98 protein-coding genes are annotated in these 115,343 nt (G+C 56.9%); 50 read left to right on the top strand and 48 right to left on the bottom strand.

Features of this window, described 5'->3' with window-relative positions; translation table 11 throughout:
* Positions 1-188 precede the first annotated feature (188 nt).
* Both HY36_RS03740 and HY36_RS17625 read right to left on the bottom strand, forming a co-directional pair.
* The gene (locus HY36_RS03740) at positions 189-1,340 is read right to left on the bottom strand and encodes an abortive infection family protein (RefSeq protein WP_035548627.1); all 1,152 of its coding nucleotides are present in this window, start codon (positions 1,338-1,340) and stop codon (positions 189-191) included.
* Positions 1,341-1,813: 473 nt separating this feature from the next.
* Complete coding sequence (locus HY36_RS17625; protein WP_051602485.1) at positions 1,814-2,134, bottom strand: helix-turn-helix domain-containing protein; 321 nt, start codon at positions 2,132-2,134, stop codon at positions 1,814-1,816.
* A gap of 142 nt (positions 2,135-2,276) precedes the next feature.
* On the opposite strand from HY36_RS17625, the gene HY36_RS03730 reads away from it, so the two are divergent.
* The 8 genes from HY36_RS03730 to HY36_RS03695 all read left to right on the top strand — a co-directional run bounded on the left by HY36_RS03730 (position 2,277) and on the right by HY36_RS03695 (position 14,046).
* The gene (locus HY36_RS03730; protein WP_155841688.1) at positions 2,277-2,927 is read left to right on the top strand and encodes an RNA polymerase sigma factor; all 651 of its coding nucleotides are present in this window, start codon (positions 2,277-2,279) and stop codon (positions 2,925-2,927) included.
* 17 nt (positions 2,928-2,944) lie between these two features.
* Positions 2,945-3,907: a FecR family protein gene (locus HY36_RS03725; protein ID WP_051602483.1), complete on the top strand. Its 963-nt coding sequence runs from the start codon at positions 2,945-2,947 to the stop codon at positions 3,905-3,907.
* A 109-nt stretch (positions 3,908-4,016) separates the two neighbouring features.
* The gene (locus tag HY36_RS03720; protein ID WP_051602482.1) at positions 4,017-4,424 is read left to right on the top strand and encodes an antitoxin Xre-like helix-turn-helix domain-containing protein; all 408 of its coding nucleotides are present in this window, start codon (positions 4,017-4,019) and stop codon (positions 4,422-4,424) included.
* A complete protein-coding gene (locus HY36_RS03715; RefSeq protein WP_035548624.1) occupies positions 4,421-5,125 on the top strand; it encodes an RES family NAD+ phosphorylase in 705 nt (234 codons plus the stop codon). The genes HY36_RS03720 and HY36_RS03715 overlap by 4 nt, the downstream gene beginning before the upstream one ends.
* Positions 5,126-5,547: 422 nt before the next feature.
* Positions 5,548-6,894: a hypothetical protein gene (locus HY36_RS03710; RefSeq protein WP_035548621.1), complete on the top strand. Its 1,347-nt coding sequence runs from the start codon at positions 5,548-5,550 to the stop codon at positions 6,892-6,894.
* Positions 6,872-8,197, top strand: coding sequence for an aromatic amino acid lyase (locus tag HY36_RS03705; protein WP_035548618.1), 1,326 nt, complete (start codon positions 6,872-6,874; stop codon positions 8,195-8,197). Before HY36_RS03710 ends, HY36_RS03705 begins: the two co-directional genes overlap by 23 nt.
* A 429-nt stretch (positions 8,198-8,626) precedes the next feature.
* Positions 8,627-11,395 carry a TonB-dependent receptor gene (locus tag HY36_RS03700; protein ID WP_035548615.1) on the top strand — a complete coding sequence of 923 codons (2,769 nt, stop codon included), beginning with the start codon at positions 8,627-8,629 and terminating at the stop codon, positions 11,393-11,395.
* 83 nt (positions 11,396-11,478) lie between these two features.
* Entirely contained in the window at positions 11,479-14,046 is a 2,568-nt protein-coding gene (locus HY36_RS03695) for a prolyl oligopeptidase family serine peptidase (RefSeq protein WP_035548612.1), read from the top strand.
* On the opposite strand, the gene HY36_RS03690 is transcribed toward HY36_RS03695, so the two are convergent.
* The 4 genes from HY36_RS03690 to HY36_RS03680 all read right to left on the bottom strand — a co-directional run bounded on the left by HY36_RS03690 (position 14,017) and on the right by HY36_RS03680 (position 18,289).
* Positions 14,017-15,849 (bottom strand): asparagine synthase-related protein, encoded by a 1,833-nt coding sequence (locus HY36_RS03690; RefSeq protein WP_035548609.1) that lies wholly within the window; start codon positions 15,847-15,849, stop codon positions 14,017-14,019. The two genes, HY36_RS03695 and HY36_RS03690, sit on opposite strands and share 30 nt — an antisense overlap.
* A gap of 14 nt (positions 15,850-15,863) precedes the next feature.
* Entirely contained in the window at positions 15,864-16,625 is a 762-nt protein-coding gene (locus tag HY36_RS03685) for a lasso peptide biosynthesis B2 protein (RefSeq protein WP_035548606.1), read from the bottom strand.
* The gene (locus HY36_RS18325; protein ID WP_155841683.1) at positions 16,612-16,755 is read right to left on the bottom strand and encodes a hypothetical protein; all 144 of its coding nucleotides are present in this window, start codon (positions 16,753-16,755) and stop codon (positions 16,612-16,614) included. The genes HY36_RS03685 and HY36_RS18325 overlap by 14 nt, the downstream gene beginning before the upstream one ends.
* A gap of 109 nt (positions 16,756-16,864) precedes the next feature.
* On the bottom strand, positions 16,865-18,289 hold the full coding sequence (locus HY36_RS03680) for a tetratricopeptide repeat protein (RefSeq protein ID WP_035548604.1): 1,425 nt from the start codon (positions 18,287-18,289) through the stop codon (positions 16,865-16,867).
* A 250-nt stretch (positions 18,290-18,539) separates the two neighbouring features.
* Between HY36_RS03680 and HY36_RS17620 the strand changes: the two genes are divergently transcribed.
* Positions 18,540-18,953, top strand: coding sequence for a helix-turn-helix domain-containing protein (locus HY36_RS17620; RefSeq protein ID WP_051602481.1), 414 nt, complete (start codon positions 18,540-18,542; stop codon positions 18,951-18,953).
* 197 nt (positions 18,954-19,150) lie between these two features.
* Here the strand turns inward: HY36_RS17620 and HY36_RS03670 are convergent, their stop codons facing one another.
* Positions 19,151-20,020: a LysR family transcriptional regulator gene (locus HY36_RS03670; RefSeq protein WP_035548603.1), complete on the bottom strand. Its 870-nt coding sequence runs from the start codon at positions 20,018-20,020 to the stop codon at positions 19,151-19,153.
* Positions 20,021-20,131: 111 nt separating this feature from the next.
* Between HY36_RS03670 and HY36_RS03665 the strand changes: the two genes are divergently transcribed.
* The 7 genes from HY36_RS03665 to HY36_RS03635 all read left to right on the top strand — a co-directional run bounded on the left by HY36_RS03665 (position 20,132) and on the right by HY36_RS03635 (position 28,162).
* Entirely contained in the window at positions 20,132-21,631 is a 1,500-nt protein-coding gene (locus tag HY36_RS03665) for a CoA-acylating methylmalonate-semialdehyde dehydrogenase (RefSeq protein ID WP_035548600.1), read from the top strand.
* Between the two features lie 3 nt (positions 21,632-21,634).
* Positions 21,635-22,411 (top strand): enoyl-CoA hydratase-related protein, encoded by a 777-nt coding sequence (locus tag HY36_RS03660; RefSeq protein WP_035548597.1) that lies wholly within the window; start codon positions 21,635-21,637, stop codon positions 22,409-22,411.
* Positions 22,412-22,516: 105 nt separating this feature from the next.
* The gene (locus tag HY36_RS03655) at positions 22,517-23,650 is read left to right on the top strand and encodes an acyl-CoA dehydrogenase family protein (protein ID WP_035548594.1); all 1,134 of its coding nucleotides are present in this window, start codon (positions 22,517-22,519) and stop codon (positions 23,648-23,650) included.
* A 2-nt stretch (positions 23,651-23,652) separates the two neighbouring features.
* Positions 23,653-24,684: an enoyl-CoA hydratase/isomerase family protein gene (locus HY36_RS03650; RefSeq protein ID WP_035548592.1), complete on the top strand. Its 1,032-nt coding sequence runs from the start codon at positions 23,653-23,655 to the stop codon at positions 24,682-24,684.
* Position 24,685: 1 nt separating this feature from the next.
* Entirely contained in the window at positions 24,686-25,576 is an 891-nt protein-coding gene (gene mmsB, locus HY36_RS03645; RefSeq protein WP_035548588.1) for a 3-hydroxyisobutyrate dehydrogenase, read from the top strand.
* Position 25,577: 1 nt separating this feature from the next.
* On the top strand, positions 25,578-26,825 hold the full coding sequence (locus HY36_RS03640) for an NAD(P)/FAD-dependent oxidoreductase (protein WP_051602480.1): 1,248 nt from the start codon (positions 25,578-25,580) through the stop codon (positions 26,823-26,825).
* Between the two features lie 164 nt (positions 26,826-26,989).
* Positions 26,990-28,162, top strand: coding sequence for an acetyl-CoA C-acetyltransferase (locus tag HY36_RS03635; RefSeq protein WP_035548585.1), 1,173 nt, complete (start codon positions 26,990-26,992; stop codon positions 28,160-28,162).
* 120 nt (positions 28,163-28,282) lie between these two features.
* On the opposite strand, the gene HY36_RS03630 is transcribed toward HY36_RS03635, so the two are convergent.
* The 3 genes from HY36_RS03630 to HY36_RS03620 form a co-directional block, all read right to left on the bottom strand.
* The gene (locus HY36_RS03630) at positions 28,283-29,338 is read right to left on the bottom strand and encodes a phosphotransferase family protein (protein ID WP_081806027.1); all 1,056 of its coding nucleotides are present in this window, start codon (positions 29,336-29,338) and stop codon (positions 28,283-28,285) included.
* A gap of 8 nt (positions 29,339-29,346) precedes the next feature.
* Positions 29,347-30,084, bottom strand: a complete 738-nt coding sequence (locus HY36_RS03625) for an SDR family NAD(P)-dependent oxidoreductase (protein ID WP_035548578.1) — start codon at positions 30,082-30,084, stop codon at positions 29,347-29,349.
* Positions 30,085-30,162: 78 nt separating this feature from the next.
* Entirely contained in the window at positions 30,163-31,431 is a 1,269-nt protein-coding gene (locus HY36_RS03620; protein WP_035548577.1) for an acyl-CoA dehydrogenase family protein, read from the bottom strand.
* A 134-nt stretch (positions 31,432-31,565) separates the two neighbouring features.
* Between HY36_RS03620 and HY36_RS03615 the strand changes: the two genes are divergently transcribed.
* The 4 genes from HY36_RS03615 (at position 31,566) to HY36_RS03600 (ending at position 35,916) form a co-directional block, all read left to right on the top strand.
* On the top strand, positions 31,566-32,498 hold the full coding sequence (locus tag HY36_RS03615) for a LysR family transcriptional regulator (RefSeq protein WP_035548573.1): 933 nt from the start codon (positions 31,566-31,568) through the stop codon (positions 32,496-32,498).
* Positions 32,499-32,674: 176 nt separating this feature from the next.
* The gene (locus tag HY36_RS03610; RefSeq protein WP_035548571.1) at positions 32,675-33,970 is read left to right on the top strand and encodes an aromatic ring-hydroxylating oxygenase subunit alpha; all 1,296 of its coding nucleotides are present in this window, start codon (positions 32,675-32,677) and stop codon (positions 33,968-33,970) included.
* The gene (locus HY36_RS03605) at positions 33,970-34,494 is read left to right on the top strand and encodes an aromatic-ring-hydroxylating dioxygenase subunit beta (protein ID WP_051602479.1); all 525 of its coding nucleotides are present in this window, start codon (positions 33,970-33,972) and stop codon (positions 34,492-34,494) included. Before HY36_RS03610 ends, HY36_RS03605 begins: the two co-directional genes overlap by 1 nt.
* Positions 34,495-34,620: 126 nt before the next feature.
* Positions 34,621-35,916, top strand: a complete 1,296-nt coding sequence (locus HY36_RS03600; protein ID WP_051602478.1) for a cytochrome P450 — start codon at positions 34,621-34,623, stop codon at positions 35,914-35,916.
* A gap of 596 nt (positions 35,917-36,512) precedes the next feature.
* Here the strand turns inward: HY36_RS03600 and HY36_RS03595 are convergent.
* Complete coding sequence (locus tag HY36_RS03595; RefSeq protein ID WP_035548568.1) at positions 36,513-37,103, bottom strand: flavodoxin family protein; 591 nt, start codon at positions 37,101-37,103, stop codon at positions 36,513-36,515.
* Positions 37,104-37,166: 63 nt separating this feature from the next.
* Positions 37,167-37,613, bottom strand: a complete 447-nt coding sequence (locus HY36_RS03590) for an Rrf2 family transcriptional regulator (RefSeq protein WP_035548565.1) — start codon at positions 37,611-37,613, stop codon at positions 37,167-37,169.
* Between the two features lie 871 nt (positions 37,614-38,484).
* Here HY36_RS03590 and HY36_RS03585 point away from each other — a divergent pair.
* Positions 38,485-40,143, top strand: coding sequence for a tannase/feruloyl esterase family alpha/beta hydrolase (locus HY36_RS03585; protein ID WP_081806021.1), 1,659 nt, complete (start codon positions 38,485-38,487; stop codon positions 40,141-40,143).
* A gap of 221 nt (positions 40,144-40,364) precedes the next feature.
* Here HY36_RS03585 and HY36_RS03580 read toward each other — a convergent pair whose 3' ends face one another.
* From HY36_RS03580 to HY36_RS03565, 4 genes are all read right to left on the bottom strand, one after another.
* The gene (locus tag HY36_RS03580; RefSeq protein WP_035548558.1) at positions 40,365-41,405 is read right to left on the bottom strand and encodes an MDR family NADP-dependent oxidoreductase; all 1,041 of its coding nucleotides are present in this window, start codon (positions 41,403-41,405) and stop codon (positions 40,365-40,367) included.
* A gap of 34 nt (positions 41,406-41,439) precedes the next feature.
* Entirely contained in the window at positions 41,440-42,378 is a 939-nt protein-coding gene (locus HY36_RS03575) for an electron transfer flavoprotein subunit alpha/FixB family protein (protein ID WP_035548555.1), read from the bottom strand.
* Positions 42,378-43,124 carry an electron transfer flavoprotein subunit beta/FixA family protein gene (locus HY36_RS03570; protein WP_035548552.1) on the bottom strand — a complete coding sequence of 249 codons (747 nt, stop codon included), beginning with the start codon at positions 43,122-43,124 and terminating at the stop codon, positions 42,378-42,380. The genes HY36_RS03575 and HY36_RS03570 overlap by 1 nt, the downstream gene beginning before the upstream one ends.
* A 160-nt stretch (positions 43,125-43,284) precedes the next feature.
* Positions 43,285-44,214: a LysR substrate-binding domain-containing protein gene (locus HY36_RS03565; protein WP_035548549.1), complete on the bottom strand. Its 930-nt coding sequence runs from the start codon at positions 44,212-44,214 to the stop codon at positions 43,285-43,287.
* A gap of 188 nt (positions 44,215-44,402) precedes the next feature.
* Here HY36_RS03565 and HY36_RS03560 point away from each other — a divergent pair, with 188 nt between their 5' ends.
* The 5 genes from HY36_RS03560 to HY36_RS03540 all read left to right on the top strand — a co-directional run bounded on the left by HY36_RS03560 (position 44,403) and on the right by HY36_RS03540 (position 48,507).
* Positions 44,403-45,206 (top strand): SDR family NAD(P)-dependent oxidoreductase, encoded by an 804-nt coding sequence (locus HY36_RS03560; protein ID WP_035548546.1) that lies wholly within the window; start codon positions 44,403-44,405, stop codon positions 45,204-45,206.
* Between the two features lie 50 nt (positions 45,207-45,256).
* Positions 45,257-45,697 (top strand): nuclear transport factor 2 family protein, encoded by a 441-nt coding sequence (locus tag HY36_RS17615; protein ID WP_162175943.1) that lies wholly within the window; start codon positions 45,257-45,259, stop codon positions 45,695-45,697.
* A 27-nt stretch (positions 45,698-45,724) separates the two neighbouring features.
* The gene (locus tag HY36_RS03550) at positions 45,725-46,612 is read left to right on the top strand and encodes an SDR family NAD(P)-dependent oxidoreductase (RefSeq protein WP_051602476.1); all 888 of its coding nucleotides are present in this window, start codon (positions 45,725-45,727) and stop codon (positions 46,610-46,612) included.
* Positions 46,613-46,739: 127 nt separating this feature from the next.
* Positions 46,740-47,657 carry a VOC family protein gene (locus tag HY36_RS03545; protein WP_035548543.1) on the top strand — a complete coding sequence of 306 codons (918 nt, stop codon included), beginning with the start codon at positions 46,740-46,742 and terminating at the stop codon, positions 47,655-47,657.
* A 133-nt stretch (positions 47,658-47,790) separates the two neighbouring features.
* Positions 47,791-48,507 (top strand): enoyl-CoA hydratase/isomerase family protein, encoded by a 717-nt coding sequence (locus HY36_RS03540; protein WP_051602475.1) that lies wholly within the window; start codon positions 47,791-47,793, stop codon positions 48,505-48,507.
* 288 nt (positions 48,508-48,795) lie between these two features.
* Here the strand turns inward: HY36_RS03540 and HY36_RS03535 are convergent, their stop codons facing one another.
* The gene (locus tag HY36_RS03535; RefSeq protein ID WP_051602474.1) at positions 48,796-50,433 is read right to left on the bottom strand and encodes an FAD-dependent monooxygenase; all 1,638 of its coding nucleotides are present in this window, start codon (positions 50,431-50,433) and stop codon (positions 48,796-48,798) included.
* A gap of 408 nt (positions 50,434-50,841) precedes the next feature.
* Between HY36_RS03535 and HY36_RS03530 the strand changes: the two genes are divergently transcribed.
* On the top strand, positions 50,842-52,239 hold the full coding sequence (locus tag HY36_RS03530; protein ID WP_035548540.1) for an FAD-dependent oxidoreductase: 1,398 nt from the start codon (positions 50,842-50,844) through the stop codon (positions 52,237-52,239).
* A 379-nt stretch (positions 52,240-52,618) separates the two neighbouring features.
* On the opposite strand, the gene HY36_RS03525 is transcribed toward HY36_RS03530, so the two are convergent.
* From HY36_RS03525 to HY36_RS03505, 6 genes are read right to left on the bottom strand one after another with little or no spacing between them, the layout of a single operon-like run.
* Entirely contained in the window at positions 52,619-54,643 is a 2,025-nt protein-coding gene (locus HY36_RS03525; RefSeq protein WP_081806018.1) for an FAD-dependent oxidoreductase, read from the bottom strand.
* A gap of 37 nt (positions 54,644-54,680) precedes the next feature.
* Complete coding sequence (locus tag HY36_RS18805; RefSeq protein WP_276325146.1) at positions 54,681-54,803, bottom strand: hypothetical protein; 123 nt, start codon at positions 54,801-54,803, stop codon at positions 54,681-54,683.
* Positions 54,804-54,844: 41 nt separating this feature from the next.
* On the bottom strand, positions 54,845-55,726 hold the full coding sequence (locus HY36_RS03520) for an NAD(P)-dependent oxidoreductase (protein ID WP_276325148.1): 882 nt from the start codon (positions 55,724-55,726) through the stop codon (positions 54,845-54,847).
* A gap of 23 nt (positions 55,727-55,749) precedes the next feature.
* Positions 55,750-56,511, bottom strand: a complete 762-nt coding sequence (locus HY36_RS03515) for a short-chain dehydrogenase/reductase (RefSeq protein WP_035548537.1) — start codon at positions 56,509-56,511, stop codon at positions 55,750-55,752.
* Positions 56,501-57,391, bottom strand: coding sequence for a fumarylacetoacetate hydrolase family protein (locus tag HY36_RS03510; protein ID WP_051602471.1), 891 nt, complete (start codon positions 57,389-57,391; stop codon positions 56,501-56,503). Before HY36_RS03510 ends, HY36_RS03515 begins: the two co-directional genes overlap by 11 nt.
* A gap of 6 nt (positions 57,392-57,397) precedes the next feature.
* Complete coding sequence (locus HY36_RS03505; RefSeq protein WP_035548535.1) at positions 57,398-58,165, bottom strand: enoyl-CoA hydratase-related protein; 768 nt, start codon at positions 58,163-58,165, stop codon at positions 57,398-57,400.
* Positions 58,166-58,593: 428 nt separating this feature from the next.
* Here HY36_RS03505 and HY36_RS03500 point away from each other — a divergent pair, with 428 nt between their 5' ends.
* Entirely contained in the window at positions 58,594-58,815 is a 222-nt protein-coding gene (locus tag HY36_RS03500) for a hypothetical protein (protein WP_035548531.1), read from the top strand.
* Between the two features lie 6 nt (positions 58,816-58,821).
* Here the strand turns inward: HY36_RS03500 and HY36_RS03495 are convergent, their stop codons facing one another.
* Positions 58,822-60,882, bottom strand: a complete 2,061-nt coding sequence (locus HY36_RS03495) for an acetoacetate--CoA ligase (RefSeq protein WP_051602490.1) — start codon at positions 60,880-60,882, stop codon at positions 58,822-58,824.
* 258 nt (positions 60,883-61,140) lie between these two features.
* Here HY36_RS03495 and HY36_RS03490 point away from each other — a divergent pair, with 258 nt between their 5' ends.
* The 3 genes from HY36_RS03490 to HY36_RS03480 all read left to right on the top strand — a co-directional run bounded on the left by HY36_RS03490 (position 61,141) and on the right by HY36_RS03480 (position 64,841).
* Entirely contained in the window at positions 61,141-62,670 is a 1,530-nt protein-coding gene (locus HY36_RS03490; protein WP_035548698.1) for an acyl-CoA synthetase, read from the top strand.
* Positions 62,671-62,807: 137 nt separating this feature from the next.
* Positions 62,808-63,950, top strand: a complete 1,143-nt coding sequence (locus tag HY36_RS03485; RefSeq protein WP_035548528.1) for a CaiB/BaiF CoA transferase family protein — start codon at positions 62,808-62,810, stop codon at positions 63,948-63,950.
* A gap of 33 nt (positions 63,951-63,983) precedes the next feature.
* Positions 63,984-64,841, top strand: a complete 858-nt coding sequence (locus HY36_RS03480; RefSeq protein ID WP_035548695.1) for an alpha/beta fold hydrolase — start codon at positions 63,984-63,986, stop codon at positions 64,839-64,841.
* 374 nt (positions 64,842-65,215) lie between these two features.
* Here the strand turns inward: HY36_RS03480 and HY36_RS03475 are convergent, their stop codons facing one another.
* A complete protein-coding gene (locus tag HY36_RS03475; protein WP_051602470.1) occupies positions 65,216-67,594 on the bottom strand; it encodes a TonB-dependent receptor in 2,379 nt (792 codons plus the stop codon).
* Positions 67,595-68,369: 775 nt separating this feature from the next.
* Between HY36_RS03475 and HY36_RS03465 the strand changes: the two genes are divergently transcribed.
* Together HY36_RS03465 and HY36_RS03460 are read left to right on the top strand one after the other, a co-directional pair.
* Entirely contained in the window at positions 68,370-70,730 is a 2,361-nt protein-coding gene (locus HY36_RS03465) for a TonB-dependent receptor (protein ID WP_035548523.1), read from the top strand.
* A 147-nt stretch (positions 70,731-70,877) separates the two neighbouring features.
* Positions 70,878-71,882 (top strand): amidohydrolase family protein, encoded by a 1,005-nt coding sequence (locus HY36_RS03460; protein ID WP_051602469.1) that lies wholly within the window; start codon positions 70,878-70,880, stop codon positions 71,880-71,882.
* A gap of 186 nt (positions 71,883-72,068) precedes the next feature.
* Here HY36_RS03460 and HY36_RS03455 read toward each other — a convergent pair whose 3' ends face one another.
* On the bottom strand, positions 72,069-73,136 hold the full coding sequence (locus HY36_RS03455; protein ID WP_051602468.1) for a CaiB/BaiF CoA transferase family protein: 1,068 nt from the start codon (positions 73,134-73,136) through the stop codon (positions 72,069-72,071).
* A 329-nt stretch (positions 73,137-73,465) separates the two neighbouring features.
* Here HY36_RS03455 and HY36_RS03450 point away from each other — a divergent pair, with 329 nt between their 5' ends.
* Both HY36_RS03450 and HY36_RS03445 read left to right on the top strand, forming a co-directional pair.
* Positions 73,466-75,052 carry an AMP-binding protein gene (locus HY36_RS03450; RefSeq protein WP_338042475.1) on the top strand — a complete coding sequence of 529 codons (1,587 nt, stop codon included), beginning with the start codon at positions 73,466-73,468 and terminating at the stop codon, positions 75,050-75,052.
* A gap of 52 nt (positions 75,053-75,104) precedes the next feature.
* A complete protein-coding gene (locus HY36_RS03445) occupies positions 75,105-76,148 on the top strand; it encodes an alcohol dehydrogenase family protein (RefSeq protein WP_035548517.1) in 1,044 nt (347 codons plus the stop codon).
* 203 nt (positions 76,149-76,351) lie between these two features.
* Here the strand turns inward: HY36_RS03445 and HY36_RS03440 are convergent, their stop codons facing one another.
* The 3 genes from HY36_RS03440 to HY36_RS03430 form a co-directional block, all read right to left on the bottom strand.
* Positions 76,352-77,422, bottom strand: a complete 1,071-nt coding sequence (locus tag HY36_RS03440; protein ID WP_035548514.1) for a phosphotransferase — start codon at positions 77,420-77,422, stop codon at positions 76,352-76,354.
* A gap of 79 nt (positions 77,423-77,501) precedes the next feature.
* Positions 77,502-78,230 carry a FadR/GntR family transcriptional regulator gene (locus tag HY36_RS03435; protein WP_051602467.1) on the bottom strand — a complete coding sequence of 243 codons (729 nt, stop codon included), beginning with the start codon at positions 78,228-78,230 and terminating at the stop codon, positions 77,502-77,504.
* A gap of 129 nt (positions 78,231-78,359) precedes the next feature.
* A complete protein-coding gene (locus HY36_RS03430; RefSeq protein ID WP_035548511.1) occupies positions 78,360-79,265 on the bottom strand; it encodes a VOC family protein in 906 nt (301 codons plus the stop codon).
* A 291-nt stretch (positions 79,266-79,556) separates the two neighbouring features.
* On the opposite strand from HY36_RS03430, the gene HY36_RS03425 reads away from it, so the two are divergent.
* Together HY36_RS03425 and HY36_RS03420 are read left to right on the top strand one after the other, a co-directional pair.
* On the top strand, positions 79,557-80,843 hold the full coding sequence (locus HY36_RS03425) for an aromatic ring-hydroxylating oxygenase subunit alpha (RefSeq protein WP_051602466.1): 1,287 nt from the start codon (positions 79,557-79,559) through the stop codon (positions 80,841-80,843).
* Positions 80,840-81,361: an aromatic-ring-hydroxylating dioxygenase subunit beta gene (locus HY36_RS03420; protein WP_051602465.1), complete on the top strand. Its 522-nt coding sequence runs from the start codon at positions 80,840-80,842 to the stop codon at positions 81,359-81,361. The genes HY36_RS03425 and HY36_RS03420 overlap by 4 nt, the downstream gene beginning before the upstream one ends.
* A gap of 71 nt (positions 81,362-81,432) precedes the next feature.
* Here HY36_RS03420 and HY36_RS03415 read toward each other — a convergent pair whose 3' ends face one another.
* Positions 81,433-82,311, bottom strand: a complete 879-nt coding sequence (locus HY36_RS03415; protein ID WP_206741147.1) for a MaoC/PaaZ C-terminal domain-containing protein — start codon at positions 82,309-82,311, stop codon at positions 81,433-81,435.
* A 251-nt stretch (positions 82,312-82,562) separates the two neighbouring features.
* On the opposite strand from HY36_RS03415, the gene HY36_RS03410 reads away from it, so the two are divergent.
* The gene (locus tag HY36_RS03410) at positions 82,563-83,405 is read left to right on the top strand and encodes an alpha/beta fold hydrolase (protein ID WP_051602464.1); all 843 of its coding nucleotides are present in this window, start codon (positions 82,563-82,565) and stop codon (positions 83,403-83,405) included.
* A gap of 132 nt (positions 83,406-83,537) precedes the next feature.
* Here the strand turns inward: HY36_RS03410 and HY36_RS03405 are convergent, their stop codons facing one another.
* The 3 genes from HY36_RS03405 to HY36_RS03395 form a co-directional block, all read right to left on the bottom strand.
* Positions 83,538-84,212, bottom strand: a complete 675-nt coding sequence (locus HY36_RS03405; protein WP_035548509.1) for a nitroreductase — start codon at positions 84,210-84,212, stop codon at positions 83,538-83,540.
* 137 nt (positions 84,213-84,349) lie between these two features.
* A complete protein-coding gene (locus HY36_RS03400) occupies positions 84,350-85,459 on the bottom strand; it encodes an acyl-CoA dehydrogenase family protein (protein ID WP_035548506.1) in 1,110 nt (369 codons plus the stop codon).
* A 12-nt stretch (positions 85,460-85,471) separates the two neighbouring features.
* Positions 85,472-86,674, bottom strand: coding sequence for an acyl-CoA dehydrogenase family protein (locus HY36_RS03395; protein ID WP_051602463.1), 1,203 nt, complete (start codon positions 86,672-86,674; stop codon positions 85,472-85,474).
* A 284-nt stretch (positions 86,675-86,958) separates the two neighbouring features.
* Here HY36_RS03395 and HY36_RS03390 point away from each other — a divergent pair, with 284 nt between their 5' ends.
* Positions 86,959-87,567 (top strand): 2-hydroxychromene-2-carboxylate isomerase, encoded by a 609-nt coding sequence (locus HY36_RS03390; protein ID WP_035548667.1) that lies wholly within the window; start codon positions 86,959-86,961, stop codon positions 87,565-87,567.
* A gap of 30 nt (positions 87,568-87,597) precedes the next feature.
* Here HY36_RS03390 and dmpG read toward each other — a convergent pair whose 3' ends face one another.
* The 3 genes from dmpG to HY36_RS03375 are packed head-to-tail and all read right to left on the bottom strand — an operon-like array spanning position 87,598 to position 90,364.
* Positions 87,598-88,629, bottom strand: coding sequence for a 4-hydroxy-2-oxovalerate aldolase (dmpG, locus tag HY36_RS03385; protein ID WP_035548503.1), 1,032 nt, complete (start codon positions 88,627-88,629; stop codon positions 87,598-87,600).
* Complete coding sequence (locus tag HY36_RS03380) at positions 88,626-89,570, bottom strand: acetaldehyde dehydrogenase (acetylating) (protein ID WP_035548498.1); 945 nt, start codon at positions 89,568-89,570, stop codon at positions 88,626-88,628. Before HY36_RS03380 ends, dmpG begins: the two co-directional genes overlap by 4 nt.
* Positions 89,567-90,364 (bottom strand): 2-keto-4-pentenoate hydratase, encoded by a 798-nt coding sequence (locus tag HY36_RS03375; protein WP_035548495.1) that lies wholly within the window; start codon positions 90,362-90,364, stop codon positions 89,567-89,569. The genes HY36_RS03380 and HY36_RS03375 overlap by 4 nt, the downstream gene beginning before the upstream one ends.
* A 108-nt stretch (positions 90,365-90,472) precedes the next feature.
* On the opposite strand from HY36_RS03375, the gene HY36_RS03370 reads away from it, so the two are divergent.
* Positions 90,473-91,255: an IclR family transcriptional regulator gene (locus tag HY36_RS03370; RefSeq protein WP_155841681.1), complete on the top strand. Its 783-nt coding sequence runs from the start codon at positions 90,473-90,475 to the stop codon at positions 91,253-91,255.
* 94 nt (positions 91,256-91,349) lie between these two features.
* Complete coding sequence (locus tag HY36_RS03365; protein ID WP_035548493.1) at positions 91,350-92,369, top strand: zinc-binding dehydrogenase; 1,020 nt, start codon at positions 91,350-91,352, stop codon at positions 92,367-92,369.
* Positions 92,370-92,437: 68 nt separating this feature from the next.
* Here the strand turns inward: HY36_RS03365 and HY36_RS03360 are convergent, their stop codons facing one another.
* Positions 92,438-93,172 (bottom strand): TetR/AcrR family transcriptional regulator, encoded by a 735-nt coding sequence (locus HY36_RS03360; protein ID WP_035548489.1) that lies wholly within the window; start codon positions 93,170-93,172, stop codon positions 92,438-92,440.
* A gap of 325 nt (positions 93,173-93,497) precedes the next feature.
* On the opposite strand from HY36_RS03360, the gene HY36_RS03355 reads away from it, so the two are divergent.
* The 7 genes from HY36_RS03355 (at position 93,498) to HY36_RS03325 (ending at position 100,688) form a co-directional block, all read left to right on the top strand.
* Complete coding sequence (locus HY36_RS03355) at positions 93,498-94,817, top strand: MFS transporter (RefSeq protein ID WP_035548486.1); 1,320 nt, start codon at positions 93,498-93,500, stop codon at positions 94,815-94,817.
* Between the two features lie 195 nt (positions 94,818-95,012).
* Entirely contained in the window at positions 95,013-95,933 is a 921-nt protein-coding gene (locus tag HY36_RS03350) for a VOC family protein (RefSeq protein ID WP_035548483.1), read from the top strand.
* Positions 95,930-96,673 (top strand): SDR family NAD(P)-dependent oxidoreductase, encoded by a 744-nt coding sequence (locus tag HY36_RS03345; RefSeq protein ID WP_035548481.1) that lies wholly within the window; start codon positions 95,930-95,932, stop codon positions 96,671-96,673. Before HY36_RS03350 ends, HY36_RS03345 begins: the two co-directional genes overlap by 4 nt.
* 110 nt (positions 96,674-96,783) lie before the next feature.
* On the top strand, positions 96,784-97,110 hold the full coding sequence (locus tag HY36_RS03340; RefSeq protein ID WP_035548661.1) for a 2Fe-2S iron-sulfur cluster-binding protein: 327 nt from the start codon (positions 96,784-96,786) through the stop codon (positions 97,108-97,110).
* A gap of 419 nt (positions 97,111-97,529) precedes the next feature.
* Positions 97,530-98,462, top strand: a complete 933-nt coding sequence (locus tag HY36_RS03335; protein ID WP_206741146.1) for an SDR family NAD(P)-dependent oxidoreductase — start codon at positions 97,530-97,532, stop codon at positions 98,460-98,462.
* Between the two features lie 77 nt (positions 98,463-98,539).
* Positions 98,540-99,610, top strand: a complete 1,071-nt coding sequence (locus tag HY36_RS03330; protein ID WP_035548475.1) for a phosphotransferase — start codon at positions 98,540-98,542, stop codon at positions 99,608-99,610.
* A 253-nt stretch (positions 99,611-99,863) separates the two neighbouring features.
* Entirely contained in the window at positions 99,864-100,688 is an 825-nt protein-coding gene (locus tag HY36_RS03325) for a pentapeptide repeat-containing protein (protein ID WP_035548473.1), read from the top strand.
* Between the two features lie 86 nt (positions 100,689-100,774).
* Here the strand turns inward: HY36_RS03325 and HY36_RS03320 are convergent, their stop codons facing one another.
* From HY36_RS03320 to HY36_RS03290, 7 genes are all read right to left on the bottom strand, one after another.
* Positions 100,775-101,434, bottom strand: coding sequence for a pentapeptide repeat-containing protein (locus tag HY36_RS03320; RefSeq protein WP_081806013.1), 660 nt, complete (start codon positions 101,432-101,434; stop codon positions 100,775-100,777).
* A gap of 853 nt (positions 101,435-102,287) precedes the next feature.
* Positions 102,288-103,937: a recombinase family protein gene (locus HY36_RS03315; RefSeq protein ID WP_035548470.1), complete on the bottom strand. Its 1,650-nt coding sequence runs from the start codon at positions 103,935-103,937 to the stop codon at positions 102,288-102,290.
* Positions 103,934-104,338, bottom strand: coding sequence for a DUF2924 domain-containing protein (locus HY36_RS03310; RefSeq protein ID WP_035548468.1), 405 nt, complete (start codon positions 104,336-104,338; stop codon positions 103,934-103,936). Before HY36_RS03310 ends, HY36_RS03315 begins: the two co-directional genes overlap by 4 nt.
* The gene (locus HY36_RS03305; RefSeq protein WP_035548657.1) at positions 104,335-104,589 is read right to left on the bottom strand and encodes a DUF3489 domain-containing protein; all 255 of its coding nucleotides are present in this window, start codon (positions 104,587-104,589) and stop codon (positions 104,335-104,337) included. The genes HY36_RS03310 and HY36_RS03305 overlap by 4 nt, the downstream gene beginning before the upstream one ends.
* 475 nt (positions 104,590-105,064) lie before the next feature.
* The gene (locus HY36_RS03300) at positions 105,065-106,816 is read right to left on the bottom strand and encodes an ATP-binding protein (RefSeq protein WP_035548465.1); all 1,752 of its coding nucleotides are present in this window, start codon (positions 106,814-106,816) and stop codon (positions 105,065-105,067) included.
* A 10-nt stretch (positions 106,817-106,826) separates the two neighbouring features.
* A complete protein-coding gene (locus HY36_RS03295; protein WP_081806012.1) occupies positions 106,827-107,864 on the bottom strand; it encodes an SIR2 family protein in 1,038 nt (345 codons plus the stop codon).
* An 83-nt stretch (positions 107,865-107,947) separates the two neighbouring features.
* Positions 107,948-108,751, bottom strand: a complete 804-nt coding sequence (locus tag HY36_RS03290) for a hypothetical protein (RefSeq protein WP_035548462.1) — start codon at positions 108,749-108,751, stop codon at positions 107,948-107,950.
* Positions 108,752-108,886: 135 nt separating this feature from the next.
* Here HY36_RS03290 and HY36_RS03285 point away from each other — a divergent pair, with 135 nt between their 5' ends.
* Positions 108,887-109,378, top strand: coding sequence for a thermonuclease family protein (locus HY36_RS03285; protein ID WP_051602458.1), 492 nt, complete (start codon positions 108,887-108,889; stop codon positions 109,376-109,378).
* Positions 109,379-109,524: 146 nt separating this feature from the next.
* On the opposite strand, the gene HY36_RS03280 is transcribed toward HY36_RS03285, so the two are convergent.
* The gene (locus HY36_RS03280) at positions 109,525-109,746 is read right to left on the bottom strand and encodes a hypothetical protein (RefSeq protein WP_035548460.1); all 222 of its coding nucleotides are present in this window, start codon (positions 109,744-109,746) and stop codon (positions 109,525-109,527) included.
* Positions 109,747-109,790: 44 nt separating this feature from the next.
* On the opposite strand from HY36_RS03280, the gene HY36_RS03275 reads away from it, so the two are divergent.
* The gene (locus HY36_RS03275; RefSeq protein WP_206741145.1) at positions 109,791-111,836 is read left to right on the top strand and encodes a DUF2075 domain-containing protein; all 2,046 of its coding nucleotides are present in this window, start codon (positions 109,791-109,793) and stop codon (positions 111,834-111,836) included.
* 35 nt (positions 111,837-111,871) lie between these two features.
* On the opposite strand, the gene terL is transcribed toward HY36_RS03275, so the two are convergent.
* From terL to HY36_RS03260, 3 genes are read right to left on the bottom strand one after another with little or no spacing between them, the layout of a single operon-like run.
* Positions 111,872-113,335 carry a phage terminase large subunit gene (terL, locus tag HY36_RS03270; protein ID WP_035548453.1) on the bottom strand — a complete coding sequence of 488 codons (1,464 nt, stop codon included), beginning with the start codon at positions 113,333-113,335 and terminating at the stop codon, positions 111,872-111,874.
* A complete protein-coding gene (locus tag HY36_RS03265) occupies positions 113,328-113,720 on the bottom strand; it encodes a DUF5681 domain-containing protein (RefSeq protein ID WP_035548450.1) in 393 nt (130 codons plus the stop codon). The genes terL and HY36_RS03265 overlap by 8 nt, the downstream gene beginning before the upstream one ends.
* 2 nt (positions 113,721-113,722) lie before the next feature.
* Positions 113,723-115,081 (bottom strand): site-specific DNA-methyltransferase, encoded by a 1,359-nt coding sequence (locus HY36_RS03260; RefSeq protein ID WP_081806009.1) that lies wholly within the window; start codon positions 115,079-115,081, stop codon positions 113,723-113,725.
* Between the last annotated feature and the right edge of the window lie 262 nt (positions 115,082-115,343).

The following is a 115,343-nucleotide window of genomic DNA, read 5'->3' as shown; positions in this document are numbered from 1 at the left end:
GTAGTGGCAAGATTCTAATTCTCAGATATCGGGGGCAACAGCAAGTTCCGGCCGGTTGGAATCAGGGTATCGGCGCCAATGACATAGGTCCTCCAGTTGCCGCACGCCCGATTTTATCCACCGCCCATCCGCGTCTCTCCAAACCTTACCGTGATCTTAGCGCGTCAAAACTTAGCTTTCTATGCCAGTCATGACATAGTCTTGCCATTCTCGGTCTTGCGTGCTTGCCAAGTCTCGACGAGAAAGGTTGCCATTCCGCCCGCTAGGGTAACGGCCAACGCAGCATGGCGCGGCAAGGGTCTCGCCCGCAAGGGGCCAAGGCTGTGGGCGTCGCCCAGCTTGTTGCGCAACGCCCCAAGAGACTCGACCACTGACTGGCATGAGCCCAAGATTTGTTTGAACACCTGCTCTGTGTGGTTATCTGGAGCCAAGTTGAGGAGTTTTGATAATTGACGATAGAGTCCTGGCAGATCGTCGCTCTCCTTATAATTTTCGCCTGCCTCGACGATGATCCATTTGCAAACATCTTCAAGCAGCGTCCGCGCTAGAGTAATTGCTCGCCCAGGTGACGCTTCGCGGCTCTCCATCGCCGTATGCCAGCGGGCGGCGATCTGGTCTGGATCGAAGTTGGCGAGGCTGTGTGCGATCACGGCGTCAGCGGGGGAGCCTTTCAGCGCGGCGCAGACGGTGAAGATCGGGCTGCCTGACATCTTTCCGGCCTCGGTCAAGCGATAGCCATCGTGAACCAACAAGGTATTGATCTTGCTGACCAAGTCAGCTTGCCGCTCCTGCATTTGCGCTTCAGGTCCAGTAACCGCTTTCAAGAAGGCGAACAGGCGAGCCTTTGAACACTCCAGCATACCCAACGCTTCGAGAATCTCGCGGTTAGTCATGTCATCGTTGCGCACGGTGTGTTGGAAAAGAAAGTCTTCCATCGAACCAGAGCCATTATCGGTCCCCGCCGACATTTCCGCCAGCGGCCATACTTGGCGCAGAAAATCCAGATGATCGAGTTCCGTTGCTAGCGGCGCGTCGTCGAACAGCGTTATTAAGCGTCGGCGGGTAAGGCTCGTGACTTGAGCGCTGCCGAGTTCTTCGATCTTGGCGACGGCTTCGCTTAGCTCAAAGTGGTCCTTTTCCAACAAAAGCTCGCGGGCGGCATTGATGACAACGTCGGTGGGCTCGCCGATGAGTCGCTGCTGTGCATAACGGAACTTACTGCGGTGCGCTTCCTCGGCTTCGCCCGGCGGCAGGCCGAGACGGACACAAAAAGCCGGGACGTTGTAGGATTTCTCGTCTGCTATGGCCGAGGCTAACCACTGCCGCAAATTCTCAATCATACGCGGAGGGATTTTCGGGGAGTGCGCCATTGTCGAAGCCATGCACAAGAGTTAGCTTGGCTTCGACAATGGCGCTAGCGTTTTCAACGCGCGGCAATGCAGTGGGCGCTAAGGGCCAGACCCTGACATTCGCTGTCCGAATGTTGAATGACCGATCCTTCTAAACTAAACAGACCACGCCGCTAAACGTCTCTGCAGCGATCAACCTCGGCACCACCCTTCCCATCAAAATATCCACCAGTCTTTCGCTAGCCTCAGAAGCGGAAATGAGCTCATCCAATAAAGAAGCCGCACCTCTCGGCACGAACTCATTCATTTAATATTGGATATCCCTATGCCCCCCTGCCGTCGCGGGAATCTGCCCAGATTTTTAGTTTCGTATTCCTTCAGTACAAAGATGACATATCAGCAAGTCTATTTGACCTGAGCTGTTTGGTGGAACGACGAACCCGAAAGACAGGTAGGATGTTTTCTCAAGACAAAACGTCCATGATCTTGGCGATCTGTCCCAGCTGTCTGTCATTCATATCAGCCAACTTCGTGTGAATTCGCAGCAAGAGTTTTCCACGATTTCCTGGGGGTGTGGGTGATGCGCCAAACAATTCCACTGGCGTTATCGAGAGGGCATGCGCAATCTTCTCTACCGTGTCGAAAAGTGGCGCAGCCGTTCCCCTCTCGATCTTTCCGATTGTCTCGCGCGAGACGCCGACTTCAGCAGCCAGCCCCTCCAGAGTCCACCCGGCGGCGCGTCGATAGTTTCTCACATTCGCGCCAAATATGCGTTGTAATTCCATAGCCGAATCCTTCGGCAACAGTCACCGCCAATGCGCTTGAATTTTCGAGAAATGAGAACTTTACATTCTCAAAAATGAGAACTACAGGTTATCTATAGTTGAAAAAGTTTCCTTCTGGTTCCTCTCTGTGTGGTGCTTGGCCATGCTGATCAGTTTCAACAATACGCCCATGACCCACCGCGCCCTGACCCCAACCCTCCTCCCGCTACAGCAGACCGGCCGTCAAACCTCGTCCGTCCAGCCCGCGCTTCGCCCGCCCGCACCAGCTGCCCCCAGTCCCGCCCTGACCGAGCTTTACCGCACCTGCCGCGCAGAGCTTGTCCGCTTCGCCCGGATCCGCATCCGTCATGCAAGCGACGCCGAAGACCTTGTCCAGGACGCCTTCCTGTCGGCGGCCCGGGCCTATCCGGACCGGCCGGCCGCCGAGCTCAAACCGCTCCTCTTCACCATGGTCCGCAATCTCTCGATCAATTATCTCAAATCCGGCGACACGCAGCGCCGGCGCAAATCCGACGAGATCGGCGCAGCCGAAGATCGGATGGCCTGCCCGAAGACCCCAAATCCGGAGACGCAGATGTCCGATGCCCAGAGCCTGGCGCAGGTCGAGGCCGCGCTCAAAGCCATGCCGGCGCGCCGCCGCGACGCGCTCCGGCTGCACCGGTTCGAGGGCTTATCCTACAAACAGATTGCCGCACGTCTCCAGGTCTCCCCAAGTACCGTCAAAACTGATATCGCCATGGCGGTGGCGGAGATTGCCGAGACACTTGCCCGCATGGCGCGGGCAGGGGGCTGATCCCGCCGGGGACAGATATGGTGCAGGACCGTTTTTCCGATTTCGACCGGCGCGAGGCCGCGGCCCGCTGGCATGCCGAATTGCAGGATCCGGACGTCGATGAACGGATCTGGCAGGCTTTCCGGGCCTGGGAGCAGGCAGACCCCGCCAATGCCGCCGCCTATCAGGAAATCGAGGCCGCATTGGTCCTGCTCGACCAGTCTTCACTGGCAGACAGCTGGCCTGTACTGCCCCGGCGCCCCCGGCTGCCGCGCCTCCTGCTGGCGGGTGCGGCCCTGGCCGCTGTGCTGGCGGCGGCGCTGTTCGCCGTGACCGCGGCCAGCCCGGGATACGAGCTCCGGCCCGTGATCCATGTCACGGAGATTGGCGAACGCGCCGATGTCACCCTGGCCGATGGCAGCCGGATTCACCTGAACACGGACACTCAGATCGAAATCCTCTTTTCGCAGCAGGCGCGGCGCCTGCACCTGGTGTCCGGCCAGGCCCTGTTCGAGGTCGCGCCGGGGCCGCGCCCCTTCATTGTCGACGCCGGCGAGACCGAGACGATCGCGCATGGCACCCTATTCGACATCTATCGCCGCGAAGAGGGCGTGCGGATTGCGCTGCGCGAAGGCGCTGTCTCGGTGACCCAGGACCATGCGGCCCCGATCCTTCTCCATCCCGGCCAGCAGGCCCTGGCCCGGCCCGGCCAGCCGCCCCAGGTCACCGCGATCGATCCGGCCCGGATCGGCCAATGGCAGTCCGGCACGCTCGAATTCGACAATGTCACGCTGGCCGAAGCGGTTGCCGAAATGAACCGGTATGCGACGACCCGGATCGTGATCGCCGACCCGGCGCTCGCCGCCGAGCGCATCAGCGGGGTCTTTCCCGCCGGCGAGCAGGAGTCCTTCGCCGAGGCGCTGGCCCTCTATCTGCCCCTAAAGGCGGAAGGCAAAGCGGGCCGGATCGTCCTGATGAGGGCAGACGCACGGGCGGACTGACGCACATGGCCGGGACGGAAACGTTCCGCGCCGATTGGCTCATATTATGTGCAATCTTGCCAAATGGCGCATTCTGCGCTATATGATGACCCGTATGAGGAGCCCGATCATGAGCCTGCACCTGGTCACCAAGCATGAGACCCCTGAGGACCGCGCGGACATAACCGATGCCGAAGGCGCCGCCATGGCGCGCGCCGTGGTCAATCTGTTCCGGCTCTGGGGCCTGACTGAAGCGGACGCCTGCATCCTGCTGGGCGGCCTGTCGCGGCGCACCTATGCGCGCTGGAAAGAGGGCGAGATTGGCCGGCTGTCGATTGACCAGAAGACAAGGCTGTCGGTCCTGATGGGCATTCACAAGGCGCTCAAGCTCCTCTTCACCGATCAGGGCCGGGTGACGGACTGGGTGAAGAAGCCCAACCAGGCCTTTGGCGGACAGCGCGCCCTGGATGTCATGCTGGGCGGCTATCTCACGGATCTGTTCCGGGTCCGGGCCTATCTGGATGCCGCGCGCGGATGAGCAAGCGGCCGCCGCAATGTGGCGTGGACTGGCCGGAGGCGCGGCGGATCATCTCCTCACGCTATCCGCCGGTTGATCTGTTCGAGGACATCGCCGACCCGCGCGACTGGGAGCTGATAGCCTCGGCCGAAGCCAAGACCAATCCGCGCGTGATGGATCAGCTTGGCCGGCTCGACCTCGTCCCGCCGGAGCGGCGGGTCTCCGGGCCGGGGGCCAGTCATGTCATGGCGCCTTTCGTCCATGTCAGCCTGGACCGTCCGGGCCGGTTCCATGACGGGACCTTCGGCGCCTATTACGCGGCGCGCCATTTCGGGACGGCTGTTGCCGAAACTGCCTGGCACAAGAGCCTGTTCTATCGCGCCACAGAGGAGGCGCCGGGCTGGTTCTGCCAGATGCGGGAATTGGTCGGCGCGGTAGACGCATTGCTGCACGATCTGCGGGGCCAGCGAGACTTTGACTCCTGCCTTTTGCCGACCGATTACACGGCCTCCCAGAATCTTGCCCGCACGCTGCGGGAGGGCCGCTCGGACGGGCTGGTCTATCCGAGCGTTCGGGATGAGGGCGGCGAATGCCTCGCGGCCTTCTGGCCCGACGTGGTCGCCATTCCCGTCCAGGGCCGTCACCTTGCCTATCATTTTGACGGACAGAGGATTGATCTGGTCCGGGATGAAAACGGCGGGGATATCTGGCGGCTGGACTGACTGACACGTTGAGGGGGCGTCGCCGCTCACCCCGGCGGCGCGCCAAGTCACCATGATCGGGTTTGTCGTCGTGATACTCGGGACAGCGCAGCTATCTTTGGCGCTCAGTACCGGCATGAGGTGCGCAGCGGCAGCCGCGCCGACTGTCGAGATCGGGAGGCTTGTTCGTGTCGTCCGAGGTGCCAGGGGCCAAACCGGATCCGGCAACAAAGCTCAGAGATGGGGCCGGGTTCTGGATCCGGCGCTTTCGCGCTCAAGATACATTGCGGATGGTCGTCAGGATATTGAATGCGCTCGCCGACTGATTGGAAATGAAAGACATCCTGCCCGCGCGGGTTTTTTCTTACATTCAAAACAGGCTAGGTTGGTGGAAGCCCCCTGAACAGGGCCAGAATCGTGCCTGCAATATGGGGGAATAGAAGATGAGATTCGGGTTGTCAGTCCCATTCCGGACACTCCTCAATCTTGAATCCGAGATCGTTGGCGTACACAGGAAGGATGCTGAGATCGCTCTGAGGCAGGCCTTTGAGCCGATCGGCGATCTGGAAATCGTCGCCTCATTGCAGATTTTTGCAGGAAATGCCTCGGCCAAATTGAAGACCCTGTCTGATGATGCCTTGCCCTGGTTCTCAAGGCCGATTGCCACAATGGCCCTCTCTGACAGCTGGCGTGAAGAACAGGGCGCGCGCAAATCAGGTGATGAACCAGATATGTCTGGCTCGGCCGAGCCAAGCATTGCGGTAAGCACGGCGCGGGTCGAGGTCTATGACAACACGCTCGCCATACTGAGCCTGACCGGCGACATTGATGTCGAGACAATCCCGCCAGACTGGACCGCAGATATTTTCGAGAGATGCTTGTCCGAATTTGCAGAAGGCCTCATTGCCCCGCTCAACAATCTTCTGGTCATGCCAGCCATCGCCCGCCTGGAAGCCCGCAAGGTCGACTGGCCCCACAAGCCCTATCTCATGCGACCACGCCAGAAATACCAGATATTCTTTGATCTGAATGATCACGATTTTCCCAGATGGGACGAGTCTCGTTCTGCTTTCTTCTGGGCTCATCGAATCTACCAGCTGGACGAGGACCAGCGGTCGGAGTCAGATCTGACCACCTTGTTGCGGCTGAACGAGATCCGAACCTATGGGCTTCACGGCAAGGATGGTTCGATGGTCTATACCGGGTCCAGTATTGTTCGCGACGAGTCCGATCTCGATGCGTTCCTGAAGGCATCCTCGCTGGCACAATATTTCTATTGCATACTTGATGTTCTGAATGACAATCAGAACGAGGTCTATCGGGCCCTGTCGGCGGCATCGACGCGCCGCGAAGTCGAACGTCTCATTCCCCGCTTTCACCGGATGGAGAATTTTGTCGACTATGTTTTCAATGAAGCGCGGGATGCCGAAATCTCTCTCCAGGGGCCGCGGCGACGATACTTTGAAACGCTGTTCAAGACGTTTGGTATGGACCATCTGGCCGATACGCTGAGGTCGCGGGACCAGTTGGTTCGCTCCAGGCTGGATCGCAAGTCCTTCCAGGTCGCCAAAACAGACCGGCGGCTCCTGCAATTTGCCCTGTTTGTCCTCGGTGCCACGCAAGTTTTCAATTTCGTGCTCGATATATTCGGTTATGTGAAGCGTCCGGAGCCGGGACAGGTGCCGGGCCTGGTCGATTTGTTTGGCTGGCTGGACATCAATCTGACCTTCAATGCCATCATCCTTCTCGTCATCCTGGGAGCGCTCTATGCCTCATTCCGACGAAATTAGCCTTCTGGCCGAACTGATCTCGGATATCCGCTCAGGCCGTGTACTGGCTGAGCTTTCCGAGGCCCGGTCTCATATTGCCGAGCAGTACCAGGCCTTCGAGGATATCATGGCGGCAGACGCGCCGCCGCATATTTACGGGGTCAACACATTGCCCGGGCATCGGGAAGGCGAGCCCATGCCAGCCGATTTCGCTTCGTCCTATCAGAGAAACCTGATACATAATCATTGTCTTCCGCAAACGGAGTTTGTGGACAGGGAGACGGCCTATTTCATCCATCTCGCGAAATGTTTGACCATATCGGCCGGCGGGGCGCTGATCTCCCCCGACCTCTACCAGATACTCCTGGACCTTTCCGAAGATCCTGAGTTCGCGCCGCAGATTCCGGCTGGCGCCTCCTATTCGTCGGGCGATGTCATTCCGGCCGCCTATTGGGCGCGGTCCGTGCTTGCTGCCCGTCCGGATTATGACTTGAAGCCGGGTGAGGGGATGGCCCTGATCAATGGTGCCTTCGTCCATATCGGAACGGCGCTGGCCGGGTTTTCACGTCTTGAAAAGGTCTGGACGACCTATCAGGAAACCACGCGGCAATTTCTGATGCGCGTACCGGCCAATGATGCCTTCATGACACCTGCCGCTCAGCCCCGGGTCGAGGCCGCACTGCGCTTTGTTACAGAGACGAGCCGGTATCCCGCTCCGGGCGATCTTCAGCCCCCCGTATCCGTGCGGGCCATTCCCCAGACCCTGTCGGCCTTTCATACATCCATTGCCGGATTTGCTCGTGAACTGCTTGCCAGTCTGAGCCAGCCAAGCTCCAATCCGCGTATCGGCAAAACCGTGCAGGTCGAAACGCGCATCCTCCCGAGCGGGTCCTTTGTGGCGCCCTCGCTCTCACTCGCGACAGGGCAGGTGATCGATAGTATTCTCATGCTCGGCTGGACCCTGGTTCGACGGATGGAGTATTTTCTCAGCGGCCAGGTTGAGGGTGTTCCGCGCGACGGCACCGGGCCGAACGATCCAATCGGCCTGATTCAATGGCCGAAACTGGCTGCGGCAAACCTCGAACATATGCGGATGCTGAACAGTCGCCGCGTTTTCGCGTCAGGCGGTGCAACTTCCTATGGCGTCGAAGATTTCTGGACACATGGCATGATCGTGGCCCAACAACTCTCAGGCTGTCTCGATACGCTGATGGACATTCTGGAATTGGAGCAAACCATTCAAAGACAAGTGCGGGATGAGACATCGAGCCGAACTGACACGACACCTGAATCTCGCGCGGCAGGATTTCTCTATTCCGGATAGGCGTCGATTGAGGTCGGCCATCGGGTGGGAGTGATGAGACGACCGGTCTAAATCTACGCACTTTCTGATACCTGCATCAGGTCTACTATTCTGACAAATCCTGGCGGGCGTTTTGCCTTGATTGGTAAATCGTCCGCAGGAGACATGCTGGTGTCGATGAAAGAGCCCATTCTGCCCGCTAGATAAGAAGAGGTTGGGTTAAATCTTCAATGTGTGGTGGGCGATTGGGATAAGGGTATCGGCGCACCTGGACTTGAGACGGCGCAGGCTCATGGCTATCGGCGAACAAAGGAATCTCAGCGCAGGCCGTTCAAGCGCTGGGGCCCGACCCATCTGATCCGTGGATTAATTATACCCTCTCTTCGGCTGAGCTTGTTGTCCCTGGTAACGGGCTGCATGGGGCAGGCCGGAGACGACCGGAGGGGATCCGTGACAATTACCAGAACACTGGGCCAGGGGGCGGCCGTTGGCTTGCTTGTCGGCCTGTTGGCCGGAACGCAGCCAACCAGCGCACAGGAGACGGATGCGTCCTTGTCCGTACCCATACAGATTGAGGCCGGCCCGCTGAGCGCCGCTCTGAGGGAGCTTGCCGCGCAAGCGGGCACACCGGTCCTGTTCTCGGAGCAGCTGACCGCCGGTTACAGAGCTGACACGCTCACGGGTACGCTCAGACCGGAGGACGCGCTGGCGCAACTCCTGTCGCATACAGAGCTTGAAGCCATGTCCGGACCCGGGGGCGTGTTCGTGATCCGCCGGAAGAAGGGGGAGGAAAAGCCCACTCGGATCCCGGAGGCGGCGCCCGCGCGGGAGCCGTCCAGTCCGGATTCGGAGGCCGGAGCGGCAGCCCCTGAAACCGAAATGGCCGACCGGCTGATCGCGGACACGATCCTTGTCACCGGCACGAGTCTGCGCGGCCTCGCCCCGGAAACCTCGCCCCTGCAGGTCTATGACCATGACGATATCCTGGGGAGCGGGGTCACCACGATCGACCAGTTCATCCGGGCCCTGCCGCAGAATTTCGGGGGCGGCTCGACCGAATTCACCTCGGTCGGCCTGCCCAATGATGCCAATTCCCGGGCCAATAATACATATGGGGCCAGTGCCAATCTGCGCGGGCTGGGATCGCGTGGCACGCTGGTCCTGCTGAATGGCAGCCGTCTGGCGCCAACGTCCGAGATCGGCGATTTCGTGGATCTCTCCCTGATCCCGGTCTCGGCGCTGGACCGGGTGGAAGTGCTGACCGACGGGGCCTCATCAATCTATGGCGGGGATGCGGTGGCCGGGGTGATCAATTTCATCCTGCGCGATGATTTCGAAGGCGCCGAGACCGCGCTCCGCTATGGACAGGTCACATCCGGCGAGATGCAGGAGATCCGCGCCAGTCAGACTCTGGGCCGCAATTGGTCGGGGGGCAATCTGCTCGCCACATATGAATATTTCGACCGGGGCAATCTGACTCTGGCCGACCGGCCGGAGATCGGCCTGTTTGACGGGGCGAGCGAGGCGTTTGATTTGCCCGACCCGGCCCTGTTCGACCTCCTGCCGGAGCAGCGAAGGGACAGTCTTGTCCTGGCCGGCCGCCAGGAGGTGACGCCGCAGCTCAGCCTGGATTCCATGCTGCTCTATTCCGACCGGTCGACGCATCGCTCGCAATTCGGGCGCAATGGGACAGTGGAAAACTCCGATAGCGGATCGCAGAGCCTGACATTTGCCCTGGGGGGAGACCATGACTTGCCGGGCGGCTGGCTGGCCTCGCTGGAGGCGAGCTATAGCCAAGTGCGCAATGAGGAGCGTCGCCGCGAAGTCTCCCGCGTGGATGATCTGCCTTTTTCCGACAGCCGGATCGAGACCGACTCCGATGTCTGGGCGGTGGATGCCCGGATCAGTGGGGACCTGCTCCGTGTGCCCGCCGGGCCGCTCAAGGCGGCCCTGGGCGGGCAAATAAGGCAGGAATCCTTTGCCAATGAGATTCTCGGAGACCGGATCAGCGCGGAAGGCGAGCGGGATGTGGCGGCCCTGTTCGGCGAAGTCCAGATCCCGCTCATCGGGGAAGGCAATGCGCAGCCCGGCCTGCAGCGGCTCGAACTCAATCTGTCGGGACGTCTGGATGACTATTCCGATTTCGGCAGCAGCGCCAATCCCAAATTCGGCCTGCTCTGGTCACCCGTCGGCGGGCTCAATCTGCGCGGCTCCTACAGTACCTCCTTTGCGCCGCCAGCCCTTGGCCGGACCTTTTCGGTCAGCCGGACGGGCCAGATCCTGCCTTACCAGTTCATTCTCGACCTGTTCGGGCTCGACGCGCCGGATCCGGGCCTGGCGGATCTCGATTACATGCAGGTCCTGGGAACGGCGGGCGATCTGGAACCGGAGACGTCCCGGACCTTCACGGCAGGGTTCGATACGGACATCCGGCGCGGCCCTCATGCCTGGCGCGCCAGCCTGTCCTGGTATGACATAGAATTCGAGGACCGGCTGGGCACGACTCCGGTACCGGATGGCTTGCTGGATTTCCATGCGCCGAATATCGCCTGGGAGGATCCGTCTGCCTTCCCGGAGGGCAGTGTGATCTTCTATCCGTCCCAGGATGAGATTGACGCCTTGGTCGCGACCTTCCAGCGTCCGATCGGGGTGCTCCTGGATGCGAGCCTGGATCGCGTGGGCATCATCAACAATGTCAATGTCGTGCGCAATCTCGCCCGGACCGAGACACAAGGGATTGATCTCCAGCTGGACTATGAAACGCAGACAGAATGGGGCGATTTCTCCGCTGGCCTCAATCTCAACCATATCCTGGACTTCACCCAGCAGGCGTCCAGCTCCACACCGGCGGTTCCGGCGATCGATACCTATCTCAATCCGGTGGATCTCAAAGTGCGCGGACGGCTCGGATGGTCACGGGACGGCCTCAGCGCAAATCTCTTCCTCAATCATAGTGATGCCTATCAGACCGACGGGACAGACGCGGCGGTGCCTATTGACGCCTGGACAACGGCCGATCTCAGCCTGAGCAAGGGGGTCAGTTTCGGGGAGGCGGCCTGGCTCCGCGCCGCACAAATCAGCCTGTCAGTCACCAATCTGTTCGACGAAGCGCCCCCGAAAACCCCGTCCGACGGGGTCTACAGCCTGGCTGGATATGATCCGACAAATGCGTCCCCCCTGAACCGGTTTGTCGCGATCGAGATTCGCTCATCCTTCTAGCCAGGACGGGGCCGGGCCGCGGAAGCTCCTGTCGCTCTGCAGGCCTGGCCCCAATTTCTTTCCCAATTCAATCGGGTGTCTTCATGTCGTCTCTGTATCGCTGCCTTGCCATGTTCGCGGCCGTCTGGAGCCTTGCCAGCTTTGCCCTGGCAGATCCGCCTGGCCGCAGGCTGGACCTGGAGGACCTTATGAAGCTGGAAGGCATAGGCCGGGCCCTGCCGGACCCGGCCGGGCGCTGGATCCTGTTTGAGCGAATCCGCCCCTATGAGTCCTATCCCGATTACGGGTTCGGCATGTATGCCTTCGGCAAGAGCGGCCATGAAATCTGGCGGCTGGATGTCCGGTCAGAGGCGCCGCCGGAGCCGCTGCCTGGCCTGGATCCGGAGGCGCATACCTATTTGCAGGGCCTGTCGCCGGACGGGGCCTTCCTGGTCCTGATCGAATGCCATCAGGGCAGGACCGGCCTGGTCATCTATGAACTGGCAACCGGGCGCCTTCGCCGTCCGTCGCCTGTGCCCGCGCTGTCCCGGCTCGGAGCTCATGAGCCGGTCTGGATCTCGGATCATGAACTCGTCTATGCGGCGCTGCCTGAGGGCGCCCAACCGCCAGACACAAGTATCCGCATGGCCACGGGACGGGCCCGTATCACTCTCTGGGAAGCGGCCTGGCGCGGGGATACGGTGACAGCCACAGAAGTGCGCAATGATCTGACGGGGCAGGCAGTGGCGGGAGACCTGATCAGGCTGGACACAAGATCCGGCCAGGTCAGCCATCTGGGAAACGGCCTGCATGCAGATCTCTCCCTGTCGCCGGATGGACGCCATCTGGCGGCTCTGGCCAAGTTCCGGGATCCTAGGCGGGCAGAGCGCGACCGGGCCAGACTGGAGAGCGTGCATCATGAGCTGCGCCTGATCGATCTGAGCACGGGAGATATCGAAGCGCCGGCGCCGGGATGGGATGTGTCCCCCGGCAGCCTGGCCTGGGCGGCGGAGGGTCAGAAGCTGGCCCTGTTTGCCGTCCCCCAGGGCGCGCCCTGGTCCAGCGGCACGCATCATGTCCTCGAGCTGGGGCAGCACCGGCTGAGACCCTATCCGCATCCAGGGCTCGACCTCGTCTCCGAACGCGAGCGGAGCCTGTTGCAACGGCCGGAACGGGCCCTCCTGCTGGAGGCGGGACTCGCCGTCCTTGCCCGGCCAGCAGCGGATCCGGAAGCCGGGGAGTCGCATTTCACCTATCGGGATATTGCCGAGGCCGGGCTGGCCCGGCCGGACTGGTACCTGATTGCGCCAGGCCAGTCCAACCGGAATTTGACCGAGGGGCTGGAGGCGGTGTCCCCGGTTCCGCTGGATGCAGGTGCCACGCATCTTGTCGTGCAGGCCAGGGACGGAATTTACCGCATCGACGCGTCCGGGCGGCAGGACAGGCTGACCCCGGACGGGTATTCGGACATCGCACCGCACTGGCCATCCAGCATGATGGCGGGTGCCGGCATCCTGCGCGCCGGGTTCGGAACAGAAATCCTGATCGAGGGTCGGCAAGGCGGTGCGCGGCAGATCGGTGTGATCGATTTCGCAGACGAAACGCCCCGGATGCGGCCTGTCATGGCAGGGCTTGGCCACGACGGGCAGGCACTCGCCCTGAGCGCGGGCGGGGACGCGCTCCTGCTGAAGCAGGCCAGTGAAACAGGGACCCGGCTTGTCCTCGTCACTCCGGCTGGGCAGGCTCAGACGCGTCTGTCTCTCAACACGCACCTCGACGGCCTGGATTGGGGCGAATGGCAGGCTCTTTCCTATAGTGTGCCGGATCCTGCAAGGCCTGGCCGCACGCATGTCGTGACATCCTGCATCCTGATGCCACCGGGCCGGGAGGCGGCGCATCCGCCGCCAATGATTCTTGATATCTATCCCGGAGCGCGCCCGAGCTGCACGTCCCGCACGCCCCGTCTGGCCTATCCCGATCCGCATTCGCCCTATCTCTGGGCTGCCAGAGGGTATGCCTATGCCCGCATTGCCGCGCCGCGGGACATGATCCGGACCGAGGCAGGCCCGATTGCCGGCCTGCCTGAGATGACGCGGGCGGCGCGCCAGGCCATTCTCGAGGCAGGGCTCGCCGATCCCGACCGGCTGATACTGCACGGGCTCAGCCAGGGCGCGGTGGCGGCACTTCATGTTGCGGCGAAGACGGAAGGGTTTGCGGCCGTGATTGCCCAGAATGGCTGGGCGGATCCGATGAGTCACTATTTCGGGCCGCCGGGCGTCCATACCGACCTGTCTCCCGATCTTCTGGGTACGAACATGCCGCGATACGAAGCCGAGGCTGGCAGTGATTTCGCCATGGGGGTAACGCCTTTTGAGGATCCCGACCGCTATGTGACAAACAGTCCGCTTCTCATGGCGGGCGATATAGAAATCCCGGTCCTGCTGATCCATACGGATATGGACGGGTTCCCGAAATCGCAATTCGACCAGATGTATGCCGCGCTTGCGCGCCAGGGCAATCCGGTGCGCTATGTCTGGTATGCTGGCGAAGGACATGGGATTTCGAGCCCGGCCAACATACGCGATCTCTGGGAGCGCCTCACCCGGTTTACCGGGGAAATTGCAGCGCCCGGACCGGCCCCGTCAGGACCGGACCAGTCGGGCCGTCCGTGAGCGCGCAGCGCGCATCCAGGCTTCCAGCGTGTAGAGCTGCAACATATCGCGAAACGTGGCAGAGGCGGTCATGGCGCGATCTGCGAGGAGGCGGTCCAATTCGGCGCGACCGAGAAGGCCAGCCTCCATGAGGCAGCCCTGTGACAGCGCGGTTGCAACCTTTTCCCAATCGCCGGCAAGTTGCCGCGCAAAATATTGTGTGGCTTCGCCCTTGCTTGTCCGACGGCGGATTTGATCGGGCAGGTCTGACGAAAAGGCCATGCGGGCCAGGCCCCGATTGATACCGCCAAGACATAATTGCCAGACCGGCAATCTCAGGCAGAGCTCGATCAAGGGCTGTGAAATGAGGGGGTGGATCACATGCCGACCGCTTGCCCGGGCGAGGGGATCGCGGATCTGGTACAGGTGCGGCAATGTGCTGATCTGCTCGAACTTGCCGGGGGGAAGGTCTCCGGGGCGCAAAGCCCAATCCGGCAGGCCTTCCAGCCACTCCCCGGACTTGCCCCCTGGCAGATCCAGACGGTCGAGACGCCCCATGATGGCGGTTTCCAGGGCGCTGCGCGCCGGCCGGCCCAACAGATAGGGCAAATTGCTGGCAAAGGTCTTCCAGAGGGAGGTGTCGGAAAGGCGGGCGGCATTCAGCCATTCCGTCCACAGCCGGGCATAGGCACCCTGCCGGATATAGTCGGTCAGGCCCAGGGGAGACCGGGTCATCAGGAACAGATGATCTCCGCCCTGTCCGGTAAAGAAGGTCGTTCCAGGGGATCTCAGCCTGTCCGGCAGGATTTTGTCGAAGCCCAGACCCAGGAAATTGCGCCAGGGGCGCGCCGAGGGCGGATGGGCGTCCGGATCCGGCAGGGCGCGGGAGGGAGCGACATCAAGGGCAAGGATGTCCAGGCCGAGATGGGCACATGTGGCCTGGGCATGGACAAGTTCCGGAGCATCTGCCGCGCGGATATGGTGATGGACTATGTCCAGGCGTTTGTCATTGCAGACCCTGGCGAGACAGGCGGTCACAATGGAGGAGTCGAGTCCGCCGGACAGGTCCATGGCAATGTGCCCGCAGGCTGAAGCCCAGCTCCCGACACAGTCGCGGACGGTTTCGCGCAAGGCCTCGGCCGCATCCTGGTCGGACAGGTGGAGCGGCTGACTTGCCAGGGGCCGGGGGTCCCAGATCGTTTCCGGACTGGCGTTAGGCCGGCTCAGCTCCAGTCTCTGCCCACCTCCGAGTTCGTGAATTTCACAATAGGCCGTCCGGCCCGTCTGGATCTTGTCATAGACACGCAGGCGCCGCAGACTGGCCAGGTCGAGGGTCAGATCCGTTGCGAACTCGTCCGGACAGGCTTCGAGATGTGAGAAGACACAGGCAATCTCGCCATGCCGGCGATAGAAGCAGGGAATGGCGGACACAGGATCGACAAGGAGGCGGATGGTGTCTCCTGTCTTGAGGATCAGCACATAATGGCCCCAATATTCTGTCATCAGGGCCCTGCCGCCCGTCCGGCAGATCCGGCGGGTTTCCTCCGGGCTCAGCCGGTCGAGGGGCCGCAGGGAGCCCGCCGCTCTGCGAAACAAGGTGCCATAGAGGCAGCCGGCCGGGACACCCTCAGCATTGTGAAGGGGCAGGATCCGGCAGGCAGGATGCCCTGTAGGGCTCAGATCGGCCAGATACAGGCCAGGCATCCGGAAGGCGGACGGCCTTTCAGGCTGATGCGTTTGGAGGGCCCAGACAAGATGCTCAACCCGGCGCGTGGCGTCTTCATTCCCGGCCGGCCAGGCCAGGCAGGCAAAACAGGGCGGCATGCGGCGTCGCCTCCCTAGACAGACAGGATCTTGGTATAGGAAAGCACCGTGTCCTGATGGTCATTGAGGACAATCCCTTCATGCTCGACCCAGCAATGGGCGCAGAAGGGGGCGAGGCGGACACCGAATTCCCAATCTGCCGGTATGCCGAAAACATGAAGGTAGCGGACCAGTAGCAGGCTGCGGAACAGGCAGGATTCGTGACGGGTAAAGAGGAAAGGTGTAAAGCGATGGAGGGATCGTGCATGGTCGATCGCTTCATAGAGATGATTGGGGCCGCCCGGGATCTGATCCTTCCAGCGTCTCGCAGCCTGGATCATCTGCGAGAAGGAATGCAGACGCGTCAGGATAAGGCTGGTCAGGAGGGCGCGGAGAAGGGGGAGCGGCCGGATCCGCGCCTTGAGGACATCGCCATAGGCAGACCCGATCGGCGGCGGACGCACACAAGGTCTGCAGCCTGGCGTAGCTGAGTGCATCTCGCGCAAGAGGTCCAAATCTACGAACCGGCTTTCCGCTCTGCGCAAATCCCCATTTGGCGCCGTCTCTCCTTCCAGCTCATAAAGCGCCTGGAAGGCTTCGGCATCCTCACCGGTCATTGCGAAATAGCGATCTGCCTCGATATCCAGAAAGATGAGCGTGGACCCGATTGCGCAGGCATGAAGCTGCGGGCGCAAGCCAAAAGCAAACCGGGAGGAGGTGTGCGGCGGTGGTCGACAGGATGAGGGCGCCGGTGAAACGCCCTCATCCCTCATGCGGGCCGGATCAGCCGGCTTCATCGCGGGAAGTCGGTGAGACACCGAATTCGAAGGGTTGCATGAAGCGACCTTTCGTCTCTTCCGAGACACTGCCGAGATCCAGCAGGTCAGACTCCTCCAATGCGGTTGGGTCAAATCTATCGCGTTCCATATCGATTTCCTTTTCGGTCAGGAGGGGATGCCGCAAAATACGGCAAGTAGAATATATAATAAACCAAAGGGGGAGTCGAGTCGCATGTCCGCGCCTGAAGACCATTTCATCAGGACGTGTACGGTTGAAAGGGAGTGCGGCTGGCATCGCCCGCAGTCCAGAGGTCAGGATGCCGGGCCTGATCGAGGGGGATGGGCAAGGGGGCACGTGCGAGCAATGCGCGTGCCTTGATCGGGTCGGCCTGCAGGAGGGCGGCCCGGGCACGGTGCGCGGCATAATAGGCGCGAACATGAAGCGCCACGTTCCACAAGGCGGGTGACTGGACGACCGAGGCAAAATACGGATCCGGCACACGCCAGGCGGGACCGTAAAGCGCGCGCAGGCACGCGCTGGCTGTATCAGGTGACAGGCTGGAAAGACCCCGCTCATCTTCTGGCCCAGACTGAAAGACAGGGATACGCCACTGGACATCTCCTGGCCGGTCACTGAAGCCAAAACTGAAATACTCGCCCGCACGATCCAGGCGGAACAAATCAATGCTGATCCCGTCCCAGAGGACCGGTAAATAGCGATCTCCGCGCCGGGCATGCCGCTCAAGGAGAAGGCCGGGATGTTCGCGGACGAGGTCTACCGGATCGGCCCGGCATCCTGGCGACGGGATGAGCCCGATGTCTACGTCCCGGTCCTGATCCAGAAGGCGCCCATTGCGGTAAAGGCCGAGAAGCGTCCCGGCCATCGGAACCGGAATGAGCCCGGACTCTCGAAGCAGGAAGGTGAGGGATTTGAGGGCGTTTTCGGCCCGGCCCGTCTCCAATTTCATCTGGATGGGCACGGCCGGGATATGATCTGGTGTGAGCGCGTGCAGGGATTTCACCTTGCTGGCAAAAGCAGAGGCATAGTCTCCCGCAAAATAGGCGGCCCGGGCCCGCAGATCATGCGCCGTCGCTGCATCCGGGATCTCGCCGGATCGGGCATCAAGCAGACACCCGGCAAGATCCGGACGACGCAGAGTGATACATGCCTTGGCAGCCGCTTCAATCAGGCCGGGGTTTCTGTCCGAACACAGCTTGCGGGACAGGATGGCCTGACTGGCCGCCAAGGCCTCAAGACGTTCGCCTTCTATAGGGGTGAGGTCCGCCAGCGAATTGAAACCCCGCCAGGAGTCTGGCGCGATGCGGACGAGGTGGCGGACCGTCTCAAGCGCTTCGTCACGTCGGCCGAGCCTCGCATATGCAATACTCTGACCCAGGAGCGCTGACTCGCAATGCGGTTTCTTGCGCAAGACGAAGGTAAAAACTGTCAGGGCCTCGTCAGCCTGCGCGAGATGCAAGAGAACCCGCCCGAGCAGGAGTCTGGACGGCATATGCCCGGGATCACACACCAGAGCTTCGTTCAACCTTCGCATTCCGATGGAAATATCGCCAGTCCGGATGAGGTGGACAGCGTGAGCGTAGGCGCGGCCCGCCGCTGCCGACAGCGTTTCTGTAACAGCGACGCGGCCCCGATTATCTGAAGTCTTCGGTGAGTATGACATCTGAAACTCCGAAGAGGTAGACCGGAAGGGCCATCATAAGGGGAATCAGGATTAGTGTTAAGGTAGAAATCCGGTAGTGTCACAGCTTCGCCGGAGTCTTTTCGGCGGGCCAGAGACCTGCGGGGCCAGGGCGGTCATGACCGGGTGTTGAAGAGAAACTGTTGCCAAGGAGGGAGGATCGCCGAAATATTCAGAAAAATCAGTCGCATCTTGTTGGTCCCATGAAGATGCCGTAACCGGAGGAGTTGCCATGCCGCGATCACGCGCTGCCAGCAAAACAGAAAAGACACAGGACAGGAAGAATAGGACTGGACGCTCTCCGACCGAGATCGACCGGATTGTCGGCGCCAATCTTCGCAAGGTGCGCTTGCGCCGCGATCTGACCCTGGCCGGGCTCTCCGCCGAAATGGGGATCAGCCATCAACAGCTCCAGAAATATGAAATCGGGACAAACCGGCTCAGTGCCGGCATGATGAGTATTGCGGCGGAGGTGCTGAATATACAGATTGCTCATTTATTCGAGGAAGATGAGCAATCCGCTTCCGGAAAAAGCCGGACGGCGGAAGGCGGCCTGCGGGAGGAGGCCGGTTTCTGGCTGACCCGTATCCGTTCCAGAGCGACGCTCCAGCTCGCCGTCCGGATACTGAAAGCCCTGGCCTCCTGAAACTTCCTGACCAGACGTCTGGCTCATTCCGTGCGATCGGGATGTCACATTCCGGCAAGCCGGACGTCCGGTCATGCAGGGCCATCTTCGAGTTTCTGATCCTGAGGACACGGCAGGCGCGCTATCCTGCCCCGGCCTGACGGTTCCCTTGGCTTCTTCTGTTGTGAATCTTCCGACCTCATGCCGGAAAGCATAGTTCAGGGCAGATCATTCATCAGATTGCCGAGAAAGTCGATCATCAGCCGGTTCCGGGTCAGCGAGGCGACATCCTGATGAACGGCGAGCCAGAATGAGCGAGTCACCCGGATGTCATCAGGCAGGACCGGTACAAGAACAGGAAGTCTCTGCGCCATGAAGACAGGCAGAATGCCCAGTCCGGCACCCGACGCAACGATTTCAAGCTGTGAGAGGATGCTCGGACTGCAGATATGGGGCCTGAGTCCGGGCAGGAGATCCTCGAAATAGCGTAATTGGGACGAATAGATCAGATCGTCCACATACCCAATCAGCGTATGATCCTGAAGGTCGGAGCGCGACCTGACCGGAGGGGTCTTTTCAAGATATTCGCGGGTTCCATAGAGGCGCAGAGAATAGTCAGATAGTTTGCGGACCTTGAGCCGACCTACCGCCGGACGCGTCAGAAGAATGGACATGTCGGCTTGCCGCTTTGGCACACTGACAAATCCAGACAAGGCAATAAGATCGATATCGATCTTCGGATGGCTATGCTTGAAGTGCTTCAGGGCGGGCGCGATCACGGCCGAGCCGAGGCCTTCCGTAACTCCCAGACGGATACGTCCGGCGGCACTCTGTTCGGAGGCTGCTTCGGACAGAATATCCAGAAAGATCGATTCCATGGCCTCGACCTGTAAGGTCAGCCGCTCTCCTGCAGGGGTGAGAACATGTCCGCGGCGCGTGCGTTCGAACAGAGTCATGCCAAGCTCCTGTTCCAGACGTTTTATACGCCGGCTGATCGTGGTGGCGTCGAGCTGAAGATGGGCTGCCGCCCCCTCGAGCTTTGGCTGCCGGGTGACATCGAGAAAGATTTTCAGATCATCCCAATTCATAAAATGCTTTCTGCCTGCATCAATGCAGGTGTGACCTGCATATTGATCAGTTTACCGGAGGGCGAGCCGAATGATAGGAAAAGTAAAACAATCATACTAGAGGGTAACGGAATGGCGCGGGAAATTAATCACCTGATTGGCGGAAAGTCTGTCACCGGCAAATCCGGCCGGTTCGGCGACATCTACAATCCCAACACCGGTGAGGTTCAGGCCCGCGTCGCGCTGGCGACCCGTGATGAAGTTTCCCAAGCCATCATGAATGCGTCAGAGGCGTTCCCGGCCTGGTCGATGATGAACCCCCAGCGCCGCGCGCGGGTCATGTTCGAATTCAAGCGCCTGCTGGAAGCCAATATCAATGAGTTGGCTGAATTGTTGTCGGCCGAGCATGGCAAAGTGGTCGCGGATTCGCGCGGTGACGTGCAGCGCGGCATCGACGTGGTCGAGTTTGCCTGCGGCATCCCGCATTTGCAGAAGGGCGAGTATACCGAGGGCGCAGGCCCCGGCATCGATGTCTATTCCATGCGCCAGCCGTTGGGCGTGGTCGCTGGCATCACGCCGTTCAACTTCCCCGCCATGATCCCGTGCTGGATGGCCGCGGTGGCGATTGCCTGCGGCAACACTTTCATCCTGAAGCCGTCGGAGAAAGACCCATCGGTGCCGATGCGCCTTGGCGAATTGCTGCTCGAGGCTGGCGCGCCGGAAGGGGTTCTGAACGTGGTCAATGGCGACAAGGTGGCCGTTGATGCCATCCTGACCCATCCGGAAGTGAGAGCCGTCAGCTTCGTCGGGTCCTCCGACATCGCACAATATGTCTATGCCACTGGCACGGCGCACGGCAAGCGCGTTCAGGCCATGGGCGGGGCAAAGAACCACGGCATCATCATGCCCGATTGCAACATGGAACAGGCGGTGAAGGATATTGTTGGCGCGGCCTATGGCTCGGCCGGTGAGCGCTGCATGGCGCTGCCCGTGGCCGTCACGGTCGGCAAGAAGACCGGCGATGAATTCGTTGAGCGCATGGTCGATGCCGCCCGCAATCTGAAGGTCGGCGTCTCGACGGATGCAGACGCACATTACGGCCCGGTCGTTTCGGCTGCGCACAAGGCCAAGGTCGAAAGCTACATCCAGATGGGCGTCGATGAAGGCGCAGACCTCGTGCTCGACGGTCGCGGCCTGAAGCTGCAGGGTAATGAGAATGGCTATTTCATCGGCCCGAACCTGTTCGACAATGTGAAGCCGACGATGCAATCCTACAAGGAAGAGATTTTCGGCCCGGTGCTGCAGGTCGTCCGTGCCGAGACTTTGGAAGAGGCTGCAGCGCTCCCCTCCAATCACCAGTATGGCAATGGTTGCGCGATCTTCACCTCGAACGGCCGGGCCGCGCGCGAGTTCGCTGCCCAGGTCAATGTCGGCATGGTCGGCGTCAACGTGCCGATCCCGGTGCCGGTGAGCTATCACACGTTCGGGGGCTGGAAGCGGTCGGCCTTTGGCGATACCAACCAGCATGGCCCGGAAGGCGTGCGCTTCTGGACAAAGATCAAGACCGTCACCCAGCGCTGGCCCGAAGGTGATATTGGCGATCAGGCCTTTATCATTCCGACGATGGGTTGAGGCATGAGCACTTACGACACGATCACTTTCGAACATTCGAATCGCATCGCGCTGGTCACGATCAACCGGCCGGACAGCCTCAATGCGCTGAACCAGAAGGTCATGGCGGAAGTCGCCGACGTGTTCGCCCGTATCGACCGCGACAAGGATATTGCCGTCAGTGTGCTGACCGGTGAGGGCCGCGCCTTTGCCGCGGGCGCCGACATCAAGGAAATGCAGCCGCAGAGCTTCTCCGACATGTATGTCGAGGATTTCTTCGGCCTGTGGGACCGGTTCGCGGCCTGTCGCAAACCTGTGATCGCGGCGGTCAATGGCTTTGCCCTCGGCGGCGGGTGTGAACTGGCCATGATGTGCGACATGATTATTGCGTCCGACAAGGCAAAGTTCGGACAGCCGGAAATCAAGCTGGGCGTCACGCCCGGCATGGGCGGCTCGATCCGCCTGACCAAGGCCGTCGGCAAGGCAAAAGCCATGGACATGGTGCTGACCGGCCGGATGATCGATGCCGCCGAAGCTGACCGGATCGGCCTTGTCTCCCGCGTTGTCGAGCATGACACGCTGATGGACACCGCGATGGCGGCCGCGAAGGAAATTGCTGGCTATTCCATCCCGTCCATCATGGCCGCCAAGGAAATGGTCGGCCGCGCTCTGGAAGTCTCCACTGCCGAAGGCGTGAAGTTCGAACGCCGCCTGTTCCAGGGCCTGTTCGGAACGGCAGACCAGAGAGAAGGCATGGCCGCCTTCGCTCAGAAGCGCGCACCAAAGTTCAGGGATGCCTGACAGGTGTTTCCTGAAGCCCGACCGTGCTCCTCCGGGCGTATCGGGCTGAACTGGGCGCCTGCTGCATGCATAGATGTGCAGGCGCCCCTTTTTTGAAGTTGATTCATGTTGTTGACTGAAGAACAGATTCTGATTTCGGAAATGGCGGAAAGCTTCGCCAGACATGAACTTCGTCCCCATTCAGCCCTTTGGGATAGGGAAGAGTATCTGGAACGCACGACCTTGTCGGCACTGGGTGACCTTGGGTTTGGCGGCATTTATACCAGGGAAGAATATGGGGGTTCAGGCCTGGGTCGACTTGATGCAGCGTTGATTTTCGAACAGCTCTCGCGCGGCGACATCAGTCATGCCGCCTTTCTGTCCATCCATAATATGGCGACCTGGATGATCGACCAGTTCGGCAATGATTCGTTGCGCGCGAAATATGTCTCTCGCCTGACCGCGACTGAGCTGATTGCCTCCTATTGCCTGACAGAACCAGGAGCCGGGTCCGATGCGGCAAGCTTGAGGATGACGGCAAAACGAGACGGCGCAGCTTATGTCCTGAATGGATCAAAAGTTTTCATTTCGGGGGCTGGTTTCTCGGATGTCTATCTCGTCATGGCGCGTACGAGCGAGCAGGGCGCCCGCGGCATTTCAAGTTTTATCGTCGACCGGGATGCTCCGGGTTTGTCCTTCGGCAAGCCAGAGGAGAAGATGGGCTGGCGCGCCCAGCCGACCGCCATGGTCAGTTTTGATAATTGCCGGATCCCCGAGACCAATCGTGTGGGGGAAGAGGGACAGGGATTTCGCTTTGCGATGGCCGGACTTGATGGGGGGCGCCTCAATATTTCTGCCTGTGCTCTTGGGGGTGCGCAGGACGCGCTCGACCGAGCTTTGGCCTATGTGCAAGACCGCAAGCAGTTCGGCCGAACAATTGCCGACTTTCAGGCGACACAATTCAAGCTCGCGGATATGGAAACGGAACTTTCGGCAGCCAGGTCCCTGCTCTATGAGGCTGCCCGCAAGGTCGACGCAGATGCACCCGACAAAACAAAATTCTGTGCCATGGCCAAGCGTTTCGTCACCGATGTTGCGTTCAAGGTCGCCAATGAGGCGCTCCAATTGCATGGAGGCTATGGCTATCTCGCCGATTATGAAGTCGAGCGCATCGTGCGAGACCTGCGCGTCCACCAGATTCTTGAAGGAACGAATGAGATCATGCGCGTCATCATCTCACGTGAGATGTTGAGGGGATAAGTGTGACTGAAACTGTGATCACAGCGCGCAAGCAAGGCCGGGCCGGGCGCCTCACATTGAACCGGCCAAACGCCTTCCACGCACTGAATGCCGACATGGTGGGCAGGATGACCGATGCCTTGCTCGTCTGGCGAGATGCGGCTGACGTCGATTTGATTGTGATCGACCATGCGGAAGGGTCTCGGGGCTTTTGCGCGGGCGGTGATGTTCGCATGCTGGCGCAGTCCGGAGCGAAGGATGGCCGTGATGCTTCCGCCTTTTTCGCCGCCGAGTACCGGCTCAACACTCTGATCAAAGAGTATCCAAAACCCTATGTCGCCCTCATGGATGGTGTTACAATGGGAGGTGGTGTGGGCATTTCGGTTCACGGGTCCCATCGTATCGCAACCCGGAATACCCTCTTTGCTATGCCGGAATCCGGGATTGGTCTGTTCCCCGATGTGGGGGGGGGATGGTTCCTGCCCCGGCTCCCGGGCAAGCTTGGCATATGGCTGGCTCTGACGGGGGCGCGATTGAGGGCGAGGGATGTTCTGGCCGCCGGGATTGCCACACATTTCATTGAGGAGGGGGCGGGGCTTGCAGACACGCTCTGTGAGCACGGCCTCAGCGCGCTGGATGATCTCCAGACATCGGCCTGTGCAAGTTTTGCCGATCATATGGCGCAGATCAATCTCTGCTTCGATGGGGCCAGTATAGAAGCCATTCTGGCAAGTCTGGATACGGGAAGTGACTGGACGGCCAAACAGGCCGGGATACTCAGAACCAAATCTCCTTTAACCTTGAAGATCGCGCTCAGACAGTTGCAAACAGGCGAAAGGATGACGGATTTCCGCGAGAACATGCGCATGGAATACCGTATCGGGACCCGTCTTGTCCGCACGCGCAATTTCCAGGAGGGCGTCCGCGCTGTCCTGATCGACCGGGACAATGCGCCCTTATGGGAACCCGGAAATCTTGACGATATTACCCCGGCTATCCTCGAGGGCTTCTTTGAGCCGCTGAGTGACGCGGAACTCACTTTCATTGGAGGATAGGATGACTAAGATCGCATTTATCGGGCTCGGAAACATGGGCTCGGGCATGTGTGCCAATCTCTGCAAGGCGGGCCATGAGGTCCGTGCCTTCGACCTCAATGCCGAGGCGGTGAAGGCCGCCGAAGGCCACGGGGCAAATGCTGCGGCCACTGTCGCGGATGCGGTGAAGGACGCCGAAATCGTGGTCACCATGCTGCCCGCGGGCAAGCATGTCCTGGCGGTTTATTTCGGCGATGACGGCGTGGCGTCCCATGCAGACACGGGCGCGCTCTTTCTCGATTGCTCGACCATTGCGGTGGAGGCTGCCCGCGAAGCGGCGTCCAAGGCCGAAGCGGCGGGTTTCCTGATGGCGGATGCGCCCGTGTCCGGCGGCACGGCGGCAGCAGATGCCGGCACGCTGACCTTCATGGTGGGCGGCCCGGAGGAAGCCTTCGCGAAGGCCAAGCCGATCCTCGACGCGATGGGCAAGAATATCTTCCATGCGGGCGGCAGCGGGAACGGCCAGGCAGCCAAGATCGCCAATAACATGCTGCTCGGCATTTCCATGATCGCTACGTGCGAAGCGTTCAATCTCGCGGAAAAACTGGGCCTCGACGCGCAGACCTTCTTCGACATTTCCTCGACAGCTTCCGGCCAGTGCTGGAGCATGACCAGCTATTGCCCGGCGCCCGGCCCAGTTCCGGCGGCGCCATCGAACCGCGACTATCAACCGGGGTTTGCGGTCGCGATGATGTTAAAAGACCTTCATCTGGCCGCCGCTGCCGCGAAGGCTGCAGGCGCAGAGGTCACGCTCGGGGAGATGGCAGAAAAAATCTATCAGGATCTGGATACCAGGGGTCATGGCGGCCTCGATTTTTCCGGCGTGATGAAGGATCTCCGGGGAGGACTTTGAGGTGGCGCGCAAGATATCCTCTGTCGTTCTGATCGGGGGCGGTCAGGCGGCCGCGCAGGCGGCGCAATCCCTGCGCATGTCCGGTTATGACGGAAAGCTCTCCCTGGTTGGCGACGAACCCGTCCTGCCTTATCAGCGTCCGCCGCTGTCAAAAGCCTTCATGAAGGGCGAGCTTGCTGAAGAGCGGCTCTATTTCAAGCCTGCGGCATGGTATGAGAACAATAAGATCGACACATTATTGTCCCAGCGTGTGCTCGGGATTGACCGGTCAGCCCAGAGGATCCGTCTCGAGCATGGCGGCGATCTGCCTTATGATGCGCTCATCATTGCGACAGGTGCGCGCCCCAGACCCTTGCCGGTTACGGGAGCTGATCTTTCCGGCGTTCATGCTCTGCGCTCACTCAGCGATGTCGAAAGAATTCGTCCCCAGATGATCTCAGGTCGGAAAATGGTCATCATCGGAGCCGGATATATTGGTCTGGAAGCCGCTGCCGTTGCGCGCCAATTCGGGCTTGATGTGACGGTGCTGGAGATGGCGGACCGAGTGCTTGCGCGTGTCACCAGTCCGGTAATCAGCGAATTCTATACCCGTCTTCATCATGCGCGGGGCGTTGATATACGCCTTGGTGCCAGGCTTGCTGGCTTGAGAGGTTCCCGGGGAAGAGTCACGCAGGCGGTGCTGGATACGGGTGAGTCCATCGACGCCGATATCGTACTTGTTGGTATCGGAATCCTGCCAAATACCGAATTGGCAGCCGCCGCGGGACTTCAATGCGCAAATGGAATTCTAGTCGATGAGGATGCGCGGACATCTGATCCGTGCATCTTCGCTGCCGGGGATTGTACCGTTCGGCCCATTATCCCGTATGGTCGAACCGGTCGTCTGGAAAGCGTCCACAACGCGATTGAACAGGGCAAACTCGCAGCTGCGGCCATCATGGGGACAGACCGACCGCGCGTGGATTGTCCCTGGTTCTGGTCTGATCAGTTCGATATAAAATTGCAGATTGCAGGCCTCTCCACAGGGCATGATGATATTGTGCTGCGTGGGGAAATGTCGACTTGTAGGTTTTCCGCCTTCTATTTCAAGACGGGACATCTCATCGCTGTTGACGCGATCAACAGTCCAGCAGACTTCCTGGCGTCCAAGAAGCTGATCCTGAACCAGGCGAGGCCCAGCAAGGTTGAGTTGGCAGACACTGCAGTGCCGATAAGAGACATCCTCGGCAAGATGACGGTGCAAGGGTGATCTGGTGCTTGGATGGCACCGCGATCGCCCTCCCCATGACATGGCGACAGGCAGGTTTCCTCCGTCATGCAGGCCAAGGTGAACAAGTCCCGCGAAATGGACAGGGCGGGGCGGTATCCGTGTTTGCACAAGACATAAACATTCTTTCCCTCTAGGAGCATAAAATGCCGTATGCCTACATTGTTGAAGCCGCACGAACCGCTGGAGGGCGCCGCAAGGGCGCGCTTTCCGGCTGGCACCCGGCGGACATGGCCGCTGAGATCCTGAATGCTTTGGTTGAACGCTCCGGAATTGATCCTGCGGCGATAGAGGATGTAATCATGGGCTGTGTCAGCCAGGGGGGCGAACAGTCCACGGCATTGGGACGCAATGCTGTACTGGCGTCCAAGCTCCCGCGAAGCGTTCCGGGCGTGACGATCGACCGGCAATGCGGATCCTCCCAGCAGGCCCTGCAATTTGCTGCGCAAGCCGTGATGTCGGGTACGCAGGACATGGTGATCGCTGCTGGTGTGGAAAGCATGTCGAGAGTGCCAATGAATTCCGCGATAGATGTTTATGCCCAGGCAGGCATGGGAAAGGGGCCCTGGAGTGACAGAATCCAGCATACATATGGGGTCAGGGAATTCAGTCAGTTTAGGGGTGCCCAGATGATTGCGGACAAATATGGTTTCACGCGCGAGGATATGGATCGGTTTGCCCTTGAAAGCCATCAGAGAGCGGCCCGTGCGACCGAGTCCGGCGCTTTCAATTCTGAAATTGTGCCTCTGGACATTGGCACCAGCGCCGGTGCGGTGGCTCATGTCCAGGATGAAGGCATACGCTACGATGCCAGTCTTGAAAGTATCGGCTCGGTCAGAACCCTTCAAGAGGGGGGAACCATTACGGCTGCAAATGCCAGTCAGGTCTGCGATGGTGCCTCCGGCATCCTCGTCGCCAGTGAAGCAGCCCTGAAGACGCATGGCTTGGAACCATCAGCTCGGATCGCAAGCTTGCTCGTGACGGCCGGAGATCCTGTCATCATGCTGGAGGAACCAGTGTTTTCGACACAGAAAGCGCTGGTCAGACAGAATATGAAAATTGAGGATATCGATCTCTATGAAGTGAATGAGGCCTTCGCTTCGGTCCCCATGGCCTGGCTCAGAATGCTTGATGCTGATCCGGCAAGAATGAATGTGAATGGGGGAGCCATTGCTCTTGGTCACCCGCTCGGCGCCTCGGGCACAAAACTGATGACCACGCTCGTACATGCCCTGCGCGCCCGGGGAGGACGGTTTGGACTTCAGACCATGTGCGAAGGGGGAGGCATGGCAAATGTCATGATCGTCGAGGCGATGTGAGGCAGGGCTTGAAAGCCGGAATGCGGCGGTCCTTGAGTGGAGACATCATGGACCAAATTGTCTGACTGGACTGGCCGGATATGCTTGGGCCTGACACGGCAGGCAGTCCGGAACATTGGACTATTGCCACACCGGCCGCTTTGACCAGATCAGTCCGCGCTGCATGAGTGACACTGCCGCCTCATGCAAGCGGTCGCCAGTTTCTCTGGCTGCCTTTCCGGCACAGGCCCGCGCATGAGTGCCCTCAAGGATAATTCCCAGTTTGAAGCAGGCGAGCGCAACATACCAGTTGATACAGGTCATATCGCGAAGAGAGTGATCGGCATAGTGCCGGATCAATTCATCCGCAGTCGGAAAACCGTCCCAAGGCTCCACTTGCAAAACGGGCAGTTCCGGATCATATCCCCGCCATGTGGCGACGATCCAGGCAAGGTCGAGCAAGGGATCCCCAATTGTCGATAATTCCCAGTCCACAATCGCGGCCAGTTCGGGACTGTCATAGCGGTACATGACATTGGCCAGCTGATAGTCACCATGAAGGATGCCAGGTCGGTAGCCGGGTGGGATATTGGTTGCCAGATAGTCCGACAGGGAACCAACGTCTTGGAGACTCTGAGGTCCAGGCCAACCGGTTTGCCGGGTATATGAGTCGAGTTGGTCGCGCCAACGCGAAACCTGTCGTTCGAGAAAATTCTCAGGCCTACCGAATCCCTCAAGCCCTGCGGCTGCGTAATCTATGTGCGCCAGGGCCGCGGCGCCCTCAACCAAGGCCAGACCCATGCGGCGGCGCAGGGCGGGACTGGATCTGTGCGGTTCCGGCATGCCATTTACCGCATTGAATCCCGTAACCGGCTCCATGAGATAGAAAGCGGTGCCAAGGATGCTGTCGTCTTCACATTTTGCCACCAGGGCCGGGTGGGGAACCTTGCTCCCAGCGAGTGCGGCAAGAACCCTGGCTTCCCGCATCATGGTCTCGCCCGCTCTGGGTCTGGGAGCCAGGGAAGGCCGGCGAAGGACATAGTCCCTGTCAAGTCGCCGGAATCGAAAGATCAGGTTCTGTGTTCCGCCGGCAAGGCGTGTCACGTCGGCAATGGGCCCGCTGCCGAGACCTTTTGTATCCATCCAGTCTGCAAGACGATTTGGGTCTAGCCCGGTCATGTTGGTTTGAGTGTTCATGGCCAGAGTCAAAGCAGCATGCCGCCATCGGCGAGCAGGGTCTGCCCGACCATGTAGCCGCTCAGGGGGGAGGCAAGAAACAGGGCAATCGCGGCCATTTCCTCAGGAGTTCCGAATCGACCGAGCGGAATATTGGACTTGGCCGCTTCCGACCGGGATTCATTTTCAGTTGTCACACGGGTCATGCGTGTCGGCACAAATCCTGGTGCGATGCCGTTCACGCGTAGCCCGTCTGCGGCCCAGGCCTGACCAAGGGTCCGGGTCAGACCTAATGCACCGGCTTTGGAAGCATTATAGGCAGGATTACCCCGCGTGGCATGGAATGCGGCCGAGGAGCTGACAATGATAAGCGAACCGCTCGTACTGGCAAGCATGTCGCGAAACTTGGTTGCGCAACTCATCAAGCTGGTCAGATTGACATCCAGAACACGCCTGAACCCATCAATTTCGAATTCCTTGCGTCCGTAGAGGACCAGGCCCTGGCACAGGACGAGGATGTCCAGTTTTGCAAAGGGGGGGACATAGGCCGCGACCCTTTCGGGTTGACTAACATCCATACATTCATAGTGGAGGCCTTCGAGATCGGATGTGGGCTCGGTCTCATAGTCTTTCGCGGTTGCGCGTGTGCCCCAGACAAAGACGTCTGCGCCTTTTGATCGGAACGCCTGGGCGGTGGCATTTCCTATCCCGCTTGTGCCGCCGACAATCAGGGCCGTCTTGCCTTTAAAATCTATCGTATAATCCATGCTGGATCACTCCTTATATGCCTTGCTCTGGACACTGAGACGGCCATGCGTCCGCCCGTGAGCAATTCGTCATCTGTTTCAATCAGCAGGATATTTGAGCTCAGCCTGCGCTCTGGCCTTGTGGTATATATAATCCGGGAACTGATCAGCCGGCGGCTCGATGTCGCGTAGCATTTCCTTGGCTACAGTGAGTTTGTGGACCTCTGTGGGCCCATCGGCAAGACCGATCATATAGCTGTTCATCAAATGATAGGAAAACGGCATTTCGGTCGACAAGCCGAGGGATCCGTGCAGATGGAGCGCTGTCGATGATACATCGTGAAGCACTTTTGGCATCATGACCTTCACCGCTGCGATGTTCTGTTTGATCGCTTTCCAGTCCTTTGATTCATCCGCCAGCCAGGCGGCTTCGAGGGTCAACAGACGGAACTGGCGAAGCTGGATCCAGCAATCGGCCAGTTTTTCCTGAACCATCTGTTTCTCCGACAATCGCTCGCCCTTGGTAAAGCGCGACGCGACCCGCTGGCAGGTAAGATCAAGGCATTTCGTTGCTTCGGCAAGGGCTCGCATGGCATGATGCAGCCGGCCGCCGCCAAGTCGAACCTGTGCAACCGTAAAGGCTTCTCCCTTTTCTCCAAGCATGTGATCTTTCGGAATGCGTACGGCGTTGAATCTCAGATGCGCATGTTCGGGTTCGGCTTGGCCGAAATATGTGTAATCGCGTACAAATTCGATACCGGGCGTTTCGGCGGGAACGATGAACATGGACATGCTGCGATAGGGGTTTTCAGCATCCGGGTCCGTCACTGCCATGACAATGAAGACAGACGCAAAGCGCGCATTGGAGGCAAACCATTTCTCGCCGGTGATGACCCATTCCCCGCCATCGGCAATGGCCTGTGTTTTCAATAGGAGCGGATCGGACCCGCCATGAGGTTCCGTCATGGCGAAGCAGGATACAATGTCATTGTTCAAAAGCGGGGTCAGGAAGCGTTCCTTCTGTTCCGGCGTTCCATAATGGGCAAGAATTTCGGAATTTCCCGTGTCCGGGGCCTGGGCTCCAAAGACAATGGGACCAAATCGGGAGCGTCCAAACTGCTCATTCATCAAAGCCAGCTTAAGCTGACCATACCCTTTTCCACCGAGTTCCGGGCCCAGATGGCATGCCCACAATCCGCGCTGCTTCACTTGTTCCTGTAAAGGGCGCACATATTTCTGGAACCGGATATCGTGAATATTCCATTGGCTGCCGAGAAGTGAATCCAGGGGTTCGACTTCGGCGTCCACGAAACGTCTGATCCAATCCAGTTCTGCCTGGAAATCCGGGTCGGTTTGAAAAGACCACATGGCAGGCCTCCTTTTCATTGCAGCTGCAGCCAGTGTGCCTCCTGAACGAGGAGGCTGTCGAATCGGAAATCCCTTCACATTCAATCGAATATGCTTATGGATAGGGGGCGTATCAATAAGTTGCGGGACCGGTTATGGATCTCAAAGCGTCGCCTTTCAAAGCGTTCCTGAAGATCGCGGAACTGGGATCCTTCACCAAGGCTGCCCATGCCCTGCACGTGTCGCAGCCTGCCCTGTCTGCGAGTATTCGGGAGATGGAGCGCCAGCTGGGCTTTGATCTTTTTGACCGGACGAGCCGGCGGGTAGATCTCACCAAGGAGGGGCGCGCCTTTGTCGCCAATGCCCGCCGACTGGTTCTGGAGACCGATTGGCTGCATCAGAAAGCAGAAGAGATCAGGACCAATGCGTTACGCCTGGCAGTCCAGCCCCATTCCGTTTTTTTTCCGGAACGCACGCAGCTAACGGATCGATTTCTTCAGCAATATCCTGCCGCCAATGTCGAGATCCTTGCTCTTGGTCATGTGCGCATATTCAATGCCTTGCGCGAAGACGACATAGACCTTGCAATCGTGATCGAACCCCGATCGGTCGAGAGCGATGGGCCGGTCCGGGACGAGGATCTCGAGCGATTGGTCATTCGCAGCCAGCCCGTCACGCTTCTCCTGCCTGAAGAGCATGCGCTGGCGCACCGGAACGAGATAACCCCTGAGGATCTCCGAGAGCTTCCTGTCGCCACCATTAGCAGGCTTCATGGGGTTGCCCTGGCAGAGATGGTGGCGCGGGCATTGGCCAGCGCCGGGGCTGTTCTGGTGCGTCCGCCTGAAGCTGACGCATTCTCCCTGGTGAGGCATGCAAGCGATGAGCGCACGAGTGCGATTGATCTGGGCTGGTTTGATGTCCGGTCCTATCTCGGACTGATGGTACGGGACATGGGCATGATTTCCAAACCGGTTCCCGCACTTGGCCTGGCCACGCAGCTTAGTGTCTTGAGGCGGCGGCGCGAGCAGAGGCCCGCCGCGCTCCGTTTCTGGGAGCATGCCAGACTGTCCGTGTCGAATATGAAGTGATGTAGAGAAACGGGCGCGGCAGGCCGGCTGGCTCTTCCTTCTTAAAACAATTTGCATAAAGCAAGCGTTTTAGTTAGCGTGTCCGGCATGCGATGTTCGCCTGCATGATGTGGGCCGAGGAGACAAAACGGTGTCGGAAAACGTGTCCGACCCGAGCCGGTGAAGGAGACTAGAATATGGCGACGCTGCTGAAGGCCGTCCCTGAAAAGACGGGCAGGTGGGTTGTGGAAGACCGGAACAAGGGTGTGTTCAAGGTTGCCAGAGAAGCGTTTGTAAGTGACGCCATCTTTGAGAAGGAGCGTGAGCGCATCTTCGACAAATGCTGGCTGTATCTCGGACATGCGACGGAACTCAAGGAAGCCAATGACTATCTGACGCGTAATGTGGCGGGGCGCGAGCTGATCTTCAATCGTGATCGCAAGGGCAGCTACAACGCCTTTTTCAATGTGTGTCCACACCGGGGCGCCATGGTGGCCAGAGAAAAGTGTGGCAGTGCGCTCGGTTTCAAATGCTTTTATCATGGGTGGGCTTTCAACAATAATGGCAAGTTTGCCACCCGGATGGGAGAGGGCTTCTATCCGGAGGATTTCGGAAAGGATGGATCTGTCGATCTCGTCCGGGTTCCCCGGCTTGAAGAGTATCGGGGATTCTACTTCATCAATTTTGATGAAGGGGCAGTCAGTCTCGAAGAGTATCTGGCAGATTCCCGGGAGATCATTGATCTTGTTGCCGATCAGTCACCCAATGGCATGGAGATCATTGGCGGCGGGCAGCAGTACAGTATCAATGCCAATTGGAAACTGCTCCTCGAGAACAGTTTTGACGGCTATCACGCAGAAGATACGCATGCGACCTATTTTGAGTATCTGTCGGATTATATTGGCGGCGCCGCGAATGATGACCTGTCCGCCGCAAAAGTGGAATCCCGGGCTATCGATCTGAAAAATGGTCATGCGGTCATCGAGGGAAAAGCGCCCTGGGGCCGGCCGATTGCCAGAACCATTCCGTCCTGGGGAGAAGATGGCGCGGCGGATATACGTGCCGCGCGGGCAGAGCTCGAGGCGCGCCTGGGTGTCGAGAAAGCACACAGGATTGCCGATGGGGACCGCAATATGGGTATTTTTCCCAGCCTGGTCATCAATGACATCATGGCGATCACAATCAGGACCTTCCATCCGGTGTCGTCAGGTCTGATTCATGTCAATGCGTGGGCGATGGGGCCTGTAGGCGAACCCCGCCTTCAGCGAAAGCGGCGTCTGGACAATTTCCTCGAATTTCTCGGGCCAGGCGGGTTCGCGACCCCAGATGATGTCGAAGCCCTTGAGAGTGCGCATCGCGGTTATGGCAATGCAAAATTTGCGCCGTGGAATGACATCTCCAGAGGATTGCTGAAGGACCAGCCAACAAATTTTGACGAAGAACAGATGCGCTGCTTCTGGCGGGAGTGGGCGCGTCGGATGGAGGATCAATAATGACAGAAGTGATGATGAAGCCAGGTGCGATCACCACAGAGCCCGTATTGAGTCGTAGCGAGTATGAGGATTTCCTCTACCACGAAGCTGCACTACTGGATGCCTGGCGGCTGGATGAATGGCTGGAATTGTTTGTCGAAGGAGCAACATATGAAGTTCCTACGGCAGGCGCGCCGGATGATGCGGATTCTTCGGAATCTCTCTTCTATATTGCGGATGATTATTTCCGGCTACGCCATCGAATCAAGCGTTTGAACAGCAAACAGGCACATTCGGAATGGCCTCGGTCAAAGACGTTGCACACAGTCACCAATGTCCGGATTCTCGGCGCCGAGGCAGACGGCGTGCGCGTGACTTCCAATTTCGTGACGTATCGCACCAAGAATGACGTGACGCACACTTTTGTGGGTCGTCACTATTATGTGCTTCGCAAGACCGACGACAAGCTATGCATTGTTTCCAAACGGAGCATGCTCGATATGGACAATCTGCGGCCACAGGGGCGCGTCAGTATCATTGTTTAGGCGTGAGCCGGCAGAGACGCGCTGCATGGTGTGGCCGTCTTGCCGCGCCGGACTGATCGGTGTGGTTGATCATGCTGGCTGACCCGAGACAGGTCGCTGAGTACTGTTTTTAAGGCACGCTAAGATATGAACGCGACATCAGAATTGCATGCTGCGCTTATCCCTCAAGATCAGGTCTCCACCCTTGTCGATCCTCAAGCCTATGCGGATGGCCGGATATTCGAAACCTATCGATGGCTGCGCAAGCACAAACCGTTAGGTCTGGCGGTTGCAGAGGGCTTCGATCCCTTCTGGGTTGTGACGCGTGCAGAGGACATCCGCTACATCAGCCGACACAATGACCTTTTCCATTCGGGCGATACGCAATTCTCGTTCATGGACAGGGCAAGCGATCAAAGGATTCGGGAGATCACCGGCGGGAGCCCGCATCTTGTCCATTCCCTGGTGTCCATGGACCCACCGGAGCACATGAAATACCGCGTACTGACGCAAGGCTATTTCATGCCTAAATCCTTGCGCAAATTGGAAGCTCAAATCAGAGATATTGCCTGCGAATTTGTCGAAAAAATGCTGTCGACCGGAGGAGAGTGCGATTTTCTGACTGAAGTGGCCCTGAATTACCCGCTCCGCGTCATCATGAGTATTTTCGGTGTGCCGATTGAAGACGAAGCGATCATGTTGAAATTGACGCAGGAGCTGTTTGGCGCCCAAGATCCTGATGTGTCCGGGGCGGCGGATGTGTTGAGTGCAGAAGCCCAGGCCGAATACCTCGCCAGGACGGTGGAGGGGTTTCATGAATATTTCCGCACGCTCAGTGACGCCCGGCGAGAAAACCCGCGTGATGACCTCAGCAGCGTCATCGCCAATGCCAAAGTGGACGGACAGCCAATTTCCGAGCAGGCAGAGATGGGTTATTATATCACTGTGGCCACCGCAGGTCACGATACCACCTCGACCTCCACTGCCATCGCCATGGCGCAATTGGCCAGGCACCCCCACGAGTTTCAGAAAGTAAAGTCTGACCCCTCATTGATACCAGGCCTTGTCGATGAAGCCATTCGCTGGGCGACACCGATCAAGAGTTTCATGCGATCCGCAGCTGAAGACATCGACGTCTCTGGCCAACGTCTGTCCAAGGGCGACTGGATCATGCTGTGTTATGGTTCGGGCAACAGAGATGAATCTGTATTCGATGCGCCTGATTCATTCCGTGTTGATCGTTCGCCAAATCCTTACATTTCGTTCGGCCATGGGCCGCATATATGTCTGGGCATGCATCTTGCCAAACTTGAAATGCGAATTCTGTTTGAGGAACTGCTTCCCAGGCTGAAGTCTGTGGAGCTCAATGGACATCTGAAAATGATCCCGTCTCTTTTCATAAGCGGGCCAAAAGCACTTCCAATCCGGTTCGCCTTGGAATAGCAGTCCGCCCGACCATGCTCACCTGTATGTGGAATGCGACATCAAGGCTGATCCTTTGATTGGGAATTGCTCTGGCTCGCCCGCGAGGGCCCACATTCGCGATCGCACAGCGATGCATAGGCTGGCGTACCGGCCATGCCGTGCCGAGTGTTGATAGACCTAGTGACGACAATGCCGCCACCGGACGGGAACAGCGGCAGGAGCGCCTGCATTGAAAACACAATCGAGCGCGCATTGGCGGCATGGACGTCACCATCAGGCGCTGGAGTGAGGTCCCGATTGATCTGAAATGCACACTGCCGACGTTTAAAACTGCGCATCTGGGTCGCTGAACGGCTCGTGTAATTGCGCCTTAAGGGCAGGCCGTGACGCAATGTCACCCGTGTCCGAGCGACTCGCTGTCACGCCCTCGCCGATTTGACGAGCGGCCTTTTCGAGCCCCCCGACATCCTTCCTCTGATAGCGATCCGCGCGCCCTCCTCTAGAAACAATAGCGCTGCGGCAAAACCAATGCTGGTCGTGCCGCAAGGAATGAGAACGGTCTTATCTTCTAGTCTTGCCATTGGTCTTCTGGGATCCGTATCCCGTTGGCTGGCTCAGGCGGCTCGGCCGCGAACGAACTGGATCGTCGTTATTGTGACGCGGCGTCCGAGATGCTCGGCGGTCTTGAGGTCGGCGGCGGGAGGCGCAACATCGGGCCCTTCATCGGCATTTGACTGTGCGCCTGCGCCCAGAAAGAACCCGAGCCGGTTGAGGTCCTCTTGCGAACCTGTTGACGAATTGTTGGCCGGCGGTAGCCCGAGGTTGACCCAGTGCATCCCGTGCTGGGCTGCAAAGAGCGCGATCTGGATGAGGGAGGAAAGCTTGTCGCCGGAACGCGACGCGGAGTTGGAAAAGCCTGCTGCGATCTTGTCCTTCCAGGCAAACCCCTTTGCAAAGACGGTCGTGGAGGTCGCATCCATGAACATTTTGAACGGGCCGGACACGCTGCCCATATAGGTCGGCGAACCGAAAATGATTGCTTCGACCTGCTCAAGGTCGTCCCAGCGGCTCTGGGCTTCATCGATATCCATCAGCAAGGCTTCAGCCCCCTCGACGCTCTCAACGCCGCGCTTCACGCCCTCGGCCTGCTTCGCGGTGTGGCCGTAGCCACTATGATACACGATCGCGACACGAACATTGGTCATAAATTGCGTCCTTCATCAGTATGTACGTTGCCAACATAACAACATATATGGGTAAAACTCACATCAAGCCTGCCACGGGATTGTAAACCCGCCGCGCCTGGCGATTTCTGCAGCAATGTCGTCGATTGTCACCCTTGCCAATTCGTCCTCCAACGCCTGCCGCGCCTTGTCGAGTGCCGGACGCATGGCGTCCTGAACATGTTTGCCTACGACACAGTTGCGATCCGGCGCAGACCTATGCAGGGTGAAGATTTCGCAGTCTTCGACAGCGCGGTAGACATCAAGCAGGCTGATGTGAGAAGCAGATTTGGCGAGCATCGAGCCTCCTCCAGATCCCATGCGCGCGGTAGACATCCCCGCATCGGCGAGGCGCGACAAAAGCGATCTGATGACAGCCGGGTTTGTGCTGGCGCTGCGCGCCAGATCTTCTGAGCGCATAGGTGTCCCTTCGTTTACCGCCAGTGCGGCAAGCGTGTGTACGGCAACGACGAAACGGGAACTCGTAGGCAATGCTTGGCTCCATCTGAAGTATTGTCACTAACCCACTTACACATATAGCCCCACTCGATGCAACAACAATTGGCAAGCCAAACACGTTATCTAAACGCTGATCAAGGGCAGGACGATTGTTCGACGATTTGGAAAGTACGATTCACGCTGAGTTTTCATACCTCCGTGCTTCAATGTCCATCCTGAAAGCCTTTCCTTAGGCCTCACAGGACACCATTTGATGGATACGGGCGCCTCTCAAAAATGCGACAAGTCGGCTTTTGCCATCTTATCATGAGCGATGTAGTACGACCGTGATATCGCTTCGACTTTCGCAGGCTCGATCCGCTTCTGCATAATGCTTTAACGGACGATATTTGTGGCAGCCATTCTTTCATCCACGTCGCCTCGCCCATCCTTCTCTTGATGTCAGCATTGACCGGAGCATCTTCTTCTCGTCCGGCGCGGTGATTTCACGGGCTCGCAATGACTCGCGGTTCTGCAGAAAAACTGCTCGACCATGTGGACTGCTTGGGAGGAGGATATGAGGCTCCTTCACAAGATTAGACAATAGTATTAAAATTAAGTGGATCAGAACTCCAGCGCTCATCGGTAAACTGGACGAATTCCTTGTCCAGACTGTAGAAAGTGGAGCGGTCTGCAAGTGCCTCCGAGGATTGAACAGGTCAGAAAAATAAAGAAAAAAGGGGTTTCGAGGTGATGCCAAAGTGCATTGTTGGAGCAGTCTGGCGAGTGAGGCCAGATACGCCTTCAAGCCGTCTATGGGATCTGACGCCCGGCTGAATAAGATGAAAACAGGATAAAACTATATAATAAAAACGGATGGACAGGTGCGCGCAAAAATGTACGCTGTAACGTAAAAGTGACCGAGATGGGCTACCCGCTTTTACAATTACCAAGCCAGTTGGAGGAAATGATGGTCAGTGCAGGGAGAGTATTGTTATTCGTGCTGCTGGGGCTGGCCCCGACAGGATGCGCGGCAGATCCAGATACCGCACCCGACACGCTCCCAATTCCGGCCAGTGAAAAGTGTGAAAACCTCCAGCATTCCTGGAATAAGCCGCATACCCGTCTTGAAGCGGCCCGCATGTTGCCAGCGGATGTGACCACCGGGGCGCCTCAGATTTGTGAAGTTGCAGGCAGGATATCTCCAAATGAAACCTCCACGATAGGTGTGGTTTATCGCTTTCCAGTTGAGTGGAACCACAAAATTGTTGGACTTGGGGGCGGCGGCTTTGCGGGGAATGTGAGGCTCGACGCGGCGCTCCCTGCACTTATCAAGGGATATGCAACCATGCAGACCGACACCGGTCATGCGGCCATCGAACCCTGGAATACGGCGTGGGCCGTCGAGGAGGATGGCTCCCCGAATGTCGAAGGATTGATTGATTTTGGCTATCGGGCGGTACACGAAATGACTGTCCTCGGAAAAGACCTGGCAGAGACCTATTACGGGCAATTACCTGCAAAATCCTATTTTCAGGGATGTTCTCAAGGCGGGCGGCAGGGAATGGTCGCAGCCCAGAAATATCCGCAGGACTTTGATGGGATCATTGCTGGAGCGCCGGCATTCAATGACGTGGCCCGGGTAAGCATGTCGCTGATCAGCCGGGCCTTTCTGGCCGAGAATGCCAAACTCTCGGTTCCACAAATTCAGCTTGTGAACAGCGCAGCCCTGACGGCGTGTGATGGCGAGGACGGTGCCGTGGATGGAATCATATCCATGCCGGATGCCTGTTCCTGGGACCCTCAGGAACTGCTTTGTGCGGGTGGCGTTTCAGGGGATGACTGCCTGTCACCCGCCCAGGTCGCGGCCGTGCAGTCTGCCTATTCGGACAAGCGGGATATGAATGGAAAAATCGTAGCCTATGGTCTCGCCCGAGGATCAGAGCTGTCCAGCTTTCCCTGGTTCATGGCGCTCGATCAGGATTCGCAGCTGGAAACGGGATATTACAATTTTGCCTCTGCTGCAGGATTTCCAACCGATACGGATTTCAGCACAAACGACGTCATTGCCAGTCACGCAGCGCAAAAAGATAGTTTGTTTGATCGGATATACACCGCCGACAATCCGGATCTCTCGGAATTCGTGAAAGAGGAAGGGAAGCTTCTCTTATGGCACGGCCTGTATGATCAATTGCTCCCTCCTGAACCATTGATCGATTATTATCAGGAAGCCCTGGAAGTGACGGATCAAAGACTGTTGGCCAAATCAAGCTCCCGGAAGGCAGAAGAGAGTGTTCAGCTGTTTACCGCGATAGGTGTCTCGCATTGTCTTGGGGGCGCTGGCCCCTCGACATTTGATGGACTTGCCGTAATCGATGCCTGGGTCGAGTCGGGAGAAAAGCCGGTCCGGATCGTCGCCAGCCAGCCTCCGCCGGCAATGGCCGCCCTTGCCCGCGCGCTCATGGGAGAACTGCCCCGCCTGACACCTGACAGCATGACACGTCCTCTCTGTCCATGGCCGCAGCTTCCTCGATATGATGGCGAGGGAAGTCTGGAGATTGCGGCAAATTTCGTGTGTCGTTAGGCGCCACCGATTGAGCCTTCAGAGGATCCGGCCCGTCGCAGTCTATCTGTGCCGGGAAAGTTTGAGTGGCGGGACCTGCTGAGGGCTTCCCGTTTGTCCGAAATGTCTCTGACGTCGCTTTTCTCTATGTGCCGGAATGCTGGCAGGCATACACCTGACAAGGCAGGACGGAGAGTCTGCAAGGTTCACGCTCTCAGTTTGAGCAGGACCATATGCCTGAATTATCTTCGAAGGCGGACATTGAGTTTTCCATATCGGTTCCCTTGCAGTGTTCCATGGATCAGGGTCTCAGGAAGCTTCTCGAATCCGTCCACGATGGTTGTGGGCGCCTTCAGTTGCCCCGATTTCAGTAAACCGGCCAGTACCTTTTCCGCGGATTTTCGCTGACAGTAATAATCGAAGACGAGCAGAAATCTGGGCCGCAAATTCCGCTCTTCGCAGATGTTTCGCAAGGTTGCAGTCAGTGCTTCCCCGAGATCCACGGGAGAATCCGTTGTTGCCCTGTCATAAGTGGAGACATTGCCGTAATGATACCATCTGGCATTTTTCTTCATCAGGGGAAGAGTGGATTGGGTGACGATACCGCCGACGGCATCGGAAAAGAAATCAACGCCTTCTGGACAGATATGCGCCAAATCGCCAGCCGGGTCGTTTCCTTTATAATCGATTGCGGCGTCGAAGCCGATTTCATCGACCAGCCACTGACACTTGTCTGGCCCACCGCCAAATCCGATGACCCGGCATCCTGCAAGTTTGGCGAGCTGTCCGATAATCACACCGCAAGCACCAGTTGCGCCGCCCACGACAACAGTCTCCCCCGCTTGAAGTTTTCCAACTTCCTGCAGACCAAAATAGGCAGTCAGGCCGGTGACACCTAATACTCCGATCAGATCTTCATCGCTGTGCCCCTGGGTGCACTTGTAGACGTATTCCGAACGTTCATAACTATTCAGGATGGCATAGTCCTGCCAACCGAGATCCGCATGGATGAGGTCTCCGGTCTTGAAGCGCCGATCCCTGGACTCGATGACTTCGCCAATTGCGAAGCTTGCCATCACATCCCCGAGCTCCAGTTTCGGCCGGTAATTCTGCATCACGAAATAGGTGCGATTGGCCGGATCCAGTGAGACGAGCCTGTTTCGAACGAGCACCTGTCCCTGTCCGGGAACCGGCACAGGGACTTGGCGATAGGCAAAATTCTCCATAGCAAGCTCACCGGTCACAGGTCGCGCATAGATCCATTGTCTGTTCAATTTCGTCATGCAATGTCCTCCTGCGCCTGACGCACTGACCAGGTCAGTCCTTGCCAATCAGTCCGGTCAGCTCCGGCACGGCATTGAAGAGGTCTGCGACCAGGCCGTAATCGGCAATCTGGAAGATCGGAGCCTCTTCATCCTTGTTGATCGCCACGATGATCTTGGAATCCTTCATGCCGGCAAGGTGCTGGATGGCGCCCGAGATGCCGACTGCGACGTACAGCTCCGGGGCAACGATCTTGCCGGTCTGGCCGACCTGATAATCGTTCGGGGCGTAGCCCGCATCAACGGCGGCGCGCGACGCGCCGACAGCGGCTTCCAGCTTGTCCGCCAGCGGCACAATCAGGCGGTCGAACTCTTCTTTCGAGCCCAGCGCGCGGCCACCCGACACGACGCGTTTTGCGCCGGCCAGTTCCGGACGGTCGGACTTGACCATCTGCTCGGAGACGAATTCGGATTTGAACGGACCTGCAGGCACCTCTGCAGTCTCGACAGACGCCGAACCCTCTTCACCCGCCGCTTCGAAGGCCGTGCCGCGAACCGTGATGACTTTCTTCGCATCGGAAGATTTCACGGTCAGAATGGCGTTACCGGCATAGATCGGACGCTCGAACGTATCGGTGTCGATGACATCCGTGATGTCCGACAGCTGCATGACGTCCAGCTTTGCGGCGATACGCGGAGCCATGTTCTTGCCCGTCGTCGTGGCCGGGATGAAGACGGCGTCATAGCCGGACATCATTGGCACCACGAGGGCTTCCATGGCTTCCGCCAATTGCTTGGCAACCGAGGCACCATCGGCGTGAACGACTTTGCGGACACCGGAAACCTTGGCAGCCGCAGCCGCCACGTCGCCTGCACCTTCGCCAGCCACCAGGATGTCGACGTCGCCGCCGAACTTCGCCGCTGCGGTGACAACCTTGTGGGTCGCGTCGTTCAGGGACGCATTGTCGTGTTCAGCAATAACCAGAACAGCCATTAGATCGCTCCTGCTGATTTGAGTTTCGAAACAAGCGTCGCAACGTCTTCGACCTTTTCACCAGCCTCGCGGACAGGCGGCTCAGTCACTTTCACAACCGAGAGGCGCGGCGAGATGTCGACGCCATAATCGCCCGGAGCTTTCTCATCGATCGGCTTCTTCTTCGCCTTCATGATGTTTGGCAGGGACGCGTAGCGCGGCTCGTTGAGGCGCAGGTCGACGGTGACGATGGCCGGCGTGGCCAGTTTCACGGTCTGCAGGCCGCCATCCACTTCGCGGGTCACGGTCAGGGCGTCGCCGTCCTTCTCGATCTTGTAAGCGAAGGTGCCTTGCGGCCAGTCCAGCAGCGCGGCCAGCATCTGGCCGGTCTGGTTGGAATCATCGTCGATGGCCTGCTTGCCGAGCAGCACCAGGTCTGGGCTCTCGTCGGCAATGACTTTTGCAAGGATTTTCGCAACGGCCAGTGGCTCGACGGTTTCGTCGGTATTGATCAGAATACCGCGGTCGCCGCCCATGGCGAGCGCCGTGCGGATGGTTTCCTGAGCCTGTTTCGGGCCGATCGAGACGATCACGACTTCGGTCGCCGTACCGGCTTCCTTCATGCGAACTGCTTCTTCGACAGAAATCTCGTCAAATGGGTTCATCGACATTTTGACGTTTGCGAGATCGACACCCGTCTGATCGGGCTTCACCCGAACCTTGACGTTATAGTCGATGACGCGTTTGACCGGCACCAGGACCTTCATACAACCGCTCCTTAATTTGCAATTCACGTCCGCCAGCGACATGTGCCGCTTCAGGCAGAGACAATGAGCAAGGGACTAGGGAAGCGGGGGCAATGCGTCAAGAGAATAAAACAAGCGTACTATACCCGGCTGACCGACAGGGATTGTCTGAAGGGAGGGGTCAGAGGTGATCCAGTTCGGCGCGTATCTTCGTCATTTGCGCCTTGGTCTGGGATGCTTGATCAAGCATCCAGCACTTGAGGGCATTCACATCCGTCGATGCATCCCTGCCGGTTCTGTACACGAACCGGTGAGGAATATCGAGTTCCACATAGGCTCGGGCGGCCGGGACAAGACGTCCGGTCATGAGATCATCGGCCACCAGAAACAGTTGGCCCAAGGCAATGCCGGCGCCGTTGCGCGCCGCCTGATAGGTGAGGCTCAGATTGTCAAACTCCAGTCCATTCGCGAAAGGCGGTGCCGGAAGGTTCATTCGATCAAAATACTGCTCCCAAAATGGTCTCTCCCGTCGGGCAAACAGAATCGGAGGGGCATCTGCCGAGAAGAAGTCTCCTTCGAGTGCGCGCGTCCGTGTCCCCCCGTCCGCGCAGACCAGAAGAAAAATTGTGTTGAAGAGGTCGACACTGAGCACATCCCGCTGGAGGACGGGAAGGGCACTGATCGCAGCATCGATCGGTTCGCTCGCAAAATTGGTTTCGTTGAGTGACTGTTTCAACTGGACCGCGATGTCCGGATGCCGCCGCCTGAAATCGGGAAGACGTGGCGACAGCCAATCGGTTGCAAAACTCGTATAGGCGCGAAATCGGATCGCGTGTTTTGTTCCGACGTGTCGGCTCCGACTGGCATTGTCGATAAGATCGAATGCGGAGGCGATCTGATCGTGATAGAGTTCTCCTCCTTGCGTCAAAAGCATGCCATTATGCTGACGCAGGAATAATTTATAGCCGAGATAGTCTTCAAGCAGGTTGACATGCCGGCTCACCGCGCCAACGGAAACCCCCAACTCTCTGGAAGCAGCGCTCAGGCTTCCTGTGCGTCCGGTAACTTCGAACGCCCGCAGGGCGTTCAGAGGGGGCAAATGGTGTCGCATCTATCACCTTTCTAATTTCCTGAAGGCCAAGTTGCCTCGAATGTCACTGGTCTGGCAAGATGAGAGGCGGCAATCTGTGAAACAGGTTCCCCGCCAGATGGGAGCTCAGTGAGGGAGGTCAATAAAATGAAGCGCACATTTTGTCTTGAGTTTGCTGTACGTGTACCGACGTATGAGGCAGAGCTGCCATGAAAATGCTTGCGGGGAAAACAGCTGTCGTAACCGGCGGGGCAGGGGGAATGGGACGGGCTCACGCCCTGCGACTCGCTGCCTTAGGGGCAGACGTGGCCATACTGGATATCGACCTTGCAATGGCGTCGAAATTTGGAGAACAGCTGACGGCGGCCTCCGTTCAGGAGGAATTGGAGGCGCTGCAGGTGCGCGCGATCGGGATTGAAGCCGATCTCTCTGTCGAGAATGAGGTCAGGCAGGCGGTAGACAGGATTTCCAAAAAGTTTGGCCGTATCGACATCCTGGTCAATAATGCGGGGGGAGCCATCACGAAGATTGACCAGAGCTCAGCCGTGAATACGTCGGGAGAGGACCGCGCCGTCCTTTTCGCTGCTAATTTCGACACGACCGTAAACATGTGCCAGGCCTGCTCGCCACACTTGATGCAGCGCGGTGGTGCAATCGTGAATATTTCAACCATCGGTGCGTTTGCGGACGATCTTGAGGGACGGCTCGCCATGTATGGTGCAGCGAAAGCCGCAGTCGAGAAATATTCCAAATCCTTAGCGGTCGAGCTGGGGCCATATAATGTTCGTGTGAATTGCATCGCGCCGGGCTTGATTGAAACGCCGCGCATCAAGGCGCTCGCCCCGAGCCGTAATCTAGCGACTGGACATCAGGCGCGCACGATCCCCTTGCGTCGTCTGGGGCAGATTGAAGATGTGGTCGGGGTCATGGAGTTTCTCGTCAGCGACCAGGCCGCCTATGTCACAGGTGAAAGCATTAAAGTTGCAGGCGGACACACACTGGTCACGACCTAGCGGTCGGCATCAATATTCAAGGGAGAAAGTCAGTGTCAGGAATGGAAACAATGAATGCGCGAGATGTGGCAGAATGCTGGATCCTAGGGGATGTGAATAAGGACAAGGCTGCAAAACTCCGCGTGATGGACGAAGATATGGTGCTGGAAATACCTTTCAATGAATCGGGCAAGACAGAAGATGGGCATTTCCGGCGATACACGGGAAAGCGTGAAATCGAGGGATTTGTCGATACCGCATTTGCAGCAGAAAAATCCGTACGCCTCGTCAGTGCGGAATATGTGGTCTCCGAGGATGGGCGGACCGTTTTCGTTGAGGCGCGTGGCGAGGTAGAGATGGTGTCGGGGAAAATTTACCGGAATCGATATGTCCTCCGCTTTGATGTCGAACATGGCAAGATCAAGTGCCTGCGTGAGTTCTACAATCCCATTACCTCGGCTGTCGCATTTGGCCGACCGATCGCCGGTCAGGTCACCCTCGACTCCCTGTGACCGAAAATAATGATAAAGAGATCTAGTATGACGAAGCTCGGATTTACCGGCAAGGTCGCGATTGTGACAGGGGCGGCAAGCGGCCTCGGTCTCAGCCATGCCAGGGCACTCGCGGAACGCGGAGCGAGTGTACTTCTCAATGACATAGCCATACGCGACGGCGGAGAGAGCGCTGCGCAGATCGAGGCAGCCCGGTTGAGATCTGAAGGCTATGATGTTCATGCCTGCAATGCGAGTGTGGGAATTGAGGCGGATGCGGAGTCCGTCATCCAGGAAGCGGTGACACGCTGGGGGCGTATCGACAGTCTCGTGAACAATGCCGGCAACTCCATCGCCGGCAGAATCCAGGATGTCAGTACCGAAGACATGCGGTCTGTCCTGGAAGTACATCTCATGGGAATGTTCTGGACGATGCGGGCAGCCCTCAGACATATGCGCAAGCAGGATTATGGGCGTATCGTCAATACTGCCTCGGCCCTGGGCGCTTTCGGGGCGCCGGAGGCCTTGCCCTATGCGACAGCCAAAGCGGCGATCCTGGGTCTGAGCCGCTCCGCGTCACTCGACAATCGAGATCGGAATATTCGCATAAATACAATATGCCCGGTAGCCTATACACCGATGGCGAAAGCCTATTTTGAAGCGCATCCCGAATTGGACACGGCGCGCTTGGATCCGTCTGCTGTGTCTCCGCTTGTCGTCTATCTGAGCCATGAGACGTGCCAGCCAAACGGTGAAGTATTAAGCGTTGCGGCTGGACGGGTGGCCCGTATCTTTACCGCGACGGTTCCTGGATTTGTTGCCACTCCTCTGACCGCGGAAGCGGTGGCAGAAAATCTGCACATCGCGATGGATGTGTCTGACTATTCCATTCCCGGGAGTTCGATTGATCAGTACCGGCTCCAGCCGGGCTCGTGATGTGTCCTCAAGGTCTCAAACTTCCCTGTCTCGCTCCTGCCCGCCGGCCTGAGCAAAGATATGGGAGAGGCAGAATGGTGTCCGGGCCAACAGACAGGTTTGGAGACATGGAAGGGGGCAAATCGGCATGAGTGTCTCCTTATCCAGGTTGAGGCGGGTCAGTTGCGTTGTCGAGGACATCGAACTGGCCGTCCGTTATCTTGAATCCTTGTTCCGGGCGCAGCGCCTCGAAAATGTGCCAACGCAGATTCATCCCGGGAGCGGGCGCCATCTGGCTCATATTGGGCTGGGTGACCTTGTGATTGAATTGGTGGCGCCTCAGTCGGCGGATACTGGTTGGGGAGAGCGTCTCGATCAGTACGGGCCACATGTCGCCAGCCTCGCCTACGGTATCGAGGACATGGATCAGCTTCTTGCCGATCTCTCGGATGATAATCTGGAGTTCACCCACACCGAGAGCGGCGTCATTTGGTGCAGGAGCCGCGCCCTAATCGGATTTGATCTCATCCTGGAGCCAGGGGAACAGGGCCCTCTCGCGGAATTGCCCGGGGCGTGGGGGGAGGTCTCACCCATGCTCCATGTGGAAATCACGCATCATGATATCGCCCAAGCGGGAAGATGGTTGGAGCGGCTTTTCGGCTCCAAGCGAGTCGAGCAGGAATTTTCCGAATTTCTGGTTGGAATCACTGCGGGGAGAATGGACATACAGCATTTCAGTCTCGGGGATGCGGTCCTTCAATATATTGAACCGAGACATGATGCGGGTCCCTGGTGGGAGCTGCTCCAGAAAGCCGGACCGAGTGTGCACAATATTACCTGGCTGGTGAATGACATGCCTGCGGTTGCAACGGCTAGCCAGGCCGCCGGAACCCGGGACTTGAGATATTTCGAGTTCGACTATGCGCCCCTGTTCGGCGAGGAAAACAGGATTGGGGACAAGACCGTCGGACGCATCATCGACTGCGCGCATATCCTCGGCTTTCATTTGGAACTGAGCGAGCGCCAGGCCAAGAACATCAATACTTATATGTACAAGGAGGTATGAGCATGTGGAAGAAGACCCGCGTCGCTTATGTGGACAGGTCCCCAGCCGGCGAGTCGGGCACATGAGTGCGTGGACGAGCGAAATTGCTGGTAAAGTCGGAATCGTAACCTTCAATCGACCTCCGAGAAATTTCATGAGCTTTGAAGCTCTGGGGGACCTCTCTGGAATATTGAAGGAGCTTGCGGCACGAAGTGATGTGTCCATCATTATTCTGGCAAGTGCGAATGAAAAGTATTTTGTCTCGCATGCGGATCTCGACGATCTTGAGCAGGTGGCCAGCGGAAAACCGGTAGCTGGTGAACGGTCCGCCTGGCGCACCACACCCGCATTGATCGAGGCCATCCCTCAGCCCGTCATCGCAGCCGTAAATGGCCAGGCATGGGGCGGTGGTACCGAACTGGCATTGGCCTGTTCGGTGAGGGTTGCTGCCCCGGCGGCGACATTTGGATTGCCGGAAATATCAGTTGGCATGGTTCCGGGAGCCGGGGGGGCGCAACGTCTGTCACGCCTCATTGGGACGGGTCGTGCGCTCGAACTTATACTCAGTGGCCGGAAGGTGAGTGCCGAAGAGGCGTTCAGGATGGGCCTTGTAAATGCGATCCTGCCAAACCGGAATTTCCGTCAAGCTGTCATGGACTGGGCTCAGCAATTTGCGAGACATGATTTCGATGCCCTCGTCGCCAACAAGCGCGCCGTTACGGAAGGGGCGAGGCTGGACTTCGAGGCTGGTCTTGATCTGGAACGGAGCCTGGTTATCCCCCGGACCGCCAGCCCGCGTTCGGCTGAACTGCGCACATTGTTGATGAAACGATACGCAGCGGCGTCTCCTGATGATGAGATCGATTTCTAAAGGAGAAGGGTCATCATTGTATGCGGTTGTCCAAGCAGTGAGACCCGGAATTGTGTCAGTTGATTACCAGGATATTGGAGACCGAAATGATGCCGGCAGGTGGCCACCTGGTTATTGTCATTCTTCCTGGCATATGAGACGTCCTTTCGAATTCACCGATCGTACATGCGCTCAGAACGGGCGGGCCCCATTGCCCGGAGAGCGCACGCACACAGGATTTAAAATTCTCGGCAATCGTCGCCCCCTCGAGTAACGTTCTGCGCTGCCAGGCTATTGTCATTATACATGCTAAATTACATCAACCGGGGGTGGGGTGTCATCGAAACCTGCAGCTAGTCTGGCGAGTTGACGAGGATGATCCGGGAGGACATTTCCCGTCCAGACAATGTGCAGATCAGGCCTGACGAGAAGAAATTTACATCCGTAAACGGACTGGACATGCGGCTCTGACTGGGAGAATGTCACCATAGGTGCGTGCAGATGGGAAAAGGCATCTTCGATATCAGAAGTGTCGGCTTGGCCGGTAAGGTCGACAAAGGTGTAATATGCTCCCATTCGGTCGAGTATCGAACTGTCATCGCTCAACCAGATGTGCGGGATCCGTACACCAGGATCCGTTCTGGGAAGGAAGCGAACCGTATCCCATTCTGCCGGCGTGTCCTGTGAGGGAGTGATGAGGGGGGAGCCTGCATATGAATAGCCATATTCGGCTCCAACCATTTCATGAACACGCCGGTGATGCAGATTGGCGCTGCGCGCTGTGCGCAATCGTTCGCGCGCGCCTTCGCGCGTCTCTTCCATCAGTTTTGGGCTGTGGAGGGCGCGCCATTTGCCAAGACCCTGAGCGGCCCAACCGGAGGCTTCAACATTCTTGACGCCGACAGGCCGGCGTTCAGCCTCATAAGAGGACAACAGCCCCGGACCGCCCCACCCCTTTATCGTTCCGGAAAGTTTCCAGGACAGGTCCAGCGCGTCGCCTACACCGGAATTCATGCCGAGCCCTCCCGTCGGGATAACGAGGTGGGCAGCATCTCCAGCCAGAAATACACGGCCGTTCCCATATTTTTCAGCGAGCAGAAGATGGAGATTCCATGGGCTGACATTCAATAGTTTGAAATCGAACTCGATGCCGGGGCCCACCTTCTCCCTCACCCAGGATTCGTAGTCGATATCCTCCGGCACATCTGAATTGAGCGTGAATTCCTTGCGATCCCCCTGGACGATAAGGGCAGACCCTTCGGCATCCGCAAAGTAATAATGACGGCCCTTGCCCATGGGAATGTTTTCATAGAGCTGTTCGGAGTAGAAGCAGATCTGCCTCATGCTGCGTAAATTGCCCTGACCCTCAAGTTTGATGCCGAGCTGTTTTCGGATAGTGCTGCTGCCGCCGTCACAGCCGACGAGATAAGTGCTGCAGACCTTGACCGGATTGTCGTCGGGGTCGGAGTATTCAATCACTACCCTATCTGACATGTCATGAAAGCTGAGGACATCGCACCCATATCTCACCGTGACATGCGGCGTTGCTTCAGCCACCGATTTCAGGAGCGGTTCAAGCTTGTTCTGCGAAACAAGCTGGTAGGGTTCGAGCGGCTGCGAATGATCTGTGGTTTCAGAGATTCGCTGACGGAACTCCGCGACCGTCGGATAGTGAAGTTTAAGCAATGGCTCATCACACAGGCGGGTAACGATGAAAACATCCATGGACGCATCGTCCGGATAGCCCAGCGCCCGGACCTGATCGGCAATGCCGAGGCGGCGATAGAATTCCATCGTCCGCGCATTGGACCGATCCATCTTGGGCCAGGGGCCTGTGGAGTTGTTGCGTTCCAAAATCAGCGTTCGAATGCCTCGTTGACCAAGGTCGATAGCCAGGGTCAGCCCCACCGGACCTGCCCCCGCTACAATTACATCATATCGTTCCAAGTAGTGTCTCCCTGTCTCGTGAACCCCGTGAAGGTGCCCGCCAAGTCTAGGTCAGTTGACCGGCTTGCTGAATGACAGAAACAGCAAGCCTGTGTTCAGGTTTTTAGAAACTAGAAACAGAGGGAAGACCCCGCTATTAGGGAAATGAGAGTGCGTTTGCCCGATTTCGAAACGCGCCGTGTCCGGATGGATCGAGAGAGTTTTCAATATGCCTTCAAGACAGTCCAATAATAGTTCTCAGTCAGAGTGTTCGCCAAGGTTTGAGGGCCTCGGGAAGATCCTTGCGCAAGTTCAGCGAGGGGGCAGGATATATGGAGGGAGTGGCAGACTTCCCTGCAGAGCGACTGCGCGCGCTCGCCTCGCTTTCGACAGGAGATCCGGTGAGCCCAATACGGCAGGAGGTATCGTATGCTAAGGGAATCAGGGAAGCTGCCAACCGAGACAGATGTTTTGGTATTGGGAAGCGGTATTGCCGGTCATTGCGCCGCATTGGCGGCGGCAGAGGCTGGCGCTGAGGTCCTGCTGCTGGAAAAATCGTCCCAGCCCGGAGGGAGTTCGGCGATTGCCGGAGGCGCCTTCGTTTTTTGTGGAACCGAGGAACAGGCAGCAGCCGGACAGAAGGACAGTCTCGACGCATTGCGGCAAGATCTTCTGGAAAGCGGCAAGAACCAGAATAATCCCGAGCTTATTGAGCGGTTCTTGGACAGTCAGCTCGAGACGTACACTTTCCTGAAAAGACATGGAGTCAAATTCGAGCTTCATGTCGTACCGGAGCCGGCAATATCCAGGGCTCATGTAACAGGGACAGGTCGGGCGATCACTGTCTTGCACATGGCCGTGCAGGCTGAGCCAAGGATCCACTACGCCTCTAAATCGCCAGGTATCAGGCTTCACCGCTCAACTCGGTCGGGTAGAGTAGAAGGGGCTGCAGTGCTGTTCGGAGATCAGGAGACATTCATTCAAACGCGCGGCGGCGTTATCCTGGCCACCGGCGGATTTTCAAGGAGCCGGGAGCTGCTTCAAACCTACGCGCCGGAACTGGTAAGTGCCGTAAAACATGGGGGGATAGCCAATACAGGAGATGGCTTGATGATGGCCTCCGATCTTGGGGCAGGGCATGCGGATCTCGGCTATGTGTCTGGTTCTTTCGGAGGAGGCATACGCAACTACCCCCATAATGAGGCGAAAGCCGATGAAATACCCCCGCTCCTGTTTTCCTTCCTGGAGGGCGGTATCATGGTAAACAAGCACGGCGTGCGCTTTGTAAATGAGGGGCAAAGCTACAAGGCACTCAGCAATATAGGAATGGCACAGCCCGAGGGCATAGGATTTCAGATCTTCGACGACCGGCTGATGCAGCGCTCTCATCAAGATACATCCGTGAACAATTACAGAGAGGCTTTGCTCGCAGGCTATATCCAATCAAGCGACAGCATCGCCGGACTGGCTTCATTGATGGGGATCGACCCCATGGTCCTGCAACGCACGCTCGACGAGTACAACAGGCATGCTGCGAAAGGGGGGGATCCGGAATTCGGGCGCGCCATCAATCTATTCCCGATTGATCAGCCTCCCTATTATATCGCCGCGACGGGAAATGCGCTCACCTCCACATATGGAGGCATTACGACTGACGGAGATATGGCCGTCCTCGACTGGTTTGGTGCGCCGATCGAGGGGGTGTTTGCTGCAGGTGAAGTTGTTGGGGGATTTCACGGGGCCGGATATTATAGCGCCTCCTCGCTGAGCAGTTCAGCCACGTTCGGCCGTATTGCAGGTGTGAACGCGGCGGGCGCCATGACGTGATCCGCTGTCGACCTATCCATGAGGCGACCCCTGGTCTGACCATCCAGGCGCGCAGCATGGTCTGTGACCTGAAAAAGTGTGCTCCCGAATTGCCAGACCGGCAAGCTTGCAAGACGGACTGATTCTAGGGCGCCTCAGATGTGGAGGATAATCGATCCTTCTCTGCAGTCAGCCGCCATCAACAGGGACTCCATGGTTGGAGAATCCAGCCCGGTCCGAAGCAATGGCCTGAGGGGTGAAAATCATGACCTTCTCACCGTAATGAGGCCTTCCATTCTTCGCTAGTGATCGATCCAGACAGGCGGGATTCGGAAGGGAATACGGCCAGGTCTTCAATCGGCGGATATATTTCCGGACGGGGAGACAGATTCAGCTGCGCTTAAATTTGCCTCGCCGTGTCGTAAGCGTGCGCTATGTTATTGAAGATTGTTCCTGCATTTTCCGAGCTGATGTCATGCGCGTCCCCGACGATATAGGTGGAGGCCCCCAATGATTCTGCGACTTCCACAAGGCTGCGTTCAGAGCGGCGATCACTGGCGAAAACAATTGTATCAATCCCTGAAAGCGTATCAGGCGCGCCGTCACCGATAAGGGTCACCGATCTCATGTCCGGAGTCAGTTGGATGTGGTGAACATTCTTGATCCGCCTGACATTCTTAGCATTTTGTCGGTTCAACAGATACCAGCGGTCATGGGCAGCAAGCTTTCCACCAAAATGGTTCAGCGCTTCTGCAACTACGACTCTGCGCTCCCCCTGGGCTAGATAATCTGCGACAACCATACCATTCTGGTCGCCTCCCACCACCAGAACATTCTCACCCACATCTAGCTGGTGCTCAACGAGATCATCCAGCATCATTATGTCGATATCTTCGGCATTCATCACGACATCCATCATGTCTTGCGGTACGACGGGCGCACTTCCTGTGCCGAGAATGACGACATCCGGACTTAAATCCTTCAACATGGACTCGGTAACTTCCGTGTTCAGATGTACCTCAACACCCATTTTGCTGAGCTGACGTTCATACCAGGGCACGATGTCGCCGATTTCCCTGCGACCGGGCATTTGGCGCGCGAGCAGTATCTGCCCCCCGAGCTGGCTCCGTCGTTCGAACAGCATAACATGGTGTCCGGAGTATGCGGTGCGACGTGCGGCTTCCATGCCGGCCAGGCCGCCACCGATAACAAGTATCCTTTTGGGGTTGGCAGCAGCCGAATCCGGTATGTCGATACAGGTAAGTTCCCGTGACATTCTGGGGTTGACGACACAGCTGGCATCGCCGCCCCCATTGCGAAGCAGATGTTCGTCAATGCAGCCGCGACAATCGGCGAGACAGGGGCGTATATCGTCGAGACGACCCTCGCGCGTTTTCAGAAAGATTTCCGGGTCGGCGATTGTGCCTCGCCCAAAACAGACAAAGTCCGCTTTGCCGGCCGCGACAAGGTCTCTTGCCATTTCGGGATTCTTGATCCGGCCGATCGTCCCGACTGGAATGTTAACATGTGGCTTCACGGCTGCGGCCAGGTCCGTATAGCATCCCTGAGGCTCATACATCGGGGGGATGGTAAGTTTTGGTGACCCCACCAATCCTGCAGTGACGGTTATGTAATCGGCACCAGCCTTTTCAGCCAGAGGGGCGAGACGACAGGATTCTGCGAGGGTCCAGCCCTCCTCGCCAAGGAAGTCATCGCCATTATACTTCAGACCTACAGCTATACGGTCACCGACTTCGGCGTTCACCGCAGCGACAATTTCCAGCAGGAAGCGGGTACGGTTCTCGAATGACCCCCCATATTCGTCCGTCCGTTTGTTGAAAAGCGGTGTGAGAAAATTGCTGATCAGATAGCCGTGCCCTGCATGGATTTCCACAAAGTCGAACCCGGCATCGGCGCATCGTCTTGCGGCAGAGGAAAAATACTTCACGATATCGGAGATTTCCGCCTTCTCGAGCGCCCGGTTTGGCTGACCTCTATATCTGGCCGTGCCATCCCCGCGCGCTGTCCGAACATTGGATGAGAGCCCTGAAGGAGAGAACAATTCCTCGTGACTTGTCCCTTCCGTGCCGCCCCCATTCCACAATTGAATGCCAAACTTTACATCATATGCATGGACTGCATCGACCAGTTTGGAGAGGGAGGGGACAATATCGTCGCTATACAGCGCAATACCGGCATGGGGGCCATACAGCCGTTTCTCGGGCGGGACAACTTGCGACGCGCCAATTGCGATCATCCCGGGTTCGCCGCGCGCCCGCTCGACATAATAGGCAATCATTTCGGGAGTAATCTCCCCATTGGAATCAGTTTTCGTTCCTGCCGACATGCCCGCCATCATCAAACGGTTCGGTATCTGGAAACGCCCGAGCTTCATAGGTTGATACAATTCCGGAAGCTTTTGCATGTTCGGGCCCTCGCAGACTAAAAATAATACAGACGTACTAAATCAAATTGAGGGGGTTTGGCCAGAGGATTATTAAAATGATGTGCAAGATGACCGACAGATCGAGCGCAAAGCAGCTGACATCGATCAGGGCGTCAAAGGGCGTGGCAAGGTCACGCATGGCCGAGCGGAGACAGAAGCTACGCTTTCATCACGCCTGGCTCAGGCCTCCCTGTCGTGCTCGGGCGGCGACTGCAATATCCGGAACACTGAATCAAAATGCGTTGTCCCCGGCAGAGGCACGCCGGATTTGTGGCCCATGTCGAGGGCGATGGTGAGATCCTTCATGAGGATTCCCAGTTTTCCTCTATAGTCCGGATCGATCCGCCCGGCATAGAATTCCACCAATCCCTCGATGAGGAATCTCACTGGACTGAAATCGTCAGCTTTCAGGGAGCGCTGATATTCCTGCGAAATGTTAGATTCTGCGAATCCGCCCGCTATGGCCTCGGGGATGCGGACAGGGGGAATTCCATAGACCGAGGCCAATGCCACGGCTTCTGCCAGTGCGGCCATGTTGCCGAAATTGATGATCTGATTGCAAGCCTTCGCCGCCTGGCCGGCCCCTGCAGGGCCCATATGGGTGATCTGACTTGCAAAGGAGGAGATGACCGGTGCCACGCGCTTGAGAAGATCGGCATCCCCACCAGCCATGGCAGCAAGGGTGCCGGCCTTCGCCCCTATGGCTCCCCCGGAGACGGGAACATCCAGAAAATCAATGCCATGACTGGAGAGCTGCATGGCCAGCTCGCGCGTGAATTCCGGCGATACGGTGGAATGGTCCAGGATGATTTCAACCATGCTATTCGCGCTGCGGGTCACGCCATGCGATCCGAACAGAATGTCCTTGGTGGCGTCGGGACTGTCAACGCAGATGCAGAGAATTGTTGTCTGGCTGGCGAGATCCGCCGGATTGGTTGCCGTCCTGGCGCCGCCGATCGACAAGGGAGTCATTTTACTGGCCGTTCGGTTCCAAACGCTCAGGGGAAAACCCTTTTCCAGCACTCTTGTGGCCATGGGGGCCCCAATATCGCCCAAACCCACAAATCCCACATTCTCCGGCGCGCTCACGCCATCGCTCCATCAATTGCCACGATCGCGCCACTTGTATAGGTGGAGCGGGCAGAAGATAGAAATACGACGGTATCGGCGATTTCTTCCGGGCGCGCCGCGCGCCCGAAGGGGAGGGACGCCATCAGTTCAGGCCATCTGCGTGATGTGCCGAATTCGCGTTCAGCCTGCGCCTGCAACAGCATCCGAAATCGTTCCGTCGAGACTGGTCCCGGATTGACCCCCACCACTCTGACGCCGTCCTGGCGGGCCTCCTGCGCAAAACCTGTCGTGAATGACATAAGGGCCGCATTGCCGCTGCTTCCTGCAATATAGGCAGGCTGTGGGTGCGATCCGGCGGCCCCGATAATATTCACGACCACGCCGCGGCGACTTGCCAGATCAGGATAGCAAGCCTGTGTCAGCCCGATATAGCCAAACACTTTCAGGTCCCAAGCGCGCTTCCAGTCTGCTATCCCAGTTCCGAGCAGATTGCCGGGAGGAATGGCGCCGGCATTGTTGACAAGGATATCCATGCCTCCGCTTTCTTCTGCGACGTGGTGAAAGATATGCGGGTCTGACAGGTCAGCGGCAATGGTGGTCACGGACGTTCCAAATGTGCTTTCGATGGACGCGGCAGCTTCTGTGAGAAGAGCGCCGGTTCGTGCGACCAGAACCAGTTCGCAGCCCTCTTTGGCAAAAGACCTGGCGATTGCGAGTCCGATCCCCTTCGTGCTGCCCGTGATCAGGACTTTCTTTCCGCTGAGCTCAAGATCCATGTTCTGAACCTTCCGGTTGAAATGCATTCTCGATATGCCCGAGTCCTTCGATTTCACAGCGAACGCGATCGCCCGCCTTCAGGAATGTCGGAGGCTGCAGGGCCACGCCCACGCCGCCCGGTGTGCCTGTGAAAATGAGGTCGCCGGGCTCAAGGGTTACGGCTTTCGACACATGCGCTATCTGCTCCCATAGGGAAAAGACCAGATGCCGTGTGTTCGAGTGCTGGCGCAATTGACCATTTACCCAGGCGCGAATCGTGAGGTCATGAGGGTCGAGCGAGGGATTCGCCAGTGTAATAAACGGTCCGAAGGGGGCATGGCCATCGAAAGACTTTCCAAGCACCCATTGGGGGGAGGACAATTGCCAATCGCGCACCGACACATCATTTCCGATGCAATACCCGAAGACGTGCTGGCTCGCTTCGTCCGGTGAAATATGCCGTCCGGCCTTGCCGATTACCGCAACCAGTTCGACTTCATAATCTACCTGATGCCCGGCCCGTGGGATCTGCACATCAGCATAAGGATCATTCGCCGCTGTTGGAAATTTGCAAAACCACAATTGACGATCAGGCATTGGCATGCCGGTTTCGGCGACATGATCGGCATAGTTCAGGCCGATCGCGAGAATCTTTCCGGGGCGATCAATCGGTCTTCTCAGATCGCTCAACCGGATCGGTTCGGGATCTTTCGCCTCTGCTGCAAGCGTGTGAATCCGCGGTGCAAGGTCTTCCCAGTTGGAAATGAGCGAGATCATGTCGTCTCCAATCCCGGGAATCATGTAGGAAAGAGGAAGTGCTGAACCGTCCAGAAGAACAGCCAGGTGCGTGTGGCCTCTGATCGAGACGCGGCCGAGTGTGACGGGGGCGGCGGGGGACATGCGGGCTTACCTGCCAGTCCAGACGGGGGATCGTCTTTCTGCAAAGGCCGAGAGCCCTTCCTGTGTATCGGATGATTTTGAAAGCATATCAGCGAGCTGCAATTCCAGAGAGTACAGGTCATCCAGCGTGTGCACAGGCGCCATGGAGCGGCGTGCGATCCTCTTTGTCGCGCGCAAGGCCAGGGGCGCGCATTTTTTCAGCTTTTCGGCCCACGCCATGGCGGTCTCCATGAGCCCGTCCTCAGGAGAAATTTCATTCACCAGACCAAAATGAAGCGCTTCGTCAGCGGACAAGGTGTCGCCGGTGAGCATCAATCCCATTGCAACATGGTAAGGCATACGCTTTGGCAACATGCGGGCACCGCCTCCCAGCGCGGCAAATCCCACCTTGGGTTCAGGCAAGCCGAACCGGGCGCGAGGGTGACTGACAATTATGTCCGCTTCCAGGGCGATTTCCCATCCGCCGCCCAGTGCCAGACCATTGACGGCTGCGATCAGGGGCTTGTGGAATTCGGTTCGGTGCGAAAGTCCGGCCCAGCCTGATTTCGGCATCGGCGCATGAAAATCCTCAACAAGATCGTGTCCGGCACAAAAAGCCTGATCGCCTGTACCGGTCACAATGGCCAGCCACAAATTGTCATCTTCCAGAAAGTCATCCCAGATCATCGAGAGTTCATGACAGGCGGGGGCGTGCAGGCTGTTGAGAACGGCTGGCCGATCCAATGTGACAATCAGAAAATTTCCAATTGTCTCCGTCCTTACAAAGTGTGTCATATGGATTCCGTTCTTCAGTTTCGGACGTGATGCAACCTGAAGATCAAATTAGAACACATGTCTAAAACCCGGGTCAATCCAGTTGTGTGTTTCGCTACAGGCATGGCGTCACCAGAGCGTCGGGCCGTACAGGGTCTGTTCTCTTTAAATACAGACAAAATCCGCAATGGCGCGAGTAACGCTATTCTATCGGGTTTCCTCCCATTGTCGGCGATAGCCGGTTCAAGTGACCCAAGCATGAAAACAAAAGTACTGATCCATCGCTCTGTCCGGTCGTGGAGACAGTCATAAAGGACAGGCCTTTGAGACCGATCCTGGTTATGGATGAGATGGTGCCCGTCCGATGAGACACGTATCGTCACTGCCATCATTGTTCTGGTGGATGGAAGGCATTCGCGCCCGAGAAACTCAATACACTCAGTGTCGAGATGTTGACCGAGGCGGCTCAGGCCATCGATCTGGCAGGTGACCCGACCGTAGCGCTGGGACCAAGCCGGGAGCAGGTCATGAAAGCCCTGATTCGCGGTTTCGACGACCTGCTCGCGGTTGAGCAGGACCATCAGCAGGTTGCGGGAGCAGCGCGTGACATCAGGGAAGGTATGGCGGCGTTTGCGGAAGGGCGACGCTCCCCTGTATTCCCTCGGAAATGATGTCCCTCATTGCCCCTTCATTCCGCTTGTCAGATTCTGTGACAGTTTAACATACCAATCCAGGGAAGCGGGATCTCTCATCAGGTCGGGATTTGCTACTTTCGAGGCCGGCAGGCCCTCAAGAATTCGCCGAATCGGAACCTCAAGACGTTTGCCCGTTATTGTGTAGGGAATTGATGGGGCAAGGAGAATTCGGTCAGGTACGTGTCGGGGACTATTGGTCTCTTTCAGGGCCCTCCTGATCCGCTGTTCAAGTTCGGATGTAAGGGGATCATTGTCCTGGCGCGTCACGAACAAAAGCATTTCTGGCTCCCCGTTCAGGAGGGGGGCGATCACCATGCAATCCTCGATCTCTCGGATATGTTCGAGGGTGCGATAGATTTCCGCGGTGCCAATTCTTACTCCATGCCGGTTCAGCGTGGCATCCGATCTCCCATGAATATAACATCCTCCGCGGGTATTGATCACGAAGAGATCACCCTGGCGCCATACACCCGGGAAGTCGGAGAAATAGCTGTCATGATATCTCTGCCGATCCGGATCGTTCCAGAATCCGACAGGCATGGAGGGGAAGGCCGCGCAGATGACGAGTTCTCCGATTTCGTCGCGTACGCTTTCTCCGGCTTCATTCCACGACTCGACATGGATGCCCAGAACGCGCCCCTGCATTTCAGCGGCATAGACGGGGAGGAATGCCACGGCGCCGGTTATGGCGCTGCAAATTTCCGTGCCGCCCGACTGAGAGGTGACCCAGAGGTCTTCCTTAACATTCTGGTAAAACCACGCAAATGTATGGGGCGTGGAAGGCGCGCCTCCCAGGATCACCATTTCCAGGGCGGACAGGTCAAACGCCGTCGCAGGTTTGACGCCATCCTGGTCCATTTTTGTAACGAGGCTCGGGCTGAGACCAAGAACCGTGGCGCCAGACGCTTCTGTAATATGCCAGAGTGCTGAACTGTTCGGGTAGAGAGGATTGCCATCATATATGACGACTGAGGCCCCCGTTACGAGTGCTGAGTAAAGCGAGTTCCAGACCATCCAGCTTGTTGTGGTGTAGAAGAAGATCGTTGAATCGGGCCTGAGTTCCGCACAGAAATGCTGCGCGCGCAATTGTTCCAGAAGCATGCCGGCATGGCTGTGAATGATTGCTTTTGGCAGGCCAGTCGTTCCGGATGAAAAAAGGATCCACAAGGGATGATCATGAGCGACCTGTTCATACCGGAAGTCGCTTGCATCCGGAGCCACGGTCTTGGCCAGCGCGTCCCAAGGGAGTGTATTTGCCATGAGGCGGGCCGGGTGGGAGGAGGGCTTCCGAAAGGGAACATGTACCACATGTTCCAGGCTGGGAAGTCCGGCGATGATCTCCTCGACTTGGCGGGACCGATCTCGTTCAACGCCTGCGAACGAGTATCCATCAGTGACAAATATCAGTTTCGGGTCGAGCTGTGCAAACCTGTCAATTACCGTCCCGGCTCCGAATTCCGGGGCCGCCGACGCCCAGACGGCTCCGATGGCGGTGGCCGCCATCATGGCGATGGCGGTCTCGGGAATGTTCGGCAGATAAGAAACAATACGATCTCCAGGCTTTATGCCCAGGTTTCTCAGCGCAGTTGCCATGCTTCTGACAGAGCTGCCCAATTCGGCCCAGCTGATTTGCAGGTGAGGGCCTGTTTCTGAAAAGGCGTGAATCACCGTCCGGTCCGGATTGTTGGCTTCGTGCCGGAGCAGATGCTGGCAGAAATTCAATCTGGCGCCTTCGAACCACACAGCTTCAGGCATGGTCGCGCCCGACAGGATGGAATTGTAAGTCCGGGAGGCATCGACCTGGAAATATTCCCAGAGGCTTGCCCAGAATGTGTCGACCTCCTCGACGGACCAGGTCCAAAGGGCTTGATAATCTTCGAAGACGTGGCCTTTTTCATGCTCCAGCCATTCCGTGTAGCGAAACAGATTCGAGCGTTCCACGCGCTCAGCCGTGGGAGTCCAGAGCAGGTCGCCCTGAGCAACGCTCAAAGACACATTCCCCGTATCGGTGCCTGTCTCTGCGTCTTTGAGTGGGTGCGGCATCATATGTCTCCCTCGGTGCGATCTTGAGCGTCGCAATATCTGGATAGGACGTTAGTATTATCTGCCCGCTTTGAAAACAAGCGGGATGGAAAATACCCTGTCAGACTGTCGAAAAACGAGCCGGATGTGCCGTGTTAACTCCGATGAGGTCATGCTTGCCAAGCCACAATTCCTCTTATACTAAAACAAGCGTATCAAAATAATAATTCCCCAAAGGCCTGCCGGGATGCGCCATTGGGACGGGAGAAAATCATGGATCTGCACACCTATAATCACGCGCGCCGTACGCCGGAGAAAATCGCCTATAAATTGGTGCCGAGCGGAGAGAGCGTGACTTATCAACAGCTGGAAGCCCGCTCAAACCAGTGTGCCCAATTGCTTCGACGAGAAGGGCTCATGCGCGGAAGCGTTATCGCCATCCTCATGGAAAATCATCCGCGATATCTTGAGATCGTCACGGCTGCAGATCGGGCCGGACTTTACTATACGTCAATCTCGACACAGCTGACGGCGCCTGAGGCGTCATACATTGTTCAGGATGCTGGCGCGAAAATCCTGTTTGTCTCCAAAGCGAAATTCTCATTGGGCAAGGCCATTGCCGAACTTGTCCCCGGCCTCACTGTCTTCCTTGTGGATGGTGCTGCGGACGGCGCGCGCGACTATCTGGCTGAACGTGAGGCGTGCCCTGTCGGGCCCATATCAGATGAGAGCCAGGGCGCGCCCATGCTCTACTCGTCCGGGACCACAGGTCGGCCCAAAGGGGTCAAGTTTCCGCTACCGGACGCCCGGATTGATGAGATGGACGGGCTGACCGGCTTGGCCGTGGACTGGTTCGGATACAATCCCGACATGGTCTATCTATCACCTGCGCCGATGTATCACACCGCCCCATTGCGGTGGTCTATGTCGGTCCTGAAGGTCGGGGGCACGGTCATCGTGATGCAAAAATTCGATGCCGAGGAATCGCTTCGTCATATTCAGGATGAGCGGGTCACCCACTCCCAATGGGTTCCGACGCATTTCGTGCGTATGCTGAAACTCCCTGAAGGCGTGCGGGAATCCTATGATCTGTCGAGTCTCCAATTGGCATTTCACGCTGCAGCGCCTTGTCCAGTCCCCATCAAGGAAAAGATGCTCGACTGGTGGGGGCTGATCATACATGAATTCTATGCCGGTACCGAGTTCAATGGACTCACGGCGATTGGGCCGCAGGACTGGATGACACACAAGGGATCGGTGGGGCCGGCAGTCTTCGGAAAAATCCATATCCTGTCAGAAGACGGCGAGGAGTTGCCGGCCAGGAAGGAGGGTCTGATCTATTTCGAAGGCGGCAATGCATTCAGTTACCATAATGATGACGAAAAAACCCGATCCGCCTATAATGACAAGGGCTGGAGTACGTTGGGGGATATCGGCTGGGTGGATGAAGAGGGCTATCTCTACCTGACTGACCGCAAGAGTTTCATGATCATCTCCGGCGGGGTGAATATCTATCCCCAGGAAATCGAGGATGCCATCATTACCCATTCACAGGTTGCCGATGTGGCGGTCATCGGCGCGCCGGATGATGATCTTGGAGAGCGGCTCGTGGCGATTGTGCAACCCCTGGACTGGTCCGAGGCAGGGGATGCGCTGGCAACATCCATCCAGGAGCACCTCAAAGGTCAGATCGCGAAGATGAAGATCCCCAAACAGATCGATTTCATGAAAGAGGTACCTCGGCACGCGACGGGCAAGCTTTACAAGCGCCATTTGCGGGATGCGTACTGGCAGAAGGTCAAATCCTGAACGCGTGACCCGTTCCGGGTCGTCTGACAATCCTTCCTGATAGATCCGTAGACGAAGTATTATGTCAATTACTTGAGCCTGTTTCCATTTAAACCGAAGATGTGACCCCATTCTGGTCTGTATAAACGGAGAATAATATGATTGATCCGAGGGATGCCCCTTGTAAGGGAGTGCGCATTGTTGAGTTTGCAACGATGGTGTCTGGTCCGTTCGCAGGCCAGATGCTCTGTGATCTGGGTGCCGAAGTCATAAAGATAGAACCCGTGAGCGGGGATCCGATGCGCGCGATGCATCCAAAGCAGGGTGACCTGCCGGCATTTTTCCAGCAGGTTAATCGAAACAAGAAGAGTGTCTCGCTTGATTTGAAGGATGAAGCTGATCGCGAAGCCGCACGAAATTTGTGTTTACAGGCGGATGTGATCATCGAGAATTTTCGTCCTGGCGTAATGGACCGTCTGGGGCTCAGCTATGAAAGCCTGCGTGGCGATAATCCCGGACTCATTTTTGCGTCCATTACCGGTTATGGATCAGAAGGGCCGTATAAGGATCGACCGGCCTATGATCACGTGATCCAGGGACTGGTCGGGGTGATGGATGATTTCGGGCAATATTCAGATGACAAGGCGCCTGTGCCGGTTCGCAATTTTCTCGTGGACAAGGTCGCCTCGACGACACTGACCCAGGGTATCCTGGCTGCCTTGCTGGCGCGTGAGAGGAATGGCGGAACAGGCCAGACGGTATCCGTCTCCCTACTTGAGGCATATGCCGCGCTGATGCTGCCGGCGATCATGATCAATCACACATTCCAGAATGAGGATGCCGAGCGCATCCGAAAAATCGACATGTATCATCCGATACGAACTCAGGATGGGTACGTGATCGGACATATACAGACCGATGCCCAGTTTGAAGGCATGTGCCGTACCGCGAATAGGGACGAGTTGATTGGCGATGAGAGATTCAAGGATGCATGGTCCCGCATGACCCATTATGAGTCCTTGTGGGCAGAGATGGAAAAAGGCACATCGAAGCAGGATACGCGGACCGTCATAGAAAAGGCTGCGAAATACGGGGTTCCCCTGGCACCGGTGAATACCATTGATGATTTTTTCTCAGACCCGCAAGTTCGCTATAATAAGACCTGGTTCGACATTGAGGATCCAGATTATGGAACAATCCGAAATCTCTGTTATCCGGTTCGGTTTGGCACATCACAGATAAGGATTGAGCACAGAGCCCCACGTTTCTGTGAGCACCAAGATGAGATTCTAAACAAGTGAGTCTGAACCCGATAACAGAAACTGGAGCGTATGATGACGATTTGGAATGATTTCCTGGGATGTGAAATCCGCTATATAAACACCCCAAATTTCGGACGGGTGAGAATCGCGGAATCTGGCAAAGGCGAAGGCAAGGATCCCTTGTTCCTCCTTCATGGCATTGGCGGGCATCTGGAAGCCTATGCCAAGAATGTCAAACCCCTCTCCTCCGACTTTCATGTCATTGCCTATGACTTTCTCAATTGTGGCTTCTCGGAGAAACAGGATACGGCGTTCAATCCGGTCACCTTGTCAGAGCAATTGGCTGAAATCATGGATGTGCTTGGCTATCAGAGGGCCAACATATCGGGGGAGTCGCTGGGCGGCTGGGTCGCGGGAACATTTGCCGGAATGTATCCGGAGCGCGTAATCAAGATTCAGCTGAATACGACAGGCGGGATAGAGATCACGTCCGAAAAAGGCGAAAAGGACATGGTCGAACTCGTCGAGCTCATGAAGAAAAGTGCCGGCACCCCCACTTATGAAAGCACCTTGTTGCGCATGAAGTGGCTGATGCATGAGCACAATCATCATCTCCTGGATGAGGAATTGGTGGGGACCCGGCTGAGTATCTATTCTCATCCGGACATGGAGGTCGCCAATAAAAGCATCGGGGCGTTTGCTGCGTCTGACCATCATGCCTTTGACATACCCCTGGAAAAGATCAGCTGCCCGACCATGTTTCTTTGGACGCGAGACAATCCCATACACACACTTGATGCTGCGGAACTGGCCTGTTCAAAAGTTGCGGGCGCCTCCTTGTATGTAATGGACGCAGATTCCAAACATTGGCCTCAATTTGAGGCACCGGATGAATTCAATCGTGTGACGCGGTCATTTTTTCTATCTTGAGTGCAGGCTCGGAAGACGTCTTCATTTCGACAATTATATCTCTCGCACTGCCTTGGCGTCACGTCGGTCGCCAAGGCAGTGCTGCAAGTGCACCGCGAGATTGTCGATTCCGCGAATGGAGGGGGTTCGCCTGATGCCCCGTGGATTGTTTGCGGAATGACACCCTGATCCGGCCGGGTCTTGCGGGTTTCGGAAGTCGGGTCACGCTCAAGACGGCTCTGAATATGTTCAGCTATCCGGGGCCGCTTGCGCCCAAACCTCCCTTCAGCCAATGTCAGGAATGGATCCGGGACTCAGTGTCGTGAACGTTGAAGCGACCTGCGGGAGACAGGGCTCCTGCAGGTCGCCGATTTCTGGCAGGGAGATGTTCCCGACTAGAACGCGTAATTCAGGGTTACCCCGAAATTTGAACCCTGACCCGCATAATGGTAGCTTGTATCCACGCTGTTATTGTCCGTGGTCCGATAATATTCGTCTGTGACATTGCGTCCCCAGATCTGAATATCCCAATTGCCATCGACGGGTCCAATCCCGGCGCGAAGATCCAGCAAGGTATAGGATGGCAATATGGGGGCGCCCCCACTTCTTTGCGGGAAGCGTGAAAACGCGTCGCCAACATAGGTCAGACCAGCGCCCACATACATCTCCATGGAAGAATTCACATTCCATCGATACTGACTATCGGCAACAATCGACAGATCAGGAGTGTTGGGGAGTTCGACCCCCTTCACATTTGAAACATCCGTCGGGCTCAGACCGGTCGGTACGAGGAAGTCCTCCGTCACTTCAGTATCAAGATATGTTGCGGCAACGCTCAGATCCAAGCCGTCGAGTGGGCGGGTCACGAGCTGAAGCTCGATGCCCTGAACTTCACTTTTCGGAACATTCCCCAGAGCGGGAAGTACACCGAATGCAGGATCATATACCAAATATGGCACCTGCTTGTCTTCATAATCATAGAAGAAGGCAGAGCCGTTCAGCTGGGTTGTCCCATCAAAGAGCGGTGCCTTGAAGCCCGCTTCGTACGCGGTAATGCGTTCCTGGGTCGTCGGGGTATAGGAGGCGCGGGTCAGGCCGCCAGCGGGAATGATCGCGCCGGATTTGTATGCCCTGCTGATATTGGCATAGATGATGGTGTCATTCAGCAATGAATAGGTCAGCCCGGTCCGCCAGGAGACATTGTCTTCGCTCAGGGTCTGCGCAATAGGCCCAGTCGGCACGGCATTCGGCCCCGCGCTGGCTTCCAGCATGATGCAATCTCCCCCTACGAGACCCGGGCTGCCCGGGCCTAGCACACTGGCCAGGAAATTCACGAAATCAGGCAAGCCGGGATCACCCGGAGCGCTATCATCACCGGATGTGCAGCTCACAGAATCTATGCTGGAATCTGTGTAGCGTCCGCCCAATTGAACAGAAAGCTGCTCTGTCAGCGCGTATTCCAGATTCGCAAAAAATGCTGCTGTCTCGATCGAGGAGGTATTTTCTGAGTTAATGCGATCATATGCAAAACCTGGTCCGAACGCATAGTTCGCAGACAGATCTGAATCATAGAAGAGGCTGTTGATCACATCGCTGTCTTCATAGTTCAGACCGAAGACCCAGTCCATTCGATCTGTGGCGCCTGACAGTCTCAGCTCCTGACTGAGGGTTTCCGCGCGGCCAAATGGATTGATCGTCAAATTGTCGAAAGCCACGCCATCCTGGTCGATCTTCTTCACGATCTCGACTTCCTGATAGGCGGTCAGAGATGTCAGTGTAACGCTGTCGGTCAGCGCATAATTGGTCCGCAATGAATAGAAATCAAACTGGTTGTCATTGGTATTCGTCCCGGGTGTCCAGTCTGCCAGTTCCGGGGAATCAGGGACGATGACGGCGCTGGAAAGGGCCGCCTGATTGACAGGGTTGGGATGTGTGTCACCGCCGAAGGCCGGGTGAAATTCGGAAAACTGTCCTGCCTTGGCGTCTGACTTGTCTCTGGCCAGGGTTGCATTGAAGGAGAAGTCGAGATTTTCACTGGCCTGCCAGTCAATCAGGAGCCGGCCTCTCGACAAATCGCTGTCGCCGAGTTCATCGCCCGGACGTGTCACGCTTTCCTGCCACGCGCCGCCCTGTGTGACGCCCAGGGCCAGGCGGGCCTGGACGGTGTCAGCAAGAGGGCCGCTCAGATATGCTTCTGCATCGATTTTTCCATGCTGGTCGAATGAGGACGAGATGCCGGCGGACAACTCGTCTGTCGGTTTTGCGGCAATGAAATTCACGGCGCCGCCCGTGGCATTCTGACCGAAAAGCGTGCCCTGGGGGCCCTTCAGTATCTCGACCCGCTCGAGATCAAAGGCTGCCCCCGAAGTCATGGCCGGCGAAGGGAGTCCGACTTCATCAATATAGACAGATACGGCTGGGGCTGCGCCGACGCCGCTATCATACAAATACAGGCCTACACCCCGCAAGCTGTAGACAGGTGACCCGCTATTGGTTGCCGTCGCTGTGAAGCCCGGCACGAGCTTGTCCAGGTCATCCACATCCTCAAAGCCCCTGGTTTCAAGATCTTCTGCACTCATGGCAACAATGGACATGGGCACATCATTTACGTCCTGGGCCCGCTTCTGGGCAGTCACGGTTACAGCATCCAGAACCCTTTGAGACTGCTCGACTGCCCCCCCATCGTCTCCCAATTGTGTCTGAGCGACCGCATAGCCGCCGCCAGCTGCCAGGATCGCGGATCCCGAAACCATAGCCAAGAATTTCATTGTCATGCTTTTCTTCCCTCATCTGATCGTTCCGGTCACCCGCGTGTGCAAGTAGAACGAATATATAATTATGGGTGCAGCTAGTACGAGTGTTTTTATTACGTCAACCGTTTTGAGAGGAGGTGGGAATTGAGCGGGCACCATGTTGCAAATATGTTGCTTTTGCGAATTCCGGATATGTGGGGGAAGGGGCAGGCAGGGTTCGGGGCGGGACGTGCAAGTGGGCGCCCGGGAGATTCCGGGCCCGGATTTCAGGGCGCCACCCTCAAGGCAGGGCCTGCCGCGTAGGAGGGGGCGGTTTACAAGAAGCAGCGGGGTCATGGGGCGTGTCAGCGCGTGAGGGCCGGGCCATCCGCAGGAGAGTGCGCCAGAACGGGTTCGGCCTAATGCCCGTCCTCCTGCGGTTCAGGCTGGGTTGAGCCTAAAGGCCGGGAAATCAGGGGCCAGCTTGGCCGGCAAGCCTGCTGCGCCGGGGCGGTTCAGGGCATCCCTGGCGGATGTGCGTGAGATGACGTCCGAATTGGAGCGGCGGCGCTTGACGAAATAGTACAATCGTTTCAGGGTGAGAGCGCATAGAACGCAAGCGCATTGTACGCTTGTCGTGCGGAGGGAAGGCGGCCGTTCACGCGGAGGAAATGCGAAACGCTGATCACTGCGGCGAAAAATCGAGGTCCTGCCATGCTGGCAGGGCTCGCCGGATAAGCGATTCAGGTCCCACCGGGAAGCGGTCAGAACTTGATCAATGAGAACGCTTTGGAAGCGTTCGAATGGGAGGAATATCATGAACAAACCGTATGAATTTCGAATCCTGGCAATGGCATCGACGGCCATGGTCTTGGCGATGAGCTCCGTACAGAGCGCAGAGGCGCAGGAAGACGGCGGGGATGTCAGCCGTAAGCTCGACACTGTAACCGTTACGGCGCAGCGACGAGAAGAATCTCTGCAAGAGGTACCGATCCAGGTATCAGTTGCGACAGCTGAAGTGCTTGCCGACAAGAATATCGACAACGGAACACGGTTCAACGTGATTTCCCCGAGTATCCAATTGCGGTCAGCGGATGAGCCTGCGGCAGGCGTTCGATTGCTGATTCGTGGGCTTGGAACGACGGGTCCCAGTGTTTCCCTGGAAGGTGGGGTCGGTGTCTTTGTCGATGGCGTATATCGCAGCCGGAACGGTGCGGCCCTGTCAAACTTCCTCGATTATGAAAGTGTTCAAATCCTGAAGGGGCCGCAGAGCACACTCTTCGGGAAAAACACCTCGGCCGGGGCGGTCTTGTTGACGAGCACAATGCCGAACTTGTCCGATACGGCAGGAAGTTATGAGATGCGTTTGTCGAATTTCGACAGTCGCATGTTCAAGGGCGCGGTCAACCTGCCCTTGATCGAGGACAAGCTTGCGGTTCGCACGGCGCTCATGGGGTTCAACAATGGCGGTTTTGTGGAAAATGTACTCACGGGGCGGACAGAGGATCAGACCGAAGGGTGGGCAGCCAAGGTGTCAGTGCTGTTTGAGCCTTCCGACACGGTCAGTTTCAATCTCATTGCGGATTGGTCCGATACGACCGGCGATTGCTGTGCCCGCGCTGTATACACGAATACCGATGGGGGGGTGACGCGTATCCTTGATGCAATTGGCGCGGCCCAAGGCCTGCCCAATACAACGCTTGAATACATCAATGGCGGGGAATTTCGCACAGCGGTCCGAAATAATGGGGATCTGGCCTTGAGGGACAAGGGGCTGACACTGCGATCAGAGTTCGAACTGGGTGCGGGAAATCTGACATCAATCACAGCCTACCGCGAATGGTTTTCCCGCAATCGCAATGAGCAAGCCCTGTTCAGCACGGTGGATGTCCTTGCGTTCTCCCCCCAGTTCCAATCAGAACAATTCAGTCAGGAGTTGCTCTATGACGTTCAGATTTCGGACTCGATCGATGCCATTTTTGGCGCCTTTTATTCCGATGAGGACATGCTGCGGGAAAGAACGCTCTTCAATGGCGCAGATGCGCAGGCCTTCATCACGGCTCTGACTACGATCCCTTCAGGGGCGACGCCGGGCACCGTGATTCAGAAAGAATATATTCCGGGCACGGCCAAGAGCATGTCTGTCTTTACAAACTGGACCTTTGATCTGACGGACAAGTGGACCTTCGCCGTGGGCGGACGCCTGTCGAAGGAAGAGAAAACGGGGGCGTATGACAATCTCATCGATCCGCCCGCTGGATCGGCCTGGACCCTGATAAATGTCTTTCCGGCGCCGGCATTTTCAGATTCCTATGAGGAAGACGCGTTTTCCGGAGCTGCCAGTCTGAGTTATCATCTGAGCCGGGATGCGACCATGTTCGGCAAATTGAGCCGGGGTTTCAAAGCCGGGGGGGTCATTCTGGACAGTACAGCAGCGGGTTCCCCTGCGACCAATCCTGAGCTTGGGGCAGGCCGTGTGCCGCTTGACCCCACTTACAGGTCTGAATTTGTAAATGCGTATGAGCTAGGTGGAAAATTCGTCTATTGGGATGGTCGGGCTTCAACAAATCTGTCCTTCTTCTATAATGACATTGAAGACCTTCAGGTTCCCCAATTCCTGGGCGCCGCCTTCTCCATCGTGAATTCGCCCTCTGCCGAAGATTATGGGATCGAGGTCGAGAATAATTTCGTTCTCAGTGATTATCTCACACTCAACCTGGCCGCGACATACATTCCGCATGCAGAATATGGATATGATGCCGACCTCGAGACGGCAACGTCGGCCGGCGCGGCGGTCAGTGGGGAGCGGTTTCTGTTGACACCGGAATGGGCGTCAACAGCTACACTGGATTACGAACGCCCCTTCAACGACCAGATCGCCTTCATAGCTTCTGCGGGATACCAGTATACTTCCGAACAGCGGACCAATTCCGGTGCCCTGCCGACACAGGGGTCGACAGGCTATGTCGCAAATCAGCAACCTGATACGTGGCTGGTCGATCTCAGTGTCGGACTGAAGCAGCTTGAGCAAGGATGGTCGTTTAACGCGTATTGCAACAATTGCACGGATGAGCGGTATGTCGGTGCCGAATTTGGAGCAACCTTCCAAACGGGTTCCTTCATGGGCTTCCCGGCAGCGCCTCGTACCTGGGGCGTTGCCTTGCGCGGGAAGTTCTAGATCGCGTGCCGTCGCAGTCAGTACAGCCAGTCCCCGCGCACCTGCGGGGGCTGGCATCTTCCGGGCTTGCTTTGAGTGTCGCATGCGCCAGACTGGACGCCCCGAACAAGGGTTCCGCTCAGGCGTTTACAGATAGAAAGATGTAATGTGTCCAAACTGATAGATGTCCATACGCATGTCACGCCGTATCAGTTTCCAGAATGTCCGGGTGAGCCCTTCGCATCGAAGTGGCCATGCATGAGGTGTGGCTCCAATGTCGAAGCAACGCTGATGATCGGAGACAGGCCTTTTCGCCAATTGGATGACAGATCCTGGGATCTGGCGAGACGACTGACAGACATGGATCGTGATGGGGTAGATGTCCAAGTGCTATCGCCGATGCCGGAACTTTTGTCCTATTGGCTCGATCTGGCTGGCGCCGAAATCATATGCGACCATGTCAATGCGCAGATTGCTGGAATGGTGTCCGCATCCCCAAGCCGGTTCACGGGATTGGGGGCGCTCCCTTTACAGAATCCCGCCGGTTCGGGCCGCTATCTCGAAAGAATCCGGAGCGAATTCGGATTGATCGGCGTGGAGATCGGAAGCAATATCAATGGCCATCTGTTGGGCGAGCGTATGTTCGATCCGTTCTGGGAGGCTGCTGAATCCCTCAATATGGCGGTTTTCGTGCACGCGCTGCATCCAGTCGCGACCAAGTCGCTCGATGTCACCCCAACTTACACCGCCTTTGCCGGCTTCCCCATAGACGTCGCCATGAGTGCCGCCTCAATGATGTTGAATGGGACCTTGCAGAGATATCCGAAATTGAGGGTCGCGTTCAGTCACGGGGGAGGCGCCTTGACTGCAATATTGGGACGTCTCGATCGAGGATGGACGGCGACGGGCGGGTACGGAATTGAGGGTTTGGAGGCGCCGAGCATTCAGGCGGCCAGATTCTTCTACGACAGCAATGTGTATGATGCTCATGGCCTTTCAAGTCTTGCTACAGGCATGGCGCCAGGACATGTCTTTGCAGGAACCGATTATCCCTATCTGATCCAGCAGGAAGAGCTGGATGCATATCTACGGGCAACTCATCTTGGCCAACAGGCTCTTGATGATTTGCGTGAAGGTGCCGCTCGGCGTTTCTTGAATACGACGTTCGACTAAACCGTTTTCAGCCCCCCGGCGCGCGTGAGTATCGGTGGCTGCCCGCAAGAACAGACCTGTGTGCGAGGCGCGTGCATAGGGGCGCGCCATCGCTGAAGCGGCCGTTTTTCTAGAACTGATCCGAATGTCCCTTTATTGGCGTGCGGGAAGATTTCGCCGGTCGGTCAGGAGAGCGGTGCCCTTCTGTCAGGAATTGTGCGCGCTCGGCATTTCGACCGTCTCCGGCACGCGCGGAGGGGCCATCGGCGTCAGTGAGTATTTCGGGGCAGGCGCTGGTTGCAGGATGCCCTCGACCTCAATGAACGCATTACGGGCTTTCGCATGAGGGTGGAGGGGCGCCTCTTTCAGACTCAGGACCGGTGCGAAGCAGATGTCAGTGTTTTCCATAAGATCGCACCAATGGGCCTGCGTCTTCTCCTTGATCAGAGAGGCGATGACCTTTTTCAGTTCAGGCCATTTGGATGTATCCATCTGATCGGCAAAACGTGCATCGTCTTCCAGGCCAAGAGACTGCAAGAGCAAAGTGTAAAACTGGGGCTCTATAGCGCCGATTGAGACAAACTTGCCGTCTTGTGTCTCGTAGACACCGTAAAAGGGAGCGCCCCCATCCACGATATTTGCTTCCCGTTTATCCTGCCACAAGCCGGTTGCCATATATGAGTAGAATGCGGCCATCAGCTGGCCTGACCCTTCCGTCATGGCGCAATCGATAACCTGGCCTTGTCCGGTGGCCTGCGCATGCAGTAGGGCTGCGGTCAGGGAAAAGGCAAGGAGCATGCCGCCCCCTCCGAAGTCCCCGACCAGGGCGAGTGGCGGTACCGGATGCGCCGACGGTCCTATTCCATGCAGCGCACCGCTCAGGGCGATATAGTTGAGATCATGTCCGGCAGCCTTTGACAGGGGGCCAGTCTGTCCCCAGCCCGTCATCCGGCCAATCACCAGACGGGAATTCCGTGCCAGTAGGCGATCGGGAGACAGTCCCAGGCGCTCCAGGGTTCCGGGCCGCATTCCTTCGAACAGGGCGTCAGCATCTTGCACGATGTCCAGCAGCCGCTCCTGGTCCTGGGCATCCTTCAAATCGAGATGAACGATCATGCGCGACCTCAGCATCGCGTCATGTCTGTCGACCATGACACCGGGCCGCTCAATGCGAATAACGGTTGCGCCCGCATCCGCCAGCAACATTCCGCAAAAGGGTCCTGGCCCAATACTGCCCAGTTCGACGATCTTCAATCCATTCAGCGGTCCCGGCATATTGTTCTCCTTTAGCACTTTGCTGAAAACTAGAACATATGTCCTAAATGGAATCTATAGGTGATCAGCCTTTTGCGAAAATAAGAACTTGCCAAGCGCGTTATAGAAAAACGGCGCTCGCCTTATGGCGTCATCGCGGCTCATGGGTTAGGGCTGGACGAATAGAACGAAGGTATTATATTGCGATGTCATAACCATCATTGGACTGAGAATTTGCGAAATGCGTATGGGTCTTTGTCGGGAATGCACAGTCAAACGCGGGTTCGCATCCCACACTGACGAGTCTTTCGGGGCGCGGGAAGAGATCCGAGGATAGGAGGGGAGTGGCCATGCCGTCGGAAAGAGGTTCAGGAATGGATCAATTGATATCGGGAGGTTCACTCGCGGCTATAATTGCAGATTCGATCAGACGATTCGGTGCGCGTCCGATGATATCGGATGACCAGAAGGCGCTGACTTATGCCGAGCTTGGGGAGCTCATCGGCCGTTTTGGGTCCCTCTATCGATCAATTGGTCTGTCGAAGGGCGATGGGGTCGGTCTTCTGACGGGCAATCGGGTGGAAACCTGGGCCGCGATTTGTGCCGCTGCCGTTTTCGGTTTGAGATTCACGCCGCTTCACCCTCTGGCGGGGGAAGAAGACCATGTCCATGTCATAGGAGATGCCGAGCTTGATGTCCTCTTTTTCGACGCTGAAAAGTTTGGCGCCCGTGCGTCCATAATCAAGTCAAGACTGCCCAGTTTGAACATTTTCAGCTTTGGTGCTTCAGAACTAGCTGAGGACGCGCTAGCGATTCTGGAAGGCCTTCCGCCTCTGGACCTCATTGATCGTGCCGATCCGGAAGACCTGGTCATGCTGGCCTATACCGGCGGAACGACAGGGCTCTCCAAGGGCGTCATGCTGCCCCATCGCGCCCTGTCTGCCATGGCCATAACCATATCCGCCGAATGGGAATGGCCGGAGGACATTCATTATGCGCTGATGACCCCCATCAGCCACGCGGCAGGTGTGAATATCTATCCGGTCATGTTGAGGGGCGGGCGGGTCAGGCTGATATCTGGTTTCGATGTGTCCAGATTCTGCGAGATTGTCGAAGCCGAGCGCGTGAGTGCGACCTTCCTTGTGCCGACCCTGGTCAACGCCCTGATTGAAGCCGACAGCCTGATCGCGCAGTATGACCTGTCCAGTCTCCAGCTCATCATTTACGGCGCGGCACCCATGTCCCCGGACCGGCTGGCGGCAGCAATAAGGGTCCTGGGACCGGTATTCCTTCAGCTCTATGGACAGACCGAAGCTCCCCAAGTGGTGACCACATTGCGCAAAGCAGACCATGATCTGGCCCGGCCTGAGAGGCTGGGATCATGTGGGAGAGCGACCACATTGACGCAAATACGTCTGTTCGATGAGCGTATGGAGGAAGTCAGCCCGGGACAACCCGGTGAGCTGTGCGTACGCGGACCTCTGGTTTGCAACGGGTATTGGAAGCAACCTGAACAAACCGAGGCCTTGTTCAGAGGCGGATGGTTGCACACAGGCGATGTCGCGATACAGGATGAGGCGGGGTATTTCACCATCGTGGATCGCATCAAGGACCTGATTATCAGTGGCGGGTTCAATATTTATCCGCGTGAGGTCGAAGATGCCCTGATGTCGCATCCGGATATCCTGTCAGCTGGAGTAATTGGCATTCCGGATGCGAAATGGGGGGAGGCAGTAAAGGCCTTTGTGGTCTTGCGGCAGGGTTCGAAGGTCACGGAGGGTCAACTCCAGGCACATGTCAAGGCGCTGCGTGGCGCGCCCTGGTCACCGAAATCCATAGAATTCAGATCAGAACTTCCCCTTACAGGGGTCGGCAAGCTCGACCGTAAGACGTTGCGTCATCCCTATTGGAAGCAAGCCAGCCGGTCCGTGTCTTGACCAATTGGACAAGGCGGACTGACCGGAGTCTTGCGTGAATGGAGAAATTCCGATGAAAGCTCTTTGCTATCATGGCCCCTATGATGTGCGGTATGACAGTGTAGATGATCCCACGCTACGTGACCGGCAGGATGTCCTGGTCAAAGTTTCTGCATGCAGCATTTGTGGCAGCGATCTTCATATCTATCATGGGGCCGGGGCCGCCTTCACGGAAGGGGTGGGGTTCTGTATCGGTCACGAAGCGGTCGGCGAAGTCGTTGAGACAGGATCTGGTGTCAACACTCTGCGGCCCGGGGACCGGGTCATGATACCAGGCGCCGTCGGGTGCGGATCCTGTTCAAATTGTCTGCGCGGAAATGTTCGCAATTGTCAGAAAGGTCAACAGCAAGTGTTCGGCCTCGGGCCAGCCCTGCCGGGCTCGCAGGCAGAGGCTGTTCGGGTACCTTTCGGAGATTTCAATCTCGGCCTTATTCCGGATGGGGTCTCGACAGACCAGGCATTGATGCTCACCGATGCGCAGGCGACCGCCTGGTTTGGGTGCCGAAATGCTGAGATAGCGGCTGGTGATGTTTTCGTCATTATTGGGCTGGGACCGATAGGCCTGATGGCGATTGATACGGCAAAGATCATGGGCGCGGGCCGCATATTTGCCATCGATCCGATCAAGGAGCGACGTGATATAGCTGCCAGGCTCGGCGCAGACCCGATGCCACCGGAAGAGGCCATTGAGCATGTCCGGTCCGAGACAAAGGGCAGGATGGCTGACAAGGTACTGGAGGCGGTTGGCGCCGATGCCACCATAAGCATGGCTTTGGAAATGGTGCGGCGTGAAGGTGTGGTGTCCGTTATCGGCGTGAACAAGAATCCGGCATTTCCCTTTCCCATGGGCATGGCCCTCAGCAAGGGAGTGACATTTCGCATTGGCACGACCTCGCCCCCTGAGACGTGGCGGGAACTGGTTCCCCTGGTTCAGCAGGGGCGATTGAGGCCTGAACAGTTCATTACGACGCGCCTTGCGCTGAGCGAGGGGGCAGAGGCCTACCGGCAACTGGACGCGCGTTCTCCGGGCGTACTGAAAACCGTAATTACGCCTTGAACAGATCTGATCGATAATCGGGCTGCCGAGGTTAGGTCAAGCTGAGCGATCCATCCTATGGGTTTGGAGCGGCAGGCGGCGTGAAACAGGACGGAAAATGTTCCGCTTTCCGCAGACATTGCGATCCGCGCAGGAAAGTTCGCATCGGCCAATATGCGAGGTAAAGTCGGCTCAGGGCCTTGAGGGGGTGGGAGGCGGGAGTGTTAGTCCAGACCCAGCGCCTTCAGGGTGTCGAGTTCCTGGGCAGCTGCGAGGGCTCGTGTGGCAGAGATGGTAGTCACTTCTTCGGTCTGCATGTCGTAGGGATTGAGAACCGAGCCTATGAGATTATGCATATTGTTACATCGATAGGAATGAAACAATTCATCGACTGACGGCCGATCTGCGACCCCTTCTGATTTCAATATGTCACAATAAAGCTGGATCAGATCCCGTTCAGCTGTTCGCCTCCGCTCTGGCTCAAGGGATGTCACGATCAGTTCCGCCAGATCGTGCGCCGGCGCACCGGGAAACACACATTGCCAGTCGAGAAATCCGGGCACGCCGTTTGACTCATAGAAGAGATTGCCGCAATGGCAATCTCCATGAACGAGGGTCCGGGCCGCAGAATCATCCATGGCCCACATGCGTTCCAAACCGGCCAAGGCCATCTCCCGAGAGGGGAGAATGCCCAGAAGCGTGGCCCCGTAACTGCGCTCGAGGACATCCGCCCAATGCGAAGGTCGACACAGATAACGGAAGAAGGTGCGTTGGGGATCTTTCCAGGATGATACGGAGGCAAGGCGTGGGTCGTCCCAGAAGTGAGCATGCAATTTAGCCAGTCCCTCCACCACGGCGGCGAGTGTGTCGACGGTGGTGTCATCGGTGGCGTGACCAAACCGCACTTGTCGCGCGAAGAGGTCTTCCAGAATGACAATGCCTTGCCTGGCCGCCGAGTCATAACCGCAATAATAGGCCCTCGGAAGGGCGACAGGGGCATCCCCGGCAAAGTCGCGATAGAATTGCGCTTCCTGGATCAGGGCGGCCCAGACCCGATTGCGCATGATGCTGTCAAATCCGCCTTTGACATATACGGAATCCGGTAAAGACATATGTCCGGCCCGTGTGCCGTAGAGTAATTCAAAACGTGCAGAACTCGCCGTGCCTGACCTGGTATCGCTCTGGTGTGCCGCTTCAATCCGGATACCGGGAAATGTATGCGAAAGCGCCGTCGTCAGCCAGGATGGGGTCACTTCCGCGAGGGACAGAGGGAGCGGGTGCGGGGTTTCGATCATGATGATAGTGCCCAGAATTAATACAACCGTATTACCTGAGCACAAGGCTTTTGCTCCGTCAACGACCCGTCGGATATGCCTATCTGGCCGCTTGGTCCCGATTTGCGTCCTCGGCCACGATATGCTGGTGCAAGAACTCCAGATAGTTTCGCATGATCTGCTGAGCGCCTTCGACATCCCGGGATCGCATGCATTCAACAAAGCGTGAACGTACACTGACCAGATCGAAGTTCAGGGGGCGATGAAGCGGGTGAATTGCCTGATAGACCATTTGTGAAAGCGCCTTGACCAGTACAACGAGCACTCGGTTCCCGGTTGCTTCGGCGAGCAATGAATAAAAATTCTGTGTGGCTGAAGGGTCAGTGCCAGCTGTGCCTTGTTGCAGATGCTGGCGGGTCTGCTGAATGTCGGCATCGAGCGCGTCGAGATTCTCTTGAGTCGCATGTGAGCATGCAAGACGCACGACCACGTCCTGTATTTCAATACGTGCGTCTGTCAGTTCACGCAGAGAGAGGTGCCCGACGTCAAGTATGCTTTGAAAGGGAAGGACCAGTCCCATGTCACGGCCGAGGACGAAGGCACCGCCATGAGCCCCCTTCTTCAACTCGATGAGACCTGCAAATTCGAGACTCCGCAAGGCTTCGCGTACGGCGGTCCGACTGATTCCGAACTGCGCAGCCAGGTCGCGTTCAGCCGGAAGCTTGTCACCGGGGCCAAGCGCACCATCGGCGATTTGAGCCCGTATTTGATCGCATACGTCTTCGAACAGGCGCCGGGATTGGACTGGCAAGAAGGAACTGGAGGACATGACTGAGCCTGTCTTGAATTGATTTTCATAGGGGCCGACATTCGGTTCAGCCCCTCCCGGCCATACCCCAATTGTCCCGGAAAGGGCAGCCCCGATTGCTGATCCGGGAATTGCCGTGAATCCGTCCCCTCATGTCTCAGCCGTTTCAATCGCGCCGACTTTAGCGAAATCCGGCTCAGGGAGGCCTCCCCAATGATCCACCGATTCCACCTTCATCGGGAACAGCCTCGGTGCGCGCGCATCCTGTTCGGGAAACTCTTCCATGCCGTAGCTGTATTCGAGGGTAAGGCCATCGGGATCGAGAAAATAGAAGAAGACCGATTCGGACTGGGGATGCTTGCCTGGACCATACACAATTGGAATTTTGTGCGACTTCATCCGCGTGTTTGCCCGACCAATATCATCCATGTCCGTCACCATGAAATTGACATGGTGGAGCTGAGCTGCCTGGCCGGCGCCAATACCGAAGGAGTGGTGAAGCGGATTTGGAAAGCAGCGCATATGGACCACGCCATTCTCGATGCGATCCGATACCTTGAAATTCATATTCTCCGCAAAAAACTTCTCAGTCTCCGCCATGTCGGCGCTGGCCAGGACAACATGCCCGAGCCGCTCAATCTTTGTATGGCCTGGATGAAAAACCTCGCTGGCCGTGTCCATGTGGGAATAGAACTCCATCAGGACGCCTGTTGTCGGCTCTCTCATGCGAAAACCGCCATCGATCGCCAAGTCTACAGCCTCCCGGTTAGAGACGCGTTGTGTCGGAATGCCCAGACCATGGAAATGCTGTTCCAGTGTCTGCACCTGAGTGGCGGCTTCCATCTGCCATCCAATGCGTTTGAGACCGGGGGTTGGCGCTTTGTGGAGGACAATATCGTGATGGCGATCGCTGCAACGGAAGAACACGCTATTGCCCCGGGTTTCACTGCGCTGCAGCCCCACAATATCCTCATAAAACCTGGCAGACCTTTCCAGATCCGACACGTTCAAGGCCAGATAGCCGAGCCGTTGATACCGCGCATTTGATCGGTCCATGTTCAAATCTCCCAGAAGCCGTTTAATGGCATAATGGTAGGACCAATACAGGGGCCGGCACATGTGTGTCAAGGTGGGCCGGGGGAGACGCGGCAGAGACCAGTTCCGAATTGTCGCAGGCGACCTGATTGACAGACCGACTTAATGGAATAATGGTCCAACCAATGTGAGAGCTCCCTAAATTCAGGGGGTGGAACATTGTAACCGTGCGGGGCCCAAAAGTGGCACCGCACACAGGTGAATGACTACGGACCCGATCTGCCGGCCCGTATATCCGGAGTGAAGCGCATCATGAGTGTTACAGACATTGACAGGCGAGAGACTCGCATCAGCCCCTATATCATAGATGACCGAGAGCGCGGCCTGTTCAGGGTGGCGCGAAAGAGCTTCGTGGATGAAGATATTTTGACCCGGGAACGAGACCGGATCTTCAACCGGTGCTGGCTCTATCTCGGACACGAGTCGGAATTGTCCAAAGCCAATGATTTCCTCACCCGAAATGTGGGCGGCAAGGAAGTGATATTCAATCGCGACAGGCAGGGCGCGTTTCATGCCTTCATGAATACGTGCCCGCACCGGGGGGCAATGGTGGAGCGAGAGGCCCGCGGAAACGCATTGGCTTTCAAGTGTTTTTATCATGGCTGGGCCTTCAACAATAACGGGAAATTTGCCACGCGCATGCCACCGGGCACATATCCGGACGATTTCAATTCCGATGGGTGCGCAAATCTCAGAAGTGTACCCAAACTCGCAGAATATCGGGGCTTCTACTTTCTCAACTATGATGCTGGGGCGGTGTCTCTGGAAACTTATCTGGCAGATGCACGGAGCATTCTCGACATGCTTTGTGATCACGGACCTGATGGGATGGAGGTCATTGGGGGTGAGCAGAAATACAGTATACGCGCGAACTGGAAACTCCTCATGGAGAACAGTTATGATGGCTATCATGCCATCGATACGCACGGCACGTATTTTGAGTATCTCGCAGATGCGATCGGGGGCGCTGCAGAAATGCCTGCAGAGACCCATGTCTGGAATCTTCAGAATGGTCATGCTGCGATTGAGGGCAATGCTCCATGGGGCCGGCCGGTTGCCAAATGGATCCCGGCCTGGGGAGAGGATGCAAAATCGGAAATTGCGCAAATCAAGCGCGAACTTGTCTCACGGGTGGGCGAGGAACACGCCAACAGGATTGCCATGCTGGGGCGGAATACGGGGATCTTTCCCAATCTTGTCATCAATGACATCATGGCCGTCACAATCAGGACCTTTTATCCCCTGGCACCAAACAACATGAATGTCAGTGCCTGGGCACTCGGCGTGAAGGGGGAGTCCGAAGGTTTCCGGAAGCGACGCCTGGATAATTTTCTTGAATTTCTCGGACCCGGCGGATTCGCGACCCCTGACGACGTCGAAGCACTCGAATCCGCCCAAAGAGGATATGCGGCCTTGGATGAGCTGGCATGGAATGACATTTCCAGAGGCATGCTGAAGCCCAAATTCGAAGCGACGGATGAAGAGCAGATGCGGTGTTTTTGGAGAGAATGGTCAGACCGGATGGAGGATCGGGCATGAGCTTGACGAGCGGGAAGAGCGGATTGGCATCCGGCGCGGAGCTGGATCATCGGGAGATTGAGGCCTTTCTTTATGAGGAGGCTGCGATGCTTGATGAATGGCGGCTCGATGACTGGTTTGCCTTGTTTCAGGAAGGGGGAAGCTATGAGGTGCCCCAGGCGGGAGCTTCAGACGAGGCAAGCTCGTCTACCAATCTGTTTTACATATCAGATAATTATTTCCGCCTTCGCCATCGTGTCGAGCGACTCAAGAAGCGGGGCAATCATTCAGAATGGCCTCGATCCATCTGCTCTCGAATGATTGGAAATGTGAGACTCCTGGATCACGATGAGGGTGTTTGCAAAGTGGCGAGCCGGTTCATTACGCACCGTTCCAAGAATGACGTCACGGATATGTTTTGCGGTCATCATCTGTACACGCTGAGCTTCGCCAGCGGCAATTTTAAGATCATGGCGAAACGGACGCAGATCGATATGAACACGCTTCGCCCTCAGGGGCGGATCAGCATTATCGTATAAGCCGCGTGAACTTCTTTCCACAGCCCGCGTGGAGCGCAGAACATGTTCTGCGAAACCAGATCGGGAAACGACTATTCTGTCAGAAGGGTCAATCCGTTCCGGATCGCCGTGATCCCCCGCGACTCCACCCGGGCCTCAAATGAGACGGTTTTACCATCTTTCCACAGAGCAATCGCAAGGGTTTCCCCTGGATAGACGGGTGCTGAAAATCGCACCTGATGATGCTGAATTCGAGAAGGGTCAAAATTGCAATAAGTGGCCATCACTGCGCGGCAGCAGATAGCGAAGGAGCAGAGACCGTGAAGGATCGGGCGTTCATAACCGGCGGCTCGTGCCGTGCCCGGATCTGCATGGAGGGGGTTGAGATCTCCCGATTGTCTGTACAGCAAGGCCTGACCAGGTGTGGTGGCGATCCTCAAGATGTGATCTGGCGAACGTGAGGGCGGCCTGTGCGGACTCGGTTGCCCGTCTCGCGGGCCGCCAAACCCGCCTTCCGCCCGAGCGAAACTTGTCGTCTGAAGGGTGGCGAGGGGCTGAGTGTCGCCATCAAGGGTCAGGATTTTCTCCTGGGAAAAGATCGCACCCTTAGCGGCTCCCTTGTCCCATGCTCCTGAGATACGGCTGGCGGCGGAGGCGCGTCCGCTTGCGGGGAAGGGCCGATGCAGCGTCACGGCATGTTCACCATGCAGGACATAGCGGTAGTCTATGCCGATGTCCTCCAACGCGCCCCCGTGAAATCCGACAGCGACAGGAAAGGTGGGGAAGACTTTGAGACCGTCCTCATAGACAAAACGCAATTCGGTCTCATCCAGAGGATCGGCGCCCATTCCAATTCCCAGGGCGTACAGGATCGCATCCTTCTCCGTCCACGCGTGAGCACTCGCCTTTGTCAGCGACATGACGTGGTCATAGTCAATTCTTGGCAGCGATTCGTCTCTCACGATATTCATACTCATCTGCGTCCTGACGCTTTCTGATCCCTGGACTGAGGGTCCATTTCATAGTGGCAGGGGAGGCCATAAAGGGGGCTTGCCCTACGGATTTCAGTATGGCCAATCCTTGAAATCAAAACAAGCGCTTTAATCGCATCTGCATATGTGGCAGACAGGGCGAGAGGGCTTTTGTGCGGGATATTCGCTTTTTAAGCGTCCCCAAATCAACACGAATAGACAAACTCACATATGAAAGAGGAGTGAAACCGATGGCCAAACCAGAAACCCCAAAAAGTCATTTTGCCGATTTGCCGAAAGGACGCATTCGATACCACGAGGCAGGAAAAGGCCCGGCTGTGATCTTCATCCATGGCGGAGGACCCGGAGCTTATGGCTTCAGTAATTTCAGCCGCAACATGCAGTCGCTGGCTGATCAGGGGTTCCGGTCCATTGTCTATGATCATCCGGGATTTGGTGAATCGCAGAATCGCAAGATCGAAGGCGGCATGTTTGATTCCATGGCCGAAGCGCTTCTGGAATTGATGGACCATCTGGGCCTGGAGTCGGCAAGCCTTGTTGGAAACTCGCTGGGCGGCGGCACAGCGCTTGTTCTGGCGCTCACACATCCTGAGCGCGTCGAGAAGCTCATTCTCATGGGGCCTGGGGGAGGGATGCCCGTGACGTCCACCTTCCCGACAGAAGGGATCATGCGTATGGCGAGCTTCTATGATGGAGATGGACCGTCTGTTGAAAAGGTGGACCGGGTCGTGGACTTGCTGGTTTATGACCGGTCTGACATTACACCCGAGCTCATCGAGCAACGCTACGAAACGGCAACGCGGCCTGAAGTGCTCGCATCGCCACCGCTCGCGGGTCAGGTCCACAACAAGGCAAATGATCTCTGGCGTCGTGAGCTGGAAACCATATCACATGAGACCCTGATTATCTGGGGTCTGGAAGATCGCGTGCTTCCGGTAGACATGGCCTTCCAGTTTTTGCGGCGTATTCCGAATGCTGACCTGCATATCTATTCCAAATGTGGACATTGGGCGCAATGGGAGAAGGCCACCGAGTTCAATTCCCTGATTGCCGATTTCATTCGGACTGGGTGATGAGGGAAAGACGGGCCGGATCTGCCGGCCCGTCCGGCTTCCACCCGCCGGACAGGGCGCCGCTCGGCACCTGCTGTCATGTTATAGCGGTCGCGTGAGCGGTCGTCTTGTTTGAGATAGCCAGGGAAGGCGTCAAGGAAATCCGTGTAATTCCGCAACGTCTTCGAGATTCGCGCGCTCTGCACGCAAGGTGTTGACCGGATGTGATCCATCGGGCTTCCCGACGGCCATCCCACACCAGACCATTTCGCCAGGGCCAAGCGCGAAATGGGTCTTCAGGGCAGGCCGAACCATGCCCCAGCACTCCTGCAGGCAAGTGCCCCAGCCGCGTTCCTCGGCCAAGAGGGCCAGTGTCTGGAGATACATGCCCGCATGCCCCCATTGGCCATGACCCATGCGTTCGTCCAGTATCAAGAAGAGTCCGACAGGGGCCTCAAAGAATTCAAAATTCCGTTGAAACCAGGTCCGGCGACCAGCAAGGTCCCCGCGCTGAATGCCGAGGGTTTCATACAGCATGATCCCGACCCGTCGACGGCGCGTCTCGTAAGGAGGCCAGAGATCAGGAGGGTAGATGGGATGCTCTGTGGCTTGACCTTCAGGAAAAGTTTCCAGCACCGATCCGATGTCTGAAATGACATCGGATCGCGCCTGTCCGGTGACGACAATTGTCCGCCAGGGCTGGATGTTACCCCCGGATGGGGCGCGCTGGGCCGCTGTCAGCCAGTCCCGGACCTCTGTCTCGGGCAACGGATCGGCCAGGAAGGCGCGTGTGGAGATGCGCCGCGACACGGCTTCAGAAACATTCATATGTATCCCTCAGACATCATAGCCACGGGCTCTGGATGCCTGTTCGCTCGATATAGGTTTGAATCGAGGCCGGACATGAGTGTATGACACATCACGCCTGGATGGCGCGTATGCTGGCCAATCGATCCAGATCTTTGCTAAGCTGCGGCCTTGTCGGGGCGGTCAGTTTCAAGCCACAGAACGATTTCTTCTCTCTGCTGGCGCGGCGCGCCCAGGAGTTCGGAATTGGCGCGGGCGCGCTTGTAATAAAGATGGTTTTTCATTTCCCACGTGAATCCGATTGCACCATAGACCTGGATATTGCGATGCGTAGCTGTCTTGTAGGCTTCGCTCGCATAGGCCTGAGCCATCGCGGCAGCCAGGGGCGCTTTTGCATCGACTACGCTCAATGCCCAGGCGGCATATTGTACGCCGGCTGTTGCACATTCACTCTGCGCGGCGATCTCGGCCAATTGGTGCTTGATTGACTGAAAGGCCCCGATGGGGCGCCCGAACGCGACTCGCTCATTGGCGTAGCCAACGGTGTCCGCGAGCACGGTCGCAATTCCAGCAGCGCTTTCGGCTGCAAGAAGAAGATACAGGCGATCCTTCACCCAGGGCCACACATTGCCCGATTGTTCCAGACGCTCTGCAGGCGCATCGTCAAACCGTACGGAACAGACTTGTCGTGTAATATCGCGCCAGGGCAGGAGAGATACGTCAACGCCGTCTGCATGCCTGTCCACGAGATAATACGTGTCGTCCTGGCCCATCACGACAATCTGGTCAGCGCAGTCTGCATCAACGACATAAGACTTCTCGCCTGTCAGGGTGTAGCCCCCGTTCGTGGGGGTGGCTTTAACACCTTCTCCGGGCGCCCCGGAAGCGTCCGCGATCGCAAGACAGACTTGCCGCTCTCCACTTGCAATCAAGGGCAGGATATCCGCCTTCTGGGCAGCTGAGCCGGCCCGTTCAATCGCCCAGGCCCCAGCCAGCGTACCGAACAGCGGGGCTGGGGCAAGCGTGCGCCCCATTTCACCGATGATCATGACAAGATCGATATAATCCATACCGAGGCCACCGAACGCTTCGGGGATGACAATGCCGGGCCATCCCAGCTCCACAATCTTCTTCCAGAGGCCGTCATAATTGGAATCCTGAACCGTCCGCCCATGCGTGAGCAGGAGCGAAAGGTCCACTTCCTTGTCCAGAAAGCTGGCCGCTGCGTCGCGGAGGGCGATATGATCTTCATCAAGTGAGAAATTCATCAGTGTCTCCTATCAGCTCGCTGCTTTGAGCTTGGTTTTGTTGATTTCCTTGAACGGGACCTTTGCTGTGGGGTCTGTGTCGCGCGGAAGACCAAGCACGTGCTCGGCAACTGTATTCTTGAGGATTTCCTGTGTGCCGACCCCCAATGTGGAGGCAGGACCAAACCAGAACGCATAATCCCAATTGCTGAACAGGCCATAATGCTTGTCAGGCAGGGGCAGAACGTCCTGATTTTCAATCAGACCGGCCGCGCCCTGGGTCCGCTTGGCAAGATCGCTGAGTTTCTGTCCGTGAGGGGAGGCAATCATCTTGCCGAGATTGCCCTCCAGGCCGGCGGGCTTTCCATTGATGCGATTGCTCATATTGCGATACACCAGCAGGCGGAGCATTTCGCCTTCAATGAAGAGCTGAGCGGCTTCATCCCGCACCAGCGGGTCCTTGATCTTCCCTGTTTCGATCAGTCCGGACATCAATTCACGGGCCGTGGGGCCGAAGCCCCATACTGCTCCAGGCTTGGTCATGGCCGAGCGTTCGGTCTGCAATTGCTCCATCACCAGACGCCATCCATCGCCTTCCTTGCCGAGCAGGCGATCGGCGGGAATTCGGACATCGTCGAAGAAGACCTCATTATACTCGTTTTCTTCTCCGGACATGTCGTAAATGGGGCGCACGGTGACGCCGGGTGTGTTCATGTCCAGAAGGAATTGGCTAAGCCCCTTATGCTTCGGCAGGGAAGGATCTGTCCGGGCCACCAGGACGCCGACAGTCGCCTTGTCGGCTGCTGAGGTCCAAATTTTTTGCCCATTGATGATGTAGTGGTCTCCCTCCCGACGCGCCGTGGTCCGGATGGCTGCCAAATCAGACCCGCCTGACGGTTCGCTGAAGAGCATGCACCATATGTGTTCGCAGGCCAGAGCGGGCGGCAGGAATTCTTCCCTCTGGGCATCGGTGCCATGGACGAGCAGGGATTGGCCGCACTGGTTTACCGCAATCGCATTGATATTGTACGGGGGAATGATGCCGGCCCGGGCGAATTCCTCTTCGATGATATATTGTGTTTCAGGATCTGCGCTCAACCCCCATGGGGCCGGCCAGTTGGGGGCCGCCAGGCCACGCTCGGCAATCTGGGTGTAGCTTGGGTCGGGGTGCGCCTCGAACCAGGCCCGGATTTCCAATCGCCTGGGGTCAGTCTCACTTGGAAGATTGAAATCCATACTTGTCTCCTTGCCTGTGGCCGTCACATTCCTGTTGATCGCGATTCTATAGAATAATACTGGATCATAAGTCTATAATGCGGGGCGACGAAAAATTATCCGATCCGGCAAAAATCCTGAAAAAGCCTGTATACACAACACGTAAAGAGATTTCAGATAGTTGAAAAAAAGCGGGAACCCCTAGAGTAATCTCTCAAAATAAAACAAAAGTACTATCTATGAGATCCCCTTGGGCTGAGGATCCGGCCCTGACACGAAGCATTTGCGGCAAGGAGAAGAGTGGCATGATCGAAGTCTATTTGGATTGCGCAAGTCCCTGGGCATATTTCGGTTTTGAGGGCGTGCAGCCCCTGGCTGCAGAATATGGGGAGACCTTGATCTGGCGGCCCGTTCTGGTGGGGGGCATATTCAATGCGGTGAATTCCAGCGTCTACCATGTTCGCGAGCATGTGCCTGCCAAGATGGCCTACAACGCCAAAGACATACAGGATTGGGCGAGGAATACGGGGAAGGTGGTGAATTTTCCGCCAAGCATTTTCCCCGTCAACAGTGCAGCCGCAATGCGGGTCAGTATGGTCCTGGCGGAACATGATGCAAAAGACTTCGTCGCCTGGATCCGCGCGGTTTACGAGGCTTACTGGTCGCAGGATCAAGATATAGCGGATCCAGCGGTGCTCGCCGGGATTGCAGATTCGCTCGGCTGGGAAGGCGTGCACCTGGTTGAGCGCGCCAATGCGCCCAAGGTCCGGACAGGTCTGCGGGCCAATACGGATGAGGCGATCGCGAGAGGCGTCTTCGGTGTCCCGACTTTCTTTCTGGATGAAGACGATATGTATTTCGGGGCAGACCGGTTGCCCAATCTGAAGCATGCCCTGTTGCGCAAGCATGGCTAGCGCCGGCGCAACAGGGCCTCCTGTACCAGGCTATCGGGCGGTCGACCCCACCAGATCGAGCGCCACATCCACGATCATGTCTTCTTGCCCGCCAACCATTCTTCGGCGGCCGAGTTCAACGAGTATGTCTCTCGTGTCGACTCCATAGTCTGCCGAGGCCTTTTCAGCATGCCTCAGGAAGGAGGAATAGACGCCAGCATATCCAAGTGACAGGGTTTCGCGGTCGACTTGGACCGGTCTGTCCTGCAGGGGACGGACAAGATCCTCGGCGGCATCCATGAGCTTGAACAGGTCGCAGCCATGGGTCCAGCCCTTCCGGTCAGCGGCGGCAATGAACACTTCCAAAGGCGCATTGCCAGCTCCGGCCCCCATCCCTGCCAGGGACGCATCGACACGTATGGCGCCTGCTTGTGCGGCGACAAGCGAGTTGGCAACCCCGAGGGAAAGATTATGATGGGCATGCACGCCGCGCTCTGTTTCGGGGTTAAGTACGCGATCATAGGCCACCAGCCGGGCGCGATAGTCATCCATGTCCATGGCGCCGCCGCTATCGGTGACATATACGCATTCGGCGCCATAGGTCTCCATCAGCTTGGCCTGCTGCGCCAGCTGATCGGGTTCAATCATGTGACTCATCATCAAGAAGCCCACCGTGTCCATGCCAAGGTCACGCGCGGCTTCAATATGCTGTTTTGAAATATCTGCCTCGGTGCAATGTGTCGCAATTCTGACGGATCGCACGCCCGAAGAATAGGCGTGTTTCAGTTCCTCAATGGTTCCGATGCCGGGCAGGAGCAAGGTTGTCAGCCGCGCCGACTGGACGACTTCGGCGACCGCCTCGATCCACTCCCAATCCGTATGGGCGCCGAATCCGTAATTGAAGCTGGATCCGTTCAGCCCGTCGCCATGCGCAACTTCGATCGCATCGACCCCAGCTTCATCAAGCGCGCGCGCAATCTGGCGAACATGGTCCAGTCCGTATTGATGACGGATGGCATGCATCCCATCCCGCAGCGTGACGTCCTGAATGTAAAGACGGCCTTTTTCTGGATCGAATGTCATTGCAATTGCTCCTTTGCAAAGCGCGTCAGCGCGATCTTCTCTGCCGTCGCAAGGCCGGCCGAGGTCATGATATCAAGATTGCCGGCATAGGCGGGCAGATAATGGGCGGCCCCTTCCACTTCGAGGAAGACACTGGTTTTCAAGCCCTCGAATTCTCCCAGTCCGGGGATCACGACCTTGTTGTTGGAGCCGAACCGTTCGAACTGAACCTTCTGTTTGAGGCGATAACCGGGGACATAGGATCTGACGCGCTCGACCATGGACTGAATGGCCGCCTCGATGGTAGATTCATCGGCCCCGCTCGACAGGGTGAACACTGTATCACGCATGATCATGGGTGGCTCAGCGGGATTGAGCACGATGATGGCCTTCCCCTTGGCGGCGCCGCCCACCGTTTCGATGCCCCGGGAGGTGGTCTCTGTGAATTCATCAATATTCGCCCGTGTGCCAGGCCCCGCCGACTTTGATGCGATCGAGGCGACAATCTCTCCATAATGGACCGTTGAGACCGATGACACTGCCGCAACAATCGGGATGGTTGCCTGCCCCCCGCACGTGACCATGTTCACATTGTCCGCTTGCAGATGGGCGTCTCCATTCACGACAGGGATAACATACGGGCCGATCGCTGCGGGAGTCAGGTCAATCATGACCTTTCCCGCGCCCGTGACAATGTCATTATGGTGTTTGTGTGCGTTCGCTGATGTCGCGTCGAAGACGATCTGTATGTCCTTCCAGCACTCCAGCTTCTGGAGGCCGTCAATACCTTCATGCGTTGTCGCGACTCCCAGTCTCCTGGCACGTGCGAGACCGTCAGAATCCGGATCGATGCCAACCATGGCGGCCATGTCCAGGATCTTGGAGTTCCTGATGATCTTGATCATGAGGTCGGTTCCGATATTTCCCGATCCAATGACTGCTGCTTTCACCTGAGTGTTCATTCTGTCGCCTCCGAATAGATGAATTCACATTTCCCAACACCGCCGATTTTCGCGCAGACATGATCACCCGGCGTCAGGGCAACCATCGGCCCGAGCGCGCCCGTCAAGAGAATGTCGCCCTTTTTCAGGCCTTCGCCCCTTGCTGCAAGCGTCGAGGCCAACCATGCTGCCGCGTTGAGGGGATGCCCCAGGCAGGCCGCTCCGGCCCCAAGGGAGGCAAGGTCGCCATTGATCTCCAGCGCCATGCCGCACGTATAAAGATCCAGGGTTTCGAGCTTGTGCTTTTCCGTACCGAGAACAAAGAATCCGGAAGAGCCATTATCGGCAACCGTGTCGGCAAACGTGATTTTCCAGTCCGCGATCCGGCTATCCACGATTTCGATCGCAGCAACCGCATAGGCGGTTGCTGCCGCGACGTCTTCAGGGGATGTGTCAGGTGCACACAGATCTTCGCCGAGTATGAGCGCGATTTCCGCCTCAGCCTTGGGCTGCAAGCATTTCGAGGGCGCAAGATATTGGCCGTTCTCTACCTGCATGTCAGAGAAGAGGACTCCGTAATCCGGTTGATCCACCCTGAGCTGGGCCTGTACGGACTTGGCGGTCAAGCCGATCTTGCGGCCTATGGCGGTCCGGCCGGACTGCGCCCAGTAATCGGTGTTTATGCGCTGGATCGCATAAGCTGTGTCGGCGTCCGTCGGATCCAGAACATGTCGCAAGGGGGCAATCGCGCCAGATGTATAGGCGGTTCTTAATCGCTCAGCTTCACGCGCCAATTTACCATAGGGGGCTGGCATTGATATAAACTCTCCCGTGATTTTCTTGTTGGATTGTTTTAGGTCGGTATTCGAGATGTGTGGGATAATCAATTTGTGGCCCTGGTGTTTTTCCTGTATTTTGGGAAAATGAGTGAGACACCTCCACGCGATTCCTGCACATTGGGACGGTCACTGGCGCTGTACCAACGCATCGTTGAAGACGGGGCACGTACGCCATTTGCACGTTTGAGCCACGAACTCGGCCTCTCGACCTCGACGGCGCATCGGCTTGCCGCGGAACTCCTGCGGCAGGGCATGATCGCCAGGGTCGGACGGGGCAGGTATGATATAGGCTTGACGGCCGTGAAACTGGCGGCCGGTCGGACCTTCAACAGCCAGCTCGCACGCACGGCGCGGCCCCTTGTGCAACATCTATCTCATCGAACCGGCCTGACGGGCCATCTTGGGGTTCTGGAGGACGGGATGGTGACCTATCTGGTCAAATCCCCGGGGGCAGCAGATGATAGCGCACGTTTCACGCAGGAAGGCATGCAACTGGAAGCCTATTGTTCAGCAGTTGGGAAGGTGTTGCTGGCGGGATTGGAGCCAACTCAGCTTGATGAATATCTGTCTGAGGGTGACTTTGTATCCGCCACGACCCGCACGGTAACCGAGGTCGATGGTCTGCGCCGAGAACTCGCAAAAGTGCGGGCAAGGGGGATGGCAATCGATGATCGTGAGATTGCAGACGACATGATGTGTGTGGCTGTACCTGTGTGCGATGAATGGGGCGACGTGCTTGCGGCCCTGTCTGTCTCCATGACCTGGTCGGAAAAATCTGAGGCCCGGATTCCGGATCTTACGGGTCATCTACTCCGCCAGTCTTCCAGACTGAGCCGGAATCTCGGTATGCGACCGCGCCAAAGCTGACCGGCTCTGTGGGACATGTTGCGCTCTCCGGTGCAAGATCACTTGCCTTCCCGCCCCGAAGGACTAAAACGTCCGTCTAAACTGGGGGGCAGCAATGTTCAAGGGACGTGCCTGGAAGGCGGACAGATTTGGTGATCCGGAAACCGTGCTCCAAATAGGGACCGATATTTGGGAGGAGCCCCCCCCGGGCTCAGTCCTGGTGAAAGTCGCCGCCTGTGGCCTCGGCCTGCCTGACAAATTCATGACGGAAGGTCGGTATCCGATCGTCGCGACGCCTCCTGTAAAACCCGGACAGGAGGTTTCAGGGCGGGTGGTCTCCGTGCCTTCAGGCTCGGCTTTCAGGACAGGGGAGCGGGTGATGGGCATAACCCTCTATGGCGATGGCTGGTGGCGGGGTGGGTTGGCAGACTATGCCTTTGTGCAGGAGCGAAAATGCCTTCGGGTTCCGGACTCCATGACGGATGAGTCGGCTGCCGGATTTACCATTGGTTTTCGCACGGCTCATGCAGGCCTGATCGAGCGCGTTCCCGTGGCCTGTGGTCAACGCATCCTGGTTCTGGGGGCGGCCGGCAGTTCCGGCGCAGCCGCCATCTGCCTGTCAAAGGCGCTGGGCTGTGAAATCTTTGCCCTTGCGAGTTCGGAAGACAAACGCCGCTTCTGTCAGTCAATTGGCGCCGATCACGTTTTTGATTATCGTCAGGAAGGATGGGTGGAGGCGGTCATGGATGCCACGCAGGGGCACGGTATCGATGTGATCTTTGACCCGGTTGGGGGATCGACTGCCAAGCAGGCGCTCGCCACGCTGGCGCCAGCGGCCAGAATTGCCCTGATCGGATTTGCAAGCGGCACATGGCTGGATCTGGATGCGCAAGACATGGTCTTGCGCAACTATTCGGCGATCGGAGTGTTTTCCGGAGGATTTTCTGCCGAGGAAGAGAGCCAGGCCTATGCCAGGCTGGAACGCATGGCGCGTGACGGGGAGATTACCACCCCGCTGGGAAACGTATTTGAATTCGAGAAAGCAGGCGAGGCCATCTGCCTGCTGGAGACTCCAGGCCCTGGCAAGACGGTGGTACGGGTTGCGGAGGGCTCGCCGGGATTGTTTGGATCGTGACTTGAATGGAAGAGGCGGCAGCCGGGGAGGCGCGAGGCGCCGCCTCTCATAAGTGGGGCGTGTGCGCCCTATCGCGGAAGCGCAGCATCCAGGGCCTGAAGCATCGCCGATTGTCTGCGTCGACCGCCGGCTGACTTGGCGTTTGTGGACCCGGCCATGGTGATTTCTGCGCGGGTGCAAGGCGCCTCGATCAAGGCGCTCGCCGTATCAATAAGATTCTCCATCGGATCGAATTCGGTCCAGATGGTGTTTCGACGTCCCGTCGCCTGATAGGATTCATATGCCGCCTTGGAGGACATGATGTACCAGGCAAAATAGATCAACCTCTGCTGCATTACGACGGGAGGAATGTCCGATTGCAGAAGTTGAATATAGGCCAGAAGGCGGGCGAAGACCGAGAAATTCATCTGTTCAAGAAAATCCCGGACCATATGCCGGCGGGTAAACAACAGGCTGCTGAGGAATCTGGAGGCGGTGGGAGAGGGATCGGTGAATGTCGCCGTATCGGGCCACCGCACAAGTACTTCGACCACATCGCGAACGCAATCTGGACCGCCCTTCTTTTCAAGCTCGGACAATCCGATCAGCCAGCCATCACTTGATTCCCGGAAGATTTCTGCGAGCAATTCAAGGATCAAGCCTTCTTTCGACTTGAAGTAATAATTCAGAGAACCGCCATTCTTGGCCCCGGATGCAGCGACAATCTCGCGAACAGTAACGGCCTCAACCCCGCGCTCGGCGAACAGCCGTCTTGCAGAAACCTTGATCCGGTTTCGCGTGTTCAGATCATCATAATCCGCCATATCTTCTGCCTCTTATCCTTGTCTCGTCAATTCATTCCAGCACGCGAACTGCAAACCCGGCTCTCATGCTGCAGCGCACAATATACGGTTAAAACATGCTACTCAACAAATAACCACATCATCACGCAATTTAGCCCATTCTTGCAGCATTTGTGCCGTGTTCTGTCAAAATCTTCCCCAAGGTAAGGTCTTGTAAAGGGCATGAAATTCAGTGCCCAGCCGGATGGGTGGACCCACAAGCTCGCAAGTGCAGCATATCATCTAAGTGTTGCCTACCGGTGAATCAGGTGAGTACATATGTTTTAATCTGTCGGGAAGGAAGAGCATGAGCAGTCTGGTAGCATCGAGGGCAGAGGGGCAGGGGCCATGGCGAAAATGGGTTGCCGTTATCCTGCTCACATTACTGTTTGCGACATCATTTGTGGACAGATTCATCCTGTCACTTCTCGCCGATCCCATCTCCCGTGACCTGGGACTGGGCGATGTGCAACTTGGCCTGCTGATGGGGGCAGGATTTTCCATCTTGTATTCCCTGGCCGGCCTGCCCCTTGCCCACTGGATCGACAGATACCAGCGCAAGCGCCTCCTGCTGGCAGGGGTGGTTTTGTGGAGTTGCACAACGATTGCTTCGGGTTTCGCCACGGGCTTCACGAGTCTGTTGATCTGCCGGGCCGGCGTTGCAATCGGGGAAGCGGTACTGACCCCGGCGGCGGTATCCCTCATTGCGGATTATTTTGTTCGGGAGAAGCGGGCGACGCCGATGGCGGTCTATTCCTCGGTGGGGGCCATCATGGGGACGGGGTCTTTCGTCGTGGGAGCCCTTGTCCTAAAAATAGCCGGCCCCTTGCAGGAAACCTTTTCGATGGCGCCCTGGCGCCTCACTTTGGTATTTGTCGGCTTGCCGGGCCTGCTTCTGGCCCTCTGCTTCCTTCTCCTGGTCCGTGAACCTGTGCGCCGCGTTTCCGCAGACAAGGAGGGAGCCCAGACGGGTATCGGAGATTTCGGCCGCTATCTGCGCAGCAAATGGGCTTTCTATGTGCCTTTCCTTCTCAGCGGCGGATTGTTGACGATCTTCGGGTTGGGTATGCCGACATGGATGCCAACAATCCTCGTGCGAGAACATGGGTTTGATCCCTCAGAGGCGGGATTTGCATTTGGATTCAGAACTGCGCCAGCGGGCCTTTTCGGCATTTTCTTCTGGCCATGGCTGGCCATGAAAATTGAGAAGAGGCACCGGAATTCCGGTCCCCCGGCCGCTTTGCTGATTGCGGCGTGCGCTGCCTTCATCGTTTTTCCGGTTGCGCCACGCATCGAAGATACATCATTATTGCTGGCCTGGATGACGGTAGCTGTGATGATCAGCGGAGCCTGGGCTGTGCTCCCCGTAATTGGCTTCCAGATCTTCAGTCCGAGCCGCTTTCGCGGAAAGCTTGCGGCCTTGAATCTGTTGTCCATGAACTTGCTGGGGTTCGGTCTTGGTCCAAGTCTGATCGTCTATCTCGGCACGCTGGGCGGTGCAGACGGGGCGGCGAGTGAACTGTCGCTCGGATTAAGCCGTGCAGGTCTTCTGGTCGCGCCCCTGCTCCTTGTAACGATGATCATCTGCCTGATTCAGTCGCGGCATCTGGTTGATGTGGATGATTAGGCGCATGCCTGAGCGTGTCCAGAAGACACGCATGAGCGGAGTGTCGGTCCTGGACGGATAGGGATCAATAATCAGTGTCAGTTTCGATCTGGACAATAATTTAGACAATTGCTTTAATTGGGATAGTGGGAGAGGCGCTGATCCGCAGGATGAATTCTGGGGAGACGGGGCCGTTCCTTGAAAGGGAGAAACGGAATGTCAATCGATGCCATCCGCTATGTGCGCCTCGGATATGTTGGTTTGAATGTCACCAATATGGAGGCCAGCGTGAATTTCTATGAAACGCTTGTTGGATTGAAGATGGATGCGCGCCCCGCCTCAGGTGTCGCCTATCTGCGATGCAGTGACCGGCATCACGATATTGCCCTGTATGAGCATGAAGTGCCTGGCGTTAAGAGAATCGGCTGGGAGATGGAAAGCCCGGAAGCGCTTGACGCCATAGAGGCGCATCTCACATCGATTGGCATCGCCTGTGCGCCGGTTTCAGACGCCGAAACGCAGGCGCTCAGGATCGGGCGAGCCTTTCGCATGACAGAGCCGACAACGGGGGCCACGTTCGAATTCTATTCCGAAATGGCAGCGGCACCGGAAGCCTATCATCCGACCCATACCCAGATTGCCCGGCTCGGGCATGTGGTGCTCAGCAGCCCAGACAGGGAGGCTACAGAGGCCTTTCTCATGGATCATATGAATTTTCGGGTTTCGGACCGCATTCAGGGAATCGTGACCTTCATGAGATGTTTTCCCAATCCGTTTCATCATTCCCTGGGCGTCGGATCAGCGGGCAAGCCGGGGCTGAATCATGTCAATTTCATGGTTACGGAAATGGGTGATATCGGCAAGGCTACCAATCGGATGAAGAAAGCCGATGTTCCGATCGTTTACGGAATAGGCAAGCATCCACCTTCGGAATCGGTCTTCCTCTATTTTCTCGATCCCGATGGCATGACGATCGAATACAGCTATGGCATGGAGGAGTTTCCGGAATCCAATCCACGCCAGCCCCGAGAAATGCCGGCATCCCTGGAATCCATTGATTACTGGGACGGCGTGCCAGACCCCAGAATGGGGAAGGTCGGCGCGCTTGAGCCTCTGGGAGACACTGCAAAATCATGAAATATCATGGCAAGACCGCCCTCATAACAGGGGGGGCGAGCCCGATCGGGCTCGCAGTGGCAAGGCGCCTGTCCGCGGGAGGGGCGAATATTGCTTTGGCCGATATTGATCCGGAGGCCCTGGACCGGGCAGGGCGGGAGCTTGGAGGAAACCCTTTGCTCAGTGTCGCGGATCTGAGCGATGAGCATGCAGCATCGGACTTTGTAAGCGCCGCGATCCAGCGTTTCGGCACGGTCGATATCCTGGTGAACAATGCCGGGGGTGGCATAATTGACTGGACCCGCAATCATACTCCGACGTCCATACGTCAGACCATTGATCGCAATCTGTGGACCATGCTTTGGGTAACCCGCGCCAGCTTGCCGTCCATGGTGGAACATGATTATGGGCGGATCGTGAACATCGGGGCAGATTCGGTTCGCAACGGGCTTGTCATGCACGCGATATACAATGCGGCCAAGGGAGGGGTGCATGCGATCGCCTCAGGATTGGCCAGAGAATATGCCCAATACGATATTACGGTGAATGTGGTCGCGCCATGCATGGTGCTCACGCCGCAAGTGATTGCTGCCAAGGAGGCGAACAATCCGATCGTCGCCGAAATGGAGGCGGTGATCCCGAAAGGTCGGTCTGCCGAACCTGACGAAGTGGCCTCAATGGTGTCGTATCTGTGTCTTGACGAGGCCCGTTTCGTCACCGGCCAGGTAATCAGTGTGAACGGTGGAAGCACCATGCAGTAACTGACTTTCCAGACCCTTTTGTCAGGGCATATCGGCTGGCTTCTTGTCAGCACAATGAAACCGTCCGCTTCGGGAATTCCCAATTTAGACCAATGGAGACATGCGCGGCCATGCCAAGAATTACTTTTACCGACCATACAGGCGTTGCCCGGGAAGTGGATGCCCAGACGGGTGAAACCCTGATGGAGGCCGCTGTGAAGAATGACATCCCGGACCTGGAGGCCGAATGCGGCGGGGCATGCGCGTGTGCAACATGCCATGTCTATATTGATCCGGCCTTCCTCTCCCAGATGGGAGCAGCCTCGGCGGCGGAGCAGGACATGTTGAGTTTTGCCAGCGATGTCCGGAAAAACTCGCGATTGTCATGCCAGATCCTCGTTACAGAGGCGCTTGACGGTCTTGGAGTGGAGACGCCCGAGACGCAAGGCGAGGCCTAGACTACGGCCCTGCCAGTCCTCACATCTCAGCAATAAAATAAAACACTTGTACTTTTTTGATTGTCTCTTGCGGAAGGCGACGATAAATTGTGCATGGATCGGGAGTGTTGGACACATCACGTCCAAGCCCAGTCTCGCCGAAGTGCAGTGTTTCCTCCTTGTGCGCACTTCGGCCACCTTGCCAACGGAGCCTGCGGCGAAGGCCGCAAGGCACCGTTGGCCTTTTATTTCGTGTTGGCAAATAATCTAAGCCCCCCGGTGTCCCGTGAGGAGGATTGGAAGGTCACTGAAAGACGAAGCCGGAGCGGGCGGGCGGTTGCGTGCGCAACAGCACGCGAACATCATTGCAATCCGCGAAAGATAGAATAAAACAAGGGTATTAATTGACGCGGGATCTAGATGAGCCCGAAATCTGATCCATGGTGCAGTTTCTTGCTGGGCTTGAGAGTCTGGAAGACGCTGGGATGGATGAGAGACGAACACCAGGAAACTCAGAGCAGGGGAAATCGATGGGCGGAAGACTGGAAGGCAAGGTCGCGGTCATTACCGGCGGCGCAAGCGGTATGGGGCAGGCGTCGGCGCTCATGTATCTGCGCGAAGGCGCGTCCGTGGTCGTTGCAGATCTGAATGAGGCGGCGGGAAAGGCCACGCTCGATTTGGCGACACGAGCCGGCCATGAGGATGCGATAAGATTTATAAAGACCGATGTCTGCGAAGAGAGCCAGGTAGAAGCGATGATCGCTTTGGCCGTGGGCGCGTTTGGGCGGCTTGATATTGTCTTCAACAATGCCGGTGTTGGCGGGGCCATGAGTCCCATAGTCGAGACGCGTTCAGAAGATTGGGACAAGACGTTCGATATCATGATGCGCGGCGTATTCTATGGCATCAAGCATGGGGCGCCTGCCATGAAGAATACGGGTGGCGGAGCCATCATCAATACGTCTTCCACCGCTGGTCTGGGTGGAGGAAGCGGGCCTGCGGCATATTCTGCTGCGAAGGCAGGGGTTATAAATTTGACGAAAAACGCTGCCATACAACTTTCAGCAGACCGCATCCGGGTGAATGCCATAGCGCCTGGTGGCATTCATACACCGCTGGTTCCGGCTGCGTCGGATGATGAAATGAAGACTTTCATGAAGGGCAAGCAGCCCTGGCCCGATACGGGGCAGTCCAACGACATTGCCTATGCAGCTGTGTATCTCGGGAGTGATGAATCCCGCTTTGTGACAGGAACCACATTGCTTGTAGACGGAGGGTTGCTTGCCTGGGGGCCTGGGCTGTTTCCCCATTCGGGCGCGTCAAGAACATCGGGCATGCGGATGAGCAGCACGGGTGCTGCGGACCGCCCGTAATGTCTGACTTGCCTTGCCCCTGGCCCTGATCATCGTGTGTGCACCTTGTATCTCTTCCAATTCAGGCAAAATTTGACATGATTAAATCTCCTCGCGACCTCCCGCTTGATCTGGATGACATTGATGCGAGCTGGCTTTCCGACATACTCCAGAATCAGTTTCCCGGGGTAACGGTTGAGACCTGTCGTCGAACGGGGGGGCACCGGGGCACCTCCATGTCGGCCTGTTTTGTCCTGACCTACTCCAACAAGGCCGGACAGACGCCCCCCGACTCTGTCTATGTGAAGGGCGGGTTTGACGACACCTGGCGCAAGCGGGTCTATCAGGCCTTGCAACAGGAGGCGATATTCTACAATGAAGTCGCCCCTGACATAGAGCTGAATATTCCGCATTCTTACTATGCTGCCACAAGTGCTGCACCCCAAGGCATTGTGGTTCTGGAAGACTTGCAGAGGCGCCCGGGAGGCGTGCGATTTGCCTCTAATCTGGCGGCTGTATCGCCTGATGATGTCGCGGCTGTGCTTGAGACAATCGCGCAGCTTCATGCCGGCTGGTGGGATGATTCCCGATTGCGAAAATATGAGAAGTGGCGCGAACCACAGCGTGTATTCCTGAAATACCTCTATCGCCCCGCGCATTGGGAAGAACTGCTGGCGTGCAAGCATGGTGATTTGCTCGAACAGATATTGCGAGATTCGTCGACGGCAAAACAATCCCTGGAGACCTTGTGGAGCCTGATGGATGCACGTCCCCATACATTCCTTCACGGCGACCTTCATGGCGGCAACATTTTTTACGAGAGCAATGGCAGGCCCGGATTTCTGGACTGGCAATTGTGTTTTGCAGGCAATTACGCGCATGACATGTCCTGGATTATTGTGACAGCCTTGGACGTGCCCCAGCGCCGCACACATGAACGGGATCTTGTCCGGCACTATCTTGACGCGCTGAGGGCCCATCACGGCGAGGCGCCTGCTTTTGAAGATGCGTGGTTGTCCTACCGGCAGAACATGGCACATGCAGTTGCGTCCTATGGCGCCGTGCCACGAGACATGGGAGCGCCGGATATTGTCGAGCGCTCCGCTGAACGGGTCTTTCATGCAGCCCTGGATCATGATGTGCTGGAAGCGCTTGGGCTGAAGACCTGATCGGTGAAGTCTGACGGACAGCCGGTTTTCCAATGACAGGGCCTGGCTCGCCCGGTTATGTGCCAGGGCTTCCGGTTCACGGGACAAGCTGGAAAGCAATGCGCGCAGACGCCCCATTCGCCCGCGCCCGAGCGTCAACCAGATTGGCCGGATAGCTGTCTTGCATTGAATGAAGGGAATAACCCATCCGAATCGCGCAAGGGGGGGCAACCGGTCAGCTTTCCCTCCCTATCTTAGTGAACGAGCCGAAATAATGTTCGACCCTCTCAATCCTGAATTCGATTATCGCTGTGGCCCAGGTGAAGATCACCAGCGAATGAACGCGGCGGACTTTACCGGTCTGGACACTGTTCAATTTGGCGTCATTTCCAATCTCACGCTTACAGCTCTGCTATCCGACAGATTGTTAAAACGGGTGATTTTTGAAACTTCCTCCCTCGCAAATTGTGAGGCCCAGTCGACAACATTCGATTCCTGCGAATTCTATTCCGTGAAGATCGATCAAGGAAACTTTCAGGATTGCACTTTCGTGAATTGCAATTTCAACGCGCCTGGACAGTCGCCCTCCGTGATCTCGGGAATGAATCTCAAGGGAGCGCGATTTATCGATTGCGATTTAAGCCGTGTAATCTTCTCAAGATGTGATTTGTCTGATTGCGAATTTGACAATTGTCTGATGGATCAAACCCAGCTGAGCACGTGTGAGTATTCGCGTCATATCGCGAAGGAGTCCTGGATCTGCCGATTTTCGTTGCGGCGGAGCATCGCAAGGAAAGTCACCTTCGCAAGCAAGCGGCTTAATCGTGCCGTGTTTGATCACACCCATTTCGTGGAATGTGACTTTTCCGACGCGGACTGTATTGGCGCCTCATTCATCGGCAGCGTTTTCGAGGCATGTGATCTTTCCAATGCCGATCTTGGTGAGATTGATTTCTCCAGGGGGGAGCTCATTGGAACCGATCTTTGGGGCGCGCGAAATATCTACGGAGCAAAAATACTCGATACACAATTATCAGCCCTCGCCAGCTCCATGGGATTCTCCATAAGAAAAGATTGGGATGACGAAGCGTTATTCTGAGATCGACGAGAATCCCTGATCCATTCATGCTGGCTGGTGCCGAATAGTGTCTGCACACGGTCCCGCAATACAATGCCTCTAGGCGCCTATAGGACAGATATGCCCAACCCTCCGAGGAGGTCAGTGGCTTGTGATTTCGATACAATGGCTCCTTTGAGTATACCAGCATCCGACAATTGTATCTGACCCAGATCGCAGCCTCTCAGGTCGGCTCCAGAAAACTTGGCTAATCTGAGCGATGCTGACCTCAAGCTGCAATCATCAAAAATCGCATTGCGAAAATCTGCTCCGTCAAGATCGGCACCTTCAAAATCGAGCCCTTCAAGCGTCTGTTTACGGAATGACGCATTTCGCAAGAATACCTCTCTGAGGATGCAATGCTGAAATGAAGCTCCCAGCAGGCGTGCTTCACTGAAATTGGCTCCGGTCAGTTTGCACTCCGTGAAAGAAGACCCTGATAGGGACGCCCCTCGCCAATTAGAGTTGGCCAAGTTGCAGAGATCAAACTTTACATCGCATCCTTCCGCAGCTTCAAATCCTGTGTTTGTCATCTTGCAATGTGTGAAAACAGAGCCGGACAGGTCGGAGGATCGAAACTGACAATCAACCGCATTCACCCGTTTCCAATTTACCGCAGCAAGATCCTGATTGGAGCAATCCACAGAAATGAGCGAAGCGTTTTCCAGGTCTGTGTGTTCACCCTGCTTAATCATGGATAGAAATGTACTTTGATCGTACGTTTTCATAATGTCCCTCGCGGCGGATCTGAGATTGGAAATGTCGGATCTTGAGCCTGAAAATCTTGCAGGCTTGATCACTGAGGAGGTCGGACTTTCGAGTGGCTTTCATGGTGCGCATGTTTGGCGCTTGCCTTGCTCTGAATTTCTGACGGGGGGCCGGAATCGGGTCAAGGTGCTTACGGGAAAAACGGGCCAATCAGCACGATTTGATTGCGCGGTTACATATTCGACAATAGAAGTTATCTGCGAGTGCAGTACGACATCGGGGTCCGAAAACTTGAGGAAAGTCTTGAACGTCCCTTAGGGCGATCTGTGAGCAGCGCACATGCACCGTATATAGATAGAGACATTGCCGCGTTCACCAGCCGACACCAGGAATGTCATGCTTCTACATAAAAAAAGTGCTGCACATTTTGCTGCACAAAGTGCTGCACGCGAATTTAATTTTTACATTGAAAACAAGCATGTATAATGGCCCGACATGACGGAATAAGGACTCTCTCTCCGCCAGCCACACCCCCAATTAGAGTAAAGTACACTCACCTTCGCGCAAAGCCCCACATAACGCGGGCTTTGGCGCCAAGCTGCGTCTCCGTTTCAGGAACAGGGTAGATTTCGTGGCTGAAATCCGCCGCCGTCTCCGTTTGCCAAATGCAACAGTACCCTTGGGCCGGATTTCCCTGATAACCCGCGATCTACAGGGAAATTCTGTAAAATAACAGGGAAGCACCCCGGAGCGCTCGTGAAAACATGCGTAAAATCAGTGGGTTTCGGGAGAATTCCCTACTTCAGGAACAGGGAATTTCCTGAAGACGACCAGGGAAATGTTTTTGGAGAACAGGGAACGGGACTGCCGGTATCAGGGAGCCGCTTCAAACCCCAGCGCCGCCCATTGCTCATCCCAGTCCAGCGGAATGTCGGACGTTACGAGCGGTGTGAGCGTCAGACCCTCAGGCTGCCGGCCTTCCAGGATCGCCCCGACAATTGCAGGCGACAGGAATGCCAGCTGAATGCGCTGTCGGACCATCAGCGTCTGCCACCCATAGCGCGCCGCAATGTCCTTCATAAGGATGCCCGCCTTGATTTCCTCCAGCCAGGAATGCGCTAGGGCAATCATCCGGACCAGCTTCGGATCCGGCGCCGCATGGATCGCTCCGAACACCAGCCTCGATTCCTTCCCGCGCCGCCTGACTCCGAACGGCGCTTCAAGTTGGAGATTGCCGCGGTCAATTTGGTCTTCCGTCACTCCGAACCATTCGGCGATCGCATTCGCAGACAGTGCGATGTCCAAATGCCCTGCAGAAACCTGAACTCGCTCGACCAGGTCTGTGGCCATGGTCCGGGAGAACCTCGCGAGGTTACGCTTTACGCCTTCAAGTATTGACGGAGTTGGACTGCGAAGGAGCCGGGACACGTCACCGCCGATATGCCGGAAGACAGTCTCGCTCACGGCGTCTTCCAACTGCTTTGCGGGCAGCCTCCAGCCGGAAGCATCGTTGGGTGAGCCTGCCAGCAACCGACCCGAGACATAGTAGCGATACCGGCGACTGCCTTTCTGAGAGTGTGTCGGGGTCAGGAAGTCGCCGGTCTCATCAAAGATCCGTCCGGTCAGCAAGGCACCAGACCTGGACGGGCGCCGGGACTTCTTAGGTGATTTCAGGTCGAGCCGTTCCTGAACGCGATCCCACAGGTCCTGATCCACGATCGCATCATGTATGCCTTCGTGGGATTCCTGCTTATGCCGGATGCGGCCGATATAGACCGGGTTACGCAGGATGAAGTTGATCTGCCCGCGACTGAGGGGTTTGGAACCCGTCACTTTCCCATCGCTGAAGGTGCGCCGCTTGGATCGATAGCCACGGGCGATGACGTCCTGTTCGACCTGACGCAAGCAGCCATGCTGAACATAGAGACGGAAGATTTCCCGGACGATCTCTGCCTCCGCTTGGTTGATCACAAGCGTCTGCATTTTCGGATCCGGATGTCGATCATATCCGAGCGGTAGCAGACCACCCATCCAGAAGCCCTTCTTCTTCGATGCAGTGATCTTGTCCCGGATGCGTTCGGCGGTGACCTCCCGTTCGAACTGGGCAAATGAGAGCAGCACATTGAGCGTCAGGCGGCCCATACTCGTCGATGTGTTGAACGACTGGGTGACCGAGACGAAGGAGCAGTCCGCGGCATCGAACCGGTCGACCAGTCTGGCAAAGTCCGCAAGCGACCGGGTGAGCCGGTCGATCTTGTAGACAACGACCAGGTCGACTTTGCCATCAGCGATGTCCTCCAAAAGTCGCTGAAGCGCCGGTCGCTCCAGGTTTCCGCCCGACAATCCGCCGTCATCATAATGCGCCGGGATCAGTTTCCAGCCTTCATGCCTTTGGCTGGAGATATAGCTCTCGCAAGCTTCTCTTTGAGCATCGAGGGAATTGAAGGCCTGGTCCAGACCTTCATCGCTCGACTTGCGGGTATAGACGGCACAGCGGATTGTCCGGCGGCCGGGCTGTGTCATGCTGCCCCCTTCAGTCCGAAGAAGCGCGGTCCGGACCATTTGACGCCGGTGATCTCCTTCGCGATGGCAGAGAGCGACCGGTAGGTCTTGCCGCGATAAGAAAAGCCATTCCCGACGCGATCGACAACATGTGTGACGCCGTTCCATTCGCGGACCAGCCGGGCATCGGATCTGAGATGGGTGGTGGGGCTGACTGATCCGTCCGCATCGGCGATCGATCGAAGCTGCTTTCTGAGCCGAAGGCCCAGGCCCCCGTGTTCAACGGCCTGGGTTTCGAAGGCGACGATCCGGCGGAGCAGAGGTGTGCTCAGTCCCTTCGGTGGCGGCGTGTCGAGTAGGTGTTCGTAACGACCAACCAGGTCGGCGCGGGGGAGATCCTTAAGCTCGGCTGCGGGGCTCATTTCTTCGCTCCGGCAATCCGGTAGCGGGATTGCCGCGAGCCTTCTGCGGGATTGAGCTTTTCCAACTCAATTCCTGCTTGTTTCAGGCGGGTGAGTGCGGCGCGAGTTGTGTGGGTCTGCCAACCGAGTTTTATGGATAGGGCTTCAGCGGTCATGCCGTCAGGTTTGGCGAGAAAGCTTTTGAGCTGATCTGCTTTCGAAGCCTTGTTCTTGGGTTTCGGTGTGGCGCGGTTGGATTTGCGGTTTGTCATCGGGTTTCCCTTCAGGTCTGAGGAAGCGACCAGTGCTTCCACGACCCGAAGGCCCGATGATTTGCCGGGCGTCCGCGGGGCTGACCGCGACAGGAACAGCAATGCTCGGAACAGGGATGAAGTCCAGCTTTCTTAATCTGCAGGCAAAAATAATTGATGAGACCGATTCCGATCCGCCACGTGTGGAAAAGTGGGCGGGAAATATGTTTTCTGCGGCTGACCTTCGGGACCTGAGTGAAGCCTCAGGACTGGGATTTCTTATTCACCAAAATGTTCAAGAGAGTTTGAGTCTTTGGAGTACTAAGGAGGGTTTGGTCGATTGGATTTATGCTATCTCTCAAGTAATTTCTGTAACGATCATGTTTGGTGTAGCACTCATAAATTATAACCGGTCGACCAGTTTGACCGTATTAAGTGTGAGCTACAAAACTATTGCTGCTGATGTCTTGAAAATTTGCAGGCAACGCTTCGCATTCTATTGGATGCTCTGGCGGCGCCATGCAAGCACTGCGCGGTCCGTGTCAGGAACTAGGTCACTTTTGCTCCATCGATCCCAGAAAGGCACAGTCGCGCTATCTGGCTTGTACTTCGGTTCGGCGACGCGAACACGGGTTGGCAGCAAACTCGCATCTCCAACGACCAGCGCTTCTCCAATATCAAGAACTGGAAGAAGGTCGCCAAAACCACCCAAGCTGTCAGGTAGCAACCGTTTGATTGCTGATTGATCCTCACCGTTTGTCAGTCGCATCGCGACGACATTATTGCATTGGCTCAGAACGGTGCGGTTCACTTCGGCTGGCCGCTGGCTAATCACAACCAATCCAATTCCATATTTCCGGCCTTCTTTGGCAATTCGCTCAAATACTCCAACAGAAATATCACTCACGGAATCTGCGTTTGAGCGCTCTGGAACATACAAGTGGGCCTCATCACAAAAAAGCGCAATTGGATGTCGCTTTTCGATTTCTGTCCACTGAGTAACCGTGAATATAAGCCTGGCAAGGAGGCTCACCATAAGTGGCAGAATGTCGGAGGGGACCTCTGAGAAATCGACTATCTTAATCCCGCCTTTTCCATCGGCTTGTGAGTCACGTCCGCCCATTAGATGATGGGTCATTGCGCCGAGCCATTCCATCTTCATGCATTCTTCGCTGGGTTGGAACAGGAAGCCCAGTCTTCGGTCCAATGTCTTTGACTTGAAGCGGGCAATCAAACGACTAAGTTTGCCATTGAAATCACCAGCCTTGGTGGTTCCAGCTTTGGCGCCATCTACGCGTTCAGTATCAAGGCGCTCCAGCTCGTTCACTACGACGGAGATATCGAATGGGACGGGGCTGTCCACAGTGAAGTTTCTCAATATGTCGTCGTGATTGCCAGCTTCTAAATAGGAACGCTTGGCCTCAGTAATGCAACGAGCCATGACCATTGCTTGATTGGGCGCATTTTGGTCCGTTCGATCGACAAAGAGAGATACCATTGCTTCGTAACCCAGCAGCCAGTACGGCAAGAACAATATCCCATCATCTAGTCCTGCTTTTTTTTCAAGATCGCCAGAGCCTGCTACTCGCAAGTGTCTAAATTCGTCTCCCTCAAGTGTTTTGTACTCTCCGTGCACGTCAAAGAGGATGGCATTGGCTTGCGGTAAGGAGGCAATCTGATCCAATAGTCTTGCTGTAGTCCATGATTTGCCTGAGCCTGTGCTTCCTACGATTATCGCGTGCCGCTGAAATAGTCGGTTGCCGTTCAAATATGCAGTGGCATCTTCGTCCAGCGTATAATTTCCGAGTTCAAGTTGCGGGCCCTCGCCGACAACATTTGAAATAACTTGCATGAATTTCGTAAGACGGTCGCCCTCTAACGCAAAGCAGTTCGCATCTATCTCCGGCACCGTCTCCAGCGTGCGGCGGAACACATTTCGTGCCATTCCAATACGGTTGATTAGTGTTCCGATTAGTGCAATTCGAACCAGATTGTTCTCTGGCAATGCAGCCGGAATTTCATCTGTTTCCAGGTCAAGTTCTGTCCCGCTATCAAGTGCTTTCCGTGTGATCCGAGAGACAATCCCAATCAGGTGTTGGCCAGCTTTGCTGCTTTGCAAAACCACCAAGCGATTTACTTGGACGCGCTTTAGTCGTTCGAGATCATCGACTCGAACAACTACAACGGCGGTGTCGACTGCGATAATTTTCCCAAGAGATTCTTCATCTTGATAGTCGAGGATCGTCATGGCTGCACCTTTACAAAACCAGATCATTGAATTTTGCGAATGACCAGAATTCGCAATTCTCGATTACCGCACCATTTGGTATTTCGTACGTATAGGCTCGAGTGCCATCCTCACAACTTTCCAGAGCTAAGTACGATGTACCAGCGCTTGTGCGGAGAAATTCCTTCGTCTCATCAGTTAGCGTCCGCGCGAGAACTACGAGCGGTACGTTTTTCTGACGACATCGCTCAACCAACTTCGGTTGAATATGTCGATCCCTAAATCCGTAGCCGATACATAGCACCGAATTTGCTGTGCCAAGTGCGAGGTCAGCTCCTTGGATCGCCGATCTGAAGGGCTCATCGTGCGTTCGCTCATATTTGCTCACGCCAGGTGTTACTATCATCGGGGAAAATTCGGCTGGAAGCTCGCGACTTAGTGGCAGTGAAACGATCTGCCCTTGTTTGCCTTGAAACCAATCTAGCGAGCCATGGACTTTCCAGATACGCACAACTCGAGCTGGATGGTTCCCTCTTCGAAAGGTGATTCCATCCGCGCCCTCCCGTCGTCGAATTAAGCCCGGAACAAAGCCTGTTCCATGGAAATGATCGGCTACATCAACAGCATATTCGGCTACTCGATCGTAGTTTGGTGTAACAAGGTGAAGTGTGTTGTTTGTGCTTCTAAAAAGCCCCCGAATAAATTCGGACAAAGGAAAAGCTTCTTCACCTAAGGCGGCTCGCTGAAGCAGCGCTAAGTCATCGGCTGTGATGGTAAGCCAAGTGCGCTCAACAATTTTTTGAATCAAGCTCGACGGCACATTTGTTTTTCCGAGTGCCTCTTCTAGCCCATCACCATTCGCCAAATCGGCCAGAATCCGATTCCAAGCCTCTTGTTCCTCACAACCTTCTGCCGTTAGCGTGTTCTTAAGTTCATCGGCAAGAGCCATCATTCCTCGGATGCCGTGTGGCACGGAAGCTCCGCTCCCAAGCACCACAACAGGATGATGCTGAACGCAGGTTTGGGCAAGTTTGCCAACGGCTTCGATTGTCAAACTATCTGAACTCATAGAACATCCTGGCGTTGAATCGTCGAATAACTTTTTGGAGATAGCGAGTAACCGAGTTTCGACCTATTACCTTTGAATTTCTATTAGTTCGTCTCACCGATATTTCCATTTTCGTCGCTTTGTGAAAATCGATCGATAGCCTCTTGGAGGCGTCCAATTAGGGGGAAGTCGGTCGGCGTGGGCGGAGATTGGGCGTATCTAAACCCTCTGAGTTGAACTAGCATGTCGCGTTCCTCAGTGGATATGACTCCATTGGCGACCAAAGCTGAAAAATAATCCGCACTCATCATTTTTAACTTTCGGACTTCGTCTTTCGTCGTCTGGCGCATGTACTTTTTGTTCTGAAGTTTCTCCCGACAAGCAAGTTTTGCCCTTTCCCATAGTCCTTTTACAATTTGACGGGCGTGGTTGGAGTCAGTGACGATGCCTTGGCCAAGCAGCAAGGAGACTGCCGCATACAAGCCCTCGATTAGCTCTTGGCCTTCATCTGCTTTCTGAACCGTTTGAGCCTGAAATTGATCTAGTTGGGACTTGAACCGGCTCGTTAGGTCATCAAGTTTGTCGTTAGTTGTATTGCTCAGATCTTTCAGGTCTCGCTCGGTTCGATCGACCATGTCACTCAGGGAGGAAATGCGATCTTTGAACACAAAGGGCAGGATTACCGCGGAAGAGAGTAGCCCAAGTGCTGTTACCATTGATGAGATAACGTTGGCTCGTCCATCGCCTTCGAGATTTGTCCAGAGTTCTGCCAGCCATCCGTCTCGGACCCCAAAGTAAATGCCACCAATGACGATGGCATAGAGAGATAAAACCACTCCGACCGCTAACGTAGAGAATACCCCAAGTGACTTTTGCTTTTGATCTGCTTTGATTTGAGATTCAGCCATTTCACACCCCACTTTTTAGCAAACAATAGCGGAGAATGTGGAGGCGTCCATTCAATTTAAAGTCGGGGGAAATTGCCCCGACAGTCGATCCGCTATAGATTCACGAAGGAGCTATTCGAATCCATGGGGATGCACATGCGGCACATGCAATCTATCTTTGTCCTGGCCGCGATTGGTGTGGCGGCTTGCCGACCGTCGACTACCGAGCTTACCCAAGGCTCTGAAGACCAACTTGCCGGCACGGCCTCGGTCATCGACGGCGACACGATCGAAATCCACGGCGAGCGCATTCGGCTCGATGGCTTCGACTCCCCCGAGCGTGGCTCCATATGCGGTTCGGTCAATGTCTACAAGAAGGCCGCTTTCGTTTTGTCCGACTTCATCGGCCAGCGCACCGTCATCTGCGACATCAGCGGCAAGGACCGCTACGACCGCAAGATTGGCAACTGCGAGGCTGGCGGCAAAAGCCTCGCTGAATTCATGGTCAGCGAAGGCTGGGCGAGGGACTGGCCGCGCTACAGTCACGGCGCCTATGCCGATGAAGAACGCCAAGCCCGAAATGCCCGTCGAGGCATTTGGGGGCTGGACTGCCCAGCGGACCTTTGGGGTGACCGCAACTACGACTGACCGAGTAGTGGTCAGAGGTGGCGTCCATTAATCGACTTGGGCGGTGAGCACATCCGAACGCGTTTGTCTTATTGCCCTTTGGTTGTTTGTCGCTTCCGTCGCCAAGCTCTTTCTGCTGGCGCCCATCGCAAGCTCGCTGCCCATCTTCATGGTGCGTCCACGAAGGAGGCGAGGTCGAGGATCCTGTCAGTTGCTAGGGCTTCCGCATGACGGCGTAATATCTGTGCGCTCGTTTCGAGTGACTTTTCGGGGATACTGAACTGGACCGTGATTTCAGCAAAGGCCCTTTCGTGAACCAGTTTCACCGTGACATCCCGATCTTCAAGATCCACAACGACCGTATCAAATGACCAAAGCTTTGTGCGCATGGGCTACCTCCAATCGATAGCCGAATCCTATTCGGGGTTGTGGGTTGGTCCGCGCATTTTACGTGAATCAGGCTAGTCAATCTGGCGAGATTAAACCGAAGCTGCCGAGGCTGCTGCTACATTGGAGAGAACATCGCGTGATTGCGCCGGCCTATTACCAAGCCCCGATCGATCAGTTCCTGAACCAGTCCGTCGATGAGATCCTCGGGCAACTGACTGCAGCGCACGGCTTCGCCCTGGAGCTCACGCAACGCGATGCCTGGAAGGTGCAAGTTGAGTTGCTCCAGGACCAATTAAGGGAGCTCGATCACGGCGAGATCTTCTTCGAATTCGCGATCCCGCGCATGGGCAAGCGAGCAGATGTCGTATTGCTGCTGGACGGCACAGTCTTCGTGGTGGAATTCAAGGTCGGGGCGTCGAGTTTCGACCGCAGCGCCATCGACCAGGTGCACGACTACGCCCTCGATCTGAAGAACTTTCACAAGGGGTCTCATGGATTACCCATCGTCCCCATCCTCATCGCCACGCGGGCCCCCCGTATGGCGCCTGAGGAGGTGAACTGGGCTAAGGACCATGTCGCCGCGCCGATCCTCTCTAGCGGCAAAGAGCTGATCCCACTCCTGCACGGGCTAGTGCCCAGACCGGTTGCGGCGGTCGACGCCGAAACGTGGATCCGATCCGGCTATCTACCAACCCCCACCATCATTGAAGCGGCTCAGGCCCTCTATCAGAACCATTCCGTCGAAGAGATTGCCCGCTCCGATGCCGGTGCGCAAAACCTCACAATGACGACGGAGTGCATCCGGCAGATCGTGGCAGATGCCCGCGCCAATCGGAAGAAGGCGATTTGCTTCGTCACCGGCGTACCAGGATCGGGCAAAACCCTCGCCGGCCTCAATATTGCGACGGAGAGTTCGCACGAGGACGAAGAGGGGCGGGCGGTGTTCCTCTCCGGCAATGGGCCGCTCGTGATCGTCTTGCGGGAGGCGCTGGCCCGGGATCAGGTCGCGCGCCTCAAGGTCAAGAAGGGCGATGCCCTGCGCGAAGTATCGAGCTTCGTGCAGAACATTCACCACTTCCGGGATGAGGCTCTGCGCTTGGAGGCGCCACCGCCCGAGCATATTGTCATCTTTGATGAAGCCCAACGTGCATGGACCCGGGATCAAGCATCGAAGTTCATGCAGCAGAAGCGTGGCCAGGCGAATTTCGATATGTCCGAGCCGCAATTCTTAGTCAGCGTGATGGACCGACACGCCGACTGGGCGGTGATTATCTGTCTCGTCGGCGGCGGCCAAGAGATCAACACCGGCGAAGCGGGCCTGGCGGAATGGATGGGCGCGCTGCAGGCGCACTATCCGGACTGGGAGGTGCATGTCTCGGAACGCCTGCACGACCCCGACTATGGCCTCTCAGAGCATCGTGAAGGGCTTCTCGGGTCGAAACGGGTCACATGGGAGGCGGGGCTACACCTTGGCGTGTCGATGCGTTCCTTTCGAGCCGAGAAGCTTTCAGAATTTGTTGGTCACATCCTCGACAATCGCCCGGAGGAGGCTCGGCGGGTCTATGCGGAGATCAAGGACCGATATCCGATCGCGCTGACCCGGGACATCGATGCTGCCCGCGAGTGGCTCCGCCAGCATGCGCGGGGGACAGAGCGCCCTGGGTTAATTGCCTCGTCGGGGGCGTATCGCCTTAGGCCTGACGGCATCAATGTGCGCGCCAGCATTGATCCGGCAAATTGGTTTCTCAATGGACCAGATGACGTCCGATCGGCCTACTATCTCGAAGAGGTCGCCACAGAATTCGACGTGCAGGGGCTCGAGCTCGACTGGGCGGGCATTTGTTGGGATGCGGACCTACGTTACGAGGATGGCGCCTGGAGGCAGCACGCGTTTAAGGGGACGCGTTGGCAGAGTGTGAATTCGCCGGAGCGTAGGCTCTACCTGAAGAATGCATACAGAGTAATTCTGACGCGAGCGCGGCAAGGCATGATCCTCTACATCCCGCAGGGAGTTGTAGAGGACAAGACCCGGCATCCGCATTTCTACGATGGCATCGCGGCCTACCTCATGCGTTGCGGATTAGGGTGAGCGTACCAAACAAGCCGTCTAGGAGATGTTAGCCGTCATCGATACCGGCGTTTACGCTCTTCCGCGATTGGATGCTGCATATACCAAACGAAGAACTTCACGGCCTGAGATAATGCGTCGACCTGGTCATCATTTCGCCCGTTTGGAAAAGCACGAAGCTCAGATTCTAGCGTTGGCAACCAGTCTGCTTTCTCAGGCAATAGGACCTTTCCTTCTTCGACTGCGACCATCGCCTTTTCCATACGCGTAATTTTGTCCTGAGTCGGACTTATTCCGTAAACATACGGAATAAACCGGCCGACAAAATCTGTATCCCGGAGCTTTTCATTCAGATGTTCGATCAGGGCAATGCCGTTGGAAGCTCTTTCGATAATCAGATGGTCCGGTCGATGCTCGACGGAAAGTGAGTGAACGAGGCGGCACAACTCGGGAAACGTATACCGCTTCCTTGAGACGCCCGTCAGATACACTTTGCCATCAGTTATCCGAAAGCTCATGATTACGGAGTAGGATCCAGAATCTGACCCGGATGCAGCATCGATGCTGTAGAAACGAAGATCACTGAGCTTTGGGATCTTTTGGTAGCGACAAAATTTAGCCAGATCGATAATGCCGCCGCCATCTGGCAGCGGATTTTGCTGGAACTGCGCCTCGAACGCTCTATGCCCCATGATCCTGCGCTGCTTCTCAAGATACTCTAGAGGGTAGCGCTCGGGGTGAAGCAGGTCGCCTATCTTTCGATCATGGAAAAGACCGCGGCCAATCGGAATCCTTTCATTGCGAACCGCGATGGCCGGGAAGCTCAGCTGCGACCAATCCTCTTGCTCGGCAAGGTGGGCGGCAGGATCGTAGATCGAAAGCCGCTGCATAACGAGAACAATGGGAGTCGTGGCTGGATTGTTGGTGCGGGTCGACAGTGTCTCGTCGATCCATTTGTTCACAGCAAAGCACGCGGTTTCATTGTCCGCATCAGATGCGTCTAGCGGGTCATCAATGATGATTACGTCGCCGCCTCGCCCGGTGACATTCGAGTCAACTGACACAGCAATGCGGCCACCACCCTGAAGCGTGGTGAATTCCCGTTCGCTATCCTTCGTCAACACGCCCTTCAGTGAAGGGAATATTTCCTGGATATCTGGATGCGAGATTAGTTGCCTGGCGAGGTTCGACAGTTTGACTGCGAGTTCGAGTGAGTGAGAAACGGCAAGGACTGTCTTCGCTGGGTCGTTTCCGATGATGAATACAGGCCAAAAAACGGAAGTAATGAGCGACTTCAGGGACCGTGGCGGAAGCGAGATCATGAGTCGTCGAATGCTCCCTTCGCCAACGCACTGCAGATGGTAGCCCATCGCATCGAGATGCCAGCCTTCTTCGAGCCTCTTGGTCGGATGGAGGCAGGAAAAGGCTTTGCGAACGAAGCTTCGAAAATCAGTGCGGCATAGCGCGTGAATGTCGGATTTAAGGGCGTGGACCTCCGGCAATATCATGGTGTCAGTCATCCTTGGCCCCCTTTTCCGCAATAGCCCGCTCAATGAATCGGGCCAGGAGGGCCTGATCTTCGGCGCTGGCAGGCTGCTGTCTCGGATCGACATCGGGGGCGTCGCCGAAGTGCAAGTTCAACTGCCGAAGGAGCTCGGTCAGTGCCTTTGGATTACCGTTCAGCGCATCAGTGACGAGGCGCTTCGCTACGGCTTCGAGTTTGGACACTTTCTTGGCCTTGCCGGCTTCCTTGATCTCGAGCCGCGTTTCCAACTCCTTCGATAAGGCTGTCTTGAAGGAGCGGGCGTCTTTGGGACGCCCCTTCGGGTTCCCCGATTGGCCAGGCTTGAATTGGTGTTTCTTGGGCGGCTTACCGTAGCCGCCCGCGTTCGCGGTCTTGGACATGATCAGTCCTCCCGCTTCGCAGGTGCCGGCAGGGCGAGCACCGCTCCGCGCTGACCGGCATCAGAGAACGTCGCACCCGTCCCGGCGAGGCGAGCCTGCTGGCCCGTCATGGCTTCCCAGCGGTGTATGGCGACATCCACGTATTTCGGCTCGAGCTCAATCACGCGAGCTCTGCGCCGGGTGCGCTCGGCCGCAAGGATGAGGGATCCAGAGCCCCCAAAGCCGTCGATTACGATGTCGCCTGGATCGGTCAGATCAAGAATGGCATCGGCGAGGAGGTCGGTGGGCTTTACCGTCGGGTGCGCGGCAAGGTCCTCGTCACGGCCTTTCCGGAAGCCTGCGGCGCCTGGATAGGTCCAGACATTCGATCGATTGCGGCCAAATCGGCCAAGCTGGATGTTATTCGTATGCGGTCCGGTTCCCACTTTATACAGTGCGAAAAATTCGTGCTGGGATCGATACAGGGAGCCCATCCCGGGCGTTGTTTTGGTCCATACGCAGATGTTCAGGCGCTGCGAATAGATGGACTTTGCCGCCGCGAAAAGATCGCCAAGATGGCGATGATCCATCGCGACCAAGTGTAATGCGCCGTCGAGGCTGTACTTGATGGCGAGCGAGAGACCTGCTCGCAGGAAATCCTGGAATTCCTCGCTGTTCATTTCGCCTGAAGCGAACTGAAATTCATCATGTCCCTTAGACGTGACGTGCCCCCGTATCCGGACATTATACGGAGGATCGGTAAGGCACAGGCGCGCCTTGTCTTCCCGCATCAGTTGGCACCAGACGCCTGACTCTAGTGAATTGCCACAGATCAGCTCATGGTCCGCAAGGAGCCAGTGATCGCCGGGTCTGGAGATGTGCGCCTCAGGTACTTCCAATTCCTGGTCATCGTCCGTCGCAGGCTGTTGTTCAGCCTGCTGGAGCGCAAGGTCAATTTCGGCGATCTCGAAGCCAGTGGTGCGGAGGTCGAGATCGATCGCTGTGTCGACGAGAGCCGAGAACTCCAAGCCCAGGACTTCTCGGTCCCACCCGCCGCGCTCCGGAAAGCGGTTGGCTGCGATGACATAGGCCCGCTTATCAGCCAGTGAAAGATGACGCACGCGAACTGCGTCGATGTGGCTGAATCCAAGTTCGCGCATCAGCTTTGTTCGCTCATGCCCCGATAGAATGAACGAGAGTTCGTCGATCACGATAGGGTCAATCATGCCGTGGGCGCGGATAGACGCCATCAGCGCCTGCTGCTTCCCGCGATCGTGGGTGCGGGCATGGCGCGGCCAAGGTTTCAGCGACGCAATAGGAACACGTTCAATCTCAGGCTGGGGAGAGTTGGACGCAAATGAAATTAGGGGCTGGTTGCCCATCGAAGTCTCCTTTCTAACGCGAACGAAACTTTCGGATTTGTCCGAGAGTTCCGTCGGCGTACTGGAGACTGACCGGCGTGCCCGACAGGAGCGTATTGAGCACCCCGGTATTGCGCCGAGGCCGGTTAGATCAGCGTGCCGTCAAATGGATAACTGAACCTGTCGACAGAGAGCGCTGCACGATTCGGCCAAGGAGGTCAAATGGCTCACCTGTTGACGTAATTCTTTCTATGGTCTGCTCCCCGGAAAGTGGTCCATTGTT

The organism is Hyphomonas atlantica corrig. (assembly GCF_000682715.1).
Classification (GTDB): domain Bacteria; phylum Pseudomonadota; class Alphaproteobacteria; order Caulobacterales; family Hyphomonadaceae; genus Hyphomonas; species Hyphomonas atlantica.
Note: the sequence above shows the minus strand (reverse complement) of the source record. Positions and strands in the feature narration are given on the sequence as shown.

What these genes read in the sequence shown, in the direction of transcription:
- HY36_RS03740 (WP_035548627.1), bottom strand. Translation starts at nt 1,340, where the DNA reads ATGATTGAGAATTTGCGGCAGTGGTTAGCCTCGGCCATAGCAGACGAG.
- HY36_RS17625 (WP_051602485.1), bottom strand. Translation starts at nt 2,134, where the DNA reads ATGGAATTACAACGCATATTTGGCGCGAATGTGAGAAACTATCGACGC.
- HY36_RS03730 (WP_155841688.1), top strand. Translation starts at nt 2,277, where the DNA reads ATGCTGATCAGTTTCAACAATACGCCCATGACCCACCGCGCCCTGACC.
- HY36_RS03725 (WP_051602483.1), top strand. Translation starts at nt 2,945, where the DNA reads ATGGTGCAGGACCGTTTTTCCGATTTCGACCGGCGCGAGGCCGCGGCC.
- HY36_RS03720 (WP_051602482.1), top strand. Translation starts at nt 4,017, where the DNA reads ATGAGCCTGCACCTGGTCACCAAGCATGAGACCCCTGAGGACCGCGCG.
- HY36_RS03715 (WP_035548624.1), top strand. Translation starts at nt 4,421, where the DNA reads ATGAGCAAGCGGCCGCCGCAATGTGGCGTGGACTGGCCGGAGGCGCGG.
- HY36_RS03710 (WP_035548621.1), top strand. Translation starts at nt 5,548, where the DNA reads ATGAGATTCGGGTTGTCAGTCCCATTCCGGACACTCCTCAATCTTGAA.
- HY36_RS03705 (WP_035548618.1), top strand. Translation starts at nt 6,872, where the DNA reads ATGCCTCATTCCGACGAAATTAGCCTTCTGGCCGAACTGATCTCGGAT.
- HY36_RS03695 (WP_035548612.1), top strand. Translation starts at nt 11,479, where the DNA reads ATGTCGTCTCTGTATCGCTGCCTTGCCATGTTCGCGGCCGTCTGGAGC.
- HY36_RS03690 (WP_035548609.1), bottom strand. Translation starts at nt 15,849, where the DNA reads ATGCCGCCCTGTTTTGCCTGCCTGGCCTGGCCGGCCGGGAATGAAGAC.
- HY36_RS03685 (WP_035548606.1), bottom strand. Translation starts at nt 16,625, where the DNA reads ATGAAGCCGGCTGATCCGGCCCGCATGAGGGATGAGGGCGTTTCACCG.
- HY36_RS18325 (WP_155841683.1), bottom strand. Translation starts at nt 16,755, where the DNA reads ATGGAACGCGATAGATTTGACCCAACCGCATTGGAGGAGTCTGACCTG.
- HY36_RS03680 (WP_035548604.1), bottom strand. Translation starts at nt 18,289, where the DNA reads ATGTCATACTCACCGAAGACTTCAGATAATCGGGGCCGCGTCGCTGTT.
- HY36_RS17620 (WP_051602481.1), top strand. Translation starts at nt 18,540, where the DNA reads ATGCCGCGATCACGCGCTGCCAGCAAAACAGAAAAGACACAGGACAGG.
- HY36_RS03670 (WP_035548603.1), bottom strand. Translation starts at nt 20,020, where the DNA reads ATGAATTGGGATGATCTGAAAATCTTTCTCGATGTCACCCGGCAGCCA.
- HY36_RS03665 (WP_035548600.1), top strand. Translation starts at nt 20,132, where the DNA reads ATGGCGCGGGAAATTAATCACCTGATTGGCGGAAAGTCTGTCACCGGC.
- HY36_RS03660 (WP_035548597.1), top strand. Translation starts at nt 21,635, where the DNA reads ATGAGCACTTACGACACGATCACTTTCGAACATTCGAATCGCATCGCG.
- HY36_RS03655 (WP_035548594.1), top strand. Translation starts at nt 22,517, where the DNA reads ATGTTGTTGACTGAAGAACAGATTCTGATTTCGGAAATGGCGGAAAGC.
- mmsB (WP_035548588.1), top strand. Translation starts at nt 24,686, where the DNA reads ATGACTAAGATCGCATTTATCGGGCTCGGAAACATGGGCTCGGGCATG.
- HY36_RS03635 (WP_035548585.1), top strand. Translation starts at nt 26,990, where the DNA reads ATGCCGTATGCCTACATTGTTGAAGCCGCACGAACCGCTGGAGGGCGC.
- HY36_RS03630 (WP_081806027.1), bottom strand. Translation starts at nt 29,338, where the DNA reads ATGAACACTCAAACCAACATGACCGGGCTAGACCCAAATCGTCTTGCA.
- HY36_RS03625 (WP_035548578.1), bottom strand. Translation starts at nt 30,084, where the DNA reads ATGGATTATACGATAGATTTTAAAGGCAAGACGGCCCTGATTGTCGGC.
- HY36_RS03620 (WP_035548577.1), bottom strand. Translation starts at nt 31,431, where the DNA reads ATGTGGTCTTTTCAAACCGACCCGGATTTCCAGGCAGAACTGGATTGG.
- HY36_RS03615 (WP_035548573.1), top strand. Translation starts at nt 31,566, where the DNA reads ATGGATCTCAAAGCGTCGCCTTTCAAAGCGTTCCTGAAGATCGCGGAA.
- HY36_RS03610 (WP_035548571.1), top strand. Translation starts at nt 32,675, where the DNA reads ATGGCGACGCTGCTGAAGGCCGTCCCTGAAAAGACGGGCAGGTGGGTT.
- HY36_RS03605 (WP_051602479.1), top strand. Translation starts at nt 33,970, where the DNA reads ATGACAGAAGTGATGATGAAGCCAGGTGCGATCACCACAGAGCCCGTA.
- HY36_RS03600 (WP_051602478.1), top strand. Translation starts at nt 34,621, where the DNA reads ATGAACGCGACATCAGAATTGCATGCTGCGCTTATCCCTCAAGATCAG.
- HY36_RS03595 (WP_035548568.1), bottom strand. Translation starts at nt 37,103, where the DNA reads ATGACCAATGTTCGTGTCGCGATCGTGTATCATAGTGGCTACGGCCAC.
- HY36_RS03585 (WP_081806021.1), top strand. Translation starts at nt 38,485, where the DNA reads ATGGGCTACCCGCTTTTACAATTACCAAGCCAGTTGGAGGAAATGATG.
- HY36_RS03580 (WP_035548558.1), bottom strand. Translation starts at nt 41,405, where the DNA reads ATGACGAAATTGAACAGACAATGGATCTATGCGCGACCTGTGACCGGT.
- HY36_RS03575 (WP_035548555.1), bottom strand. Translation starts at nt 42,378, where the DNA reads ATGGCTGTTCTGGTTATTGCTGAACACGACAATGCGTCCCTGAACGAC.
- HY36_RS03570 (WP_035548552.1), bottom strand. Translation starts at nt 43,124, where the DNA reads ATGAAGGTCCTGGTGCCGGTCAAACGCGTCATCGACTATAACGTCAAG.
- HY36_RS03565 (WP_035548549.1), bottom strand. Translation starts at nt 44,214, where the DNA reads ATGCGACACCATTTGCCCCCTCTGAACGCCCTGCGGGCGTTCGAAGTT.
- HY36_RS03560 (WP_035548546.1), top strand. Translation starts at nt 44,403, where the DNA reads ATGAAAATGCTTGCGGGGAAAACAGCTGTCGTAACCGGCGGGGCAGGG.
- HY36_RS17615 (WP_162175943.1), top strand. Translation starts at nt 45,257, where the DNA reads ATGAATGCGCGAGATGTGGCAGAATGCTGGATCCTAGGGGATGTGAAT.
- HY36_RS03550 (WP_051602476.1), top strand. Translation starts at nt 45,725, where the DNA reads ATGACGAAGCTCGGATTTACCGGCAAGGTCGCGATTGTGACAGGGGCG.
- HY36_RS03545 (WP_035548543.1), top strand. Translation starts at nt 46,740, where the DNA reads ATGAGTGTCTCCTTATCCAGGTTGAGGCGGGTCAGTTGCGTTGTCGAG.
- HY36_RS03540 (WP_051602475.1), top strand. Translation starts at nt 47,791, where the DNA reads ATGAGCTTTGAAGCTCTGGGGGACCTCTCTGGAATATTGAAGGAGCTT.
- HY36_RS03530 (WP_035548540.1), top strand. Translation starts at nt 50,842, where the DNA reads ATGCTAAGGGAATCAGGGAAGCTGCCAACCGAGACAGATGTTTTGGTA.
- HY36_RS03525 (WP_081806018.1), bottom strand. Translation starts at nt 54,643, where the DNA reads ATGCAAAAGCTTCCGGAATTGTATCAACCTATGAAGCTCGGGCGTTTC.
- HY36_RS18805 (WP_276325146.1), bottom strand. Translation starts at nt 54,803, where the DNA reads ATGCGTGACCTTGCCACGCCCTTTGACGCCCTGATCGATGTCAGCTGC.
- HY36_RS03515 (WP_035548537.1), bottom strand. Translation starts at nt 56,511, where the DNA reads ATGGATCTTGAGCTCAGCGGAAAGAAAGTCCTGATCACGGGCAGCACG.
- HY36_RS03510 (WP_051602471.1), bottom strand. Translation starts at nt 57,391, where the DNA reads ATGTCCCCCGCCGCCCCCGTCACACTCGGCCGCGTCTCGATCAGAGGC.
- HY36_RS03505 (WP_035548535.1), bottom strand. Translation starts at nt 58,165, where the DNA reads ATGACACACTTTGTAAGGACGGAGACAATTGGAAATTTTCTGATTGTC.
- HY36_RS03500 (WP_035548531.1), top strand. Translation starts at nt 58,594, where the DNA reads ATGTTGACCGAGGCGGCTCAGGCCATCGATCTGGCAGGTGACCCGACC.
- HY36_RS03495 (WP_051602490.1), bottom strand. Translation starts at nt 60,882, where the DNA reads ATGCCGCACCCACTCAAAGACGCAGAGACAGGCACCGATACGGGGAAT.
- HY36_RS03485 (WP_035548528.1), top strand. Translation starts at nt 62,808, where the DNA reads ATGATTGATCCGAGGGATGCCCCTTGTAAGGGAGTGCGCATTGTTGAG.
- HY36_RS03480 (WP_035548695.1), top strand. Translation starts at nt 63,984, where the DNA reads ATGACGATTTGGAATGATTTCCTGGGATGTGAAATCCGCTATATAAAC.
- HY36_RS03475 (WP_051602470.1), bottom strand. Translation starts at nt 67,594, where the DNA reads ATGACAATGAAATTCTTGGCTATGGTTTCGGGATCCGCGATCCTGGCA.
- HY36_RS03465 (WP_035548523.1), top strand. Translation starts at nt 68,370, where the DNA reads ATGAACAAACCGTATGAATTTCGAATCCTGGCAATGGCATCGACGGCC.
- HY36_RS03455 (WP_051602468.1), bottom strand. Translation starts at nt 73,136, where the DNA reads ATGCCGGGACCGCTGAATGGATTGAAGATCGTCGAACTGGGCAGTATT.
- HY36_RS03450 (WP_338042475.1), top strand. Translation starts at nt 73,466, where the DNA reads ATGCCGTCGGAAAGAGGTTCAGGAATGGATCAATTGATATCGGGAGGT.
- HY36_RS03445 (WP_035548517.1), top strand. Translation starts at nt 75,105, where the DNA reads ATGAAAGCTCTTTGCTATCATGGCCCCTATGATGTGCGGTATGACAGT.
- HY36_RS03440 (WP_035548514.1), bottom strand. Translation starts at nt 77,422, where the DNA reads ATGATCGAAACCCCGCACCCGCTCCCTCTGTCCCTCGCGGAAGTGACC.
- HY36_RS03435 (WP_051602467.1), bottom strand. Translation starts at nt 78,230, where the DNA reads ATGTCCTCCAGTTCCTTCTTGCCAGTCCAATCCCGGCGCCTGTTCGAA.
- HY36_RS03430 (WP_035548511.1), bottom strand. Translation starts at nt 79,265, where the DNA reads ATGGACCGATCAAATGCGCGGTATCAACGGCTCGGCTATCTGGCCTTG.
- HY36_RS03425 (WP_051602466.1), top strand. Translation starts at nt 79,557, where the DNA reads ATGAGTGTTACAGACATTGACAGGCGAGAGACTCGCATCAGCCCCTAT.
- HY36_RS03420 (WP_051602465.1), top strand. Translation starts at nt 80,840, where the DNA reads ATGAGCTTGACGAGCGGGAAGAGCGGATTGGCATCCGGCGCGGAGCTG.
- HY36_RS03415 (WP_206741147.1), bottom strand. Translation starts at nt 82,311, where the DNA reads ATGAATATCGTGAGAGACGAATCGCTGCCAAGAATTGACTATGACCAC.
- HY36_RS03410 (WP_051602464.1), top strand. Translation starts at nt 82,563, where the DNA reads ATGGCCAAACCAGAAACCCCAAAAAGTCATTTTGCCGATTTGCCGAAA.
- HY36_RS03405 (WP_035548509.1), bottom strand. Translation starts at nt 84,212, where the DNA reads ATGAATGTTTCTGAAGCCGTGTCGCGGCGCATCTCCACACGCGCCTTC.
- HY36_RS03400 (WP_035548506.1), bottom strand. Translation starts at nt 85,459, where the DNA reads ATGAATTTCTCACTTGATGAAGATCATATCGCCCTCCGCGACGCAGCG.
- HY36_RS03395 (WP_051602463.1), bottom strand. Translation starts at nt 86,674, where the DNA reads ATGGATTTCAATCTTCCAAGTGAGACTGACCCCAGGCGATTGGAAATC.
- HY36_RS03390 (WP_035548667.1), top strand. Translation starts at nt 86,959, where the DNA reads ATGATCGAAGTCTATTTGGATTGCGCAAGTCCCTGGGCATATTTCGGT.
- dmpG (WP_035548503.1), bottom strand. Translation starts at nt 88,629, where the DNA reads ATGACATTCGATCCAGAAAAAGGCCGTCTTTACATTCAGGACGTCACG.
- HY36_RS03380 (WP_035548498.1), bottom strand. Translation starts at nt 89,570, where the DNA reads ATGAACACTCAGGTGAAAGCAGCAGTCATTGGATCGGGAAATATCGGA.
- HY36_RS03375 (WP_035548495.1), bottom strand. Translation starts at nt 90,364, where the DNA reads ATGCCAGCCCCCTATGGTAAATTGGCGCGTGAAGCTGAGCGATTAAGA.
- HY36_RS03370 (WP_155841681.1), top strand. Translation starts at nt 90,473, where the DNA reads ATGAGTGAGACACCTCCACGCGATTCCTGCACATTGGGACGGTCACTG.
- HY36_RS03365 (WP_035548493.1), top strand. Translation starts at nt 91,350, where the DNA reads ATGTTCAAGGGACGTGCCTGGAAGGCGGACAGATTTGGTGATCCGGAA.
- HY36_RS03360 (WP_035548489.1), bottom strand. Translation starts at nt 93,172, where the DNA reads ATGGCGGATTATGATGATCTGAACACGCGAAACCGGATCAAGGTTTCT.
- HY36_RS03355 (WP_035548486.1), top strand. Translation starts at nt 93,498, where the DNA reads ATGAGCAGTCTGGTAGCATCGAGGGCAGAGGGGCAGGGGCCATGGCGA.
- HY36_RS03350 (WP_035548483.1), top strand. Translation starts at nt 95,013, where the DNA reads ATGTCAATCGATGCCATCCGCTATGTGCGCCTCGGATATGTTGGTTTG.
- HY36_RS03345 (WP_035548481.1), top strand. Translation starts at nt 95,930, where the DNA reads ATGAAATATCATGGCAAGACCGCCCTCATAACAGGGGGGGCGAGCCCG.
- HY36_RS03340 (WP_035548661.1), top strand. Translation starts at nt 96,784, where the DNA reads ATGCCAAGAATTACTTTTACCGACCATACAGGCGTTGCCCGGGAAGTG.
- HY36_RS03335 (WP_206741146.1), top strand. Translation starts at nt 97,530, where the DNA reads ATGGTGCAGTTTCTTGCTGGGCTTGAGAGTCTGGAAGACGCTGGGATG.
- HY36_RS03330 (WP_035548475.1), top strand. Translation starts at nt 98,540, where the DNA reads ATGATTAAATCTCCTCGCGACCTCCCGCTTGATCTGGATGACATTGAT.
- HY36_RS03325 (WP_035548473.1), top strand. Translation starts at nt 99,864, where the DNA reads ATGTTCGACCCTCTCAATCCTGAATTCGATTATCGCTGTGGCCCAGGT.
- HY36_RS03320 (WP_081806013.1), bottom strand. Translation starts at nt 101,434, where the DNA reads ATGAAAACGTACGATCAAAGTACATTTCTATCCATGATTAAGCAGGGT.
- HY36_RS03315 (WP_035548470.1), bottom strand. Translation starts at nt 103,937, where the DNA reads ATGACACAGCCCGGCCGCCGGACAATCCGCTGTGCCGTCTATACCCGC.
- HY36_RS03310 (WP_035548468.1), bottom strand. Translation starts at nt 104,338, where the DNA reads ATGAGCCCCGCAGCCGAGCTTAAGGATCTCCCCCGCGCCGACCTGGTT.
- HY36_RS03305 (WP_035548657.1), bottom strand. Translation starts at nt 104,589, where the DNA reads ATGACAAACCGCAAATCCAACCGCGCCACACCGAAACCCAAGAACAAG.
- HY36_RS03300 (WP_035548465.1), bottom strand. Translation starts at nt 106,816, where the DNA reads ATGACGATCCTCGACTATCAAGATGAAGAATCTCTTGGGAAAATTATC.
- HY36_RS03295 (WP_081806012.1), bottom strand. Translation starts at nt 107,864, where the DNA reads ATGAGTTCAGATAGTTTGACAATCGAAGCCGTTGGCAAACTTGCCCAA.
- HY36_RS03290 (WP_035548462.1), bottom strand. Translation starts at nt 108,751, where the DNA reads ATGGCTGAATCTCAAATCAAAGCAGATCAAAAGCAAAAGTCACTTGGG.
- HY36_RS03285 (WP_051602458.1), top strand. Translation starts at nt 108,887, where the DNA reads ATGCGGCACATGCAATCTATCTTTGTCCTGGCCGCGATTGGTGTGGCG.
- HY36_RS03280 (WP_035548460.1), bottom strand. Translation starts at nt 109,746, where the DNA reads ATGCGCACAAAGCTTTGGTCATTTGATACGGTCGTTGTGGATCTTGAA.
- terL (WP_035548453.1), bottom strand. Translation starts at nt 113,335, where the DNA reads ATGACTGACACCATGATATTGCCGGAGGTCCACGCCCTTAAATCCGAC.
- HY36_RS03265 (WP_035548450.1), bottom strand. Translation starts at nt 113,720, where the DNA reads ATGTCCAAGACCGCGAACGCGGGCGGCTACGGTAAGCCGCCCAAGAAA.
- HY36_RS03260 (WP_081806009.1), bottom strand. Translation starts at nt 115,081, where the DNA reads ATGGGCAACCAGCCCCTAATTTCATTTGCGTCCAACTCTCCCCAGCCT.